The sequence below is a fragment of the Stenotrophomonas sp. YJH_SMC_32 genome, assembly GCF_059369975.1.
This window is the reverse complement of the sequence record NZ_JCAFTE010000010.1, coordinates 1-104687: the sequence shown is the minus strand read 5'-3', so window position 1 is coordinate 104687 and position 104687 is coordinate 1. Positions and strand designations below refer to the sequence as shown.

Genomic DNA, 104687 nt, shown 5'->3' with positions numbered 1-104687 from the left:
GATCAGCGCCCGCAGCCGGTGCCGTTGAGTAGATCCACGTCATGCGTGGATGAAGGGACATCGGCGGTGGCAGCCACGCATGGCGTGGCTCTACTGCGTCGATCAGCGCCCGCAGCCGGTGCCGTTGAGTAGATCCACGCCCTGCGTGGATGAAGGGACATCGGCGCTGGCAGCCACGCATGGCGTGGCTCTACTGCGTCGATCAGCGCCCGCAGCCAGTGCCGTTGAGTAGATCCACGCCCTGCGTGGATGAAGGGACATCGGCGCTGGCAGCCACGCGTGGCGTGGCTCTACTGCGTCGATCAGCGCCCGCAGCCGGCGTCGTTGAGTAGATCCACGCCATGCGTGGATACGGGAGCATTGGTGCCGCGTCGGCTCAATACACCGTCGCGCGGCCCTGCACGAACGAGTAGAAGAACACCGCATTCGGGTCGTTCTGCACCAGGCGGAACTCGCGGCGCATGCCTTCCACGGTTTCCTCGTCCACCGAGCCGGCCTGCAGCAGCTGGTCGGCCGCCGACAGCAGCAGCTGCTCCCAGAACGCGATCATGGTCTTGCGACGGGCAGGCTCGCGGTTGTCCAGGTGGATGGTCTTGATCTCGGTATGCACGTCGCGGAAGCCGCCGGCCAGCAGCAGGTTGCCCAGCTTGGCGCCGACGAACGGGTCGCCACCGTGGTCGTACTGGAAGTCGTTGAAGGCCATCCAGTAGCGCCAGATGTGCGGCGAGTACGGGTCAAGCAGGAACGAGGCATTCATCACCTCGGTGATGTAGACCGGTGAACCCGGCGCCAGCACGCGGCGCACTTCACTCAACACGCGTGCCGGTGACGGAACGTGTTCCAGCACCCAGCACAGGAAGGCCGAATCGAAGCTGCGCGCCTCGAACGGCAGTTCGCCGGCATCGGCCTGCTGCAGGGTGTAACGGTCGCTGCACCACGGGGTGCGCGCCAGGTTCTCGCGCGCGGTGGCCAGCTGGGTCTCGCTCAGGTCCACGCCGGTCACGTGCAGCTCGGGGAAGCGGCGCAGCAGGATCTCGGTCTGCGCACCCACGCCGCTGCCGACTTCCAGCAGGCGCCGTGCACCGCTGTAGTCGATCTGGCCGAAGATGCTCGATTCCAGCAGGCGCGCCTGGGTCATCAGGCGCTGCTGTTCGGTGCCGGAAAACCCGTGCAGGTAGGTCGGGGAGGAAATCGGCGGGGTCATGGGGCGGGCTCTCGGAGTTCAATTCGGTCGAGCAGGCTCGACGTTGCGACGCGGCAGGGCGGTCAGGCCGCCGAAGACAGCGCCGGTTCCCCGGCAATCAAGCGGTCGAAGTACTCGGTGGTCAGCGCGATCTGGCTCTGCGGATCCTCCGCGCGGTTGACCACCGCGCGGAAAGCGGCATTCTCCGGCCGGTCCTTGGCATACCAGCCCAGGTGCTTGCGCGCGATGCGCACGCCCTGCGGTTCGCCATAGAAGGCATGCAGTGCGTGCAGGTGGCCAAGCAGGATGTCGCGCACTTCGGCCAGCGACGGTGGCGGCAGTTCCTGCCCGGTGGCCAGGTAATGCGCCACTTCGCGGAAGATCCACGGCCGGCCCTGTGCGGAACGGCCGATCATCACCGCGTCCACGCCGGTTTCCTTCAAAACGTGGGCAGCCTTCTGCGGCGAATCGATATCGCCGTTGGCGATCACCGGAATGCGCAGTGCGGCCTTGATCTCACCGATGGTGGCGTACTCGGCCTGGCCGGTGTAATGCTGGTCGCGGGTGCGGCCGTGCACGGCCAGTGCAGCGATACCGCTGTCCTCGGCGATGCGCGCGATCAGTGGGCCATTGCGGTGGTCACAGTCCCAACCGGTGCGGATCTTCAGCGTGACCGGCACGTCCACCGCGTTGACCACGGCTTCGAGGATGCGCGCCACCAACTGCTCGTCGCGCATCAGCGCCGAGCCGGCCCAGGCGTTGCACACCTTCTTGGCCGGGCAGCCCATGTTGATGTCGATGATCTGCGCGCCGTGGTCGACGTTGTAGCGCGCCGCCTCGGCCAGCTGCTGCGGCTCGGTACCGGCGATCTGCACGCTGATCGGTGCCGGTTCGCCCTCATGGTCCATGCGGTGGATCGACTTGCGCGTGTTCCAGAAGCGCGGGTCGCTGATGGTCATTTCCGAGGCGGCCAGGCCCGCGCCCAGCCGTTTGCACAGCAGGCGGAAGGGCTTGTCGGTGACGCCGGCCATGGGCGCCAGCACGACGTTGGGGGCGATGGTGTACGGGCCGATCTGCATGCGCCCATTGTAGGGCGCGGGCGGCGGTACGGCCGTGTCGGGTACGGTCCGGTTCAGGCCGATCGGCACCGACCTCATGCCGTACCGGCATCAGCAGATGCTTGACGGTTGCTTCCGCTGCCCCCAGGGGCGGGCGATGGTGGCGGCTAACCCAGGCTCTGCCAGGCCTGGCGGGTACCCAGGGCGAAGGCCAGCCCCAGGCCCAGGCAGGCCAGCGAACTGACCACCCAGAAGCGCCGGCCGTTGTACCCCGGCCGGAACAGTGCCAGGCCGAAGCCCGTCGCGGCGCGCAGCAGCAGCAAGGCAGCGATGGCGGGCAGGACCAGGCGGCTGGCCGGCAGCGGCGAATGCCAGCCCGCGGCGGCCAGTGCGTACAGGGTCCAGGCCACCAGCACGGCCGTGATGCCGGCGGTCATCAACGGTGGCCACCAGTGCCCCGCATGCGCGAGCCCGACCACGCGCTGGCCGGCACCGAAGTATCTGTACCACGCGGCGCCGAAGGCGATGCAGCCGATATGCAGCAGCGCCGCAGCGGCACTGCCTGCGGCCGCGACCAGCAACCAGGGGAATCCGTCCATGTCCTGCCCGTGCAAGGAAGCTGCGCGGATCGTGAGCGAGGGGCAGGATGTGGGCAATGTGACAGGCGGTCGCAGGGGCTGGGCAATGGGCAAAAGAAAGGCCCAGGTGCCTGTGCACCCGGGCCTTGTCATCCACGCGTGGCGTGGAATTACTTGGCTTCGGCGTCGGCCGGGGTGAAGCGTGGCATTGCCGCTGCAGCGCCTTCCTTCTCGGTCGAGCGACCGGCGAACTGGTTGGCAAAGCGCACGTGGCGGGCGAACGGGGCGTCGGCCACCTGCGCCAGCGACGCGGCCAGCGCACCGTTGAAGGCATCACCGGCACCGGTGGTGTCGATGGCCTGCACCTGCTCGGCGCCGACGCGGTAGTACGGCTGGGTATCGCCGCGCAGGTTCTCGTCGGCATGCGAGACGAACACGCCCACCGAACCCAGGGTCACCACCACGGTACCGTTGCCGACCAGCTTGCGGCAGAGCGCATGCAGGCTGGCGCCATCCAGCGCGGCGACATCGTTGGCATCCACGCGCTCACCGACATGGCGGCCGAGCAGCGCGGCGAACTCGGTCTCGTTCGGGGTGATCACATCGGCCAGCTTGAGCAGGCCGATGGTCGAGGGCGCGTCGGCCGGTGCGGTGTTGAGCACGGTGGTGACACCGGCCTCGCGGGCCGTGGCCAGCGCCGCTTCAATGGTCTGCACCGGCGATTCCAGCTGCACCAGCACCACCTTGGCGCTGGTGAGCAATGCCTGCTGCTGTTGCAGGAAGTCGGTGCTGAGCGCGGCGTTGGCGCCCGGGCCGATCACGATGGTGTTGCGGCCACGCGCGTCCACGTAGATGCCCGCAGTGCCGGTTGGCTCGCTGCTGGCTTCGGCAATCAGGCCGAAGCCATCCTGCGCGGCCAGTTCGCGTGCGGTGGCGCCGCCGGCGTCATCGCCCAGCGCGCACACGAAGTGCGTCTCGGCGCCGGCGCGGCAGGCGGCCACGGCCTGGTTGAAGCCCTTGCCTCCCGGGCCGGTGCTGTAGCGGCCGGCAATGGTCGCACCCGGTGCCGGCAGCGACTCGCACCGCCACACGTGATCGACATTGAAGGAACCGACGACAACGACACTGCTGCTCATAGGAAATCTTTTCTCAACCAGGGGTTCAACTGAAGTGCGTCAGCACGCCGGCGATGGTCGCCGTCATGAAGGTGGCAATGGTACCGCCCAACACCGCGCGCAGGCCGAACTTGGCCAGATCGTGGCGACGTTCCGGCGCCAGGCCGCCGATGCCGCCGATCTGGATCGCGATCGAGCTGAAGTTGGCAAAGCCGCACAGCGCGTAGGTGGCGATCAGGCGGCCTTCGTCGGACAGGCTCACGCCCGCCACCTGGCCGTTCACGATCTGCGACAGCTCGGTGTAGGCCACGAACTCGTTGATCACGACCTTCTGGCCGATCAGCGAACCGACGGTGGTGGCATCAGCCCACGGGGTACCGATCACCCAGGCAATCGGGGCCAGCACGTAACCGAAGATGGTCGACAGGTTGGTCGGCTTGCCGATGGCAGCGGCCAGGCCGGTCACTTCGCCGAACCAGGTGAGCGGTGCATTCAGCAGCGCGATCAGGGCGATGAAGGCCAGCAGCATCGCGCCGATGTTCAGCGCCAGCTTCAGGCCGTCACCGGCACCGGCAGCGGCCGCGTCGATGATGTTGCTGGAGGTCTTCTCCACTTCCATCTTCACCGTGCCGCGGGTCAGCGGGGTGCCGGTTTCCGGAATCAGCAGCTTGGCCACGACCAGGGTGGCCGGTGCGGCCATGATGCTCGCCGCCAGCAGGTGCTTGGCGTAGAAGGCCTGCTGCACCGGGTCGCCACCGCCGAGCATGCCCACGTAGGCCGCCAGCACGCCGCCGGCGATGTGCGCCATGCCGCCGATCATCATGGTCAGCAGCTCGGACTGGGTCATCCTGGCGATGTACGGGCGCACGGTCAGCGGCGCCTCGGTCTGGCCGATGAAGACGCTGGCGCAGACGCTGGTGGTTTCCGCGCCGGACACGCGCATCACCTTGGTGATCGACCAGGCCATCACGCGCACGATCGCCTGCATGACGTTGAGGTGGTACATGACCCCCATCAGCGCCGAGAAGAAGATGATGGTCGGCAGCACCTGGAAGGCGAAGATGAAGCCGTAGTTCTTGGTGTCCATCAACGAGCCGAAGATGAAGCCCGAACCCTCGTTGACGAAGCTCAGGACCTTGACGAAGCCCTTGCCCAGCGCATCGAACACGTCGCGCCCGCCCGGCACCAGGATCACCAGCGCCGCGAAGGCGATCTGCAGGGTGATACCGGTGGCAACCAGCTTCCAGTCAACCGCACGCTTGTTGTTGGAAAACAGCCAGGTGATGCCGATCAGCACCGCCAACCCGAACAGGCCGAAGCCGATCCTGCCCAAACCTTCGACCATGTGAGTGACTCCCCTGGGGCGTCGCGAAAAACGGGAAGCCTAGTGCAGGGCAGGGGCCGGGGCAAGAAAAAGCAGCGTGCGCGCGCCCATCGGTACCGATCAGGCCAGCAACGGCAAGGGCTTGCGGCCGGCGGCGGCAGGTAGAATGGGGCTCGATCCCGGCCCGGATGCGGGCCCGCAGCAGGAGATTCGCATGCTATACCGTCGCCTGGGCTCCACCGGCCTGCCGATTTCCGCCCTGTCCTTCGGCGCCTGGGTGACCTTCGGTGACCAGATCCCGCGCGACGAGGCCCGCAACCTGGTGGCTGCCGCCTGGGACCACGGCGTCAACTTCTTCGACAACGCCGAGGGCTATGCCAACGGCCGCGCCGAACAGGTGATGGGCGATGTGATCGCCGACCTGCGCCTGCCGCGCGATGGCATCTGCGTCTCCAGCAAGGTGTTCTTCGGCAGCGCCAAGGACCCACGGCCGACCCAGCGCGGCCTGTCGCGCAAGCATGTGACCGACGCCTGCCATGCCGCGCTCAAGCGCCTGCGGGTGGACTACCTGGACCTTTATTACTGCCATCGCCCGGATCCGGACGCGCCGATCGCCGAGACCGTGCATGCCATGGATACCCTGGTGCGGCAGGGCAAGATCCTCTACTGGGGGACCTCGGAGTGGTCGGCGGTGCAGATCCAGCAGGCGCTGGACATTGCCGAAGCACGCAACCTGCAGGGCCCGTCGATGGAGCAGCCGCAGTACAACCTGCTGCACCGCGAACGCGTCGAGGTCGAGTATGCGCCGCTGTATGCCGGTGCCGGCCTGGGCACCACCATCTTCTCGCCGCTGGCCTCGGGCCTGCTGACCGGCAAGTACCACCAGCGCATTCCGGCCGATGCGCGGCTGGGCCGCGAGGGCATGGAATGGCTGCAGGCGCTGGTGCTGGGTGACGACTCCGAGGCCCGCCTGGCCCAGGTGCGCCGCTTCAGCGAAGCGGCGCGTGAGCTGGGCCACGCCCCGGCCACGCTGGCGATTGCTTGGTGCCTGCGCAACCCGAACGTCTCCAGCGTGATTCTCGGCGCCAGCCGGGTCAGCCAGCTGCTGCAGAATCTGCAGGCGCTGGAGGTGCTGGAGCAGGTCGATGCGGCTGGCTGGGCGCAGGTCGAGGCCGCCTTCGCCTGACAGCCCTTTGCGGAGTCGAGCCATGCTGGACTTCAGATTGACCAGGTCTTTGTAGAGTCGAGCCATGCTCGACTCCGCGCGCAGCGCGTGCGTTTCCAGGCGACGGTGCCAGGAGCAGTCGAGCATGGCTCGACTCTACAAAAGCGCTGTGCCCGTCTTTTGATTGATGGTGGCTATCGAATTTTCGAATTCGATCATTAATCCCATCAATCAAATTGAGAATGGTTGTTGATTGTCAACTGAGAATCATTATCATTTGACTTGTCCCTCGCACGAGTCCAGATGCTCATGAATGCTCAACCTGTACTGCTGCGCCCCGAAACGCTGACCCTCCGCGATCGTCCGGTCCGTGTCGTTCCGCCGGAAGAGGTCATCGACAGCGAAGCCCTGCTCAAGGGCCGTCGTGAAATCCTGATCCAGCACGGCGACCGCTTCTACCGCCTGCGGCACACCAGCAACGACAAGCTGATCCTGACCAAGTAATCGCGGCCTGGTCGCCCGCCTCCCTCCCTCCTGCCGGCAGCGCCGGCAGGGTGGGCGACCCGTCCGCGCCTGCTCTCTCCCCCTCGGTCTACCGCGTGCACCTCCCGGGTGTGCCGGTAACCGGGGGTTCCCCTGCCTGACCGAACGAACCCGATGACCCGCCCTACCGCCCTTTGCCTCGCCGTCTGGATGGCCCTGCCGCTGTCCGCCCATGCTGCTGCCGCGGCCACCGCCGCGCCTGATGCGCGCGACTTCGACCGCGTGCAGGTCACCGCCACCCGCACCGAGCGGGCAGTGAGTGACGTGGCGGCCACCGTGGATGTCATCGACCGCGAGCAGATGGACCGGCACCTGGTGCAGGACATCAAGGATCTGCTGCGCTACGAGCCGGGCCTGTCGGTCAGCCGCAGCGCCGCGCGCTTCGGCCTTGGCAGCATCCGCATCCGTGGCCTGGACGGCAACCGCGTGCGCGTGCAGACCGATGGCATCGCCATGCCCACCAGCTTCAACATCGGCTCGTTCTCCAACGCCAACCGCAACTTCACCGATCTGGACACGCTCAAGCGCGTGGAGATCGTGCGCGGCCCGGCCAGCTCGCTGTACGGTTCCGACGCGCTCGGGGGTGTGGTGGCCTTCGTCACCAAGGATCCGGCCGATTACCTGAAGGATGGCAAGGACAGCTACGTCGGCCTGAAGTTCGGCTACGACGGTGAGTGGAAGGGCCTGCTCGGCGGCGTGACCAGCGCGTTCGGCGGCGAACACTGGAGCGGCATGGTCAACATCAACCATCGCCAGGGCCAGGAAACCGGTAACAAGGGCGATGTTCGCAGCCTCGACAACACTCGTACCGCGCCCAACCCGCAGGACCGCGACGGTCGCAGTGGCCTGGCCAAGCTGGTCTATGCACCGAGCGAGGACCAGCGCTTCCGCCTGACCGTGGAAGGCAACGAAGACAACACCGATACCAACGTGCTGTCCTCGATCGACCGCACCACCACCACCGGCATGAAGGCGCGCGACACGCAGAACCGCACCCGCGTGTCGTTCGCCCATGAAATGGATGCGCTGGACAAGGGCTTCGCCGACAACCTGCATTGGCAGCTGTATACCCAGCACAGCGAGACCAACCAGATCACCGACGAAGACCGCGCCAACCGCAGCCGCCGCCACCGCGAGTTCAACTTCGACCAGCGCGTGTACGGCCTGCAGGCACAATTCAACAAGGCGTTCAGCACCGGCAGTGTCGAACACGCGCTGACCTACGGCTTCGAAGGTGCGCGTACCGAGATCCGCCAGAAGCGCGACGGCTATCAGGTTCTGGCCAATGGCCAGACCAGCACCACCATCCTGCCCGACGCCTTCCCGGTACGCGATTTCCCGATCAGCAAGACCACCGAGCTGGGCCTGTACGCGCAGGACGAAATGCGCATGGCCGGCGGCAAGCTGTCGCTGGTGCCGGGCGTGCGCGTGGATCGCTACGAGCTGAAGCCGGAAGTGGACAGCATCTTCGCCGACGACAATCCCGGCGTTGCGGTGGCCAGGCTGACCAAGACCAGCGTCTCGCCGAAGCTGGGCGTGGTCTATCGCTTCACCGACGAATGGTCGCTGTTCGCCGGCTACTCGCATGGTTTCCGCTCGCCGCCGTACAACGACGTCAACCTGGGCTTCACCAACTTCGCCTTCGGTTACACCGCCATCCCCAATCCGGACCTGAAGCCGGAAACCAGTGATGGCATGGAGCTGGGCCTGCGCTTCCTGTCACCGGCCGCCTACGTCAGCGTCAGCGGCTACTACAACGAGTACAAGGATTTCATCGAGTCGCAGTCGCTGGTCGGCACCAACGCCCAGGGCCTGATGGTGTTCCAGTCGCGCAACATCGCCGATGCGCGCATCTACGGTGCCGAACTGAAGGCTGGCGTTGACTTCGGCCAGATCAACCCGGCGCTGCAGGGCTGGGCGCTGCGCAGCTCGGTGGCCTGGTCGCGCGGCGACAACAAGACCGAGGACACTCCGCTGGATTCGGTCGACCCGCTGCGCGGCACCGTCGGCCTGATGTACGACACCGACGCCTGGGGCGTCGAACTGGCCGGTACCTTCGTCAAGCGCAAGGACCGCGTCACTGCAGCGACGGTGTACCGCCCGGCCGGCTACGGCGTGGCCGACCTGATGGCGCACTGGAACTTCGCCCCGGGCGCGACCTTCAACGTCGGCGTGTTCAACCTGGGCGACAAGCGCTACATCGATTGGTCCAACGTGGGTTCGACGCTGTCTGCGACCAGCCGCGTGCTGGATCGCTACACCAGCCCGGGCCGCACCCTTTCCGCCAGCCTTGCCGTTTCCTGGTGACCTCATGAGCCGCGCCTTGTCCGCACGCAGGAATGACGCTATCGCCGTGCAGGGCAGCGCGGCCTGGCCGACCCCGGCACAGCTGGCCACGCTCGGCACCGTGTTGTGCCTGTACCACGCCGACGGCAACGAGCTGGGTGGCTGGCGCCAGGCGGTGCGCGTGCACGCCTGCCAGGGCGTGGACAGCGAGGGCATACGCGAAAGCCTGTGTTTCCTTGATACCCGCGGCCGCTGCGTGTGGCGCCTGTACCTGCTGCCCGACAGCGATTTCCTGGCCTGGGACCGGCTGGTCGCGGCGCTGCCGCCGGGCCCGGAGCACGACAGAGATGGCAGTGTCGGCGAACGCCTGTGGCGGCGCCTGGCCGGCCATCTTGGTGGCCAGCGCTGGCGCCTGTGCACGCTGCGCCTGCATGCCGCGGACGAGGGCCGCACGCTGGCAGCCAGCCTGTCGACCCTGTCCTCGCTGGGCGCGGCCACCGCGCGTCGCATCGCTCGGTTGGAAGGTGCCGAAGGCGAGCTGGCGATCGACGATTGCTGCTGCGCCGACGCCGCGCGCCGGCCGACACCCCGTATTCCCGGCGACCTGCCGCTGATCCGCCTGTGATCCTTTCCTGATGGAACGCCCGCCGGCCCTGGAAGGCCTCTCAACGAACCTGCAACCCCGAAGGAAGACCCGATGAAGTTCCAGACAGCCAGCGTCATGCTGTTGCTCGCTGCCAGCGGCGTGGCCAGCGCGCAGCCCTCCGACATCGCCCGCGACCACGACAGCATCCTCGCCATGCAGGGCGAGTACACCGTCGACTTCGCGTTCGACGAGACCGTGCTGCTCAAGCCCGGCTACGAGCGTGCGCCGGCGATGCGCAGCGGCGGCAGCGAAGTGGTCATCGTGGTCGAGGACACCCCGCAGCGCATCGTGCTGCAGCACCTGTTGCTCGATGAGAAGAGCGGCCACATCACCAAGCACTGGCGCCAGGACTGGGTCTACGAAGCGCCCAGCCGTTTCGAGTTCAGCGCCGACCAGACCTGGCAGGTACGCCGCATACCCGCAGCGGTGAACCAGGGCGCCTGGACCCAGTGCGTGTATGAAGTGAGCGATGCACCGCGCTACTGTGGCACCGGCAAATGGACGTACACCAACAATGTGCCGAGCTGGACCAGCGACCTGAGCTGGCGCCCGCTGCCGCGTCGTGAATACACAAAGCGCAGCGACTACAACGCGCTGGCCGTGGTCAACCGCCACACGCTCACGCCCAATGGCTGGACCCACGAGCAGTTCAACACCAAGGTGCAGCGCAACGCCGACGGCAGCCAGGTGGAGATCGCCCGCGAGTTCGGCTTCAACGACTACGTCAAGACAACCGAGGTCGACTTCACCCCGGCCCGCGCCTACTGGAAGGCCACCGCCGGCTACTGGGCCAAAGTGCGCCAGCGCTGGGACGGCTTCCTCGGCCAGGCCCCGGGCGTGCACCTGAAGACCAAGCTCGATGGCATGGCGATGATCATCCCGCTGTTCACCCAGGCCGAAGAGATCCAGTCCGGCAAACAGGTGAAGGACGCGCAGATCGACGAGGTCTTCGCCAAGTACGTGGAAAAGGCGCCGAACTGAGGCCACGTGTGGAGTCGAGCTGTGCTCGACTCCACAACCGCATCCACTCACGGCGTGGCTCTGTCGGGCCGTCCATGTGCTCTTGGTAGGTGCCGAGCTTGCTCGGCACGCTTTCGGTGGTGATGCGATTCGGTGTCTGCGCGCGTCGCCGAACGGATTGGTGCCTTGTGCGCATAAACATGACGCATTTCGCTGGATTTTGTCCGAGTCCGCTTTCCGGCTTCTGCGCATGGGGTAGGGTGGCCGCCCACGCAGTCATTGAACGTCGTCGCAGATGAAGCTTTCCGCCTTGTGCAGTCAAATGTTGTCCGGCGAAGCCTGCGATGATATCGACAGCTTCTTTCTCGAAATCGATGACTTCGAGGAAGCCGCACTTGTTTCGCGAACCCAGCGGATAGACGGGCTGCTCGCGCGTCTTGGGCCTCGATGGACATCGGCTTATCTGTTCAGTCTCTGCATGCATGTTCTGGCGACCGTTCGTATTGCCGGCAGCGCACGCGATCCAGCCGGAGCGAAGATGTTTCTGGCATTGAGCTTCACGGATTTCGAGCTGTATGCGGAAGAGGGCGTGCTGCTCCCCAACGTTTTCTACTATCCAGGTTCGGAGGGGGTCGCATTTGGAGCCCGGCGCTGGCACGAAAGTGGCAGCAACACCTCGACGGAAATCGACGCCGTGCGCTCCGTTGTCGAAGATGCTGGCCTGCTCGCGGGTTTTCGCTTCTGCGAAAGCCGCACTGATGGCCCTCCCGGTTACGAAGTTGTTCGTGTCTTTGCGATTCCAATGCATGGAAATGAGGCTTGCTGATGGTCGTTCCAGAACGCCAGATGTTCGATACCTATCTGTCTGATCCGCAGGTCTACGATCGTCTTGAACAGCATATCCACGACCACTTCATGACGGGAATCAACGCGGCAAGCCTGCGCATTGAAGACTTCCGCAGCCCGCACTACAACACGTTCTTCGTCGATGGCACTAAGGATCGCGGTGCCAACCCGATCTTCTCCGCCAAGCACCTGCCCAGCGGCAACATCATCCGGGTCGTCATTTTCGACAGCCCGCCTGAATACAGCGAAGTCCGTAAGCGGGTAGGGGATAATGAGGAGAAGGACGAGCTCTGCCTGTTCATAACGCTTCTGGGCGTGCAGCGCGCGATGAGCGCGACCGTGGCCTGGGCGCAGCAACAGGCGTCCGTCATCCCGGCCACTCGTCAGTAGACCCACGCCATGTGTGGATGCGCTTAGGTGGGGCGCGCAGCGTACAGCCGGCCCCACCCGCAGCGTGTCACGGTCGCCTCAGGCCTCGCGCAACGCCAATGCCGGCGGCGTATGCAGGATCGCCCGCGTGCCCCACCAGCCCGCCAGCAGGCTCAAGCCGATGCCGACTACGCCGCCAATCAGCAGCCCCGGCCACGGCGGCAGCAATGGCAGCTCGAACACCTTCTGCGAGACCGCCACGCCGATCGCAGCGGCCGCCCCCACCGCCAGCATCGCCGCCAGCGTGCCCAGCGCGCCGAACTCCACCAGTACCGCGCCACGCAACTGGCGCCGGGTCGCACCTAGCGTGCGTAGTACCGCGCTGTCGTAGCGGCGCTCGCCGGCGGTGGCCTGCAGCGCGGCCAGCAGCACCAGCACGCCGGCCAGTAGGCTGAACACCATCACCAGCTGCACCGCCTGCGCCACGCGCTCCATCACATCGCGCACCTGCGAAATCACCGCATCCACGTCCAGCAGCGACAGGTTCGGCTGCGCGCGCACCAGTTCGCCCAGGCCCGCCGCCTTGCCGGCCGGCAGATGGAAGGCCGACAGCAGGTTGTGCGGGGTTTCGCCCACCGCATTCGGGTTCAGCAACACGAAGAAGTTCGGCCGGAAGGTGTTCCAGTCCGCCTTGCGCACGCTGGTGACGGTGAACTCGCGTTCCTGCTCGCCCACTGCAATGGTGATGCGGTCGCCCGGGTACAGGCCGTAACGCTTGGCCCAGCCGATCTCCACTGATGCCTCCGGCGCCGTGCTGTCGTTCTTCCAGAAGGTGCCGTTGACCAGCGTGTTGGCGGGGGGGAAGGTGCTGCGCCAGCTGAAGTTCAACGGCCGGTTCTCGTCGTCGTCATCGCGCTGACCTTCGCCTTGTGCCGCTTGTCCGTCCTGACCGGGCTCGCGGTCCACGCGCTGCGGTGGCTTGCCATTGATCGCGATCAGGCGGCCGGTGGCCATCGGTTCGATGCTGGCGTCACCGGCGCCCAGTCCACGCAGCGTGGTCAGCACGCTGTCGCGCTGTTCGGGCTGGATGTTGATCAGGAAGTAGTTGGGCGTGTCCGCCGGCAGGCGCTCGCGCCATTGCTGCAGCAGGCCGGGGCCGGTCACGGCCAGCAACAGCAGCGCGCACAGCGACAGCGACAGCCCGACCAGCTGCATTACCGCCAGCATCCGGCGCCGGGTCAGCGCGGCCAGGCCCAGCCGCCAGTGGCCATGCAGGCGGTGCTGCAGGCCGCGCAGCAGCTGCAGCAGCACGAAGCCGACCGCACCGGCCGCCAGCGCCAGCGCGGCCAGGCCGCCGAGCACCCACAGCGCCAGTTTCACATCGCCGGTGACCTGCACCGCCAGCAGCAGGCTGGCCGCCAGCGCCGCCACATAGGCCAGCAACGACGCCGGCGGCAGGGCGGCGAAGGAACGGTTGAGCACGCGCATCGGCGGTACCCCGCGCAGGCGCAGCAGCGGCGGCAGGCCGAAGCCGAACAGCAGCAACAGGCCAATGCCCGCGCCGGTCAGTGCCGGCATCGCTTCCGGCAGCGGCAGGCGCTGCGGCACCAGGCTGCCCAGTACCTGCACCAGGCCTTCCTGCGCGGCCATGCCCAGGCCGATGCCGAGCGCACAGGCCGGCACCGCCAGCATCAGCAGCTGCAGTGCCAGGCCAAGCAGGATGTCGCGCTGGCGCGCACCCAGGCAGCGCAGGATCGCCACCTGGTCGATGCGGCGCAGCGCGAAGCGGTTGGCCGCCAATGCGGTGGCCACGCCCGCCAGCAGCACCGCCAGCAGCGCGCTCAGGCCGAGGAAGCGCCCGGCCAGATCGAAGGCCTGGCGCACGCCGCGCTGGGTGTCATCCACGCTCAGCAGGCGCAGGCCCTTCACCTGTGGCAGCAGCCACTCACGCAGGGACGCGACCAGCCCGGGCGGTCCTGCAAACATCAGCCGGTAGTTGATGCGGCTGCCGGGGCCAAGCAGTCCCGTGCCTTCCACATCGGCGCGGTTGACCAGCAGGGTGGGGGACAGCGTCAGCAGGTCGCCACCGGTGTCCGGCTCGGCCTCGATGATGCCGGCGATGCGCAGCGTGCCGGCGCCGAACTCGAGATCATCGCCGGCCTTCAGCCCGAGCCCCTGCAGCAGGCGTGGGTCGGCATAGGCCTGGCCCTTGGGCGGCATGCCGGCATCGGTGATCAACGTACCGCCGGGCGTGGCCCGTACCCGCAGCGTGCCGCGCAGTGGATAGCCCGCCTGCACCGCCTTGATGCTCGCCATCTGGCTGGCCTCGCCATGGAACAGCACGCTGCCGAAGCTGGCGATGCGGGTGTAGGCCAGTCCACGCCGTTGTGCCTCGTCGGCGAATGCCTGCGGCGGGTCATCACGCCCGGCGATGCCGAGATCGCCACCGAGCATTTCCGCCGCGCTGCCGGTCAGCGCCAGGTTGACCCGGTTCACCAGCGTGCCCACCGCGGTCATCACCGCCACGCCCAGCACCAGTGCGGCGAACACGGTGAGCAGGTCGCCGGCCAGCGCCTCGCGACGCAGCGCGCGCCACGCGTGCCGCAGCAGGTTCATGCCTGGGCTCCGCGCTCAACCGGCAGCAGGCGGCCGTCGTCGATACGATGGATGTACTGGCAACGCTGCGCCAGGCGCATGTCGTGGGTGACCAGTACCAGGGTAGTGCCGCTGCCGGCGTTGAGTTCGAACAGCAGATCGCTGACGTGCTGGCCGGTGGCATGGTCCAGCGATCCCGTCGGTTCGTCGGCGAACAGGATGCGCGGCCGGGTGACGAAGGCACGCGCCAGTGCCACGCGCTGCTGCTCGCCACCGGACAGCTGGCGCGGGTAGTGGCGGGCGCGATGGGAGAGGCCGACCTGCGCCAGCACTTCATCGACCCGCGTGCGATCCTCGCGCCCGGCGAGTTCCAGTGGCAACGCGACGTTCTCGGCGGCGGTCAGCGCCGGCAGCAGGTGGAAGCTCTGGAACACGAAGCCAACCTCGCGCGCGCGCAGCTGGGCCCGCGCTTCTTCATCGAGGTCGCCCAGGTCCTGGCCCGACAGCGCAATGCGGCCCCGACTGGGCAGGTCCAGCCCGGCCAGCAGGCCGAGCAGGGTGGTCTTGCCCGAACCGGAGGCGCCGACGATGGCCGCGCTGGTGCCTTCATGGACGGTCAGGGTGATGTTGTCCAGTATGTGGACTTCACCCTCCGGGCCCTGCACGGATTTGCCGACCTGGTCGACGGCGATGGCGACGGGCGCGCTGCGGGGGGACAGGCTGTCGATGAGGAGACTCCAATGCGCAAGACGGGATGGAGCCGGCGAGCCGGCGCGATGATGGTGCTGCTGCTAGGGTTCCTGCTGTTGCCGGGGCTGGCCTGTGCCAAAGGTCCGGCTGGCACCGTACTGGTGCTCGGCGACAGCCTCAGTGCCGCCCACAATATCCCTGCCGACGCCGGCTGGGTCAGCTTGCTGCAACAGCGGGTCAGGCAGCAGTCGAAAACCCCGGCGCGCATCGTCAACGCCAGCATGAGCGGGGAAACCACCGCCGGCGCGCTGACCCGCCTGCCGGGCCTGCTGGCCAGGGAGAAGCCGACCGTGGTGGTGATCGCGCTGGGCGGCAATGACGCGCTGCGCGGGCTGACCCCGGCGCAGGTGCAGGGCAACCTGGAAAAAATGGTGCAGGCCAGCCAGAAGGCCGGTGCCAAGGTGCTGCTGCTGGGCATCGACGTGCCGCCCAACTACGGACCGGCCTACCGCCAGCGCCTGGCCGCGGCCTACAAGGCGCTGGCCACGCAGTACAAGGTGCCGCTGCTGCCGTTCCTGCTGGAGGGCGTGGCCCTGCAGCCGGGCATGATGCAGGGCGACGGCCTGCACCCCACGGCGCAGGCGCAGCCGAAGGTGCTGGACAACGTCTGGCCGCTGCTCAGGCCGCTGCTCTGAACCGTTTGTGTACCTCTTGACGGAACTTCACATCGCGTCCACCGTCGATCCGGCATGTTTCACAAAGCTGAAGTTAGAGGGAATCACATGCGTCAGACGAAGGAGACCTCCGGCTTGGTGCTGGTGGTCGAAGACAACCGCAACATCTCCGAGATGATCGGGGAATACCTGGAAGGTCGCGGCTTCGAAGTCGACTATGCACAGGACGGCCTGGATGGCTACCGCCTCGCGGCGGAGAACAGCTATGACGTCGTGGTGCTCGATCTCATGTTGCCGCGCCTGGATGGCATCGAAGTGTGCCGTCGCCTGCGCAACGATGCGCGCAAGTCCACGCCGGTGCTGATGCTCACGGCACGCGACACGCTGGACGACAAGCTCACCGGCCTCGGGTTCGGTGCCGATGACTACCTGACCAAGCCGTTCGCGATCCAGGAGCTGGAAGCCCGCCTGCGCGCGCTGATCCGTCGCGAACGCCGCCAGGTCGGTTCGGAGGTGCTGAAGGTCGCCGACCTGGTGCTCGATCCGGTCAGCATGCGGGCTACCCGTGCCGGTACCGAGCTGCAGCTGTCGCCGATCGGCCTGCGCCTGCTGACCATCCTGATGCGCGAATCGCCGCGCGTGGTCACCCGCCAGGAGATCGAACGCGAGATCTGGGGCAATGGCCTGCCGGATTCGGACACCCTGCGCAGCCATCTGTACAACCTGCGCAAGATCATCGACAAGCCGTTCGACCGTCCGCTGCTGCACACCGTGCAGAGCGCCGGCTATCGCATTGCCGATATTGCCCAGCCGATGGCCTGATCGGGGCCCGGCCTGTGCAGCATCAGGCCCGGCCGGGCAACGACCCCGCACCGGGCACGGATGACCGGCCGGCGCTGCCGCCGGTCAGCGTCCGTGCACGACTACGGCGCAGCGCGCTGCCTATAATCGCAGCGCTCTGACCGGGACCCCGCAATGCCGCACGGCCTGCCGCGCAAGATCCGTATCGCCTTCATCCTGCAGGCAGTCCTGGCCAGCCTGGGCATCCTGCTCGGTGCCTGGCTGGTCTCGCTGGTGATCAAGCACAGTCTGGTCGGCGCCGCCCTGCGCGAGGAAGCGGCCTATTACTGGACGCTGCACGAGGCGTCGCCGGTGCAGCCGCCGCCCAACACCCACAACATCCGCGGCTACCTGCTGGAAAGCGGGCAGTCGGCACTGTCATTGCCGGCCAACCTGCGCACCCTGGAGCCTGGCTTCCACGAGCTGCCCCAGGACGACCAGCTGGTGCTGGTCGACGTGCGCCCTGCCGGTCGCCTGTACCTGGTGTTCCTGCGCTCGCGCGCGGAGATGCTGGCGTTCTGGTTCGGCATCGTGCCGGTGCTGCTGACCCTGTTGGCGGTGTATGGCGCCAGCTGGGTCACCTACCGTGCCTCGAAGCGACTGGTGTCGCCGGTGAACTGGCTGGCGCGGCGCGTCTCGCGCTGGGACCCGGGCCACCCCGAAGCGGCCGATCTGGAGCCGAACAAGCTGCCGGCGGACATGCAGGGCGAGACCCGCCAGCTGGCGGCCGCACTGCATTCGCTGGCCAACCGGGTCAGCGCGCACGTGGCGCGCGAGCGCAACTTCACCCGTGATGCCAGCCATGAGCTGCGCACGCCGTTGACCGTCATCCGCGTGGCCAGCGACATGGCCCTTGGCGATGAAACCCTGCAGCCGCGCCTGCGCCGCAGCCTGCAGCGCATCCAGCGTGCAGGCCGTGACATGGAGGCGGTGATCGATGCGTTCCTGATCCTGGCCCGCGAGGCCGATGTCGAACCGCAGATCGAGCTGTTCGACGTCAACGACATCGTCCGCTACGAGGTGGACAACGCCAACGAGCTGCTGGGCAACCGGCCCGTATCGGTGCACCTGCACGGCGAAGGCCCGGTACAGCTGCACGCACCGCCGCGGGTGCTGCAGGTGGTGGTCAGCAACCTGGTGCGCAATGCCTGCAGCTACACCGACGAAGGGCGTATCGACGTGCACGTGCTCAATGACCGGGTGGTGGTGCGCGATACCGGCATCGGCATGTCCGCCGAGGCGCTGTCGCGCGCGTTTGAACCGTTCTACCGCGCCGAGCCGAGCCGTCCGCAGGGCACCGGCCTGGGCCTGTCGATCGTGCGCCGGCTGTGCGACCGCTTCGGCTGGAAGGTCAGCCTGGCCAGCGAGCCGGGCAAGGGCACCGAGGCCACGGTGATCTTCCGGTAGAGGGATTTTGCCGGGCTGCGCCCGGCACCCGCCGAGGCAACATCAACATCAGAAGCGGGCATTCCGTGGAATGGCGGGGCGGTGTGGGTTTGCAGGACACGCCGTAAACCCGTCCATGGGGGCTCGATGGCGCCATCCATGGCGCCAACGGTCCTGCAAACCCACACCGCCCCGCCTTCGACAGTTTCCCGCGATCCGCAGTAGATCCACGCCATGCGTGGATGGGGTTGCTCAGTTGCAGTTGACCTTCGGCGCCAGCGCCCTGGTCCAGATCGCATAGCCGGCCGGGGTCATGTGCAGCATGTCCTCGCGGAACAGCGTCGCATCCGGCTGGCCGTTGGCGCCGAGCATCGGCGTGTAGATGTCGGTGAAACCGGTGTTGGGCAGCTTGGCCAGCGCGGCCTTGATCAGCGTGTTGGCCTCGTTGATCGCCGGCAGCAGGTGCGCGCGCGACGGGCTCGGCTTGATCGACAGGTACTCCACCTTGGTCTTCGGCAGGTCGCGGTGCACGCGCTGCACGAAGGCAACCACGTCGTCGCGCACCTGCACGGCGCTGCGGCCACTGTTAAGGTCGTTGTCGCCCGCGTAGAAGAACACTTTGCATGGCGCATACGGCACCACGATGCGGTCGGCGTACCAGGTGCTGTCGCGCACTTCCGAGCCGCCGAAGCCGCGGTTGAACACTGGCTGGCCAGGGAAGTCGGTGGCCAGGCTCTCCCAGAAGCGGATCGAGGAGCTGCCGATGAACTCGATACCACCGCGCGGCGGCGGGGTGGACTGGTCGGCGCTGGCGAAGCGGGCCATGTCGCCGGCCCAGGCCACGTTGGAGACCTGTTCTGGCACCCGGGGCGACTCGGCCGGGCTCAGCGCCTGGGCCAGCGGTGCGGCAGTCAGCAGGCCCAGCATCAACAGGCAGGTACGGCGACGGGACATCAGGCGCTCCAGCAGGCAAGGGGCATCCATCATAGGAGCATGCCCGGGCCGTTGCTTGCCCCTGGCAGGCCGTTCAGCGGGCCGGCGCGGGCTGCGGTTGGCGGCCTTGTGGCAAAATGGCCGCCATCTGCCTATTCCTGTGCACCCATGATTCCCTGCCGTGCGTCTGAGCGGTCGCTGCGCCGCGCCCCCGTTGCTGGATGTTCCACCCGTGGCTGATCAGTTCGGCCACCTGCCGCGCGGCCCGCGCCGCATCTTCCAGGCCGCCCGCTGGTCCTGGCAGGGCCTGCGCGCTGCCTGGCTGCACGAGTCCTCGTTCCGGCTTGAGGTCTACCTGCTGATCCTGCTGACGCCGATTGCGATCTGGCTGGGCCAGACGCCGGTCGAACGCGCGCTGCTGATCGGCTCGATGCTGCTGGTGCTGGCGATGGAGCTGGCCAACTCGGCCATCGAAGCGGTGATCGAACGCTACGGCAGTGAGATTCACGAGCTGGCCGGCCGCGCCAAGGACATGGGCTCGGCGGCGGTGTTCGTGCTGATGATGAACGTGTTGCTGTGCTGGGCGCTGGTCGTGGTTCCGCACGCGCTGGCCGGCAACTACGGCTGAAACCCCATTCCCCCACTGCCTTGAAGAGTTTCCATGTCCTTTGAGTTCCTCGCCGACCCCAATGCCTGGGTGACCCTGTTCACGCTCAGCGCGCTGGAAATCGTGCTCGGCATCGACAACCTGGTGTTCATTTCCATTGCTGTCAGCAAGCTGCCGGAAGAGCGCCGCCCGTTCGCCCGCAAGCTCGGCATCGCGGTGGCCTGCATTACCCGCATCGGCCTGCTGGTATCGCTGGCCTACCTGGCGCACATGGCGGCAAACCTGTTCACCGTGGCCGGCATGGGCATCTCCATCCGCGACCTGGTGCTGATCGTTGGCGGCCTGTTCCTGATCATCAAGGGCTGCATGGAGATCAAGGAACTGATCAGCGGTGGCGAGGATGAAGATCCCAGCACCACCAAGGCCTCGGCCGTGTTCGGCTACGTGATCGCGCAGATCGCGGTGATCGACATCGTGTTTTCGCTGGACTCGGTGATCACCGCCGTCGGCATCGCCGACCACATTCCGGTGATGGTCGCCGCGATCCTGCTGTCGGTGATGGTGATGCTGCTGGCCGCCAACCCGCTGGGCCGCTTCATCGATGCCAACCCGACCGTGAAGATGCTGGCGCTCGCCTTCATCCTGATGATCGGCGCGGTGCTGATCCTGGACGGCCTGGACGTGCACGTGCCCAAGCCCTACATCTACGCCGCGATGGGCTTCTCGGTGCTGGTGGAGTGGCTGAACCTGCTGATGCGCCGCCGCGCCCGCGAGCACAACGTGCCGGGCGCCGGCAACTGGTAAGCGCGCCACTGGCGTGTGAGTCCCTCAGAACCCCCGGCATTCCGGGGGTTCTGCGTTGTGGGGGCGAGGTCGGTTCTGCAACGGCATTGTGGTTTTTGCACTTGTGGCTGCGTTCCGGCTTCCACTTGTGAACCAGGATCAACAGTGTTTTCCCGGGGCGAGGCTTAATCCGGCGCAGCAAAGCGCGCAGGCTACGCACTCCCGATTCCCGCCCCCAGGACCCCCCCCCATGAATTCCAGAGCCGCCTTGCTGGCGCTTGCCGTTGGCGCCTTCGCCATCGGAACCACCGAGTTTGCCCCGATGGGCCTGTTGCCGGTCATCGCCGACGGCGTCGGCGTTGGCATCCCCACTGCGGGCATGCTGATCACCGCCTATGCCGTGGGCGTGATGCTGGGCGCGCCGGTGATGACCCTGCTGATGGGGCGTTTTGGCAAGCGCACCGCGCTGATGCTGCTGATGTCGATCTTCGTCGCCGGCAATCTGTTGTCTGCGCTGGCGCCGAACTACGGGATGCTGCTGCTGTCGCGCCTGGTCACCAGCCTCAACCACGGTGCCTTCTTCGGCATCGGTGCGGTGGTCGCTGCGAGCCTGGTGCCGAAGGAAAAGCAGGCCGCTGCCGTGGCCACCATGTTCATGGGCCTGACCATCGCCAACATCGGCGGCGTGCCGTTGGCGACCTGGGTGGGGCAGCAGCTGGGCTGGCGCCTGTCCTTCGCCGGTACCGCAGTGCTGGGCCTGGTTGCGATCACTGCGCTGGGTTTCGCGCTGCCGGCATCTGCACCGGGGCCGCGCCCGGACGTGCGCCGCGAACTGAAGGCGATCCTGCAGCCGCAGGTGCTGCTGGCGATGGCCACCACCGTGCTTGGTGCGGGTGCGATGTTCACCCTCTATACCTACGTCGCACCGGTGCTGACCGAATTGACCGGCGCCTCCAATGCCTTCATCGCAATGTCGCTGGCCCTGATCGGCATCGGCTTCACCTTCGGCAACGGCATCGGTGGACGCATGGCTGACTGGTCGCTCGATGGCGCCACACGGATCCTGCTGGCCGTCCTGGCGGTGCTGATGTTCGTGCTGCCGCTGGCCTTCATGAGCCACGCCACCGCGGCGCTGGGTGTACTGCTGTTCGGTGCGGCGACCTTCGCCCTCGTGCCGCCGCTGCAGATCCGGGTGATGCAGGTGGCCAGCGAGGCGCCGGGCCTGGCGTCGTCGATCAACGTGGGTGCATTCAACCTGGGCAATGCGGTAGGTGCTGCGCTGGGGGGGGCGGTGATCAGCTCGGGACTGGGCTACGCCGCGATTCCGGTGGCCGGTGGCCTGCTGGCCGCGTCGGGCCTGCTGCTGGCATGGCTGGGGCGTCCGCGCACTGCGGTGGCTGAAGCCTGCTGAGGGTGAGGGGTTCCGGCAGGGCTGCGCCCTGCACCCGCAGAGGCAACGTCAAAAGCTGGGCTACTGAGGGATGGCGGGGCGGGTCCGGTGGCGGGGGACGCCGTAAACCCTTCCCTGGGGGCTTGGCCGCGGCATCCATGCCGCGGACATCCCCGCCACCGGACCCACCCCGCCTTCGACAGTCTTCCGCGATCTGTCGGAACGCGTTCTGCGCTGCTGTTGGTAGGTGTCGATCTTGGTCGACACGGTAGATCCACGCCATGCGTGGATGGCAGACACCAGGAATGTCTGAAGGGTCGGCTTTTGCCTTTGATTTTTCTTTTGATCTTCCCGCGGTGCGCAGAAAACTGTCCATGGCCGGGAGGGTGGGTCGGCTGGGGGCGTGAGCCGCATGGATGCGGCGACCGAGCTTACATGGACGTACTTGCAGCGGCCCCCAGCCGACCCACCCTCCCGGCCCATCCCCGAGCTGGCTGGACCACACCGCGGAGGGGGCGGCGCCCGATGGCCGGTCTTTCACCCGAACCATGGCATGCTCGGCGCCAAGCCCACCCGGAACCTCCGCCATGCGCCTGTTCACCCGTGTCCTGCCCCTGATGCTGCTGGCCTCCCTGTTGTCCGGCTGCGGTTACAACGCCATCCAGCAGAAGGATGAGGCGGTCAAGGCCAGCTGGTCCGAAGTGCTCAACCAGTACAAGCGCCGCGCCGACCTGGTGCCCAACCTGGTGCAGACCGTCAAAGGTTTCGCCAGCCAGGAAGAGCGCGTGCTGACCGAAGTCACCAACGCCCGCTCGCGTGTCGGCCAGATCAACGTCAACGCCGATGACGAAGCCTCGCTCAAGCAGTTCCAGCAGGCCCAGGGTGAACTCGGCAGCGCGCTGTCGCGGCTGCTGGTGGTGACCGAGAACTATCCGGTGCTGAAGTCCGACCAGAACTTCCGCGACCTGCAGGCCCAGCTGGAAGGCACCGAGAACCGCATCACCGTTGCCCGCGGCCGCTACATCCAGCAGGTGCAGGACTACAACACCTACATCCGCTCGTTCCCGCAGGTGATCACCGCCAAGATCTTCGGCTACAAGACCAAGCCGAACTTCACCGTTGACAACGAAGCGCAGATCTCCAACGCACCGGCGGTGGATTTCGGCAACGCGCCGCAGCAGCAGCCGGCACCGCAGCCGGGCCACTGACCGATGCGCCTGGCCACTGCGCTGCTGGCCCTGCTGCTGTGGCTGCCGCTGGCGGCGCAGGCCCAGCAGTTGGCGCCGATTCCGGCGCTGGATTCGCCGGTGGTCGACACCACCGGCACGCTGGAGGCTGCGCAGAAGCAGGCACTGGTGCAGCAGGCGCTGGACCTGCAACAGCGCAAGGGCAGCCAGCTGCAGGTGCTGGTGGTACCCACCACCCAGCCGGAGGACATCGCGCAGTACACCACGCGGGTCTTCGATCAGTGGCAGATCGGCCGCAAGGGCGTCGATGACGGCGTGCTGCTGGTGGTGGCCAAGGACGACCGGCGCGTGCGGATCGAGCCGGGTTACGGCCTGGAAGGCGCGATTCCCGATGCCATCGCCAACCGGGTCATCCAGGAATACCTGGTGCCGCGTTTCCGCGCCGGCGACTACGCCGGGGGCATCACCGATGCCACCGCCGTGCTGGTCAAGCTGATCGATGGCGAAACGCTGCCGGCACCGGTCAGTGGCCATCGTGGGCGCGAGCCGGGTGGCGGCGGCGATGCCTGGTTTCTGGCGCTGTTCATCGGTGTGTTCGCCGGCAGCATCCTGCGCGGCGTGTTCGCGCGCGTGCCGCGCCCGCTGCGTGGCCTGCTCGGCGGCGCTGGCGCAGCCGTGGCGGCGTTCCTGTTCACCTCCACCCTGCTGGCCAGTGGCCTGGCCGGCGTGGTTGGCCTGATCGTGGCGATGCTGTCCGGCCATCCGGGGCGCTTTGCCGGCGGTGGTGGCTGGGGCGGTGGCAGCTGGGGCGGGGGAGGCGGCTTCGGCGGTGGTGGTGGATTCGGCGGCGGAGGCGGCTGGGGCGGCGGCGGTGGCCGTTCCGGTGGCGGTGGCGCTTCGGGAGGCTGGTGATGATCCAACGTCTGTTCCGCCATGTATGTTCGCCGTCGGTACGGCGCGCGTTCCCGCCAGCCACGCTGCAGGCGATCACCGAGGCCATCGCTTCCGGTGAGCAGCGCCACGGCGGTCAGGTGATGTTCGCGGTGGAGGCCGATCTGCCGCTGGCCGCGTTGTGGCACAAGGTCACCCCGAGGCAGGCCGCCGAGCATGCCTTCGCACGCCTGCGCACCTGGGACACCGCCCACAACAACGGCGTGCTGATCTACCTGCTGCTGGCCGACCATGCCATCGAGATCGTCGCCGACCGCGGCCTGCATGGCCGGGTCAGCCCGGCGCAGTGGCAGCGGGTCTGCACCCATCTGCGCGAGGGCCTGCGTGGTTCCAACCCGGTGGAAGCGCTGCAGGATGCCATCGACGAGGTCTCCAGCCTGATCGAAGGGCACTTTCCGGCCTCGACCCGGTCGAACGATGACGCGTTGCCGAACTCGCCCCAGCTCCTTGGTTGAGCCGGGGCGGCACTGGCCCGAGAATAGGCGTTCAACCGCAAGGCACCTTCCATGATCTATTTCCACGACATCGACCCCATCGCCCTCTCGCTGGGGCCGATCAAGGTGCACTGGTACGGCATCATGTACCTGCTCGGCTTCACTGCGGCCTGGCTGCTGGGCCGCACGCGCATCGCCGCCGGGCGCCTGCCGGGCGTCGATGCCAACGGCTTCTCCGACCTGTTGTTCTACGCCATGCTCGGCGTGGTGCTGGGCGGCCGCATCGGCTACATGCTGTTCTACGCGCTGGGCGATTTCCTGCACAACCCGCTGCTGCTGTTCAAGGTGTGGGACGGCGGCATGAGTTTCCATGGCGGCCTGCTGGGCGTGCTGGGTGCCTGCTGGTGGTGGTCGCGCAAGCACGCGCTGCACTTCTTCGACACCATGGATTTCATGGCGCCGCTGGTACCGCTGGGCCTGGGTTTTGGTCGCATCGGCAACTTCATCGGCGCCGAGCTGTGGGGCAAGTACACCGACGGCACGTGGGGCGTGGTGTTCCCGTCGGGCCTGCCGGCGCCGCTGAACCAGTTGGACCATGCGACCCTGCAGGCGCAGTTCGCCACCGGCGCGCTGAACCAGTTCGCCCGCCATCCCTCGCAGCTGTATGAAGCGTTCCTGGAAGGCCTGGTGATGTTCGTGGTGCTGTGGACGGTGTCGGCCAAGCCGCGCCACCGTTACCTGGTCGGCGGCCTGTTCGCGCTGATGTACGGCCTGTTCCGCTTCGCCGTCGAATTCGTACGCATGCCCGACAACGGCGTCTATGTGGCCTTCGACTGGCTGACCCGTGGCCAGATCCTCAGCCTGCCGCTCATCGCCTTCGGCCTGGTGCTGCTGGCGATGTCGCGCCGCGCGCCGGTGCTGCAGCCGCAACCGGTGATGGCTGCGGAGGGCAAGGCATGAAGGCCTACCTGGATCTGCTCGCGCATGTGCTGGAACATGGCGCGGAGAAGAGCGACCGCACCGGCACCGGCACCCGCAGCGTGTTCGGCTGGCAGATGCGCTTCGACCTCAATGAAGGTTTCCCGCTGGTCACCACCAAGAAGCTGCACCTGCGCTCGATCATCCACGAGCTGCTGTGGTTCCTGAAGGGCGATACCAACATCGGCTACCTGAAGGACAACCAGGTACGCATCTGGGACGAGTGGGCCGACGAGAACGGCGACCTCGGCCCGGTCTACGGCAAGCAGTGGCGCAGCTGGGCCACCGCCGATGGCCGCGAGATCGACCAGATGCAGTGGCTGGTGGACGAGATCAAGCGCAACCCCGATTCGCGCCGGCTGGTGGTCAGCGCCTGGAACGTGGGCGAGCTTTCGCAGATGGCGCTGATGCCGTGCCACAATCTGTTCCAGTTCTACGTGGTGGACGGCAAGCTCAGCTGCCAGCTGTACCAGCGCAGCGGCGACATCTTCCTCGGCGTGCCGTTCAACATCGCCAGCTATGCGCTGCTGACCCACATGGTGGCGCAGGCCACGGGCCTGGGCGTGGGCGACTTCGTGCATACGCTGGGCGACGCGCACCTGTATTCGAACCATTTCGAGCAGGCGCGCGAGCAGCTTTCGCGTGAACCGCGCGCGCTGCCGAAGCTGTGGTTGAACCCGGAGGTGAGCGACCTGTTCGGCTTCCGGTTCGACGACATCCGCATCGACGGCTATGACCCGCACCCGGCGATCAAGGCGCCGGTGGCGGTGTGAGTGCCATGAAGCTCTCGATGATCGTGGCGCTGGACCGCAACCGTGGCATCGGCCAGGGCAATGCCATGCCCTGGCACCTGCCGGATGATTTCAAGCACTTCAAGGCGCTCACCCTGGGCAAGCCGATCCTGATGGGGCGCAAGACGGCCGAGTCGATCGGCCGCGTACTGCCGGGGCGCACCAACCTGGTGCTGACCCGCAGCGGCCAGGGGCCGTTCGCGGGCATGCGCGCGGTGGCGTCGCTGGACGAGGCGAAGGCGATTGCCGAAGGCGAGGGCGCCAGCGAGCTGTGCATCATCGGCGGCGGCGAGATCTTCCACCAGCTGCTGGACCAGGCCAGCGACCTGTACCTGACCTGGGTCGATGCCGAAGTCCCCGCCGACACCCATTTCCCCGAGGTGGCCGTGCAGGACTGGCGGGAAGTGAGCAGCGAGCCGCATCCGGCCGATGACCGCCACGCCTATGCGTTCCGCTTCGTGCATTACGTGCGCCGCTGAGGATGGTTTTCTGTAGAGCCGAGCCATGCTCGGCTGCTGTTGCCTGATACCTCCCGTAGCTGAGCATGGCCCGGCTCTGCAGGTGCCTACGGCATCCGGTAATGCCCGATGATCGCGTGCTGGAACAGCAGGTTCTCTTCACGCGTGCCGCGCGCGATGTTGTGCAGCACCAGCGGTGTGCCATTGGCCAGCCTCCGGTCGGAGACGATGCCGACATGCAGCAGACCGTTGCCGTTGAGCTTCCAGGCCACGATGTCACCGGCCGCATAGTCGGTGGCGAGGGCGGTGATCGGTTGCTGCCAGCCCTGCCGTTCGAACCAGCGCATCAGGTTCGGCACACGCCGATGATCAATGTTGCGGTCCGGCCGTGACAGGCCCCAGATCGCGGGATACGCGCTGAAGTTGCCGCGCATGTCTTCATGCACGCGCGCCTGCAGGTCCAGGCCCTGGCTGCGCAGGGCGCGCACCACCACGTCGGTGCACACGCCGCGATCAAGCGGGACGTCGCCGCCGGGATAGGACAGGACCTGGTAGGCGGGATCGTAACGGGTGGTGACGCCGATCTGTGCGCGCGCTGCGGCCACCAGTGGCGGTGAAGGGGCCTGCGGCTGCGATGGCGTGGGGGCGGCATTTCCGCCGCCGGTGGGAGCCGGGGGCGAAGCAGGCTGGCAGCCGCTGGCCAGGGCCAGCGTCAGCAGCAGCACCCTCCATGGTGCCCAGCCGCGTCGCGTCATGCCTGCGGCGCGGCGCCGTTGTTGTGGGGTCCACCGGAGCCTCCACCGCCACCACCTCGACGGCGACGACGGCGCGGACCACGGTTGCCCGGGTTGGCAGCAGCGGCGTTGCCGCCGCCCTGTTCCTTGCCCTGCACCGCAGCGGCGGGGCGCTCGTGCGCCGGTCGCGCCGGCGGGCGGGCGTGGGGTACGGGTGCCGGTACATCACGGCCCGGTACCTGCACCACGCGCAGCTCGTCGGTATCGAGCTGGATCGCGGTCAGCTTGCCGCCCCAGACTGCGCCGGTGTCGATGGCGTGCACGCCCTGGGTGATGGTCAGGCCCAGCGCCGACCAGTGGCCGCAGACGATCTTGAGGTCGCGCTCGACCCGTCCAGGTACTTCGAACCAGGGGTAGAGTCCCTGTTCCTGCGTGCCAGGGGTGCCCTTGTCCTCGATGCCGATGCGCCCGCGCGGGGTGCAGTAGCGCATGCGGGTGAGCACGTTGATGATCGCACGCGAACGGTCGTAGCCGGACAGGTTCGGCGCCCAGCTTGGCTTGTCGCCGTACATGTTGCGGAACAGCTTGCGGTAGCCGGCGCCGTGCAGCTGCACCTCGACTTCGGCGGCGTGCTTCTCTGCCATCTGCGTGGTCCACTTCGGCGCCAGGCCGGCGTGCACCATCATCCAGCCCAGCTCGCGATCCACATGCACCAGCTTCTGCAGGCGCAGCCAGTCCAGCAGTTCGTCGCGGTCCTCGGCCTGCACGATGCGCAGCAGGTCCGGGTTGACCTTGCGCTGCTCCTCTTCGGTGCGTGCACCGACGGCCAGCAGCGAAAGATCATGGTTGCCCAGCACCACCACGCTGTGCTCGCGCAGCGAATGCACCAGCCGCAGCGTTTCCAGCGACTGGCCGCCACGGTTGACCAGGTCGCCGCAGAACCACAGGGTGTCCTGGGCCGGGTCGAAGCGGATCTTCTCAAGCAACCGCTGGGTAACGTCGTAGCAGCCCTGCAGGTCGCCGATCGCCCACACACTCATCGTTCGGCCTCCGTGTCAGTGCAGGGTACGCGGGACGGCCAGCACGAACGGTGCGACCGGCGCGGCAAATTCGGTGCCATCGTCGGCGACCATGTCGTAGTGCCCCTGCATGGTCCCGTGATCGGTCCCCAGCATGACACCGGACGTGTAACGGAAGTCTTCACCGGGGCGCAGCCGCGGCTGCTCGCCGATCACCCCGTCGCCATCGACATGCTCGACACGGCCATTGGCATCGGTGATGCGCCAGTGGCGTGCGACCAGGCGTGCGGCGACCCGCCCCTGGTTGTGGATGCGGATCGTGTAGGCGAACGCGTAGCGCCCGTCTTCCGGCGCGGATTGATCGTCGAGGAAGCGCGGTGCGACTTCGACGGAGATGGCATATACGTCAGCGTCTTCCATACCGGCAGTGTAATCAGGAGGCATTGGCCAAAGCGGTGAATTCGGCCACGTCCAGCTGTTCGGCGCGGGCATCGGGACGCACGCCGGCAGCGATGAACTGCTCGGCGGACACCACGTTGTTCAGGGCATTGCGCAGGGTCTTGCGGCGCTGCCCGAAGGCGGCCTTGACCACCTCGGCGAAGCGCGTGTGGTCGTTGATGCTGATCGAGGCCGGGTCACGCGGCACCAGCCGCACCACGGCCGAATCGACCTTCGGCGGCGGCCGGAACGCGCCCGGCGGAACCACGAACAGCGAGATCACCTGGCAGTAGGCCTGCAGCATCACGCTGAGGCGGCCATACACCTTGCTGCCGGGGCCGGCGGCCATGCGGTCGACCACCTCTTTCTGCAGCATGAAGTGCATGTCGCGGATCACTGCGGCATGCTCCAGCGCATGGAACAGGATCGGCGAGGAGATGTTGTAGGGCAGGTTGCCGACCAGGCGGATCGGCTGGCCATCAGCCAGTTCGGTGAAGTCCACGCGCAGCACGTCGCGATGGACGATGGTCAGCTCGCCCAGCGGCTCGGCGGCGGCGGTCAGCGGCGCGATCAGGTCGCGGTCGAACTCGATCACCGTCAGCGTCGGGTGCACGCGCAGCAGCGGCAGGGTGATGGCGCCCTGGCCTGGACCAATTTCAACCAGGCGGTCGCCATCTTTCGGGTTGACCGCCATCACGATCTTGTCGATGTAGTGGCGATCGGCCAGGAAATGCTGGCCAAGCTGCTTCTTGGCCGGTGCGGTGAACACCGGGCCGGAGGGGGAATGCGGGGAATTCATGCGCTCAGTGTACGTTGCCGCGCCAGCTGCGCACACAGCGTCGTTGCCGCCTGCAGGCTGGAAGGATCGGCGATGCCGCGGCCGGCCAGGTCCAGCGCGGTGCCATGGTCGACCGCCACGCGCGGGTAGGGCAGGCCGAGGGTCAGGTTCACCGCCTGTTCGAAGCCGGAATACTTCAGCACCGGCAGGCCCTGGTCGTGGTACATCGCCAGCACGGTGTCGAAACCGGCCAGCTTGGCCGGCAGGAAGGCGGTGTCGGCCGGCAGCGGCCCGACCAGGTCCATGCCCTCCGCGCGCAGGCGCTGCAGCAGGGGGATGACCAGGTCCAGTTCCTCGCGTCCCAGATGACCGTCTTCGCCGGCATGCGGGTTCAGCCCGAGCACCGCGATGCGCGGCGCAGGCAGGCCGAACTCGCGGCGCAGCGCGGCATGCACCGTGCGCAGGGTGTGTTCCAGGCTGGGCGCGGTGATCGCATCGGCCACCTCGCGCAGCGGCAGGTGGGGGGTGGCCAGGGCCACGCGGACAATGTGATTGGCCAGCATCATCACCACCTTCACTCCGGCCTGGTCGGCCAGCAGTTCAGTGGTACCACTGTAGGCAATGCCGCCTTCGTTGATGACCGCCTTGTGCACCGGGCCGGTCACCACACCGTGCAGCTCACCGGACAGGCAGGCCTGGCCGGCGCCGAGCAGGGCGCCGATGACCGCGCTGGCATTGGCCGGATCGGCCTGGCCGAAGTGGCTGGGCACCGCGTTGCGGACGGCGCGCAGGCGCAGATCGCCGGGGACGCGTGCTTCGGCGTCCTCGGGCAGCAGTTGCAGGGGCAGGTTCAGGGCGGCCGCAGCCGCGCGCAGGGTGTCCGGGTCGGCGAAGGCCAGCAGCCGGCAATCTTCACGCGGCTGCTGGACGAGGCGGACACACAGCTCCGGGCCGATCCCGGCGGGCTCGCCCGGTACCAGAGCGAGCTCGGGGCGCATCGGTCAGGACTGCGGCGGAGTGGCGGTGTTTTCCGCGCGGTCGCCGCTGCGGAAACTGACGTAGGCTTCGCCACGCAGTTCCTGCAGGAAGCGGTTGTACTCGTCTTCCAGCTTGCGACGGCCGATGGTCTCGCGGACCTGGGCACGCTGGTTGTCGGTGGTCACGTCGGTCTGGCGGGTCGCCACGCGCTGCACGATGTGCCAACCGGCGTCGGTGCGGAACGGCTGGCTGACGCCACCATCCTGCAGGCCACTCACCTGCTGGCCGAAGGCCGGACCGAACGCGTCAGCCGGGAACCAGCCGAGATCACCGCCCTGGCCCTTGCTGTTGTTGTCCTCGGAGGACTCCCTGGCAACGGTCTGGAAGTCGGCGCCGCCAGCAATGCGGGCGCGCAGGGTATCGATCTTGGCCTTGGCAGCGGCATCGGTCTGGTTGTCGTCCACGCGGACCAGGATGTGGCGGCCGTGGTACTCGGTGACCGTCTGTTCACCGGCGGCGGAACTGCTGTCACGCACTTCCACCAGCTTCAGCAGCTGGAAGCCGCTCGGGCCGCGGATCGGGCCGACCACCTCGCCCGGCTTCATCTTTTCCATCAACTGGGCAAAGGCCTGCGGGATTTCATCCAGGCTGCGCCAGCCCAGATCGCCGCCTTCCAGTGCGTTCGGGCTGTCCGAATAGCGCACGGCCGCCGCGTTGAAGTCCAGCTCGCCCTTGTCCAGCAGGGCCTTCACGCCATCGGCCTTCTTCTGGCCGGTGGCGATCTGGTCGGCGTTGGCACCGTCGGGCAGGGCGATCAGGATGTGCGCCAGGTGATACTGGTTGCCTACCGTGGCCTGCTGCTTCAGCGCGGCGTCGACTTCACCCTCGCTGACGCTGATGCGGCTCTGCGCGAAGCTCTGGCGCAGGCGCTGCACGGTGATCTCGTCACGCACCGACGCGCGGAAATCGTTGAAATCGATACCGTCATGGGCCAGGCGCTGGCGAAGGGCATCCAGGTTCGAACCGTTCTGCTGGGCGATGGCGTTCATCGCCTGGTTCAGCTCCTGGTCGCTGACACGGATGCCGCTGCCCTGGGCGCGGGCCACCTGCAGCTTGACCAGCACCAGGCGTTCGAGCACCTGGCGGCTGAGCACGTCTTCCGGCGGCAGCTGGTTTTCGCGGCCGGCATACTGCGCCTTGATGTTGGCGATCGCACGCTGGAGCTCGCTCTGCAGGATCACGTCCTCATCGACGACGGCAGCGATGCGGTCAAGCGGCTGCGCCTCCTGGGCAAGCACCTGCAGGGGGGCGGACACGCTGGACACCGCCAGCAGCGAGGCGAGAAGAACGGGGAAGCGCTTGGTCATGGGATCAGGTTCGGATCGTAGTCATCCCGGGTCGCCCCGGTGTTGCTCGGCGGCACGAGATAGAGGTCGTCGCGGTTGTAGCCGAGGATAGCACGGCGCAGGGTACGGTCCGTGTCCTGCCCCAGGGAGCTCAGGCCCTTGAGCACGAACTCCACCTGGATGGAGTTGTTCATCTCGCCTTCGCGGTTGCGGACATAGCGGCGGCCGACCACACGCACGGCCAGGCAGCAGCTGTCCCACTGGACACCGCCGATGATTTCCAGCGGCTCCTTGTCCTGCAGCGAGTAGTAGTAGCGACCGACCAGGCTCCAGCGCGCATTCAGCGGGTACAGGAACGACAGGTCGGCCTGCTCCAGCAGGGTGCGGTCGTGCTTGTTGGCATCGACGAGGGCGTCGCCCTTGATTCGGTAGCGGTAGGTCAGGTTGACCACGCCGTCGTTGGGCATCAGGTAGCGGGCACGCACGCTGGCCAGATCCTCACGCTTGTACTTCGGGTCCCACTGGTAGGTGGCACCCAGGGTCCAGCGGTCGTTGATCATGTAGTTGCCGTCGGCGATCCACGCCGACTTGCCCTTTTCCACCGGCGCACCGCCCGGAGTGACGGTCACCCGCGACTCGTCGAAATACTGGATCTGGCCGATCGAAGCCGAGAACCGTTCCTTGCCGGTGGTCTGGTCGATGAACCGGGTACTCAGTGCCAGGGTCAGCTGGTTGGCATCGTTCTGGCGGTCGGCGCCGGTATAGCGCGAGTCGCGGAACAGCTGGCCCCAGCTGAACGTGAAGTCACGCGTATCGAAGATCGGCAGCTCGTCCTGGTTGCGGTACGGCGTGCGCAGGTAGAACAGGCGCGGTTCCAGGGTCTGCAGGAAGGACTTGCCGCCGATCGTGGTCTCGCGATCGAAGAACAGGCCGGCGTCGATGCTGCCGATCGGCAGGCTGCGGCTGGGCGATTTGTTGCCGCGCAGCTGCTCCGGCGTGGCGGTGTTCGGGTCGATGCCCTGCGAGGCCAGCACGTTGCGGCGGACGCTGTCAGCCAGGCCCTGGTCCAGGTCGTAGCCGGTGTAGCGGTAGGCCAGGGTCGGGGTGACGTACCAGGCCGCGCCACTGATCGGGAACGACACGTACGGCTTCACGTCCAGGCGCGAGCCGCCGTACATGCGTTGGGTCTGGCCGTTGCGCGTGTACTGCAGGTCGGGTCCCGCATCGGCGCCGTACTTGAAGTTGATGTCGTCGTGAGTGAAGCGCACGGCTTCGGCATAGATGCCGGTTTCCAGCCACGGCAGGACCGGCTTGTCCCAGTTGAAGTACAGGCGCGGCTGGCGGTTGTACGGCAGCGCGCTTTCATTGAGCGTGTAGTCGGTCAGCTGCCAGCGGTCGGCCATGATGCCGGCCGTCCAGTTCCGGCCGGTGCCGTACAGGCCCACGGTGCTCTGGAGGTTCGAGGCAGTCACCCCGACCAGGCGGTTGGCGAAGTCCTCGACATAGCGCTCGTCGCTGACCCAGGCCAGGTTCGCGCGGGCCTGCCAGTGGCTGTCCACGTTGTGGTAACCGCTGAACATCACCCGGCCGCGGTCGCGGTCGCGCAGCTTGTCGTTGGGCATGAACGCGGTCAGCAGTTCGCCGCGGCCGCCGTTGTAGAGATAGCGGAACTCGTTGTCGAGCATCAGGCCGCGCCGGCTCATGTAGCGCGGGGTCAACGTGTCGTCGTAGTTCGGCGCCAGGTTGAAGTAGATCGGCTGTGCGTAGTCGAATCCGTTGCGCCCGGACATGCCCAGCTGCGGGAACAGCAGGCCGGTCTTGCGGCGGTCATCGATCGGGAACTTGAAGTACGGCGCCCACAGCACCGGCACCTTGCCGATCCGCAGCACGGCGTTGCGGGCGGTGCCGAAGCCCTCGTCGTTGTCCACTTCGATCTGCGGCGCCGACAGCTTCCACACCGGCTGTGACGGGTCGCAGGTGGTGTAGGTGGAGCGGTGCATCTGGCCGACCGCGCCCTGCAGGTCGACCGACTCGGCATCGCCGTTGCCGCGGCGCGACACCAGCTGGTACTTGATGTCGGTGATCTTGTGGGTGTCGCTTTCCTGGTTGCCCTCGGCGCGCTTGGCGACCATGCGGATCGAGGAGTCCTGGTAGCGGACATTGCCGTCGGCGATGTAGTTGCCGCTCTCGGTATCGAAGCTGAGCTTGTCGGTGCCGACGAACTGGTCGCCGCGGCGCAGGGCCACGTTGCCTTCGTACTGCGGCACGGTGGTCGTGCCCAGCAGCTGGTCACCCTCGATGTCGGTCGGCTGCTGCTCGCGCGCAGCGCTGGCGGCGGCCTTGTCCTGCCCCGGGACCGGGGTGGGGGCATCGGTGAACGCGGGAATCACGTCGGTAGCCGGGCACAGGCCCCAGTTGAGCGGCTTTTCATCGGCCATTGCCGGCAGGCAGATGGCGATGCTCAGAGGCAGGGGAAGCAGGCGGAGGGCTCGGCGCACGCGGTTCGGATTCGGGCGAAAACGGACGGTAGCTTGCCCCATCCCTTGCATAGGGGCAATGAAGGACGCCGCAGCCTGCCGGTTCGGGTTCATCCGGAGACGCTGCCGGGAGGGGGCAGCAGCAGGGCCCGGACATGGGCCACGCTGCACTCGGCAAGGGCCTGCAGGTCATAGCCGCCTTCCAGCATCGAGACCACCCGGCCGGCCGCATGACGGCGCGCCAGCGCATGAAGCTCCCGGGTGATCCAGGCGAAATCGTCGGTTTCCAGCATCAGGTCGGCCTGCGGGTCACGCAGGTGGGCGTCGAAGCCGGCCGAGATCAGCAGCAGCTGCGGACGGAAGTCGTCGATGGCCGGCAGCATTTCGTCGGCCCACACGTTGCGGAAGCGGAAACCGCCACTGCCCGGGGGCAGCAGGATGTTCATCAGGTTGCCGGCACCGCGGTCGCGGCGCAGGCCGGAATTGGGGAACAGGCCGGCCTGGTGGGTGCTGTAGTAGGAGACCCGGGCGTCGTGCTGGAAGATGTCCTGGGTGCCGTTGCCATGGTGGACATCGAAATCGACCACCGCGATCCGCTCCAGCCCATGGCGGTCACGGGCATAGGCGGCGGCGATGGCGATGTTGTTGAGCAGGCAGAAGCCCATCGCCGTGCTGCTGGTAGCGTGGTGGCCCGGGGGCCGCACCGCGCAGAACGCCAGCGGGTCCTCGCCCAGCATCACCGCATCGACCGCCGCCACCCCGGCGCCGGCGGCGTGCACGGCGGCACTGGCCGAGCCCGGCGAGGTCCAGGTGTCCATGTCCAGCTGGCGCAGTGGCGCGGTCTGCGGCTGCAGCACGAAGTCGAGCAGGGCGCTGTCGTGGACCCGGGTCAGTTCGCCGAACTTGGCCGGCGGCGCCTCGCGCCAGTCCAGCTGGCCGGGGAACGCGGTGTGCAGGGCATCGAGCACATGCTGCAGGCGTTGCGGGCACTCCGGATGGCCAGGGCCGGGGTCATGCAGCAGGCAGGACGGATGGGTGAAGACCAGCATCGTGCCGACTCAGCGCTGGCGCTGCTGTGGCTGCCACAGCGCTTCGCCATGGCCGTCGGCGCGGGCCAGTACGCGGGCCAGCACGAACAACAGGTCCGACAGCCGGTTGAGGTACTGCAGCGCCTCGCTGCGCACGGCTTCGTGGCGGGCCAGGGTGACCGTTTCGCGCTCGGCGCGGCGGACGATGGTGCGGGCCAGATGGCAGCGTGCGGCGGCCTCGCCACCAGCCGGCAGGATGAACTCCTTCAACATCGGCAGGTTGGCGTTGTAGTGGTCCAGCTGCTGTTCCAGTGCCGAGACATCGGCGGCGTGGATGGCGGCGTGGCCCGGGATGCACAGCTCGGCACCCAGGTCGAACAGCTGGTGCTGCAGATGCACCACCAGCGCGCGGACATCCCCGGGCAGCGCGGTGGCAAGCAGCAGGCCGAGCGCAGCGTTGGCTTCATCGACGGTGCCGTAGGACGCCACCCGGGCGTCGTCCTTGGCCACGCGCTGGCCGTCGCCGAGGCCGGTACTGCCGTCGTCGCCGGTGCGGGTATAGATGCGCGAGAGGCGATGACCCATGGCGCGGCTCAGTGCCGGATGTCGCGGCGGGCCTGCTGAAGCTTCAGTACCTGCTCCACCGCCAGCTGCAATGCCGCCGCCAGCGCCACGTAGATCGCGGTGGTGCGCAGGTAGGGGCCGAACCATTGTGCGTAGTTCTGCGCCCAACCGGCCAGCGTCGGCTCGGCCACGTTGCGGGTGGTCCAGTAGAAACCGCCCTGCGCCAGCAGGTGGCAGACCGCCACCGAGGCCACCAGCAGCAGTGCACCCTTGGCCAGCACCGGCCAGCGTGCGCCCTGGTAGTTGCGGCCCAGCAGCATGCCGCCGGCCCACAGCGAGAAATACGCCGGCAGCAGCAGCCAGTAACCCGGCGACACGCAGTAGTGCTGCCAGAAATCCAGGCCGCTGCTGCGGATCACGATCCAGTCCACCAGCACGGCGAACACCATCAGCAGCGGAAACGCCCAGCGTGTCCACGTGGCCAGGTAGAAGCCACCGATGAAGAACACCGCCCAGGAGGCATCGGGGATCGCCGCGAAGTGGTTGACCCGGGTCGCCGCCAGCAACAGCACGAGGACGGACAGGACGAAGGCGCGGTTGGCGGTGGCGGACATGGCAGCGGGCCCGGAGCGGATTCAGGTTTCATTCTAGCCCGCCGCGCCGGTTGGCGCAGGTCGGGTGGTGTTGGGCGTTCGGGCAGGGCGAGCGCGTATCATGAACATCATGAGTGAACGACATGACGTGCTGATCGTCGGTGGTGGCCTGGTCGGTGCCAGCCTGGCCATCGCCCTGGACCGCCTGGGCCGCGATGTGGGCCTGCTCGAGGCCAGCCCGGCCGGCGAGCTGCCGGCGGTATTCGACCAGCGCAACCTCAGTTTTGCCGCTGCCACGGTCAATGCGCTGACCGCGCTGGGGGTCATGCAGAAGCTGGCGATGGCGCCGGGCCCGATCCGCCGCATCCACGTCAGCCGCGCCGGCGATTTCGGCCGGGTGCAGCTGGAGGCTTCCGACTACGACCGGCCGTGGTTCGGCCAGGTGGTGGTGGCGCGGGACTTCGGCCAGGCGCTGGAAGCGCGCCTGCAGGAGCTGCCGCGGCTGCGGCGCTACCGGCCGATGCGTTTCCTGGGCTTGAGCGAGGTGGTCGACGGCTACCGCCAGGTGCGGGTGGCCGACGAGACCGGCGAGCGCGTGCTGCTGGCCCGGCTGGTAGTAGGGGCCGATGGCACGACCAGTGGCGTGCGCGGCGCGCTCGGCATCGAGGTCGACCGCCATGATTTCCAGCAGACCCTGTTCGTGGCCCGCGTGCGCAGCCAGCGCACGCCAGACGGCACCGCCTGGGAGCGCTTCACCGATACCGGCCCGACCGCCCTGCTGCCGCGTGGTGATCGCCACTTCGGCACCGTGCACGGTGTGGCGCGCGACCAGGCCGATGCGGTGATGGCGCTGGACGATGCGGCTTGGCTGCAACGCCTGCAGAACGCGATCGGCTGGCGCGCAGGCCGGCTGCTCGAATCCGGCCCGCGCAGTGCTTATCCGCTCATCCAGGTGCTGGCGCGCGCGCTGGCCGGAGAGCGCGGGGTGCTGCTCGGCAATGCCGCGCAGACCATCCATCCGCTGGGGGCGCAGGGCTTCAACCTGGGCCTGCGCGATGCGCTGACCCTGGCCGAACTGCTGGAGGATGCGCATGAGGATGCCGGCAGTGATGCACTGCTGCAGGCCTATGTCGCGCGCCGCGAAGAGGACCGCCGGCAGACGGTGGCGTTCTCCGGCGGGCTGGCGCGCCTGACCAGCAATCCGGCGCCGCTGATGCGGCCGCTGCGCAGCCTCGGCCTGGTGGCCGCGCAGCGTGCCTCGGTGCAATCGATGCTGGTCGGTGGTGCGATGGGCTTCCGCGGCGAGGTGCCGCGGCTGTGCCGTGGAGAAGCGGCATGAGCCGGCGCGCGCGTCTTGATGTGGCCATCATCGGCGGTGGCGTGGTCGGTGCCGCGTGTGCGCTGGCGCTGGCTGATGCTGGCCTGTCGGTGGCGCTGGTGGAAGGTCGCGAACCGGCGCCGTGGCAGGCCGAACAGCCGGACCTGCGCGTGTTCGCCTTCGCTGCCGACAACGTACAGCTGCTGAATCGTCTTGGTGTGTGGCCGGCGATCGCGCAGGCCCGTGCATGGCCCTACCGGCGCATGCAGGTGTGGGATGCGGCTGGTGGCGAGGATCTGCTGTTCGACGCTGATCGCTTCGGCCGTCGCGAACTGGGCTACATCGTCGAGAACGCGCTGCTGCAGGACCGCCTGTGGTCGGCGCTGCCGGCGGCGGGTGTGCAGCTGCACTGCCCGGCACGCGTGGACGCGCTGGAGCAGGACGAGGACGGCGTGCGCCTGCGCCTGGATGACGGGCGCCGCCTGGAAGCGGCGTTGGCGGTGGCCGCCGACGGTGCCGAATCGACCCTGCGCCAGCTGGCCGGGATCGAGGTTGAAAAGCATGACTACCACCAGCGCGGCGTGGTGGCCTATGTGGACAGCGATCTTCCCAACCAGGCCACGGCCTGGCAGCGCTTTCTGCCAAGCGGGCCGCTGGCGTTGTTGCCGGTGGCCGAACGCCGCAGCTCGATCGTCTGGACCCTGCCGGAGGACGAGGCGGCGCGTGTTCTGGCACTGGACGAGGACAGCTTCAACCGCGAACTGACCCGCGCCTTCGCGGCACGCCTGGGTGAGCTGCGGTTGGCCTCCCCGCGAGCGGCATTCCCGCTGCGCCGCCAGCTGGCCCGTCACTACGTGGCCGGTCGTGTACTGGCGTTGGGTGACGCGGCGCATGTGGTGCATCCGCTGGCCGGGCAGGGCGTGAACCTGGGGCTGCGTGATGTCGCCGCCCTGCAGCAGTGGCTGGCACCCTCGGCAGAGCGCCGCGGCCAACCGCGGCTGTCGCCGCAGCGCCTGCAGCGCTGGGCACGCGAACGGCGGAGCGACAACCACATCGCCGCCTACAGCTTCGATGCGATCAACCGCCTGTTCTCCAACGACGAAATGCACCTGACCCTGGCCCGGGGCCGTGCGCTGGGCTGCGTCGGCCGATGGCCGCCGCTGGTGCAGGCGTTCTGGAAGCGCGCCGCCGGCGTCTGACCAACGGCTCATCCACGCATGGCGTGGATCTACTGGAATCGAGTCAGTAGATCCACGCCATGCGTGGATGAAGATCGCGACGGCGGATCAGTCGATCAGCCAGCCGGCCAGGTCGGTGCGGTCCAGCTTGCCGCGATGCCTGCGGTCCAGCGAATTGAATTCGTCGGCCAGCGCCGGGTTGGCCTGCGCTTCCTCGCGGCTGATGAAACCATCGCCGTTCACATCCAGCGCGGCGAAGTGGATGCGGTACTGGCCAACCACGCTGCTGGGCTCCAGCGAACGCACCGTCACCTGTGCCTCGCCGGCCGGCTGTGCAATCTCGACGCTGCCGCTGACCCGACCGGCATCCAGTGGCTGCTGGCGGATCGCGCCGCCGGTGGGGCCCAGCGGCTGGCTCTGCGCAGGGGTGTGCGGCAGTTGCTGGGCCATGGCCGGTGCGACTGACAGCAAAGTGATCAGCAGGGTGAGCGAGTGGTAGCGCATGGTTCCGTTCCCCGGTAGCGCCGGGCCATGCCCGGCGGATGCAATGGGATCAGCGCAGCGGCGAGGCCAGCACGGTGATCTCTTCACGATCGTGATAGAGCTGCTTGGCGCGCACCACCAGCGGCTTCCCGGCCTGGTCCTGGAACAGGTCCAGGCACAGCCGGGTCTCGTCCCAGCGCTTCTTCATCGGCAGCTTCAGATTGAAGATCGCATGCCTGCACCAGCCTTCGCGGAACCAGGTGGCCATGCGTTCGGCGACGCGGCGCGGCTGCTCGACCATGTCGCAGACCATCCAGTCCAGCGGTTGTTCCGGGTGCCAGTGGAAGCCATCGGCGCGCAGGTGCTCGACCAGGCCGGTGTCCAGCACGTGCTGGCGCAGCGGGCCATTGTCGATGCTCAGCACGTGCATGTGCTGCCGGGTGAGCACCCAGGTCCAGCCACCGGGGGCGGCGCCAAGGTCGGCCGCGCGCATGCCGGGCTTGGCCAGCGCCTCGCGTTCTTCAGGCGTCAGTAGGGTCAACAGCGCCTCGTCCAGCTTCAGCGCCGAACGCGAAGGCGCTTCGGGCAGCAGCTTCAGGCGCGGAATGCCCAATGCCCACGGCGCGCTGTCGCCCGGGTCGGCCACGCAGACGAAGGCATGGGTACCGTCGACGAACACCACATGCAGGCGCGGCAGGCGGGTGTTCGGCTTGTCGCTGAGCTTGCCGGCCTTGCGCAGCGCCGGGCGCAGTGCATTGCCAAAGGATCGCGCCAGGCCGGACAACGGCTTGCCAGCGTCGGAATCGGGATGCTCCACCCACAGGTCGCCGAAGCGCGGCGCATCAGCCAGCACCTCCAGCATCGGCGTAATGCGGTCGGCCGGATCCAGCTGTGGCAGCTCGGCCAGCACAACCAGCTTCTGCCGCGCGAAGATCAGTTCGCGCCAGCGCAGGCGCGGTGCCAGCGCCGCGGCCTCGTCGCACATGAAAAGCACGTAGCCGTCATTGCGCTGGGTGCGTGCATAACCGGCGAAACCGGCTTCGCCGGCACGGAACTGCAGTTCGCCGGCCAGCTCGGGCTCGAAACCCTGCCGGCACAGGCACAGCAGGCCGATGCCGGTTTCAGTAACGGGCGCCATCGCTTTCCCCATAGGCACGCAGCACGCTGCGCGCGGCGTCGCGGTTCAGGCCCTGCACCACTTCGATGCCACGCTTGTTGAGCTCGCCGACCCAGTCGGCCGGCAGCGGGCCTTCGTCGAACGGGGTCAGTTCTTCGACGTCGGCTGCACTGGCACCGATCAGCAGGCGGTCGATGCCCGCCCACACGGTGGCGCCGTAGCACTGGCAGCACGGCTGCGAGCTGGTGGCCAGGGTGACCGGCGACAGCACCGCGTTCAGGCGCGGGGTCTGCAGGCGTTGCTGGGCCAGCATGTAGGCCATGTTCTCGGCGTGCGCCAGCGAGGTCGCGTGTGGCATCACCCGGTTCACGCCGGCAGCGATCACCTTGTCGTCCGGGCCGAACACCACGGCGCCGAACGGGCCGCCACTGGCGTGCTCGACGTTCAGCCGCGACAGCTCGATCGCCAGCGCGACCTTGGCCTCATCGCCCGGATATCGACGATCCAGGTCGATCTGGTCGTGGATCCAGGCGGGAAGGGTCAGGTGGACTTGCGCGTACAGCATCGCGGGGGTGCCTCGTAGGGATGGAAGAAAGTGCGGTTGCTTGGGAAACCGGCGCGCAGTGTAGCCGCACCGGCCTGTATCGGGTGTGGCGGTGGGTCAGCCGGGCGAGCCGGTGCGGATCACCACGTATTGCTTGCGGAACTCCAGCCCGGCCTGCGGCCAGCTGGCCGCATAGGCACGCAGCAGGGGCAGGGCGGCGGCGAAATCGTGGCCGTTGACCCGGCAATCGGCCTCGCACAGGCCATCGGCATCGCGCGAGGCGAACAGGCGGATGGCCAGGAACGGGCGCGCCTTCAGCAGCTCGTCGAAGGTGTCCATGCTCCTGGTGAACAGGCAGCACGGACAGGACCCATGGTCGTCCTCGCTGCAGGTGCTGGCGTCCACCTCGTGCTCGCGGTAATGCGCCAGCGGACCCAGCACCACGGTGCGTTCGTGTTCCCGGCCCTCATCGCCGGCCGGATAGGTCAGGCCCATCATTGGCAGCGCCTGTGGGTCTTCGGCGCCGATCGCGGTCTGCAGGGTCACCAGGTCCACCCGTGCCCAGGCCTGGAAGCCGGCCAGCAGCGATGTCTGTTCATCGGTGCCGTTGGCGTGCTGGTACTCGAACAGGCCGTCAGCGAACAGCAGCGGATGCTGGCTTTCGATGACGGTGGAGGTCTGCCAGCCCCCGTTGTCGCGCGCGTGTGCGGCCATCGCATGCGGGGTCAGGCGCAGTCCGCTGTCCAGCAGCAGCGCGTTGCCGTCGATGCGGCTGGCGACGCTGGCGTCCTGCAGGGCCTGCTGCAGCAGTGGGAGGAGGGCGGTGGACGTCGTGGTCATGTCAGGCCTGTGGATGGATCGGGTGGAGCATCCAGGCCGGGCCTGGTGCTAGCGGTCGAGCGCGTCAAGTTCGGCGCGATAGCGCTGCGCGTCGGACTGCTGCTGCGGGTCGTTGCCGTGGTCGCGCAGCCAGCTTTCCAGTTCGCGGCGATACTCCGCGCGGAAATCGGCATTGCCCGGGCTGAAATGCAGCTTGCGTGCTGCCACCTCCACCCGCTCGCGCGCGCTGGACCGGGCCTGGGCGATGCCGTGGGGTGATTCGTTGGTGAGGATGACGAAGTTGCGCGGGAAACCCGGCGTGTACTTGACCACGAACGGCTGGTCGCGCGCCGGGATGCGGATGGCGTTTTCCAGCGGCCACAGCGAGGCGGTGTTGGTGTGGAACACCGCCTCCACATCGCGCCCTTCGGCAGTGCGCAGCACCGCTTCGTAGCGCCAGATGTACTGTTCGTTGAGCGTCGAGCTGGTTCGCTCTGCCTTGACGATCACCGCTTCGCCGCGCTCGCCCACCAGGTTGAGGAAGGTGGCGTTGAGGAAGTGGCCGAAGAACATGTTGAGCATCGCCAGCGGGAACACCACGATGGCGTAGCCTGGAAAGCGTCGCCACCACGAGACCAGCCCGGCCAGCACCATCGCTGCAAAGAACGTCAGCAGCGGATGCTGCGAGATGAACCAGAGCAGGACGGACAGGGCGGTGATCATCGTCGGGGGCGTGCGGGCGCCGTGTGGGCGCCCGCGCAGGTGCTCAGGCCGACCAGGTGTCGCGCAGGGTCACGCTGCGGTTGAACACCGGCTTGGCTTCGGTGTGATCGCGGCGGTCAGCGACGAAATAGCCGGTGCGCTCGAACTGGAACGACTGCTCCGGTGCGGCGCTGGCTGCGGCCGGCTCGACATAGCCGGTGACGGTACGGCGCGATTCCGGGTTCAGGTAGTCGCGGTAGGTCTTGCCTTCCGATTCGTCGTCAGGGTTCGGCACCGAGAACAGGCGGTCGTACAGGCGGATCTCGGCCGGCACGCCGTGCACGGCGCTCACCCAGTGGATGGTGCCCTTGACCTTGCGGTTGGCGCCTTCCATGCCCGGACGCGATTCCGGATCGAGCCAGCCGCGCAGTTCGATGATGGTGCCGTCGGCATCCTTGATCACTTCGTCGCAGCGGATGATGCCGGCGCCACGCAGGCGCACTTCGCCGCCCGGCACCAGGCGCTTCCAGCCCTTCGGCGGCACTTCGGCGAAGTCCTCGCGATCGATCCACACTTCGCGGGCGAACGGAACTTCGCGGCTGCCGAAGCTTTCGTCCTTCGGGTGGTTGCTGAAGGTCAGCAGTTCTTCGTGGCCTTCCGGAAGGTTGGTCAGCACCAGCTTGACCGGGTCGACCACGGCCATGCGGCGCGGCGCGGCGCTGTCGAGGTCCTCGCGCAGTGCGCCTTCGAGCACGCTGAAGTCGATCAGCGAATTCTGCTTGCTGATGCCCACGCGCTCGGCGAACAGGCGCATCGCGGCCGGGGTGTAGCCACGGCGTCGCAGGCCCTGCAGGGTCGGCATGCGCGGGTCTTCCCAGCCGTCCACCAGCTGTTCAGTGACCAGCGCCATCAGCTTGCGCTTGCTCATCACCGTGTAGTTGATGTTCAGGCGCGAGAACTCGATCTGGCGCGGCTTGGCCGCTTCGCGTGGCAGCCCGGCATCGACCAGGGGCTGGGTCAGCGCGTCGTCATGGGCGAAATCGACGTTGTCCACGCACCAGTCGTACAGCGGGCGGTGGTCTTCGAATTCCAGCGTGCACAGCGAGTGCGTGATGCCCTCGATCGAATCACCCAGCGCATGGGCGAAGTCGTACATCGGGTAGATCGGCCACGCGTTGCCGGTGTTCTGGTGCTCGACGTGCTTGATGCGGTACAGCGCCGGATCGCGCAGGTTGATGTTGCCGCTGGCCATGTCGATCTTCGCGCGCAGGGTGCGCGCGCCATCGGGGAACTCACCGGCGCGCATGCGGCGGAACAGGTCGAGGTTTTCCTCGACGCTGCGGTCGCGCCACGGCGACGGGCGACCCGGCTCGGTCAGGGTGCCGCGGTAGGCACGCACTTCTTCGGCCGACAGGTCGCAGACATAGGCCTTGCCCTGTTCGATCAGCTTCTCGGCGGCCAGGTAGTAGGCCTGGAAGTAGTCCGAGGCGTGGCGCAGCTCGTTCCAGCTGAAGCCCAGCCAGCGCACGTCGTCCTGGATCGCGGCCACGTATTCCGGATCTTCCTTGGCCGGGTTGGTGTCATCGAAGCGCAGGTTGCAGACGCCGCTGAATTCACCGGCGATGCCGAAGTTCAGGCAGATCGACTTGGCGTGACCGATGTGCAGGTAGCCGTTCGGCTCCGGCGGGAAGCGGGTCTTGATCGCCTGGTGCTTTCCGCTGGCCAGGTCCTCGCGCACGATCTGGCGGATGAAATCGCGCTTCTCGTGGCTGTCGGCGGGGGTCTCGGGGCTGGCGGGGGTGTGCTCGGACATGAGTCGGCGAAAAGAAAGGCAGAAAGACCAACAGTCTAGCGCGTACCGGGCGGGGCTGCCGGGGTTGCCGGCCAGCGGCCGGCACTACCAGGCGTCTTCCGGTAGTGCCGGCCGCTGGCCGGCAACTCTCGGATCCCGCCCTCTCCACCATTCAGCCCCCAGGCGTATGCTGGACCCTTGCCCCGAGGAGCCGCCACATGCACATCGTGTACAAGGCCGACAACCTGTTCGACGCCCATCTGGTCAAGCACGCCTTGGAAGACGCCGGTATCCCCGCGTTCGTGTTCGGAGAGCAGCTGCTGGGCGGGATGGGCGAGCTGCCGCTGTTTGGCGTGCTGCGGGTCGGCATCCCCGATGCGGCGCGGCCGCAGGCCGAGGACATCGTGGCGGCGCTGGACTTGGGCCAGGCCCCGTCCGACCCCATTTCCGATGCAGACGACATTGCCGGTCTTCCGGCGTAGGAGCGCATCATGTTGGGAATTGGCCAGGGCATCCTCGGCATCGGCGCCTTCAAGCAGCGCCTGCCGCGCCCGGAAGAGGCGCTGCCGGGGCGTGACCAACCGCTGCCGCTGCACAGCAACCAGCACTTCGTGAACAGCCATCCGCTGAAGGACCGTTTCGCCGGCCTGCAGCAGATCCGCTTTGCGCTGGGCTGCTTCTGGGGCGCCGAGCGCAAGTTCTGGACCGAGCCGGGCGTGTACAGCACCTCGGTCGGCTATGCAGGTGGCATCACGCCGAACCCGACCTATGAAGAGGTCTGCTCGGGCCTGACCGGCCACACCGAAGTGGTGCAGGTGGTGTTCGACCCGGCGGTGGTGAGCCTGGAGCGGCTGCTGCAGCTGTTCTGGGAAAGCCACGACCCGACCCAGGGTATGCGCCAGGGCAACGACACCGGCACCCAGTACCGTTCGGCGATCCACGCCACCGACGAGGCACAGTACGCCGCCGCGCTGGCCAGCCGCGAGGCTTACCAGGCGCAGCTGGATGCGGCCGGCTACGGCCCGATCACCACCGAGATCGTGTACCCGGCACCGGCGTACTACTACGCCGAGGACTACCACCAGCAGTACCTGGCGAAGAATCCGAACGGCTACTGCGGCATCGGCGGCACCGGCGTGAGCTGCCCGATCGGGTTGGATGTGGAGGCGCCGCGCTGACGCGCGGTGGTCCGCCTGCGGCGGGCTGAAGCTGAAAGCAACTGCCAAAGCCAAAGCCAAAGCGGCTCTGGGTTGCTGCTTGTTGGGTGGGGCGGTGTGGGTTGGCAGGACACGCCGTGAACCCGTCCCTGGGGGCTCGATGGCGCCTTGCTCGTGTGCGCTGTCCTGCGCACACGGCAAGACCGGGGTTGGGCGTCCTGCCCAACCCGCCCGAGGCATGCCTCGGGCCCATGGCGCCAACGGTCCTGCCAACCCACACCGCCCCACCCCCGAAAGTTTCCCGGTGACGGTGGGAAAGAGCATTGGGTTACTGACGAACTGATGGAAAACAAAAAGGACGCGGCGTTCGCCGCGTCCTTTTTGTTTGATCCTGCAGTGCTTTCTGTAGAGCGGAGCCATGCTCCGCTCCAAGCAAGCGAAGCGCGCGACCCGCTGTTGCTCTTCTTCCTTCCTTCCGTGGCGGGTGGCCATCGGAAACTGTCAGAGGGCGGGCGGGTTGGGTTCGCGGGAGTGTCCGCCGCATGGGCCCGAGGCATGCCTCGGGCGGGTTGGGCAGGACGCCCAACCCCGGTCTTGCCGTGTGCGCAGGACAGCGCACACGAGCAAGCGGCGGCCAAGCCTCCAGGGATGGATTCACGGCGTCTCCCGCGAACCCAACCCGCCCGAACCAGCGCGGCTTTTTGCTCTTTGCGGCCAACCGACCTGCCACGAGGGGCTCAGCCGTTGGCCGAAACCCTCACAGTGCCGCGCGGATCCGCTCGCGCAGCGCTTCCAGATCCTTGGCAAACGCATCGATGCCGGTCGCCAGCTTCTCGGTGGCCATCGGATCGGCCGCCAGGTCCGCCGCGAACTTCGCCGCATCGATCGGTGTCACCGCCGTGCCATCGGCGGCGCCGGCCACCAGCTTGCGCGGCAGCTCGTCGTGGTCGGCGTCCAGCTTTTCCAGCAGGTCCGGAGAAATCGTCAGGCGGTCGCAGCCGGCCAGCGCTTCGATCTGCGCGGTCGAACGGAACGAGGCGCCCATCACCACCGTCGGCGAACCGCGACGCTTGAATTCGGCATACACGCCGCGCACGAACTTCACGCCCGGGTCTTCATCGATGGTGGCCGGGGCCTGGCCGTTGGCCACGTACCAGTCCAGGATGCGGCCGACGAACGGCGAGATCAGGAACGCCCCGGCTTCGCTGCAGGCCAGCGCCTGGGTCGGGTTGAAGATCAGGGTCAGGTTGCAGTCGATGCCCTCGGCCTGCAGGATGCGTGCGGCTTCCACGCCTTCCCAGGTCGCGGCGATCTTGATCAGGATCTTCTCGCGCGGCACGCCGGCATCGGCGTACATCTGGATGAACTGGCGGGCCTTGGCCACGGTGGCAGCGGTGTCGTGAGCCAGGTCGGCATCCACCTCGGTGGACACCCGGCCCGGCACCAGCGTGCTCAGCAGCGCGCCGACGCCGATGGTCAGGCGGTCGGCCACGGCGTGCACCACGGCTTCGCGGTCGCCACTCTGCTGGCGGCCCCAGGCCAGTTCGCGTTCGATCAGCTCGGCGTAGACCGGCAGGTCCAGCGCCTTCTTCACCAGGGTCGGATTGGTGGTGCAGTCCACCGGCTGCAGGCGCTTGATCGCCTCGTAGTCACCGGTATCGGCAACGACCACGGACAGTTCGCGCAGCTGGGACAGTTTGGACGGGGTACTCATTACGGCTCCTGGGGCAGGGGGATCGAATCGCGCGCGGTGCGCAGCGGTAATCAGGGGCGGTCGTTGTGGACCGCGGTCACGCGCAGGCGCAGCTTGCGGCCGCCGGGCGCGTTCCAGTCGATGCTCTGGCCGATCGAAAGGCCGAGCAGGGCACTGCCGACCGGGGCCAGCACGGAAACCTTGCCTTCATCGACGTTGGCTTCGCGGGGGAAGACCAGGGTCAGGACGTGCTTCTCGCCCGACACTTCATCTTCGCACTCCACGCGCGAATGCATCATGACGATGCCTTCGGGAATCTGGTCCGGTGCCAGCACGGTGGCCCGGTTGAGTTCTTCAGCAAGCGCGAGCGCGGCAGGCGTCTGGCTCAGCGCGGGGGATTCGAGCATGGCGTCCAGGCGGTCCATGTCGAAGGTGGAAACGGTGATCGACGGCGGCAGGCCGCTGGCGGTACTCATGGTGAAGCTCCTTGGTTGAAAGCCATGCAAAAGGCGGCACCTGCTGGCGCCGCCTGTCTGTATTGTGGGGACAAATGCGGCCGGAATCGACTCCTGCCGATTCCAGGCCGGTACTGCGGGGGGCTCAGCCGTTCAGCGCGGGGCCGGGCAGGGCCGGTGCATCGCTGCCGGCATCGAGCGCCTCCAGCGTGAACAGCGCCTGCGGCAGACGCTTGAACTGGTCGGCCAGGTCCATCAGGAAGTCGTTCATGGCCGAGCTGCGGCGCCAGATCATGGCGATGCGGCGGCTGGGACGGCCTTCGCCGGTGAAGTCGAGCAGGCGGATGTTGTTCGAGCGCGGCACTGGCGGCTGCACCGACAGGCTCGGCAGCAGGGTGATGCCGACGTCGGCGGCGACCATCTGCCGCAGCGTTTCCAGGCTGGTGGCGCGGAACTCGGACTTCTCGTTGGCGCCGAACAGGCGGCAGACTTCCAGCGCCTGGTCGCGCAGGCAATGGCCGTCCTCCAGCAGCAGCAGCTTCTGCGTGGCCAGTTCCTGCACGTCCAGGTGCTCGCGACGTGCCAGCGGGTGGCGACCGGAGACGGCCAGCAGGAAGGGTTCCTCGAACAGGAACTCGGCATGCAGCTGGTCGTCGATCACCGGCAGCGCCAGCAATGCAGCGTCGAGCTTGCCTTCGCGCAGGCGGTCCAGCAGCACATCGCTCTTTTCCTCGACCAGCAGCAGTTCCAGCTCCGGGAAGCGCTCGCGGATGCGCGGGATCACATGCGGCAGCAGGTACGGGCCGAGGGTCGGGAAGATCCCCAGGCGCACCGTACCGGCTTCCGGATCGCGGCTGCGTCGCGCCGCTTCCTTCAGCTGTTCCACTTCGGACACGATCACCCGCGCCCGTGCTGCTGCTTCCTGGCCCGCCGGGGTCAGCATCACCTTGCGCGGTGCGCGTTCCACCAGCGGCAGGCCGAGCTCTTCCTCCAGCTTGCGGATCTGCGTGGACAACGTCGGCTGGCTGACAAAGCAGGAAGCGGCAGCCCGGCCGAAATGCTTGTGGTCGGCCAGGGCTACCAGGTACTTCAGATCACGTAGGTTCATCCTTACACCCCAGGGGTAACGGACCGGCTGACGGCGTGGTTACCCGACAGGCAGACAATGTTCCCGGTGATCTGGGAACGGTGGATCAGGCCGCTTCAGCAACGGCACCGCTGCTGTTGCTCACCGACGAGCGGATCAGGTGGTCGAACGCGCTCAGTGCGGCGGTGGAACCGGCGCCCATGGCGATGATGATCTGCTTGTAGGGCACCGTCGTGCAATCGCCAGCAGCAAACACACCCGGCAGGTTGGTCTGGCCGCGATCGTCGATGACGATCTCGCCACGCGGCGACAGCGCCACCACATCCTTCAGCCACTCGGTGTTGGGCAGCAGGCCGATCTGCACGAAGATGCCTTCCAGCTCGACGCGGTGGGCATCGCCGCCGATGCGGTCCTTGTAGACCAGGCCGGTGACCTTGCTGCCGTCGCCGAGCACTTCGGTGGTCTGTGCGCTGGTCAGCACGGTGACGTTGCCCAGGCTGCGCAGCTTCTTCTGCAGCACTTCGTCGGCACGCAGGCTGGAATCGAACTCCAGCAGGGTTACATGCGACACGATGCCGGCCAGGTCGATGGCCGCTTCCACACCGGAGTTGCCGCCGCCGATCACCGCCACGCGCTTGCCCTTGAACAGCGGACCATCGCAGTGCGGGCAGTAGGCCACGCCCTTGTTGCGGTACTGGTCCTCGCCCGGCACGTTCATCTGCCGCCAGCGCGCGCCGGTGGACAGGATCACCGAACGCGACTTCAGCACCGCGCCGTTCTCCAGCTGCACCTGCACCAGGCCGTCTTCGCCGGCCGGCACCAGCGCACTGGCGCGCTGCAGGTTCATGATGTCCACGTCGTACTCGCGCACATGCTGCTCCAGCGCCGTGGCCAGCTTCGGGCCTTCGGTTTCCTTCACCGAGATGAAGTTCTCGATCGCCATGGTGTCCAGCACCTGGCCACCGAAGCGCTCGGCAGCGATGCCGGTACGGATGCCCTTGCGCGCGGCATAGATCGCCGCTGCGGCGCCAGCCGGGCCACCACCGACCACCAGTACGTCGAAAGCATCCTTGGCGGCGATCTTCTCGGCATCGCGCTTGCTGGCATTGGTGTCCAGCTTGGCCACGATCTGCTCCAGGGTCATGCGGCCCTGGTCGAACACTTCACCGTTGAGGTACACGGTCGGCACCGACATGATCTCGCGCTTCTCGACTTCGTCCTGGAACAGCGCACCATCGATGGCCACGTGCTGGATGCGTGGGTTGAGTACCGCGGCCAGGTTCAGCGCCTGCACCACGTCCGGGCAGTTCTGGCAGGACAGCGAGAAGTAGGTTTCGAACTTGTATTCACCTTCCAGGTTCTGCACCTGCTCGATCAGCTCGGCGGTTGCCTTGGACGGGTGGCCGCCGACCTGCAGCAGGGCCAGCACCAGCGAGGTGAACTCGTGACCCATCGGCAGGCCGGCGAAGGTCAGGTGGATGTCCTGGCCCGGCGTGCCCAGGTCGAAGGACGGCACGCGGCCCTGGCCATCGCGCAGGACCTGCAGCGTGATCTTGTCCGACAGGTTTTCCAGGGTCTGCAGCAGTTCCAGCATTTCCTGCGACTTGGCGCCGTCGTCGGCGTGCGCGGTGATCTGGATCGGGCGGGTCACGCGCTCCAGATAGGTCTTCAGCTGCGACTGCAGGTTGGCGTCCAACATCGGGTCATCTCCTGGCTTCAGGCAAACAGGGGGCGTGGCACCGCTGTAGAAGGTAGCGGACCAGCAGGGGGTAGGGGTGAACCCAAGACAGCGACCGTGGAAGGGGCTGGCTGGCCAAGGCGGGCGAGCGTTGGCTGTCTTGGGTTCACCCCCACGCCGGCGGGGGGACCGGCACGGGGATGAAGGGCGCGCCGTGGTGTGGGGCCACGGCAGGCCGGTACTGCTTTAGATCTTGCCGACCAGGTCCAGCGACGGGGTCAGGGTCTTCTCGCCTTCCTTCCACTTGGCCGGGCAGACCTGGTTCGGGTTGGCGGCGGTGAACTGGGCAGCCTTGAGCTTGCGCAGGGTCTCGGACACGTCACGGGCGATCTCGTTGGAGTGGATCTCCAGGGTCTTGATCACGCCTTCCGGGTTGATGATGAAGGTGCCGCGCAGGGCCAGGCCTTCTTCTTCAATGTGCACGCCGAAGGCGCGGGTCAGCTGGTGGGTCGGGTCGCCGACCAGCGGGAACTGGGCCTTGCCGACGGCCGGCGAGGTTTCGTGCCACACCTTGTGCGAGAAGTGGGTATCGGTGGTGACGATGTAGACCTCGGCGCCGGCCTTCTTGAACTCGGCGTAGTGGTCGGCCGCGTCCTCGATCTCGGTCGGGCAGTTGAAGGTGAAGGCGGCCGGCATGAAGATCAGGACGGACCACTGGCCCTTCAGGCTGTTGTCGGAAACCTTGATGAACTCGCCGTTGTGGTAGGCGTTGGCTTCGAACGGCTGGATCTGGGTATTGATGAGGGACATCATTTTTCCTCTTGGTGAAGGGGAGTGGGTGAATCGACAGGAGCTAGGTTACCCATTCGCTCGCGATATGAACAATCCATTGATTGCATCTATTTGATAGATGGAGTCTATCAAATGGCCATGAGCAGGCACTGAACCCTGCCGCTCCCATCCTGCAACTGCTTGTGTGACAAGGAAAATCGATCGGGACGTGTGAAGAGGGCTGATAGCCCCTCCTTATACCCTCTGGCGAAACCTGAACGGATTCGAGCTTTTTGTAGCGTCGAGCCATGCTCGACGGTGGATCTGTAGAGCCGAGCCGATGCTCGGCTGTTCCAGCAGCAGCCGAGCATCGGCTCGGCTCTACAATTGAGGCATGTCTTTCCAACCCGAACCCACCCTGCGTCAGGTCGTAGCTGACGCCAGTGCCCGCTTGGGCGGTGTCGACGCCCGCCACGAAGCCGAACTGCTGCTGCTGCATGTACTGGAGCGCCCGCGCAGCTGGCTGTTCGCCCATGCCACCGATCCGCTGGCCGCCAATGACCAGGCCGCCTTCGAAGCCTTGCTGGCCCGCCGTGTGGCCGGTGAGCCGGTTGCCTACCTGACCGGGCGCCGCGGTTTCTGGACGCTGGACCTGGAGGTCGACCCGGCCACGCTGATCCCGCGCCCGGAAACCGAGCTGCTGGTCGAGTTGGCGCTGGAGCGACTGCCGCCGGACCAGGCGTTGCAGCTGGCCGACCTCGGTACCGGCAGCGGTGCGATCGCACTGGCACTGGCCAGCGAACGGCCCCGGGCACAGGTGCTGGCCACCGATGCCAGCCCGGGCGCGCTGGCCGTGGCCGCGCGCAATGCGGCCCGCCATGAACTGGACAACGTCCGTTTCGCCGAGGGCGGGCACGACTGGTATGCGCCGCTGCAGGGCGTGCGCTTCGACCTGATCGCCAGCAATCCGCCGTACATCGCCAGCAACGACCCGCACCTGGAACAGGGCGACCTGCGCTTCGAACCGTCTACCGCGCTGGCCTCGGGCATGGACGGCCTGGATGACATCCGCCGCATCGTCGATGGTGGCCAGGCCCACCTGCGGCCCGGCGGTTGGTTGCTGATCGAGCACGGTTGGGACCAGGGCGCGGCGATCCGGGCACTGTTCGAGGCGACGGGATTTGCCGAGGTGCAGACCGTGCAGGACCTGGAGCAGCGCGACCGCATCACCCTGGGCCGGCGTCCGGCCTAGAATGGCGGTTCTCCTGCCCCGGCAGGGCATCACCCTGGAGCTGCAAGCATGCGTACGCTGTACCCCGCCATCACCCCCTACGACGTCGGCACCCTGAAGGTCGACGACCGCCACACGCTGTACTTCGAACAGTGCGGCAACCCGGAAGGCAAGCCGGTGGTGATGCTGCATGGTGGCCCGGGTGGCGGCTGCAGCGACAAGATGCGCCAGTTCCACGATCCGTCCAAGTACCGCATCATCCTGTTCGATCAGCGCGGTGCCGGCCGTTCCACCCCGCACGCGGACCTGGTGGACAACACCACCTGGGACCTCGTCGCCGATATCGAGAAGCTGCGCGAGCACCTGAAGGTCGATCGCTGGCAGGTGTTCGGTGGCAGCTGGGGCTCGACCCTGGCGCTGGCCTATGCCGAGACCCATCCGCAGCGCGTGACCGAACTGGTCCTGCGCGGCATCTTCATGCTGCGTCGCTGGGAGCTGGAATGGTTCTACCAGGAAGGCGCCAACCGCCTGTTCCCGGATGCGTGGGAGCACTACCTCAAGCCGATTCCGCTGGTGGAGCGTCATGACCTGATCTCGGCCTTCTACCGCCGCCTGACCAGCGAAGACGAGACCACCCGCCTGGAAGCGGCCAAGGCGTGGGCGGTGTGGGAAGGCGCGACCAGCTTCCTGCACGTCGATGATGACTTCATCAACAGCCACGAAGACCCGCATTTCGCGCTGGCGTTTGCCCGCATCGAGAACCACTACTTCGTCAACGGCGGCTTCTTCGAGGTGGAAGACCAGCTGCTGCGCGACGCACACCGCATCGCCGACATTCCGGGCGTGATCGTGCACGGCCGCTACGACGTGGTCTGCCCGCTGGCCAACGCCTGGGACCTGACCAAGGTGTGGCCGAAGGCGAAGCTGGAAATCACCCCGGCCTCGGGCCATTCGGCGTTCGAGGCCGAGAACGTGGACGCGCTGGTGCGCGCCACCGATAGCTTCGCGTAATGCCCCGGGGTCAGATCCCTTTCCCACGGAAAGGGCTCTGACCCCAGCCAGGAACCCATCCACGCATGGCGTGGATCTACCAGTCCCCAGCCAGCAACGCGTCGGCCAGTACCTGCAGTTTCGGCGAATGCTGGCGCGACGGTGGGTAGATCAGTGACAGCGCGCGGCTGCGGCCTTCAAACGGCTGCAGCACGCGCAGCAGGCGGCCGTCGGCCAAGGCGTCGGCCACCGCGAAATCCATCACCTGCACGATGCCGATGCCGGCGATCGCCGCTTCCACCAGCGGATCGCCGCTGTCGAACACCATCCGCGCCGGTGGCGTGAAATCATGAAGCTGGCCGTCCTGCAGGAACTGCCAGTCCACCAGCCGGCCACTGCGCAGGTTGCGCACCGCCAGGCAGGCGTGATTCTGCAGCGAGGCTACATCGCCCGGTGCGCCACAGCGGGCCAGATAGGCGGGGCTGGCCACCGTCACCCAGCGCAGCGGCCGCAAGGGCCGCGCGACGATGCGCTGGTCGGCGATGACGCCGGTGCGCAGCGCGGCATCGAAACCTTCTTCAACCAGATCGACCAGGCGGTCGTTGAGCACGGCTTCCACCTGCAGTTGCGGGTGCTGCTGCAGCATCGGCCCGAGCAGCGGTACCAGCACCTTGCGCCCGAACATCGAGGGCGCACTGATCTTCAGGGTGCCCGAGGGCGTGCACGGACGGTCGGCCAACTGGCGTTCGGCATCCTCGAGACCGCACAGCAGGGGCGCGACCTGATCGACGAACTGGCGACCATCCGGGGTCAGTGCCACGTTGCGGGTGTTTCGCTGCAGCAGCTTCACCCCCAGCGCGGCCTCCAGCCGACTGATCGCGCGCGACAGGCCTGACTGGCTCAGGCCCAGTTGCCCGGCGGCGACGGTGAAACTGCGTGCTTCGGCCACCTGCACCAGCATGCGCACGGCATTGAGGTCCATCGAGGTTCCATTCATGCTGAAAATCATGACAGATATGGACGGAAAGGGGTTTATTGATAGCTCTGCATCAATGAGACTGCGCTCCCCCACAGCACCGGAGCGTCGATGCCTCCCCTCAAGTACCCGCGCTGGGCGCTGGCCCTGCTGGCCACCGCCCAGCTGATCATTGCCCTGGACGCCACCATCATCTTCGTCGCCCTGCATGACATGGGGCGCGCGCTGCAGATCAATGCGCAGCAGCTGCAATGGGTGGTCAGTGCCTACACCGTGGCCTTTGGCGGCAGCCTGCTGCTGGGGGGCCGTGCCGCCGACCTGATCGGCCGCCGCCGCTTCTACCGGCTGGGCATGCTGCTGTTCGCACTGGCGTCGCTGCTCGGCGCGCTGGCGCCGAACGCCACCCTGCTGATCATCGCGCGTGCGGCGCAGGGCATCGGCGCGGCATTGCTGTTCCCGGCCACGCTGGCCCTGATCAACACGTTGTATGCGGAAGGTCCGGTGCGCAACCGTGCACTGGCGATCTGGAGCATGGCCAGCGCGGTGGGCCTGGCGCTGGGCACGCTGCTCGGCGGCGTGCTGACCCAGGCGTTCGGCTGGCCGGCGGTGCTGGCGGTGATCGTGCCACTGGCCACCACCTGCGCGGTGGCTGCGGGTGCGTGGTTGCCGGCCGATGGCCCGCGTGCGCAGGGCCGCTCGTTCGATCTGGCCGGCTGCATCACCGTCACTGCCGGCGGCAGCCTGCTGGTCACTACCCTCGTGCAAGGGCCGGAGTGGGGCTGGACTGCGCCGGCCACGCTGGGCTGCCTGCTGCTGTCGGTGCTGCTGCTGGTGGCGTTCGTGCAGATCGAACAGCGCAGCCGCGATCCGCTGATGCAGTTCGCGTTGCTGCGGCTGCCCGGACTGCGCGCGGCACTGGGCCTGACCTTCGCCTTCATGAGCAGCTATGGGGTGCAGTACTACTTCATGGCGCTGTACTTCCAGGACGGCTACGGCTGGAGCCCGCTGCAGGCCGGCCTGGCATTCCTGCCCGCCACCGCGGTGTGCACGGTCGGCATCCAGCTGGCCGAGTGGACGCTGCAGCGCTGGAGCGCGCGCAAGGTGCTGGTGGTCGGGCAGCTGGCCGGCGCCATCGGTATCGCCTGGGTGGCCGCGACGCTGCCGCACGGCGCGAACTTCTGGCCGCTGCTGCCCGGCGTGGTAGTGCTGAGCATCGGCCAGGGCATGACCTGGACCTCGATGTGGATCGTGGCCGGGCAGGGCGTGCCGTCCGCACAGCAGGGTGTTGCATCTGGCATGGCGGCGACCGCGCAGCAGATCGGTGGTGCGCTGGGCCTGGCGGTGCTGGTGATGGTGGCCAATGCCCATGCGGGTGCAGCCGGGTCGCTGAGTGCACTGGCCGGGCTGGTGCGCGCCGAATACGGTGCCGCCTTGTTTTCACTGTTCGGCGTGGTGATCGCGCTGGGCCTGCGCCCGGCGCCGGCCGAATCGGCCGCCACCGTCTGCCCGGCCAACGAGGCATGATTGAAGGCGCTGCCGTGGGTGGATGTGCCGGCCAGCGGCCGGCACTACCGGTTCGGCATGGATGCACGCGCGTTCAACCCAGCGCCAGCAACTCCGGTTGCAGCGCGCTGAAGATCCGCGCCAACCGCTCGGCCCACGCCTGCTGCCCTGCCATATCGGCAATGAGGTCCTGGCGGATCTCCAGTTCCACGTGCACCAGCCCACGGCCTTCGCCATGCACCGGCACCGCGTAGTCGCTGGTGCTGCTGACCGAATACGGTTCGTTGTCCCCCACCACCAGGTCGCCTTCGTCGCGCAATGCCTGCAGCAGGGCATGGGCAAAACGCATGTCCTGGTGGTACAGCACGCCGGCGTGCCAGGGCCGCTGCGTGCCGTTCATCACGGGGGTGAAGCTGTGCATCATCACCAGCAGGGTGGGCTGGCCGGCATCACGGCGCGCATCAAGCTCGGTCTCGATGCGTGCATGGTACGGCGCGTGGATCGCATCGATGCGCTGCTGTCGCTGCGCCGCCGACAGCCCGGCATTGCCCGGCACCACGGTGTGGTCGCTCACCTCCGGAATCAGCGTCGGTGAGGCCAGTGGGCGGTTGCAGTCGATCAGCAGCCGCGAGTACGTCTGTTCGATTGCCCAGGCATCGAGCCGTTCGGCCAGTGCACGGGTGGTGCCGGCGATGCCGATGTCCCAGCCGATGTGGCGGTCCAGCTCGGCCTGGGGCAGGCCGAGCCCGGTCAACGCACGCGGCACCTGCTGGCCGGCGTGGTCGGCCAGCAGGAGGTAGGGCGAGACGCCCTGCGCCCGGTGGATCGTGTAGATCGCCGGGTCGTCGGCGCCGAGCAACGCAGGCAGCCTGTGCAGGTCCGCGTCAGCCACGTGGGCGTCCGTCCAGGTGGTGCTCGATCATCCACAGCCCGGCCCAGAGCTTGGCGTCCAGCTCGTAGCCTTCGCCCATCTTCTGCACCAGCCAGGCCGCAGCCTCGCTGCGTGGAATCTCGTGCACGGTGATGTCCTCGCTGTCATCACCGCCCCCTTCGCCGATGCGGCGCAGGCCGGTGGCGCGCACGAAGGCGATCTTCTCGCTGCTGGCGCCGGAAGACGTCGGGCCGATCATCAGCACTTCGGCGTGATCAGCGGTCCAACCTGTTTCTTCTTCCAGTTCGCGCACGGCCGAGACTTCGATCGATTCGCCGGCGTGGATGTCGCCGACCAGGCCGGCCGGCATCTCGATGGTGGGTGCCTGCAGCGGCACGCGGAACTGCTCGACGAACAGCACCTTGTCTTCCGGGGTGACGGCGATGATGATCGCGGCCAGGCCACCGGCATGGGTGCGTTCGCTGTATTCCCAGGTACCGCGCACGACCATGCGCTGGTACTTGCCTTCATAGACGACACGCGGGGCTTCGGTATTGCGCTGGCTCATGCGGGCTCGCTGTGGGAGGGAAGAGGATCGGCCACGCCGGCGGCGTCGAACAGCCGGCGGCGGGTCATCGGGCCGAAGCGCAGGGTCTGGCACAGGCCACCGAGCAGCTCTGGATCGGCCGATTGGCGCAGCAGTCCGGGCTGGCTGCCCTCCAACGGCGCATCCAGCGCGATGGTGGTCAGCTGGCGCCAGAGCTGGGCGTGCTCGCGCTGCTCGCGCAGCCGCACTGCCATCTGTGCAGCGCCACGCAGGCGCAGGAACGGCACTTCGTCCAGTCGTTCGAACAGCGCATCCATGCTGCCGAAATGGGCCAGCAGCACGGCGGCCGATTTGCTGCCGACGCCACTGACACCGGGAATGTTGTCCACCGCATCGCCACACAGCGCCAGGTAGTCGGCGATCTGGTGCGCGTGCACGCCGTGCCGCGCCTTCACCCCGGCCACGTTCCAGCGCTGGTTGCGGGCGTAGTCCCACTGCTCGTCATGGTCGACCAGCAGCTGCGACAGGTCCTTGTCGGCGGAGATGATCACCCCGCGATGGCTGCTCCGGTGTACGTGCAGGGCGCTGCCGATCAGGTCGTCGGCCTCGTATTCGTGGTGGGCCAGGACGGCAAGGCCCAGCGCCGCGCATAGCGCCTTGCAGTGCACGAACTGGCGCTTGAGCGCTTCCGGTGCTGGCTCGCGGTTGGCCTTGTAGGCCGGATACAGCCGGTGGCGGAAACCACTGTCAAGCGCTTCATCGAAGGCGATGGCGATGTGCCGCGGGCGCTCGCGCTCGAGCAGGTCCAGCAGGAAGCGGGCGAAGCCGTGCACCGCATTGGTGGGCCAGCCCTGTGCGTCCTGGAACTGGTCTGGCAGTGAATGCCAGGCACGGAACACGTAGATGCTGGCATCAACCAGGTACAGCGACGGCGGGGCAGCCGGCAGGGTCATGCCGGGGGCGTCCAGTCGCGCAGCAGGGCCGCCGGGTCGGGGCGCTCGCGCTCGGGTACGTCGGCCTTGGCCGTACCGATGTGGATGAAGCCGGCGATGCGTTCGCCGTCGACCAGGCCCAGGTGGGCCTGAACAGCCGGATCGAAGGCCATCCAGGCGGTCAGCCACTGCGCGCCGAAACCCAGCGCCTGCGCGGCCTGCAGCAGGGCGAAACAGACGCAGCCGGCGGTCATCAGCTGTTCCTGTTCGGGCACCTTCGGGTCCGGCCGCGGGCTGGCCACCACCACGATCACCAGCGGTGCGTGGCTGAATCGCTGGCGGTCCTTCTCGAACACGGCCTCGCCCGCATGTGGGTCGCGCTGGCGGCTGCGTTCAGCCAGGAAGTCGCCCAGAGTGTGACGTGCATCGCCTGCGATTTTCAGGAAGCGGAACGGCACGCGCTTGCCGTGGTCGGGCACGCGCACCGCTGAGGCCAGCATCCGCTGCAGGGTGGCCGGGTCCGGCCCGGGCTCGCCCAGTTGCCGCGAGGGCACCGAGCGGCGGGCATCCAGGGCGAGCAGGGCGGCAGGATCGGGCATGGAGGCTGAACCGGTCATCACGGGCGTTTGATTATAGTCGGGGTGGTCAATGACGCCGTCTGTGTCGCGTCCGGCCCCTGAATACCAAACTGTGATGAACATCATGCCACTGGCGGGAAACGGACAGCCGCTTCCCCTCGCCTCGTGGGCCTTGCACGGCTTACGATATCTGTCTTGCCGGGCCGCCGGTCATGAGGTTTGAAGTGAGGACTGTTTCACTGTCCGTGACGGGCTGGCCGGCCTACCATCGACGTTCCGGTACATGGGGTGTGCCGGAAGCCGCGATGTCCATGCTGTCTGTCGTACCAGAGAAGGTGGGGAGCCTTCCCGAATGATGAGCGTGCCCACACCGATGGGATCGCCGGGCCGTGACCCGGCCCAGCTCCAGCGTGCCCGGGACATGGTCCTGCCCGCGTTGTGCCAGGCCTTCGGGGCGGCACTGGCGCGTTTCGACGATGCCCTGTTCGACCGCGCCGGCAATGCCGGCTCGTCGCAGTTGCTGTTCCTGGACGCGATGCGCGAACTGCGCCGGCGCCGTGAGGACATCGCGGCCGCTTTCGCCGGCCACCTGCAGCAGGCCTGGGCCGCATTGGAGGCTGGTGAGCCGCTGTCAGCCGAGGCGACCCTGTCCGGGCCGGCCGAGGATGGGCTCAGCCTGCTGGCCGAGCATGTGCTGGAATCACGGTTGGCGGTGCGCAATTTCGCCACTGTATTGCTGCGTGACTTCAAGCCGGTGCTGGCGCGGCTGGATCGCCGCCTGGGCCGGTTGATCGGCGGCGCGGAACTGGACGCGGACCACAATCCGATCAGCCCCGAACACCTGGGCGTGGCCATCCACGAAGCCTTTGCCGGCTGTGAACTGGCCCCGGAAGTGCATCTGGTGCTGATCAAGCTGTGCGAGCGCGACCTGCGTGCACCGGTCGGTCGCATCTACGAGAAGCTGGACGAGCAGCTGGCCGCAGCCGGCGTGATGTCGCAGATGGGGGCTCCGCAGCGCCCACAACCGCCGGCACCGGATCCGCGCATGGCCGGGATGCTGGATGACCTGGTCGAGCATCGCCACGGCGCGGGCGTCGATCCGGGGTTCAGCGATGACGAGCAGGCCGCACCGGCCTGGGCGCAGCGCTTCGCCGCCCGCTGGTCCGAGCGCCGCGGGCATATGCAGCAGCACCTCGGCGGCGATGACGGCGCCACCGGCGAGGCCTACGCTGGCCAGCAGGGCATGCTGCTGGAAGCGCTGCACGAACTGCTGCAGCAGACCCGCCACGTGCGTGAGGACGCCACGTCTGCGGCACAGGTGGCAGTTGGCCAGCAGCGCCCGCTCAGCCAGCGCGAAATGATGTCGGTGCTGTCGCTGCTGCAGGCCACGCCCAGCGCCACCCTGCGCGCGGCCATCGGCGAGGACGGCGAATCGCTGGCGCAGCGCCTGAAGAGCGAAGTGCTGTCCAGCGCCACCCAGCTTGGCGTCGATCCGGGCCAGACCCGGCTGGACCCGCAGGATGAGGATGCCATCGACCTGGTCGGCATGCTGTTCGACGTGATGCTGGACGAGCGTGAACTGGAAGGCCGCTCGCGCGAACTGATCGGCCGCCTGGTGGTGCCTTTCGTCAAGGTCGCCATGCTCGACCGCCGCATGTTCGTGCAGAAGACCCACCCGGCGCGCAAGCTGCTCAACTCGCTGGCCGAGGCCTGCGAGGGCAACACCGGCGAGAGCCAGGCCGAGCGCATGCTGATGGCCAAGGTCGAAGAGATCATCGAGCGCCTGGTGGCTGAGTTCAACGAGAACCTGGCGATCTTCCTGACCCTGGAAGAGGAATTCCGCGAGTTCCTGGTGCAGCATCGCCGCCGCGTGGAAATCGCCGAGCGCCGTGCCGCAGAAACGCAGCGCGGCCAGGAAAAGCTGGAAATGGCCCGCAGCCGGGCCGGTGCGGAACTGGACCGCCGCATCGGTGACGCCACGCTGCCGCCGGCCATTGCCGAGTTCCTGCGCCAGCCGTGGCAGCATCATCTCACCTTGGCGCTGCTGCGCGAGGGAGAAGAAGGCGCGTCGGTGGCCGAGGCATTGAGCCTTGGCGACGGCTTGCTGGAGGAAGTGGCCGAGGCCCGCCGCCAGATCGTCGGCAAGCCGTGGCTGCAGGCCTGGCAGCCGGTGCTGGCCAAGGTGTTTGCCAGCGTCGGCGTGCACGGCGATGCGGCAACCGCCGCCATCGATGCCCTGCATGACACCCTGCAGGGCATCGCCGAATCGCGGCCGGAACTGCAGCGTGCGCTGCCGGAGCTGCCGCAGGTTGCCTTGCCCGCGCCGCCAGTGGCTGAATCGCCGGCGGTTGAGCTTGGCGGGCAGATTGACGCCGACGATTTCGACAACGCCGATGCCGACCGCTTCCGCCGCATGGAAATCGGCAACTGGCTGGACTTCGTCGACAAGGATGGCAAGGTGCAGGCGGGCAAGCTGTCCTGGGTCAGCCCGATTTCCTCGCGCCTGCTGTTTGTCAACCGTCGCGGCGTGCGCTTCTGCGTGGCCTCTCCGGAAGAACTGGCGGTGATGATGCGGCTGGGCCGCCTGCGTGCCCATGTTGATGATGGCGCCTTCGACAGCGCCATGCAGGGCGTGATCGATCGCCTCGACCCGGGCAGCGCCACGCTGCACTGAGCGGGTGCCGCCTGCTAGGATCGGGAAACTCACCGATCAGCGGGGACCTGCATGGCCGTGGCGTTGCTGGGGATCAAGGAGACCGCGCCGGGCGAACGGCGCGTGGCGCTGACGCCGGAGACCGCGCGCAGGCTCGGGGCCTTGGGCATTGCCGTCTGGTATGAGGCGGGCGCGGGTTTGGCGGCTGGTTTCACCGACGCCGCCTATGACGATGCCGGTGCACGCGTCTTCGACGCGGGCCGCTGGGCCGAGATCGATATCCTGCTGTGCGTGCAGGCCCCCCCTGCGGCGGTGCTGGAACAGCTCAAGCCCGGCACCAGCGTGGTCGGCCTGCTGGCCCCGGCCAGCGATCCGGCGCTGGCCGCGCTGGCGGCCGATGGTCGCCTGCAGCTGTTCCCGCTGCAGCAGCTGCCGCGCACCACCCGTGCGCAGGCGATGGATGTACTCAGTTCGCAGGCCGGCATGGCCGGCTACAAGGCGGCGCTGATCGCCGCCGAACGCGCGCCGCGCTTCTTCCCGATGCTGACCACTGCTGCCGGCACCGTGCGGCCGGCCAAGGTGCTGGTGATCGGTGCCGGCGTGGCGGGCCTGCAGGCCATCGCCACCGCGCGCCGCCTCGGTGCACAGGTGGAAGGCTTCGACGTGCGCCCGGAAACCCGCGAGCAGATCCAGTCACTGGGCGCACGCTTCCTCGACCTCGGGGTCAGCGCGGCGGGCGAGGGAGGCTATGCGCGGGCGCTGACCGATGACGAGCGCGCCGAGCAGCAGCGTCGGCTGGCCGACCACCTGCGCAGTGTGGACGTGGTGATCTGCACGGCTGCGGTACCGGGCCGCCCGGCACCGACCATCGTGACCGCCGCGATGGTGGAAGGCATGGCCACCGGCAGCGTCATTGTTGATCTGGCGGCGGAAAGTGGCGGCAACTGCGCACTGACCCTGCCGGGGCAGTGCATCGAACACCAGGGCGTGACCATCGACGGTCCGCTGGGCCTGGCCAGCCGCGGCGCGACCCAGGCCAGCGAGATGTATGCACGGAACCTGCTCAACTTCGTTGCGCTGTTCGTGCGCGACGGGCAGCTCGGTTTCGATTGGGACGACGAACTGCTGGCGAAGACGCGCTGGCAGGCGTGAGTGATACGGGGTCAGATCCCTTTGCCTCTGGCAAAGGGATCTGACCCTGGTATCCCGAAGGCTTACCGTGGCTTCGCCGGCGGCGGGTTCTCCCGCACCCAGTCCTTGCGTTGCTCCGGCGTCATCTGCGACCAGCGCTCGCGCAGTGCGTCGCGCTGCGCGGGCGGCAGATCCCGCATCTGCCCGAACAGGGCGCGTGCCTGCTCGCGCTGTTCCGGGCTCATGTGCTCGAAGCGGCGCAGGCCGCGGCGGGCCTTGTCGCGTTCTTCCGGGCTCATCGATTGCCAGCGCTGGCCATGCGAGAGCATCCGCTGGCGCTGGCCGGCATCGGCGCTGTTCCAGCGGTCGCGCAGCGGCGCCAGCAGGGATTCCCGCTGCGCTTCACTCAACTGTTCCCAGGCCGGCAGTGGTGGGGCTGGCGCGGGGCGTGTGGCAGGCGCGGGCGCGGCGTTCTGCGCCAATACCGGGAAGGCCGGCAGCAGCAACAGGGTCAACAGCAGCGGCAGGGTATGCAGTCGGGACATGGTTCACTCCATCGCCAGGTCGGTATCGCCCAGCCACAGGTACAGATCGGGATTTTCGTCGTACAGCACGCTGTTGTCTTCCATCGAGGCCAGCACCGGTGCCGGCACGGCGGGCGACAGGGGGCTGTGGCCGCTGAACTGCAGGCCGATCCCCAGCGCCACCACCAGAGAACAGGCGCTGGCCAGCCACCAGCGCCAGCGCCCGTGACGGGCTGCGCTGGCGCCGTGGCGGGCCTGGCGCAACTGTGCCAGCGTGGCCGGCGACAGCGCCTGCAGCGACTGCGCGTGCAGGTTGCGCAGCATGTCATCGGAGGGCAGGGAGCGGTTCACGGGTGGGTCTCCAGGTAGTCCTGCAGCGCCTGGCGGGCGCGTGCCAGATGGGTTTTTACCGCGCCTTCGCTGCAGCCCATGGCGCGGGCAGTGGTGGCTCCGTCCAGGTCCTGCAGCACCCGCAGGGTGAAGGCCTCGCGCTGGCGTGCGGGCAGGGTACGCAGGGCCTGCACCAGTTGCTGGTACTGCTGGCGCTGTTCGTGCGCCTGCGCCGGGTCCGGGCCGGTGTCGGCCCAGTCGATCCCGCCTCCGTCGGCGTCCTGGTTGTCGCGCCAGAACGGCAGGCGGAAACGGCGCCGGCGCTGCAGGTCGATCACGCGGCGGCGCAGGATGCTCCAGAACAGGGGCGCCCATTCGGCCGCCGGCTTGTCGGCGTAGTCCAGCATGCGCATCAGCGCGTCCTGCACCGCGTCCATGGCGTCTTCGCGCTGGCGCAGGCCGGCCTCGGCGAAACGGAACGCGCGCGGGCCGACGCTGGCCAGGAACGCCTCCAGCGATGCTGGCAGGGCATCGGTGTCGGCGCTCGGGGGGACGGGGCTGCTCACCAGCACAGGGTACGGTTCCTCGCTCGGGGTCACCATCGACAACGCGTGAGCGTCACCGCGGTTGACGCCGGGTGCGCGCCGGGTTCAGCCCGTGGTTATGATGGGCCGACGAAGACAGAGCGGGAGCGTTGCCAGTGAGTGACGGGTTCGTAGCGCTGTACATCTTCATGCTGGCGGCCATCGCCGGCCACGTGATCATTTCGCGGGTGCCGGTGATCCTGCATACCCCGCTGATGTCGGGTTCCAACTTCATCCACGGCATCGTGCTGATCGGCGCGATGGTGGTGCTGGGGCACGCGCAGACGCCGCTGGAGAAGGCGCTGGGCTTCCTTGCCGTGGTGCTCGGCGCCGGCAACGCCGCCGGTGGCTACGTGGTCACCGCGCGCATGCTGGAGATGTTCAAGCCGAGCGCGCCCAAGGGCGGCAGGGACGAACCGAAGGAGCCTCAGGCTTGAACATCAGCACCGTCGAACTGCTCGACTGGCTGGTCAAGGCCAGCTACCTCGTCGCCGCCACGCTGTTCCTGCTGGGTCTGCAGCGCATGGCTTCGCCGCTGACCGCGCGCAGCGGCATCCGCTGGGCCGGGCTGGGCATGCTGCTGGCCACGGTGGCGACCTTCTTCCTGCCTGAACTGCACAACGTGCCGCTGATCCTGGTGGCACTGCTGCTGGGCGCGGGCCTGGCCTGGTGGTCGGCCGGCAAGGTGGCCATCACCGACATGCCGCAGATGGTGGCGTTGTACAACGGCATGGGCGGTGGTTCGGCCGCGGCGATCGGTGCGGTGGAGCTGCTGCGCTATGCCTTCCTTGCCAACCGCGATACCCGCCATTGGAGCGAGCAGGCGCTGGCCGACCTGGCCGCGCGCCAGCCGTCGGGCATGGTGCTGCTGCTGGCGGTGGTCGGCGCGGCGATCGGTGCGGTCTCGCTGTCCGGTTCGGTGATCGCCTGGGCCAAACTGGACGGACGCCTGGACAAGCGCGTGACCTGGCCCGGCCAGCAGGTGATGAACCTGATGGTGGCACTGGCGGTGGCGGTGCTGGCGATCATCGCGGCCAGCACGCTCAACACCTCGGCAATCGTCGCCTTCTTCGTGCTGGCGCTGGCACTGGGCGTGCTGATGACGTTGCCGATCGGTGGCGCCGACATGCCGGTGGTGATCTCGCTGTACAACGCATTCACCGGCCTGGCGGTGTCCTTCGAAGGTTATGTGCTCGGCAATGAGGCGCTGATCATCGCCGGCATGATGGTCGGCGCGGCCGGCATTCTGCTGACCCGGTTGATGGCCAAGGCGATGAACCGGCCGATCCGCAACGTGCTGTTCTCCAACTTCGGCGGCGGTGCCGGAGGCGAGGCACAGGCGATCACCGGCGCGCAGAAGCCCATCGAAGCGTCGGACGTCGCGGCGATGATGGCCTTTGCCGAGCGCGTGGTGATCGTGCCCGGCTACGGCATGGCGGTGGCACAGGCCCAGCACAAGATCTGGGAACTGGCGCAGCGGCTGGGCCAGCGCGGCGTGAAAGTGAAGTTCGCGATCCACCCGGTGGCCGGGCGCATGCCCGGGCACATGAACGTGCTGCTGGCCGAGGCCGGCGTGCCCTACGACCTGATCGCCGACATGGACGACATCAACCCCGAATTCGCCAATACCGATGTGGTGCTGGTGATCGGTGCCAACGACGTGGTCAATCCGGTGGCGCGGACCGACCCGGCCAGCCCGATCTACGGCATGCCGGTGCTGGACGTGGTCAACGCGCGCAACGTGGTGGTGATCAAGCGTGGCAAGGGCACCGGTTTTGCCGGCATCGAGAATGCGCTGTTCTACGCCGACAACACCCGCATGCTCTATGGCGACGGCGCCGAAGCGGCGGCCTCGCTGGTGAGCGAGCTGAAGGCGCTCGACGGCGGGCATTGAGTTGAGGACCGGGGTCGGATCCCTTTCCGCAGGAAAGGGCTCTGACCCCTTTGCCGGCCAGCGGCCGGCACTACCGAATCCACGGATCTCTACGCGCTCAGCGCGCCAGCCAGGCACCTACGGCCACGGCCACGGCCAGCCACAGCCATTCCACCGCGCCATTGGCCAGGCTGATCAGGGTCCAGGCCAGGTGCGGGCCCATCCGCGTGGTGGCATCCCACAGGTCCAGGCCGATCGAGCCGCCCATCCAGGCGCTGGCGATGGCCCAGTTGGCCACGGCGGCCACCAGCAGGGTGCCGAGCACGACCAGGGCGACGCGCAGCCGGCCTGGGCCCAGCGTGCCCAGGCGCAGCATGAACACCAGTTCCAGGGCGGCCAGCACCGCCATCCAGCCGACCTGCCGGCCGGTCATCAGCGCCAGGACCATCCAGGCGAGGGGAGCGACAAACAGGCCCAGCAGCAGCATGAGGGGCCAGAGCCAGGTCACGGTCCTGGCACGCGCGGCATTGGAGGACATCGAAGCTCCCAGAAGATCACCCACAGGATACTGTGGTTTGCCGCAGTGCACCGGCGGTGCGGGGGCGGCTGGGCTAGAATGCCGTCTTGCGTGGCCTCGGCCACGGCCCCATATCGGTCCCCATGTATTCCCGTAGCAGCGAACCTGTCCACTTCGAACGCGATTGCGAGGCCGTGATGGTCCCGCAGGGCGATACCGTGACCCTGCCTGCCGGCAGCTATGGGTACATCACCCAGGCGCTGGGCGGCAGTTATTCGGTGTTCGTCGAGGGCAACCTGTTCCGCATCGCCGGCAAGGACGGCGATGCCATCGGCAAGGAGGCACCGGCGCCGCTCGAGCTGCCGGCCGACGCCACCGATGAACAGGTGGAGCAGCTGGTGTGGCAGCAGCTGCGCACCTGCTTCGATCCGGAAATTCCGGTCAACATCGTGGAACTGGGCCTGGTCTATGAAGTCGAGATCAAGCACCTGGATGAGGGCAAGCGCGAGATCGACGTGAAGATGACCCTGACCGCCCCGGGCTGCGGCATGGGCGAGATCCTGGTCGACGACGTGCGCAGCAAGCTTGAAATGATCCCGACGGTGGCCGAGGCCGACGTCGACCTGGTGTTCGACCCGCCGTGGAACCAGCACATGATGTCCGAGGCGGCCCGGCTAGAGACCGGCATGCTTTGACCCAGGGCCCGCAGTGACGCGGGCCCGGCACTACCCGCAACCAGAACAGGAATCCTCCGGTGTCCCAGTCCATCCCCAGCTTCGCCGTCACCCGTTCGGACCACCCGCGCAGCGCTGAAGAGCGCGCCAAGATCCTGGAGAAGCCGGGCTTCGGCCTGCACTTCACCGATCACATGGTGGAAGTGCGCTGGGACAAGGATGCCGGCTGGCACAATGCCAATGTGCGCGCCTACGGCCCGCTGCAGCTGGACCCGGCCGCCGCCGTGCTGCATTACGGCCAGGAAATCTTCGAAGGCATCAAGGCCTACCGCCACGCCGACGGTTCGATCTGGACCTTCCGCCCGGATGCCAACGGCCGTCGCCTGCAGCGTTCGGCGCAGCGCCTGGCGTTGCCGGAACTGCCGGTGGAGATCTTCGTCGAATCGCTGAAGCAGCTGATCGCCGTCGACAGTGACTGGGTGCCTTCGGCCGATGAGTCGAGCCTGTATTTCCGTCCGTTCATGATCGGCGACGAGGCCTTCCTCGGCGTGCGCGGCGCGCACAAGGCCGGCTACTACGTCATCGCCAGCCCGGCCGGCCCGTACTTCGCCAAGGGCGTTGCCCCGGTGTCGATCTGGCTGTCCACCGAGTACGCGCGTGCGGCCAAGGGCGGCACCGGTGCTGCCAAGTGCGGTGGCAACTACGCCGCCTCGCTGCTCCCGCAGCAGAAGGCGCAGGCACAGGGCTGCTCGCAGGTGCTGTTCCTCGATCCGGTCGAAGGCAAGTACCTGGAAGAACTGGGCGGCATGAACGTGTTCCTGGTCTACAAGGACGGCACGCTGGTCACCCCGGAACTGTCGGGCAGCATCCTCGAGGGCATCACCCGCGAGAGCATCCTGCAGCTGGCCCGCGACCGTGGCATGAAGGTCGAAGAGCGCAAGGTCAGCATCGACGAGTGGAAGGACGGCGTCGCCTCCGGTGCGATCAGCGAAGTGTTTGCCTGTGGCACCGCCGCGGTGGTCACCCCGATCGGCCAGCTGAAGGGCGAGGGCTTCTCGGTGGGCGACATCAACGCGCCGGCCGGCGAAGTCACCATGTCGCTGCGCAAGGAACTGACCGATATCCAGTACGGCCGACTGCCGGACCGCCACAACTGGCTGGTCAAGCTGGGCTGATCGCCCACATCGAATCGTAGAGCCGGGCCCGCGCCCGGCTGCGCTTCTGGAAAGCCCGTCCCCGCGACGGGCTTTCTGCGTTTCGGGCCAAGGGGTCAGATCCCTTTCCGCGTGAAAAGGGATCTGACCCCGGATCGGTGGACGCCGATGTCGGCAAAGTCATTCCAGGACACGTGACGACCCAGTCAGGTCTGTGCAGGACACGAGAAAGTTCCTTCACCTTCACAAACCCTCGACCCGAAAAGTCTCAGAACGAACATTTCATCTTGCTGAAAAGACGCTGAAAATCTTGTGGTGTCCGGTTTCGGCCATTAGCGTCATCTGCACGGCGGATCGTTAGGGGGATCCGCTGACTCGCCGGACTTCGAACCTCGCCAACGCAAGCCAGCCCAGGGTTCGGGCCGGTGCTTCTGCCGATTCCGGCATTCACACCACAAGAAAGGGAAATACGATGTCCCAGGTAACGCAACCGCGTGTGCGTCGAGTGTGGGTGGTCCTTGGTGCGTCCGTTCTGTCATCGCTGCTGCTGGCCACGCCTGCGCTGGCCGGTGACGTCCAGCTCAGCGGCCTGCAGTCCGCGCCGACGCACCAGCGCTTCATCGTGAAGTACCGCGACGGTAGTGCGCCAGTGGCCAACACCACCGCACTGGCCTCTTCGCTGAAGAGTGCCGCCGCCGGCCTGGCCAGCAGCCAGGGCCGCGCGCTGGGCCTGCAGGAGGTCCGCAAGCTGGCCGTTGGCCCGACCCTGGTCAGGACCGATCGGCCGCTTGACCAGGCCGAATCCGAGCTGCTGATGCGCAAGCTCGCCGCCGACCCGAACGTGGAATACGTCGAAGTCGACCAGATCATGCGTGCGACGCTGACCCCGAATGACACCCGCTTCAGCGAGCAGTGGGGCTTCGGTACCTCCAACGCGTCGATCAACGTGCAGCCGGCCTGGGACAAGGCTACCGGCACCGGCGTGGTGGTGGCCGTGATCGATACCGGCATCACCAACCATCCCGATCTCAACGCCAACATCCTGCCTGGCTATGACTTCATCAGCGATGCCGCGATGGCGCGCGATGGCGGTGGCCGCGACAACAACCCGAATGACGAGGGCGACTGGTACGGCGCCAACGAGTGCGGCTCGGGCATCCCGGCCTCCAACTCCAGCTGGCACGGTACCCACGTCGCCGGCACTGTGGCGGCGGTGACCAACAACAGCACCGGCGTGGCCGGTACTGCGTTCAATGCCAAGGTCGTCCCGGTGCGCGTGCTGGGCAAGTGCGGCGGTTACACCTCCGACATCGCCGACGCGATCGTGTGGGCCTCTGGCGGCACCGTCAGTGGCGTGCCGGCCAACGCCAATCCGGCCGAAGTCATCAACATGTCGCTGGGTGGTGGCGGCAGCTGCTCCACCACCTACCAGAACGCCATCAACGGCGCGGTCAGCCGTGGCACCACCGTGGTGGTCGCCGCCGGCAACAGCAACACCAACGTGTCCTCGTCGGTGCCGGCCAACTGCCCGAACGTGATTGCCGTGGCGGCCACAACCTCGGCCGGTGCGCGTGCCAGCTTCTCCAACTACGGCACCGGCATCGACATCTCAGCACCGGGCCAGAGCATCCTGTCCACCCTCAACACCGGCACCACCACGCCTGGCAGCGCCAGCTACGCGTCGTACAACGGCACCTCGATGGCGGCGCCGCACGTGGCCGGCGTGGTTGCGCTGATGCAGTCGGTCGCGCCAAGCCCGCTGAGCCCGGCGCAGGTCGAAAGCATCATCAAGAGCACTGCACGCCCGCTGCCGGGCGCCTGCTCGGGTGGCTGCGGCGCCGGCATCGTCGACGCCAACGCGGCCGTGGCTGCGGCGATCAACGGCGGTGGCAACCCGAACCCGGGTGGCAACGTGCTGCAGAACAACGTGCCGGTGACCGGCCTGGGCGCCGCAACCGGTGCCGAGCTGAACTACACCGTCGCCGTTCCGGCCGGTAGCAGCCAGCTGCGCGTGACGATCAGTGGCGGCAGCGGCGATGCCGACCTGTACGTGCGCCAGGGCAGTGCCCCGACCGATACCAGCTACACCTGCCGTCCGTACCTGAGTGGCAACAGCGAGACCTGCACCATCAACAGCCCTGCCGCCGGCACATGGTATGTGCGGGTGAAGGCCTACAGCACCTTCTCGGGCGTGACCCTCAACGCCCAGTACTGAGCCCAAGTCCCTCTCCAAGGGCACGCCCTGGCTTCGGCCGGGGCGTTTTCGCTTCTGCAGAGCCGAGTCCATGCTCGGCTGCTCCGGCTGCCGACCGTTGTGCCACGCTGGCACGCGGTTGCCGAGCATGGCCCGGCACTACAAGGACAGTGCTCTGGCAGGTGCCGACCTTGGTCGGCACGCGGTTCCTCAGACCGACTCGAAGCGGTTCGCAGCCACGTTCTTGCGCACGTGCTGCGGGTCGAAGATCCGCCCGTTCATCGCGATGTACACGCCGCTCGGCAGCGACTGCACCGCACCGATCGCACAGCCGATGTTGAACTCGGCATCCGAGCCGCGGAAGCGTGCCGGGCTCAGTGCGCCGGTCATCACGATGGTCTTGTCGGGGATTGTCGCCAGCACCTTGCCGGTGTGCACCATCGAGTCGGTGCCGTGGGTCACCAGGACGTGCCGGGTCGGCTGCGCGGCGATGGTGGCGCGGATCAGTTCGCGGTCCTCATCGTTGATGTGCAGCGAATCCTTGCGCAGGATCGGAATCACGTTGAAGCGGAACGTCACGCCCAGCTCGCGCAGGATCATGCCGATCTGCGGATCGCCGATCTGGTAGTCCGACTTGTCGTCGAAGTAGATCTTGTCGATCGTGCCACCGGTGGTGACGACCAGGAGCTCTTCCATCATGTGCATGCGCGAAACCAGGACAGGTACTGCGGCGCGGGGCCAGGAATGCAGATGATACGACCCAGCGGGCGCAGCGTCAGCGTTGCTTGCCGAAGCGGGCGCGCAGGCCGGGCAGGCTGGCGCTGAAGATCACCAGGAGGGCCAGCGCGATCTCGATCAGCGCCAGCCAGCGCGTTTCCGGGTGGCTCCAGGCGCTCATCACGCCGTGGCTGAACCAGCCCAGCGCCAGTACCGAGGCCCAGAATCCGGCCTTGCGCCAGCCCAGGCGCACGGCGATGGCCAGCGCCAGCGGCGGCGCGGTGAACACCAGCTGGGTCGCCAGCCAGTGCTTGTCATTGATGAACCAGCCCGCGAACAGCGCGGCCAGCCCCATCAGGGCCAGCAGCAGGACCGTGCGCGGCGCGGCGCTCATCGGGCCAACCGCTGCGCGATGCCGGCCACCCGGCGCCCCAGCGCGCGCGCCAGCACGGCTTCGTCGTCGGTCGGCTGCGGGTCGTCGGCGGCACCGGCTACGTGGCTGGCGCCATAGGGTGTGCCGCCACTGGTGGTATGGCTCAGCGCCGGTTCGGTGAACGGGATGCCGACGATCACGCAGCCATGGTGCAGCAGCGGCACCTGCATCGACAGCAGGGTCGATTCCTGGCCGCCATGCATGGATGCGGTGGACGTGAACACGCCAGCCGGCTTGCCGGACAGGGTGCCATTGACCCATTCGGCGCCCAGCCCATCCAGGAAATGCTTCACCGGCGCGGCCATGTTGCCGAAGCGGGTCGGGCTGCCGAGCAGCAGGCCCTGGCATTCGACCAGGTCCTGCACGCTTACATAGGGGGCGCCATCTTCGGGTACCGGCGGCTGCGCGGTCTGGGTCACTGCGGCCACCGGCGGCACCGTGCGCAGGCGCGCGGTCATGCCCGGCACTTCGCCGATGCCCCGCGCGATCTGGCGCGCCAGCCGTGCCACCGAACCGCCCCGGCTGTAATACAGCACCAGAATCTCGCCCATCGTGCCCGCTTCTCCTCGTCGTGTGGCCACCAGTATGGCTATCCTGCGAGCATTCCGCATCGGGTACCCTTCCACCGATGGAACCTTTGGATACGCTCAACCTGTGGATGGAGCGCGCGCGGGATCGCGCACGGGCCATCAGTTTCGGCCGCTTCCTGTGGCATCGCTTCCTCGACGACCGCCTGTTCCAGGCAGCGGCGGCGCTGGCGTACACCACGGTGTTCGCGCTGGTGCCGCTGGCCATCGTGGTATTCGGCGTGCTCTCGGCCTTTCCCGTTTTCGACCGCTGGAGCGATCAGCTCAGCGACTACGTGTTCTCCAACTTCGTGCCCTCCGCGGCGCGCGCGGCCGAGGGTTACCTGCGGCAGTTTTCGGCCAGTGCCGGCCAGCTGACGGCCGCCGGCTTCATCGCACTGGTCGCCTCACTGCTGATCACGCTCAACAGCGTGGAAGAGACCTTCAACCAGATCTGGCGGGTCGGCTCGAGCCGGCCCAAGCTGACCCGCTTCCTGGTCTACTGGACCGTGCTGACCCTGGGCGCGATGCTTGCCGCCGCATCGCTGGCAGTATCGGCGAGGGTGTTCGCGATGCCGTTGTTCGGTACCCAGGAGGGCCGTTGGTTGGCCGAACTGGCGCTGCGGCTGGCACCGATCCTGATCGAGTTCGTCTGCATCACGCTGATGTTCCGCGTGGTACCGCACCACACGGTGAAATGGCGGCATGCCGTGCCCGGCGCGATCCTGGCGGCGGTCATCCTTGAACTGGTGAAGTGGGGCATCGGCGCGTATCTGGGCAGCTTCCAGTCCTATCAGAAGCTGTATGGCACGGTCGCCTTCGTGCCGATCCTGCTGCTGTGGATCTACCTGTGCTGGGTGGCGGTGCTGCTGGGTGCGTCGCTGGCCTCCTCGATGGCCGCCTTCCGCTACCAGCCGGTCGAGCTGCGCCTGCCGCAGGGGTACGAGTTCTATGGGCTGCTGCGCCTGCTTGGCCGCTTCCAGCATGCACGGGCCAAGGGCAAAGGCCTGGCCGATGACGATATCCTGCGGCTGGAGCCGATGCTGACCGATTCACTGCTGCAGGACCTGATCTGCAACCTGCAGGAGATCGACCTGCTGCGCCGCGATGAGCGCGGCGAGTGGCTGCTGTCACGCGACCTGGACCAGGTCAGCCTGGCCGATCTGTACGAATGCACCCAGCTGCGCATCCCGGTAGCCGAGCAGCACCTCCCGTACCGCGACGACAGCCTGGGCCGTGCCGCCTTGGCGGCGCTGGATGACCTGCGACTGCCCCTGCGCGAACGCCTGAAGCGCAAGGTCAGTGATATCTATACCGACTCTGGAGACACCCCATGACCCGCAAGACGTCGTTGCCGCTGCTGCTCCCGTTGACCCTGCTGCTGGCCCTGGCGGCCTGCAAACCGGCCCAGGAGCCGGCACCGGCCAGCAGCCAGCCACCGGCGCAGGCACCGACGCCGAGCACGCCGGCACCGGTCGAGGAAACCCCGGCCGAGCGCACCACCGCCGAGTTCCCGACGCTGAAGATGAAGGCGGTGGATGGCAGCGACTACGACCTGGCCGCGCATCGCGGCAAGTGGGTGGTGGTGAACTTCTGGGCCACTTGGTGCGCGCCGTGCCGCAAGGAAATGCCCGAGCTGTCGGCCCTGCATGCGATGCGTAGCAACATCGAAGTGGTCGGCTTGGCTTACGAGGACATCGAAGTGCCGGAGATGCAGTCGTTCCTGGCCAAGCATCCGGTGACCTATCCGATCGTGATCGTGGACCCGTTCGATCCGCCGGCCGACTTCGCCACGCCGCGTGGCCTGCCGCTGACGCATCTGCTGGACCCGCAGGGCAAGCTGGCGCACACGTTCCTTGGCCCGGTGACCGCCGCCGACATCGAGAAGCAGATCGCGGCTGCCAAGTAGTGGGTTTGTCGGCAGGGCCTGCGGCCCTGCACCCGCGGTAGTGCCGGCCGCTGGCCGGCAGCAACAGCAACAGCCGAAGCAACAGCAACAGCGGGCTATCCGTGGGATGGCGGGGCGGTGTCGGAGTGCGGGGACGCCGCAAGTACGTCCATGTAGGCTTGGCAGCCGCATCCATGCGGCTGACACCCCGCACTCCGACACCGCCCCACCTCTGACAGATTCCTCATGTCTGGTAGATCCACGCCATGCGTGGATGATTCTCCAGACAAATCGAATATTTCGAATTGAATTCGAAGAGCATCCACGCATGGTGTGGATCAACGACAGATCGCGGAAATCTGTCGAAGGCGGGGTGGGTCCGGGTGCGGGGGCGTGAGCCGCATGGATGCGGCGACCGAGCTTACATGGACGTACTTGCAGCGCCCCCCGCACCCGGACCCGCCCCGCCATCCCTCAGGAAGCCCGCCGTTGCTGTTGCTGTTGCCGTTGCTCTGGCTTCGGCAGGTGCAGGGCCGCAAGCCCTGCCGACCAACCCTATCCCTCGACCGGGAAATCCTCGATCGGCTTCAGCACATCGTAGTGCTCGCGATGCAGCTTGCCCTTCAGCTTCGGCAGCTCCGGCAACGGTGCGTCCACCCGCGTGTCCGGCAACCGGTCCAGCAGGTTGCGCACCAGCGTCAGCCGCCCCAGCCGCTGGTCGTTGAAGTCCACCAGCGTCCACGGCGCCGCCTCGCGATGCGTCGCGCGCAGCATCGCCTCGCGTGCCTCGGTGTACGCGCTGTACTTGCTGCGCGATTTCAGGTCGACCGGTGAGAGCTTCCAGCCCTTCAGCGGATCGAGATGGCGTTCGGCGAAGCGCTTTTCCTGTTGCTCCTGGTCCACGCACAACCAGTACTTGAACAGCAGGATGCCGTCGTCCACCAGCAGCTGTTCGAACACCGGCGCCTGGCGCAGGAACTGCTGGTATTCGGTTTCGCTGCAATAACCCATCACCCGTTCAACACCGGCACGGTTGTACCAGCTGCGGTCCATCAGCACGATCTCGCCGGCGGCGGGAAGATGCGCGGCGTAACGCTGGAAGTACCACTGCGTGGCTTCACGGTCGGTGGGCTTGGGCAGCGCCACCACCCGGCATTGGCGCGGGTTGAGATGCTGGCTGATGGCCTGGATCGCGCCGCCCTTGCCAGCTGTATCGCGGCCTTCGAACAGCACCAGCAGGCGTTGCCCGCTGTACTGCACCCAGCGCGCCATTGCGGTCAGTTCCAGCTGCAGCGGCAGCAGCAGTTCGTCGTAGTCCTTGCGCTTGAGCTTGGCCATCGTCACACCACGCGGGGAGCAAGCCGGAGCGTAACGCAGGGGTTGCTCAGGGGGTGTCGACGCCCTGCCAGCCCTGCTCGCCCGCCAGCGTCTGCAGCAGGGCGGAAAGGTCATGGGCAAAACCGGCCATGTCGAACACACCACTGTCTTCGCGTGCCTGCGCCAGTTCGGCACGCAACGCTGCCAGCGCCACCGGGTCGTTGCCCAGCGCGCTGGCGGTGGCGATGAACGCCGCATCGTCGGCAACGTTCATCCGCGAAAGACCCAGATGATGGTTGAGGCTGCCGGCCACGCGCGCGGCGAAGGTATCGCCCGGGCAGGTCAGCACCGGGCAGCCGGCCCACAGCGCATCGGAGGCGGTGGTGTGCGCGTTGTACGGATGGGTGTCGAGGAACAGGTCGGCCAGGTGATAGCGGGCCAGGTACTGCGGATGCGGCAGCTTGGCCATGAACACCAGCCGCGCCGGATCCAGGCCGGCGGCCTGCGCGGCCGCACGCAGGCGCGCATCGGCCTTGCCGGGCCCGGACAGCAGCCACAGCACGCTGCCGGGCACGGCCTGCAGCACTGCGAAGGCGCGGCCCATGCTGCGCGGGTTGAGCTTGTAGCTGTTGTTGAAGCAGCAGAACACCACGCCGTGTTCGGGCAGGCCGCACTCCGCGCGGGACGGTGCCGGCTCCAGTACGCGGGTGTTGTCCGAGGGCTGGAAGGCACGTGGCAGGCGCAGGACGCGTTCGCTGAAGTGAGGTTCCAGCGATGCCGGCAGCACGAATTCGTCGGCGACCACGGCATCCAGCCAGCGCGCACCCGATGTGCCGGGGTAGGCCAGCCAGTTCAGCTGCAACGGGGCCGGGCGCATGGCCAGCACTTCGGGCGTGCCGCCGCCCCCCCAGCCGCGCAGGTCGAACAGCAGGTCGATGCCCTGTGCACGGATGCGGGCCGCGATGTCGGCATGCCGCAGTGCGGCCACGTCATGCAGGCGGGCCGCAGCCTGCAGGCGTTCGCGGATGCGGCTGCCATCGGCGCGGTTCAGCGCGAACAGGTGCAGCTGCAGCGCCGGGTCATGGCGCAGGTGTTCGAGCAGGGCCACGGTCAGCAGCCCGGTGGGATGCGCGCCGAAGCCATTGGAGAGGAAGCCGACGCGCAACGCGCCGTGCTCGCGAACCTTCACTGCAGGAAGGGGGCGCACCGCCGACGCAACGACCGCCGCGCGTGCGCGCGCACAGGCCAACTGCTCGGCAGCGCTGGCGTCTTCGCTGAGGAAGGCAAAGGGCTCCACCGCACCCTGGCCGGAGGCCAGCGCGTTGCGCACCTGCGCAGCCAACGTGTCCACATCCTGCCAGTCGCACAGGCGGCGCTGCCAGGCCAGGCGCTGCGCGGCGATGTAGGGTTCGCCCGGCATCAGCGCGTGCGCGCGCCGATAGGCCGCTGCCGCGCCTTCGGCATCATCGGCATCTTCCAGCGCATGGCCCAGCCACAGCGCGATGCCCGGGTGCTGCGGGGCCAATGCCGAGGCCTGGCCGAGCAGCTTCGCCGCGTCGGCGTGCGCGCCGGCCATCCACGCCACGCGGCCCAGCCGCGCCAGCGCTTCGGGGTGGTTCGGGCGCAGTTGCAGGGCGTGTCGTGCGGCCTGCTCGCCGGCAGCGATGTCGCCGGCTTCCAGTTCCAGGTCGGCCAGCATCACCCAGGCGACGAAGTCGCCGGGCTGGCGTGCGATCGCCTGCTGCAGGTGCTGCCGCTGCTGCCAGGCAGTCATCGTGCTCAGCCCGCCGACAGCTGGGCCAGGGCGTCGACCTGGTGTTCGTGGCTGAGCCGCTGCAGCAGCGGGTCGAGGTCACCGGCCAGGATGTTGGGCAGGTCGTACAACGTCAGGCCTTCCACGCGGTGGTCGGTGATCCGGCCCTGCGGGAAGTTGTAGGTGCGGATGCGCTGGCTGCGATCGCCGCTGCCGACCTGCAGGCGCCGCGACTCGGCCTGTGCCGCGTCCTGGCGCTGGCGCTCGGCATCGAGCAGCTGCGCCTTCAGGCGCTTCATCGCCTTGTCGCGGTTGGCGTGCTGGCTGCGCTCGGTCTGGCACTCCACCACCACGCCGGTCGGCACGTGGGTGATGCGGATCGCGGACTCGGTCTTGTTGACGTGCTGGCCACCGGCGCCGGACGAGCGAAACGTATCCACCTTCAGGTCGGCCGGATTGATGACGATGTCATCGACTTCGTCGGCCTCGGGAATGATCGCCACGGTGGCGGCCGAGGTATGGATGCGGCCCTGCGATTCGGTGGCCGGCACGCGCTGCACGCGGTGCGTGCCCGATTCGAACTTCAGGCGCGAGAACGCACCCCGGCCGACCACACGTGCCACCACTTCCTTGTAGCCGCCATGCTCGCCGGGGTTGTCCGATTCGATCTCGACCTTCCAGCCCTGGCGTTCGGCATAGCGGGCGTACATGCGGAACAGGTCGCCGGCGAAGATCGCGGCTTCGTCGCCGCCGGTGCCGGCGCGTACTTCAAGGAACAGGTTGCCTTCGTCGCGCGGATCGCGCGGCACCAGCAACAGGGCCAGTTCCTGTTCCAGCTCCTGCAGGCGCGCCTGGGCGGCGGCGATTTCCTCGTCGGCCAGCTCGCGCAGGACGGGGTCGGCGCGCATGCCTTCGGCGGCGGCCAGGTCGGCCTTGGCACGGGCTTCATCGGCGAGCGCGGCAGCGACCGGCTCCAGTTGGGCGAATTCGCGCGAAAGGTCGCGGAAACGGGTGTTGTCGGCGACCACATCGGGTTCGGCGAGCAGGCGTTCCAGTTCTTCGCGGCGCTCGGCCAGCGCTTCCAGCTTACGGCGCAGGGTCGGCGTCATCGGATCTCACGGGTGGGTGGCGGTAGCCCGGCGTGGCCGGGAACAGGCGCTCGGCGGCGCGGGTCAGGTCGGCATCGCCACTCAGCGCGGCGGCGCGCAGTGCGGCGGTCGGCGGATGCAGCAGGCGATTGGTCAGGCCGTGGGCCAGCAGCTCCAGCACTTCGTCGGCGGGCTTGCCGTTGGCCAGCTGCTGGCGTGCGCGCTCCAGCAACTCGGCGCGGGTGGCCTCGCCGAACGCACGCAGCTGCCGCAAAGGCGCCTGATGGGCACTGGCCTGCTGGGTCTCGACGTAACGCGATACCTGCAGGTCGATGATCGCCTCGGCTTCGGCGGCGGCCTCGCGGCGGCCACGGCGGTTGTCTTCCACCGCGCGTTCCAGGTCATCGACGGTGTAGAGGAAGGCATCATTGAGCGTGCCGACCTCGGCTTCGATGTCGCGCGGAACGGCCAGGTCGAACAGCAGCATCGGCTTGTGCCGGCGTGCACGCAGGGCCTTGGCGACCATCTCGCGATGGATCACCGGCTCGCGCGCGGCGGTGGCCGAGAACACCACGTCGGCCTCGCCCAGGTGGCGGTCCAGTTCGGTCAGCGGCAGGGCCACGCCGCCATGGCGGCTGGCCAGTTCCTGCGCGTGGGCCAGGGTGCGGTTGGCGATCAGCAGCCGCCGCACCTTGCCTTCGCTCAGGTGCCGTGCAGCCAGCTCGATGGTCTCGCCGGCCCCGACCAGCAGCACGGTGGAGTCGTCCAGCCGGGCGAACGCGTTCTGCGCCAGGCGCACCGCGGCCGACGCCACCGATACCGGGTTGGCACCGACCTGGGTATCGGTGCGCGCCCGCTTGGCCACCGAGAAGGTCTGCTGGAACAGGCGGTCCAGGCGCTGGCCGAGCAGGCCATGGTCGCGCGCGGTCGACCAGGCGTCCTTCACCTGGCCGAGGATCTGCGGTTCGCCCAGCACCATCGAGTCCAGCCCGGTGGCGACCCGGAACAGGTGGCGCACAGCCTCGGCATCGGCATGCTGGTACAGATAGCCCTGCAGGTCGCCGGCCTGGCTGCGCAGCCACTGGTCCAGCGCCTGTGCCGACTCGGCCACGGCGTACAGCTCGGTGCGGTTGCAGGTGGACAGCAGGACCGCCTCGGCGATCTGCGGGGTATCGCGCAGCGAGCCCAGCGCACGCGGCAACGCCTCACCGGCGAAGGCCGCGCGCTCGCGCAGCTCCACCGGTGCGGTCTGGTGATTCAGTCCGAGCACCCACAGGGTCATTGTTCAGTTGCTTGCGATAAGCTGCTGGCCATTGGACGACATTTTAAGGCCCCGATGCCGACGATGCCCGCATTGATTCGCATCCCCAGTGTTCTGCTGCTGTCCCTGGCCTGCGCCCAGGCCCTGGCGGCGGTGCCGGCCAGGGCCCCCGTGCGGGCCGCGGCCACCGAGGAACTGGCGCTGGAGCCGGTGATGGCCGGTGAGTTCGCCCTGCAGGCCGGCAAGCTGGCGGAGGCCGCGCGCTGGTACCTGCAGGCCGCGCAGCAGACCGACGGCGATGCCGGCCTGGCCGAGCGCGCGACCCGTATCTCCATGCTTGCCAACGATGACGCCAGCGCCGCCAAGGGCCTGGCCCTGTGGCAGCAGCGCGCCCCGCGTTCGTTGACCATGCGCAGCGCCGCCGGTGCGCTGGCCATGCGCCAGGGCGATGTGAAGGCCGCCCGCACTGAATTGCAGGCGCTGCTGGCCGACCCCGACGAGCGCGGCTGGAAGTTCGCCCTGGCCGCGCTGATCGGCGGTGGCCGCGACCCGGCGGTGCCGGCGCAGGTGCTCGGCGAGCTGGTCGATGCCAATGCGATTCCGCCGAAGATCGAGGCCTGGCAGGAGTTCGGCCGCCTCGCCCTGCGCATGGACAAGCCCGACCTGGCGCGGCGCATGATCGATGAAGTGGTCAGGCGCTTCCCCGAAGAACCGCGCGTAGCGTTGCTGCGTGCCAGCCAGCTGCAGCAGGCCGGCGAGACCGACAAGGCCTTGTCGCTGCTGCACGACGTCGAGCTGAAGACACGGCAGGACCCCGAGCTGCGCAATGCGGTGGCCATCGCCTACGACAGCCTGGGGCAACCGGCTGCGGCCGAGCGCGTACTGGCATTCGGCCCGCAGGATGTGCAGACCTGGGGCATGCGCGCTTCACTGTTGGCCAAGCAGGGCGACAAGGCGGCGCTGTCCAACCTCTACAACGAACTGTCGCGGCAGGCGGCCAAGCCGGACCCCGCGCAGCGCCTGTTGCTGGGCAAGATCGCCGAATACCTGAAGCGCTATCCCGAGGCGGTGCAGTGGTACCACAGTGTGCCCGGCGGTGATGAGCTGAGCGAGGCGCGCCTGCGTGCGGCCAACGCCCAGGCCCTGGCCGGACGGCTGCCGCAGGCACTGGATGAGGTGCACGCGATCCAGTCCGACGCGGTGGTCGATGATGATGTGCGCCGTGACGCGTATCTGCTGGAGGCCGAGCTGCGCCAGCGCGGCGATGACAGTGCTGGCGAGCTGGATGCGCTGGCCCGCGGCCTGGCCGCCTACCCGGATGACAATGGCCTGCTGTACGCCCGCGCGCTCACCTGGGAGCGTCGTGACGATATTCCGCGCGCCGAGGCCGACCTGCGCAAGATCCTGGTGACCGACCCGGAAAACGTGCCGGCCCTGAATGCCTTGGGCTACACCCTGGCTGACCGTACCGGGCGCCTGCAGGAGGCGCTGGAGCTGATCGACCGCGCCCGCGTCGCCGAGCCGGACAACGCCGCCATCGTCGACAGCTATGGCTGGGTGCTGTATCGCCTGGGCCGCAAGGACGAAGCGCTGGTGCAGCTGCGCCGGGCCTGGACCCTGGCCAAGGACCCGGAGATCGCCGCCCATGTCGGCGAGGTGCTGTGGGTGCTGGGCAAGCATGACGAGGCCCGCCACTTCTTCGACGAAGCGGCCAAGCTCGACCCTGAAAACCGCGCGCTGCTGCGCGCCCGCGAGAAATTCAATCCATGAGTGTTTCCCTGATCCGGCCGCTGCTGTTGGCGGCTGCGACCCTGGCGGTGACCGCCTGTACCAGCGTGGGCACGCAGAAGACCCCGCCACCGGCGGTGGTCGAGACGGTCTCGGCCGAAGCGGCGCAGGCCGAAGCGGCGCGCGTGGCCGCCCTTCATGCACAGCCGGACTGGGCCTTCCAGGGCCGGGTCGCGGTCAGCAAGGGCAAGGACGGCGGCAGCGGTCGCATCGACTGGAAGCAGCAAGGCCGCCGCTACGTGGTGGAGTTGAGCGCGCCGGTGACCCGGCAGAGCTGGAAGCTGACCGGTGACACCCATTCCGAAGCTGGCCGCCTGGAAGGACTGGCAGGCGGTCCGCGCGACGGCGAGGACGCCCAGCAGCTGTTGCTGGAAGCGACCGGCTGGGACATTCCGGTCAACCAGTTGCCGGAGTGGATCCGTGGCCTGGTGGCCGGCGACGCCGCCGGCCCCGAGACGGTCGAACGCGACGGTGAAGGCCGGCCGCGCCGCATGCAGCAGATGGGCTGGCAGGTACAGTACCTGGACTGGTACCCGGCCGACGCCGGACGGCCGGCGCTGCCGCGCCGGATCGAGGCCAGCAACGGTGACGCCAAGGTGCGCCTGCTGGTGGACGAGTGGAGGCAGGGCACGCCATGAGCGGGACAGTCGACGACGCGGGCTGGTCCTGGTGGCCGGCCCCGGCCAAGCTGAACCTGTTCCTGCACATTACCGGCCGCCGGGCCGACGGCTACCACGAACTGCAGACCGTGTTCCGCCTGCTGGACTGGGGGGACCGCATCGGCCTGCGCCTGCGTGAAGACGGCCAGGTGCGCCGGCAGGGCGAGGGCCTGGCCGGCGTGGCCGAGGCCGATGATCTGGCGGTGCGCGCCGCGCGTCTGCTCCAGGAAGCGGCGAAGGTTGCGAAAGGTGCTGACATCATCGTCGAAAAGCACGTTCCTGCCGGTGGTGGATTTGGCGGCGGTTCGTCCGACGCGGCCACCGTACTGGTGGTACTGAACCGGCTCTGGCAGGCCGGGCTGGACGAAGAGGCGCTGGCCGCGCTGGGCCTGCGCCTGGGCGCCGACGTGCCGGTGTTCGTGCGCGGCCGCAACGCCTGGGCCGAAGGGGTGGGCGAGCGCCTGCAGCCGATCACGCTGGCGCCGGCCTGGTATGTGGTGGTTGAACCGGGCGTTCATGTTCCCACGCCGGCCCTGTTTGCAGACCCGGATTTGACGCGCGACAGCCCAGTGGCGAAAATAGAGGACTTCGCTTCCGGGACCCTGGTCGGGAACGCGTTCGAACCGGTGCTGCGCCGCCGTGAGCCTGCCGTCGAGGCAGCGCTTGCCGCGTTGAGCGACATCGGCACGGCGCGGCTGACCGGTTCGGGAAGTGGTTGTTTCGTCGAATTCGCGTCGCAGTCTGCTGCAGAGCAGGGACGGTCGAAATTGCCGAAGGAGTTGCGGGCAAGGGTGGCAGCGGGCGTTGCGCGTTCGCCACTGCTGGATGCACTCGAGCAACACTGATTTATCAATGCAGGGGCGTCGCCAAGAGGCCCAAGGCACCAGGTTTTGATCCTGGCATTCGTAGGTTCGAATCCTACCGCCCCTGCCAATAGCGGCTGTGTCCGCGCCTTCCAGCGCATCGCCCGCGCGGGACGTGGAAACAACCGCGGTGTTGTCAGCAGCAAGGGTCCATCCGGGTCCTTGCCGCCCCCGGATCCCCGCCACTCGTCCCCGCCCGAGACAATCATGATGCAAGAGTCCCCGAACCTGCTGGTCTTTTCCGGCAACGCCAACAAACGTCTGGCGCAGAACATCTGCAAGGAACTGGGGGTTCGCCCGGGCAAGGCGCTGGTCTCGCACTTCTCCGATGGCGAAGTGCAGGTGGAGATCGAAGAGAACGTCCGCAAGCAGGACGTGTTCGTGATCCAGCCGACCTGCGCGCCGAGCGCGGAAAACCTGATGGAACTGCTGGTGCTGATCGACGCGCTCAAGCGCGCATCGGTGGCCAGCGTGACCGCGGTGGTGCCGTACTTCGGCTACTCGCGCCAGGATCGCCGCATGCGCTCCTCGCGCGTGCCGATCACCGCCAAGCTGGCGGCGAAGATGTTCAGCACCGCGGGCGCTGATCGCGTGCTGACCGTCGACCTGCACGCCGACCAGATCCAGGGCTTCTTCGATATTCCGGTGGACAACGTGTATGCGTCCCCGCTGCTGCTGGCCGACATCTGGCGCGCCTACGGCACCGAGAACCTGATCGTCGTCTCGCCGGACGTGGGCGGCGTGGTCCGCGCCCGTGCGGTGGCCAAGCGCCTGGATGACGCCGACCTGGCCATCATCGACAAGCGCCGCCCGCGCGCCAACGTCTCCACCGTGATGAACATCATCGGTGACGTCGAAGGCAAGACCTGCGTGATGGTCGATGACATCGTCGATACCGCCGGCACCCTGTGCGCCGCTGCCGCTGCCCTGAAGGCGCGCGGTGCGCTCAAGGTCGCCGCCTACTGCACCCACGCGGTGCTGTCGGGCCCGGCGGTGGACAACATCACCAATTCCCAGCTCGACGAGCTGGTGGTGACCGACACCATCCCGCTGAAGGACGCCGCGCGGGTGTGCAGCAAGATCCGCCAGCTGAGCGTGGCGGAGATGCTGGCCGAAACGATGCGCCGCATCGCCTTCGGCGAGTCGGTCAGCTCGCTGTACGTCGACTGAGTTTTTCGTCCCTGCCGGCAGCGGCGGGGACATACCCCGGGTGCTTCTGGTCGCGGAAGCATCTTCAACCGCCACGCCGAAAGGCGAGGCAACAACCTGAGTAGTCGAAAATGTCGAAGACCCATGAAATCAAGGTCACCAAGCGTGAACTGCAGCGTAAGGGTGCGAGCCGCCGCCTGCGTCACGCGGGTGTGATCCCGGCCATCGTGTACGGCGGCAACGCCGAGCCGGTCGCCATCAGCCTGGACCACAACGAAATCTGGCTGGCCCAGCAGAACGAGTGGTTCTATGCCTCGATCCTGGACCTGAACCTGGACGGCCAGGTGCAGAAGGTCCTGCTGCGTGACATGCAGCGCCACCCGTACAAGCAGCTGATCATGCACCTGGACTTCCAGCGCGTGAACGAGAACGAAGCCCTGACTGCTTCGGTCCCGCTGCACTTCGTCAACGAAGACACCTCGCCGGCCGGCAAGGCTGCCGACGTCGTGGTCACCCACGAACTGAAGGAAGTGACCATCACCTGCCTGCCGAAGGACCTGCCGGAGTCGATCGAAGTCGACCTGGGCGAGCTGAAGGCCGGTGACGTGGTGTACCTGTCCGACATCAAGCTGCCGAAGGGCGTGGAAATCCCGGCGCTGGCGATGGGCAAGGACCACGACGACGCCATCGTCACCGCCAAGGCCGGCAAGGCCGACGCGGCTGACGAAGAAGCGGCTGCCGCCGAGTAATACCGCTACGGTGCCTGCCTTCGGGCAGGCACCGTACTGGAAGGAACCATGGCAGGACTGCGACTGATCGTCGGTCTGGGCAACCCCGGATCGGAACACGCCCGGACCCGGCACAATGCCGGGTTTCATTTCGTTGAGGCCCTGGCGGAAAAAGCCGGTGCGCGATGGAATGTGGACAGCAAGCTGTTCGGCGAGACCGCCAAGGTCGAGATCGCCGGGCAGACGGTGTGGCTGCTCAAGCCCGCCACCTTCATGAACCTCAGCGGCAAGTCGGTCACCGCCGCCCAGCGGTTCTGGAAGATCGAGCCGGAGGAAACCCTGCTGGCCCACGACGAACTGGACCTGCCGCCCGGCGCGGCACGGCTGAAGTTCGACGGTGGCCACGGCGGCCAGAACGGCCTGCGCGACACCATCCGCCTGCTCGGCCACGGCAAGTTCCATCGCCTGCGCGTGGGCATCGGCCATCCCGGCCACAAGGACCGCGTGGTGGGTTGGGTGCTGGGGCGCCCGTCGAAGGACGACGACGTGCTGATTGCACGCGCCATCGATGATGCGATCGAGGTGATGCCGCTGGCGGTGCAGGGCGATTTCAACGAAGCGATGAAGCGGCTGCACACCCCGAAATAGCCGGTAGGTACCGACCGTTGGTCGGTACGGAGAATGATTGGAAAAGCAGCGCCCTGGTCGCTGTTTCCCCAATCACTTTCACCCCAGAGAGCTGTCACCCATGGGTATCAAATGCGGCATCGTCGGCCTGCCCAACGTCGGCAAGTCGACCCTGTTCAATGCGCTGACCAAGGCGGGTATCGCCGCGGCGAACTTCCCGTTCTGCACCATCGAGCCGAACGTCGGCATCGTGCCGGTACCGGATCCGCGCCTGAACGAGCTGGCGGGCATCATCAACCCGCAGAAGGTCATCCCGACCGCAGTCGAGTTCGTCGACATCGCCGGCCTGGTAGCCGGCGCCGCCAGCGGTGAAGGCCTGGGCAACAAGTTCCTGGCACACATCCGCGAAGTCGATGCGATCACTCACGTGGTGCGCTGCTTCGAGCACGGCGACATCGTGCACGTGGCCGGCAAGGTCGATCCGATCTCGGACATCGAAACCATCGATACCGAACTGGCGCTGGCCGACCTGGACAGCGTCGAGAAGGCACTGAACCGTGCCGAGCGTGCGGCCAAGGGCGGCGACAAGGATGCAGCGGCGCGCAAGCCGGTGCTGGCCAAGCTGCAGGCGGCGCTGTCGGAGGGCAAGGCCGGCCGCTCGGCCGGCCTGGACGAGGAAGAGAAGGCGCTGGTGCGCGACCTGTTCCTGCTCACCCTGAAGCCGGTGATGTACATCGCCAACGTGCTGGAAGACGGTTTCGAGAACAACCCGCACCTGGAAGCCGTGCGCGCGCATGCCGCCGCAGAAGGCGCGCAGGTGGTACCGGTGTCGGCCGCGATCGAAGAAGAGCTGTCCCAGCTCGACGACGAAGACCGCGATACCTTCCTGGCCGACCTGGGCCTGAGCGAGCCGGGCTTGAACCGCGTGATCAACGCGGCCTACAGCCTGCTCGGCCTGCAGACCTACTTCACCGCTGGCGTGAAGGAAGTCCGTGCGTGGACCGTGCGCAAGGGCGCCACTGCCCCGCAGGCCGCCGCGGTCATCCACACCGACTTCGAGAAGGGCTTCATCCGCGCCGAAACCATCGCGTATGACGACTTCATCAAGTACAAGGGCGAAGCCGGCGCCAAGGAAGCAGGTCGCCTGCGCCTGGAAGGCAAGGAATACCGCGTGCAGGAAGGCGATATCCTGCACTTCCGCTTCAACGTCTGATCCGGTGGCAACGGATCGACCCCGGACGCCCCGCCCTGTGCGGGGCGTTCGCGTTTCCGGCGATGGACAAAAAATCACCACACTGCGAAACGCTTGCGGCGTGACCTTCGCCGGCACTTGTCCACAGCAAACTCCCATCGCTTTCCACGCCACATGTGGAAAACCGCACAGCTCCCCTGTAGAGCCGAGCCTACGCTCGGCTCAGGGGGGTATCAGCAGAGCGTGGGCTCGGCTCTGCCAGGTTGCCTGTGCAATATGGACAAATTTTCACCACGATTCGAAACGCCTGCGGTGCAATGCTCGCACCCACTTGTCCACACCAAATCCCAACCACTCTCCACGGCGGATGTGGAAAACCGCGCATGGGCGTGGACAAAAAAACGCCACTCCCTGAAACGCTTGGTGCGTGGAGCTCACCGCCACTTGTCCACACCAAACTCCCACCGCTTTCCACGCGGCATGTGGAAAAAGCGCCCGGCACTCCCTTGCCGGGCACTTCCCGCATCACCAGGTGTACGACACGCCCAGCTGGGCACCGACGTCGCGGAAGCCCATGCCGCCGCTCTGCCGGCTCAGTTCGCCCCAGCCGCGCCAGCCGCCGGACAGATCCACCTGTACACCGGCCTTGGCCTCGTAGATGTCGCGCGGCAACTGCCGCTGCAGCCGTTCACCGTCCATCGCCAGGCCCGCGCCATTGCCGCCGGACCACCAGTTCACTGCCACGTACGGATGCACCTGGCCCTGCGCCGCGCTCAACCCACGGCTGTACAGGCGCAGGCCGAGGCGAGTGCTGGTCTCGTCACCACCGCGGTCCTCGACCACCGTGCCGTTGGCCTCGACCACGCGGTCGCTGTCATAGCGGCTGTGCACCACCTGCAGTTGCGGTTGCAGGTAGATGCCGCGCTGCGCGGTGCGCCGCAGGGGCAGCACATAGCCAGCTTCGGCCGATGCACTCCAGTTGCGGGCGTCATAACGTTCCTTCTGCAGTCCATCGCCCTGCACGCTGTTGCGGAAGCGGCCGTACTGCAGCCAACCATCCACATAGGCGCCGCCTTGCATGCGTGCATCCTGCAGCCAGGTGACATAGGCACCCACACTGGTGCCGGTGACCACGCCACGCGCGGTGTAGCCGGTCACCTGCGAGCGGCTGTCATTGCGCGCGCGGCCGTGGCCGAGCATCGCACCTGCCTGCAGTTCGCCCGCGCCGCCCACCTCGAAGCGACGGCCGACGCCGACCAGCACGCTGCTGATCTGCCCATCGACCTGGACCTGGCGATTGCGGTCGTGGCTGTCGGGCTGCGCGCTGCGAAGGTGCATCCAGGCCACGGCATCGCTGCTGGCGCCGGCCTCGGCGGCGGGGTCACCGGCGCGGTCGTGCAGGCTGTGCCGGAACATGCCCAGCGCGGCGTTGCGGTTGGCCAGGTAAGCCGCCGGTTCCGGGCGTTCCACCTGCGGGCGCGGCGGGTCGATCGGCGGTTCCGGCGGCAACGGCGGGTCGACCGGTGGTTCCGGCGGTGACGGCGGGTCGACCGGCGGTTCCGGTGGCTGCGGCGGATCAATCGGCGGTTCCGGCGGCTCCGGCGGATCGACGGGTGGCACGTATTCCGAACGCAGGTACCAGTTGCCATCATCCGGGGTCGACACGCCGCCCTTGAACAGGAAGTAGTCGTAGGCACCGGCGACCGCGCGTCCCTGCAGGCTGAACTGTGCATCGGACTGGCCGCCAACGGTGATCAGGCGGATACCCTCCTGCGTCAGTGCACCGGCACCGCCGGCATTGCGCACGCTCACGCTGGCAGTGCCGCTGCTGTTGCCATTGATGACCAGCTGGTCGCCCAGCGAAGTGTCGTCACCCAGTGCACGGTTGAAGATCCACTGGCCCCCGTTGCCCACATAGTCGCCGCTGACAGTGACGGTCTTGAAGCCGCTTGCCCCCGGGGTATCGAAGGCGATGGTGCCGGCGTGTTCGAGCGCGCCGACGCTGGAACTGGCACGCACGTTCCACTGGCTGCTGCCATCCAGCGCAAGCTGTGCGACCTGGTAGCCGGAGTCGTTGCGCAGAGCACCGCTGAACGTGGTGCCGTTGCCCAGCACCATGCGTACGTCAGCCGTTGCGCTGTCGACCACCACGTCACCGCGCAGCGTGCTGGCGTCGGCGCTGAAGTCGATGCGGCTGGTCGCCACGCTGCTGCCATCGGTGAACACCGTGTCGCTGACGCGCAGCAGGCGCCCGCTGCCGTCGCCTGCGGTCACATCGCTGCCATTGACGGTCAACGCATGGTTGCTGCCCTGCAGCCAGAACGCGGCGCCGCTGGCGGTCTCGATGTGGCTGTCATTGAAGGTGGCGCGGTTCCAGTACGGGCCGAACGCAGTCAGGTAGGAGCGGTAGCCGCCGCTGTTGCTGCCGGTCATGCGGATGTCCAGGCGGTCGGCCTGGGTCAACCGCGCGGTGTTCATGTGCACGATGCCGAACACGTTCTCGCCGTCGCCGCGGATCGCAACGGTGTCGAGCAGCGCGGTGGCGGTGGAGCCACCGATGAACACGCCGCCACCCCCGGTGCCGCGCACGTCGATCACGCTTCCGGTGGCTTCAATGCGGCTGGCGGTGCTGCCGGTGGAACCGGTCACGCGTACGCCATAGGTCGCATCGCCGTGCGTGGTGATCCGGCCGCCCTGCACGGTGGCGACCCCGCCAGCGATCTCAACGCCGTAGCCGTAGGTGTCGGTCCAGGTGTCGATGGTGCTGTCGGTCAGCTGCAGGCGCGACTCATCGCTGGCCAGCCAGAATCCGGAGTAGCCGTCGCGGACATCGAACGCGGCATCGCGGGCGGTCAGCTGGCCCCAGCTGTTGATGTTCACGCCATAGCCACCGACTGTGTAGAAGCTGCCGCCGTTGATCACCGCGCTGGAATAGGTCTTGCTGATGCGGCTGCCGAGCAGGCGCATGCTGCCGCCCACCGAGTGCGCTTCCACGTTCTCCAGCAGCACGCTGCCGCCACTGTCGATATCGAACCAGCCGCCGTCCATGTAGGTGTCGTACAGCTCGGCACGGCTGCCCGCGCCATCAACGGCAACGCCCGCGAGGATGCCGCCGGGGGCGAGAGTGATGCGGCTGTTGCGGATCGTCAGCAGGCCGGCGCTGTCGGCGCGCAGGCGGGCACCACTGTCGGCACTCATCTGCAGATTGTCCAGGTGCGCTTCACTGCCCTTGCCGGAGGCACCAATCAGGGTGCCGACGCCGCCGGTCATCGCGATGCGGCCGCCGGTGTAGTGGACAACGCCACCGTTGTAGGCCTGTACGACGCCGAATCCGCTGCCGTTGCGCGTGGCATCGATGTCGACATCGCGCGCATCGATCACACTGCCGGCACCATTGGCATACAGTGCGTAGAAGCCAACACCGGTGGCCGGTGCGATCGACAGCGTCGCCCCGCGCAGTTGTACCTGGCCGCCATTGGCGGCAGACACGGCGCTGCCATTACCAGTCACGTTGATGCGGCTGCCGTCGATCAGTGCGCTGCTGCCAGCGCCGGTGACGGTCAGTGCGAAGCTGCCCGAGCCATGGGTGAGGACATCATCGGCACCGAGCTGCAGGCTGTTGCCATCGCTGACCTGCAGGGGCCCGGTCAGATCGGCGGCGTGGACCGGCAGTGCCGCCCACAGGGCGGTTGCCAGCAGGCTGGGAAGGAGGGAAGCAGGCGCGAGGCGCGCGCGCCCGGACGCACGGCGGCGCCGAGGGGGGGAGGCATACATGCTGTTGGACTTCCTGTGGCAGGGCGCAGCAGGGCTGCGCGGACTGGCGCGGCAGGGCCGCGTCGCTGCGGAAGCCACACGCGATGGCAGCTGCAGGCGCCACCGGGCTTCCGTCCCCCACGGCGACGCGGTTGCTGCCGGCAGGCGCACCATGGCGGGATGCGTCCAGCCTAGAAATCGGCACTGTCCTATGGAATCAGGCGTTTCCTAAAGCCGTCGCAGGCCCTCGTACGGGGCCCGCAGGATTCAGCCTGGAGTGGGCCTCAGGCGAACAACGAGGCCTGCAGGCAGTACTCGATCAGTGCCTGGTCACTGTCCACGCCGAGCTTGCGCATCGCACTGATCTTCTGCGTGCTGACCGTCTTGGCGCTGCGCTGCAGCTGGCGTGCGATGTCGCCCACGCTCATGCCGCCGGTAAACAGCCGGATCACTTCCAGTTCGCGCGGCGACAGGCGTGCACGGACCGCATCGGCATCGGCTGGTTCGCTCGCCGCGACCGGCAGCAGGCCCGGTGGCCGGTAGACGCGGTCGGCCAGCACCACGCGCAGGGCCTGTACCAGGCTGCCCAATCCATGGCTCTTGAGCACGACGCCGCCGGCGCCGGCGGCATACATCGCTGCAACCAACGACGGATTGGACACCATCGTCAGCACCAGCAGGCGCGTCTCCGGGAAGCTGCGGCGCAGGAACGAGATCAGCTTGATGCCGTCACCGAAGCGGTCGCCCCCCGGCATGCTGTAGTCGGTGATCACGACCTGTGGGCGGGTGCGGGTCATCAGTTCGATCAGCGTCGCCGGGTCGGCCGCCTCACCCACCACGTCCAGGTCCAGTTCCCCGGCCAATACGTCGCGGATGCCGGCAAGCACGATCGGGTGGTCGTCAGCGATGAGGATCCGTGTGGTCATGGCGGGGTCGGGTCGTCAGGTGGGGGAGGGGAGGCCGCATCAAGCAGCGGATGCAACAGCTGTTCGAGGCGTCGCTGGAAGCGGGCAAGCGACGCCGCCTGGGTGGCCAGGTCATCGCCGCCAGCAAGGCTGTGCTCGATCTGCAGGCCGCTGTGCACCAGCGCGGGTGCGCCCACGATGACCAGTGCGCCACGGATGCGATGCAGTACCTGCACCACGCGCGCGGGATCGGCGCTGGCAATCGACTGGCGCAGGCTGTGCAGGTCAGCCTGCATGGTCTGCACGAACAACGCCTGCATCTTCGCGGGAACCTGCAGCGGGAGATCATCATCGCGCGTATCGGTGGATTCCGGTCCTTGCGGTGGCGCGGCAACCGTTGCATCGCCCCGGGTGATCTGGATCAGCAGGCGTTGCAGCGCTTCCAGCGTGATCGGCTTGACCAGCACGCCCTGCATGCCCGATTCCTGGCAGCGCTGGCGTTCGGCCGGGTCGGCGTTGGCAGTGGCACCGTGGATCGGCACGCGGGCACCACGCACCCGCAAGGCACGGGCCAGGCCATAGCCATCCAGCCCCGGCATGTTCAGGTCGGTCAGCACCAGCGCGAACTCGTCCTGCTGCCAGTAGCCCAGCGCTTCATTGCCGTCGCTGGCGACCACGGCGCGGCAGCCGAGCTGTTCCAGCTGGTCGCGCAGGATCGCCTGGTTGATCGGGTTGTCCTCCGCCACCAGCACCTGCAGGCCGAAACGGCGCGTCGCCGGCAGGCGCCCTTCGGTGCTGGCCGCCAGTGGCTGGCCACTGGCGGCAGCCAATGCGAGCACGATCGCGTCAAACCGGTGCAGGCCAACCTGCCAGGCGCCATCGATCTGCCGTGGCCGGACGCCGCCTTCGCGGCAGGCAACCACACGCGGTCCATCCACCCACTCGGGCAACGCGTCGTCCAGGACCAGGTCGAGCAGCACGGTGGACGACGGCAAGCCCGCCGCGCCTTCATCGCGGTACACGCTGGCCAGTGCACCGCGCTGCTGCAGGCGCTCGCACAGCGATTGGACCAGCTCGCGCACACCGCCCCGCACCTGTACCTGCAGGCCCGCAGGCAACTGCGGCGCAGGAGATTGCTGCGGATCGGACAGCGCCGTGGGCAGCGGCAGTTCGACGCTGAAGCTGCTGCCCAGGCCGCTCTCGCTGACCACGCGCAGCTGGCCTTCCATCAACGCCACAAGATGCGCGCAGATGGAAAGGCCCAGGCCGGTGCCGCGCATCGCATCGGTGCCCGGGTTGGCCTGGAAGAACGGCTCGAACAGGTGTGCCTGGTGCTCGCTGGCAATGCCGATGCCGGTATCGGCGACCTGCCACTGCAGCCAGCAGCGCTGCTCTTGCCAGCGTGCCGAGACGCGCACCACCACGCGTCCGCTGTCGGTGAACTTCAGCGCGTTGCTGATCAGGTTGTTGAGTATCTGGCGGATCCGTGCCGCATCACCGCACACCACGGGCGGCACGTCGGCATCGATGCAGGCGTAGAACTGCAGCCCCTTGCTGGCGGCCGCGGCAGCATACGAGTCGAGCGCATCCTCGGTCAGATGCACTGGATCGAACGGGCTGGGTTCCAGGCTCAGTTGCCCGGCCTCGGCCTTGCTGACATCGAGGATGTCGCTGATCAGTTGCATCAGCGTCGAGGACGAACGCTGGATCGTCCCCAGGTAGTCCCGCTGACGCGCATCCAGTGGCGTGAGCCCGAGCAGTTCGAGGGTGCCGAGCACGCCGTATAGCGGCGTGCGGATCTCATGGCTCATGGTGGCCAGGAACTGGCTCTTGGCCCGGTTGGCCTGGTCGGCGGCACGGCGCGCCTGCTGCAGCACCTGCTCGGCTTCGTGCTGGCTGCTGAGATCGATGAACAGACACAGCACCGCCGGCTCGCCGCGATAGCGCGCCGGCGTCGCGGTCACCAGCAGGTGGCGGCCTTCGGGCGTGGTGTAGGCCAGCCCATCGCCGAGCGTGGTGCCTCCAGCGGACAGCACGCTGCGCCGCCAAGGGCCATGCCAGCCTCCGCTGTGGTGGTCTTCGCCCAGCCAGCGGCGGGCGAGGGTGTTGTCCAGCAGCACATTGCCATCGGTACGGTGCAGCAGGCACAGCCCGATCGGCGCGTTGTCCAGGATGGTGCGGCTGAAGGCTTCGCTTTCCAGCAGCCGCGCGTGGTTGCTGCGCAGCGGCTCGATGACCGAACGCCGATACGCGCGCAGCACCAGCGTGCCACCCAGTGCCAGCAGCAGGGCCACCACCGTCGCACCGAGCAGCGGCCCCTGCGGGTGCTGGAATACCTGCCGCCAGCTGACGTGGTAGACCGCCAGCCAGCCGCGCTCGCTGCGCATGCGGAACTGCAGGCCTCCCAGGCCTGCCTGCCAGGAGGTGCCAGCGTTGCTGGCATCTGCAGCATCGCCCAGCAGGCGCTGGCCATCGGCATCGAACAGCGACAGCCGTTGGAACACCGGAACACCCAGCACCTGCCGGTAGTCATCGACGCGTGCCGGATCGAGCAGGCACGCCAGCGCGGCCTGCGAATCCTTGCCGTCCTCCCCCCACAGGCGCGCATCCTGCGGAGCGTGGGCGATGGCGAGCAGCCAGGTCTGCCGGTCGCGCCACGGCACGCTTACCCAGGCGATGCCGCCGCGCTGCAGCGTGGGCCGCGTACCCAGTGCGCGGTGGATGTCGGCGATCGCCGGTCGCAGGTGATGCGGGCTGTTCTGGCTTGCATCGGTACCGACGGTCTGTACCGGTGCCAGCAGCCCGCGTGTGCCCTGGCCATCGACCAGCAGGCATTGCGGTGGTGGGTAGCGCGAAGCGGACCAGAACGTGCCGTAGAAGCGCAGGAACCGGTCGCCCAGCTCGGTCGGTGGCGAACGACCGGCCCCCTCGCTCCCGATCACCGCGAAGTTGGCATACAACGGACCGCGTTGCAGTTCCACGCTGGCATCGGCAACCGGCTGGCCTCGTACGCCGACATCATGCAGCCGCCACTGGCGCAGGAAGCGCTCCTGCTCGCGCAACGTGCCGTCCAGGCGGCGGAAGTGGTACTCGATCTTGCTGCGCTCTTCGTTCAACAGTTGCGAGCCGGCCGACAGCAGCAGTCCGGCCTGCAGGGTCGCCAGCACCACCACGCCGATCAACAGGGCATGGACGCGGAGCGAGCGGCGAGCGAGTCGGCGTACAGGAGCGGCCTCGGCCGGCATGGCAGGTCTCAGGGCATGGGGCGGACATCGGCACCGGTGGCGGCGCGAAGTCCGCCGCTACTGCATAGACAGGATCATCAATGCCGCTTGATGTTTTTGTGAAGCCGTCGTGGAATCCGCGTCAGCGCAGGGCGGCCCGCGGTCTTTCGTCCAGTTGCGGTGCTTCCTCGTCCAGCAAACGGTTGAATTCGTCCGACGGCAGCGCCTGCGAGATCAGGAACCCCTGCACCTGGCTGCACCCTAACTGCCGCAGTGCGGCCAGGTCGGCATCACTTTCCACGCCCTCAGCCACGATGATCAGGCCCAGCTGGTTGGCCAGTGCGATCACCGTCGACAGGGTCAGGTGCAGGGCCGGGTCACGGGCGCAGCCACTGACCAGCGCGCGGTCGATCTTGACCTCGGTGAAGGGGGTATTGACCAGGTTGTGGACCGAGCTCAGGCCCTGCCCGAAATCATCCTGGGCCAAGCCGAAGCCCTTCATGCGCAGCCGGCAGGCACCGGCATAGAAGTCGCTGACGTGCCGCGTGGTGCTGTTCTCCATCAGTTCGAAGCACAACTCGCCGGGCGTCCCGCCGTGGGCCAGGGTCAGCGCCAGCAGCTCATCGGGCAGGTCCGACTGCTCCAGCAGATGAGGCGGCAGGTTGATCGACACCGGTACCCGGAAGCCCTGCTTGCGCCAACGCGCCTGTGCGCTGATGCTGGCCTTGAGCATCATCCGCAGCAGGTCGCCCTCCAGCCCGTAGCGGCAGATCGCCGGCAGGAAGCTGCCGGCAGCCAGCGTGCCCAGCTGCGGGTGGCGCCAGCGCACCAGTGCTTCGGCCGCCACCACCCGTCCGGACTGAAGTGACTTCTTGGGTTGGAACCAGGCCGTCAGGCTGCCATCGGCCATCGCCTGGCGCAGCTGCGACGCATCCGGTTCAGGGACTGCCGCCGACGCGCGAGAAGGAGCCTTGCCGGTGGCCGGGCGCGCCTGCGCCAGCGCCTCGAACAGCGCGTCCACGTCGGCGGCCGCCACCGGCTTGGACAGCAGGCCGATCACATCCAGCCCCAGCGATTCGGCCATCAGCCGTGCCGAGGTCATCATCCGCCGCGGGGCCGCGCTGACCACGGCCAGGCGCGGCGGGCGTGGTTGCGCCGCCAGTGCCTGGATGAACTGGATGCCGTCCTGCCCGGGCATCAGCAGGTCACTGACCACCAGGTCGTAGGGCTGGCAGGCACACAGTGCGATGGCGGCATCCACGTCTTCGCAGGCATCGACCTGGACACCGGCGCGGCTGCCGAACAGATTGGCCAGGAAACCACGCTGGAAGGGCTGGTCTTCCAGGATCAGGACGCGCTGGGTCATGCGGGGTCTCCTTGGCGCAGGGCGGTGAGCGCCTTGCGCAGGCGGGCGATGTCGACGGGTTTGCTGAGGTAGCCCTGCATGCCACTGGCCAGGCAGCGCTCGCGCTCTTCGGCGGTGGCATTGGCGGTGGCGCCGATCACCGGTACCGGGTTGCCGTCATCGCGCAGCTGGCGGGCCAGCGCGTGGCCGTCCATGCGCGGCATGTTGATGTCGGTCACCACCAGATCGAAGCACTGCTCACGGCACCGCTGCAACGCTTCCATGCCATCCTGTGCCAGCTCCACGTCGCAGCCGAGGGTGCGCAGCTGCTCGGCCAGGATCACCCGGTTGATCGGGTTGTCCTCGACGGCCAGCACACGCAGGCCCAGAGGCATCGGTGGTGCCGTACGCGTGGCCACCGGCTGCGCTGCACGCTGCTGCTGCACGCTGGCCAGCGCTTTGCCGATCGCGGTCATGCTGTGCTGGGTCACCACCAGGCTGCCATCACCGGCAGTGATCGGCTGGTCACCGCCCTCGATCGATGCCACCACGCGCGGGCCCGACCAGGCCAGCGGCATCCCGGCTTCGCCATCCATCAGGATCGCACCGTCATGGTCCAGCAACGCCGGGTCACCAAGCAGGGGCTGCGCGTTGGCGCCCCAGCGACACAGCCAGCCACAGGCACTGTCGACCAGCTCGCGGTCGCGGCCGCGCACCAGGATCGGTGGTTCCGGCAGCAGTGTGGGGCCATCCTCGGCAGCGGCCAGCACCGGCAACGGCAGGCGGACGCTGAAGCTGCTGCCCAGCCCGGGTTCGCTCACCACCTGCAGCTCGCCGCTCATCAGGCGTACCAGGCGGTCGCTGATGGACAGGCCCAGGCCGGTGCCCTGCGCGCTGGCTGCGCCGCGGACCTGGCGGAACGGTTCGAACAACCGCGCCTGTTCCTCCGCAGCGATGCCCACGCCGGTATCGGTCACCTGCCATGCCAGCACGCTCGATTCACCTTCGCGCTGCACCTGGCGCACGCGCAATACCACCCGACCATGCTCGGTGAACTTGATCGCGTTGCTGAGCAGGTTGCCCAGCACCTGGCGGATGCGGTCGGCATCACCGAGCACCCGTGTCGGCAGGCGCGGATCGGTACAGACCAGGATCTGCAGGCCCTTGCAGGTGGCCGACGCGGCGAAGCTGCGCAGCACGCTCTCGGTCAGCTCGCGCGGCGAGAACGCCGTCGGCTCCAGGCTGAGCTGTCCTGACTCGATCTTGGAAACATCCAGCACATCGCTGATCAACTGCAGCAGGACCGACGAGGAACTCTCGATGGTGCGCAGGTACTGCGACTGCCGGGCGTCCAGCGAGGTGTGCCCCAGCAGCTCCAGCGTGCCCAGCACGCCATACAGCGGGGTGCGGATCTCATGGCTCATGGTGGCCAGGAACGCGCTCTTGGCCTGGTTGGCCGCATCGGCGGCCTGGCGTGCCGACGACAGTGCGGCCTGTGCCTGGCGGTGCCGGGAAATATCATGGAAGACGCATAGCAGCACGTCATCGCCCTGGTAGCGGCAGGCCGCGTGCAGCACTTGCAGCTGGCGCCCATCGCGGGCGGTGAATTCAAGTCCACGCCCGCGTTCGCCGGCATGTCCGCGCCATGGTGCCTGCCAGTCGCTGTGTTCGCCTTCTTCGCCGAGCCAGTCGCGCAGCAGCTGGTTGGAGAGCAGCAGCGCGCGGTCGCTGCGGCGCAGGACGCAGATGCCGACCGGCGCCATGTCGATCACCGTCGAACTGAAGTCCAGGTTCTCCAGCAGGCGGCGGTGCTGCTGCAGGGCCGGCTGGATCAGCTGGAGGTCAACGCGATGCCGTAGCAGGCGCAGCGCAACACCGGCCAGCAGCAGCAACAGCACGCAGACCAGCAGGGGCACGGCCAGGTCGCCCAGCAGCAGCGGCGGCGGCAGGTGGTAGACCAACCGCCAGCCGTCATTGCCGACACTTTTCACCAGCGCTACGCCGCGCGGCAGGCCGCCGCTCCACAACGTGCCGAAGCTGTCGTCCTGGCGCTCCCGCAGGGTCTTCCAGCCCGCACCATCCAGCCGCGGTGCCTGGCTGGACAATGCAGGCTGCCCCGCACGGTCGAGCAGCGCGTAACCGCCAATGCCCTGGCCATCGATCATGCTCGCCGCCGCCGCGCCATCGAGCAGCAGCACCAGCCACTGCGCCGGTTGGGGGCCCGCCTGTACCGGCTGCGCCAGCGCAACGCCACTGTCACCCGGCCGCAGCCAGTACACCGGGTCTGCACCCTCGAGGCTGCCGCTGCGTGCCTGCAGCGCACGCAGCGATGGCAGGTGCACCAGGTCGACGTCGACCTCGCCGCCGGCCAGCCAGTGCGCGCCGCGTGCATCGATCAGCAGCAGGTGCGTCTGCAGTGCCTGCAGCGTGTGCTCGGCGCGCGCTGACAGCAGCAGCCGCTGGCCCGGCTGGCCACCGGGACCATCCAGCGGCAGCTGGCGCACGCCCTCGCTGTCTGCGGCCGGTGCATCCGGGTTGCCGGCCAGCACCGAATCACCCAGGTAGCGCAGCAGGGCTTCGCGCTGGTCGAAATAGATCTGTGCCTTGTAGGCCGCTGCATTCATCTCGCGGCGATGGGTCGAGATGTCTTCGGTGAATGCCGTGAGCAGGTAGAACCCGGCCGCGGCGGCCAGGCAGATGAAGACGCAGACGGTCAGGCAGCGCAGCAACACCGACGCGGTGGTCGATGGCACGGCCTGCTGCAGCGAAGGGCGGGGAAAGCGGAACATGCAACGATGCTAGGGAGCGGCGCTGATGGCGCGGAATCAGCTGTTTCCTAAAATCCCCCGCTGGCCGGTCAGGCCGGAGCCTGCGCGTGGGTACCGTTCAGGCGGCGGAAAAGAGAACCCCCGCCGAAGCGGGGGTCTCCTGTATCGGCGCTGCCAGGCACTTACAGTGCGCTGCCACCGAACTTGTGGGTGTACTGCAGGTTGATCGTGCGGCCGACGCTGTCGAACCAGGACACGTCGTAGTACGGGTAAGCGGTGTAGGTACGGTCCTTCGGCGGCATCTTGTTGAACACGTTGACCACCGACAGCGACAGGCGCGAGTGGTCGTCGACGCGGTACTGCAGCGAGGCGTTGTAGCGATAGGTCGCCTTCACGTACGGGCTGTCGCCGCTGTCCCAGTCGAACACCTGGTCGTAGCTGTCCGAGGTCGGCAGCTTGCCCAGGCGCGAGCCGTACACCGTTGCCGACCACGCATCCTTCTCCCAGGTCACGCTCAGGCTGGTCTTGGTGCGCGGAATGTCGAAGCCACTGTTGACCGCGAACTGGTCTTCGGTGCGGTCGCCGGGGTAGCGCTGGAAATCATGCTTCTTCACCCAGGTGTGCGTGCCGTTGAAGATGAAATCGCCGATGCCCGTCTGCAGGCGATAACGCAGGCCGGCGTCGATGCCGGAGGTGGATTCGCGGGCGACGTTGATCGGCTCCACGCGCACGCCATACAGGCGTCCGTCGTTGCTGCGGGTGATGCGGGCGAGCGCGTCCACGCAGGTCGGCGAATTGATGTCGGCGCTGCCCAGGCGGCAGTTTGCTTCGTTGGCCAGGAGCGTGCGCACGTCCATGTCCTGCACCTGGTTGCGCATATCGATGTCAAACCAGTCCACCGACAGGTCCAGGCCGATCGCCGGTGACCAGACAAAGCCGGCGCTCCACGAGGTGCTGGTTTCCGGGTCGAGCTGGCGGTTGCCGGTGCGGCTGCGGATCAGGTTGCGCTCGTAATCGGAACAGTCGCTGGCCTCCTCGAGGCGGCAGGTGTACAGATCCTCGGCGCTGGTCTCGTCGTTGCCCGGTCCGGCAAACACATAGTGCAGGTCCGGTGCACGGAATGCGGTGCCGTAGGAGCCGCGCACCAGCAGGGTATCGATCGGGCGCCATTCCAGGCCGCCGCTCCAGGTCTCCTTGCCGATGCTGTGTCCGGAATAGCGGTACTGGTCGTAGCGGCCCGCCACGCTCAGGTTGACCGTGTCGTGCAGCGGCATGCGCAGCTCCGCAGCCGTCGCCCAGCGGTTGCGCGAACCCTTGCCGTCCGAATCCTTCCAGCTGTAGTAGTAGTACCCGGTCGCCAGCGGATCGGGGTTCAGAGAATAGGCCTGCTGGCCCACTTCCACGGTCGCGGCAAACCCGGCATCGCCACCGGGCAGTGCGAACAGTGCTGCGTTGGTCAGGGTGAAGGCGGCGGTTTCCGTGCGCGACTTCGGAGTGTAGGTGGTACGCGCGGCGATCGAGTCGTACTCGGCGCGGGTCAGTGGACGGTACAGGCGTGACGGATCGGCGTTGTAGACCGGGAAACCGTCGTCATCCACGCCCAGCTGCGGGCCGAGGAACAGGTCATTGGCCTTGGCGGCAATGATCTGTGCCCAGCTGATGTGCGACTGGTACTGCGAATGGCTCAACGCCGCTTCGTAATCCCAGTTGCCAATCAGGTTGCCCTTGAAGCCGGTGGTCACGCTGAAGGTCTTCTGAGTGCTGCGCACCATGGCGTTGCGCAGGCCGCCCATTTCCTCGGGCGAGAACTGGCGCTGCCAGAACTCGATCTCGCCAGTGGCTTCGTTGTTGAAGTAGCCCGACTCCTCACCGTTGGCATCCATGCGGCCCCACTGGGTGACGTCGCGCATCAGCGACATCGTGTGGTAGCCGAGCTGCACGTCGGCGAACCACTGCTGGCCATTGTCGAAGTCGTAGCTCAGCGACGCGTAGCCGTTGGCGCCGCGGCGCTTGCTGAGGATGGTGCCGTAGCCGATCGAGCTGTCGCTGCCGCAGTAGTAGCCGTACTTCGGGCGGTAGGCACGATAGGTGCTGCCCTGGTTCTGGCCGGACAGCGCTTCGCAGGTGGCGGCGCCCGGGTCCAGGTAGTCATCGTTGTAGTCGGTGCGAAGATAGGCACGGCGCGCGATGCGCGAACCCTCGGTGGGGCCATCCCGGGTCGAGTCCTGGATGTCACGGTCATAGGCCCACAGCGGGGTCTGCGACTGCAGCTCGACGCTGTACACGGCGTTGAAGTTGCCACGGCTGAAACCGCTGGCCAGGCTCATGTCGAACGACTCGCCGCCGCCTTCGCTGGTGGTGCCCATGCGCATGTCGATCGTGGTGCCGTCGGCCTTCTTCTTCAGGATGAAGTTGACCACGCCGGCGATCGCGTCCGAGCCGTAGATGGCCGAGGCGCTGCCGGTCAGTACTTCGATGCGCTCGATCATGCCCAGCGGGATGTTGGAGACATCGGTGAAGTTGCTGCGGCCCTTGAACGGCATCGGGAAATCGGCAATACGCCGACCATTGACCAGCACCAGCGTGTGGTTCGGGCCCAGGCCGCGCAGGTCCACCTGCTGGGCGCCCGGCGAGAAGTCGGCGCCACTGGAAGACTGCTGGCTCTGCGTCTCACCGCCGTTCTGGGTCATTGCACGCAGCACGTCCGGCACGGTGGTGAAGCCACTGGAGCGGATCTGCTCGGCATTGATCACCGTGATCGGAGCGGGGCCTTCCACCTGGGCGCGCGGAATGCGCGAGCCGGTGACCTGCACCGCGTCCAGTTGTTGCACCGAAGAGGAAGCCGGTGCCTGGGCCGCCGCGGAAGCAGCCACGCCCATCAACGCCAGCTGGATCGACCACGCCATCGCCTGTCTACGCATGAGGAATTCTCGGAAATGAAGCCGGCCCGCAGAGGAGGGGCCCTGTCCCCCATTCAGACTTCCGGAATGGGCGCGCGCATTTAACGCCTTTTTCATGTCCTTGACTACTGGGCCCCTATCTGGCAAAGAGTGAAAACGCTTGCAAGTCGATTTTGTTCAGGGAGATCAAGATGCGACGCCTCGACCGGATCCTGCCTGGCCCCTTCGCCTGGCTGGCGCTGCTGGTGCTGGCCTGGCCATTGGCCACGCCCGCGCAGGACCTGCAGGGCCCCGGCTTCGCCTATTACGAAATCGGCGATCTGGAATCCCCGCGTCCCGGTCCGCGCGCGCCCGCCATGATGCTGATGGGCGGTGGCGAGTGGGTGCCGGAGGCCTTCCAGTGGTGGCTGAAGCAGGCCGGCAATGGCCGTGTGCTGATTCTGCGCGCCTCCGGTGGCGACGAACTGCAGGACCGCCTGTACCGCGAGATCGGCGGCACTACCGCAGTGCAGACCCTGGTCTTCGACAGCCGCCGCGGTGCCGATGATCCGGCGGTGCTGCGCGTGGTCGCGGCGGCCGATGCCATCTTCATTGCCGGCGGCGACCAGTCCCGCTATATCCGCTTCTGGAAGGGCACCGCACTCAACCGTGCACTCAACGCCCATGTGCGCGCCGGCAAGCCGATTGCCGGTACCAGCGCTGGCCTGGCCATCCTCGGCGGCTATGCCTATGGCGCCATGGATGGCGGCAGCATCACCTCGGCCGGTGCGCTGGCCGACCCGATGGGCAGTGCCGTGACCCTGGACAGCGGCTTCCTGCAGATGCCCTACCTGCAGCGCGTGGTCACCGACACCCATTTCGACAAGCGTGACCGGCTCGGTCGCCTGATCGTGTTCGTGGCACGTGCCGCCCAGGACAGCGGCGACCCTGACATCGTCGGCATCGGCGTCGATGAGGACACCGCCCTGTGCGTTGAGCCCGATGGCCGGGCCCAGGTCTACAGCGCAGATGGCGAAGGCAAGGTCTGGGTGGTCAGCCCCGGCCGCGACGCCGACCGCCTGGTGGAGGGCGAGCCGCTGCGCTTCCATGCGGTGCCGGTGACGGTGGTCGCCAGCGGCAGCCGCATGCGGCTGGATGATTTCCAGGCCGAGGCCGATTACCAGGCTGTGGCCGACGTCAGTGACGGCGAGATTGAGTTCACGCTTCGGTAGTACCGGCCGCTGGCCGGCAACCCACCTTCCTGATGCGACCGGTGCCGGCCAGCGGCCGGCACTACCGGTGCAATCCTTTCACTACACCTGCTGGAGATGTACCCGATGAAACTGAGCCTGGTGCTGTCCGCGCTGCTGTCCCTGCCGTTGCTTGCCCAGGCCGCCCCGGCCGCCTCGCCGTTGCTGGTCATCCACGGCGGCGCCGGTGTCGAGCGCAAGGACCTGTCGCCGGCTGAAGAGAAGGCTGCGCGCGACGCGTTGCGCGCGGCGCTGCTGAAGGGCCATGCCGAACTGGCGGCCGGTCGCCCGGCGCTTGCAGCCGTCACTGCGGCAATCACCGTGCTGGAGGACGATCCGACCTTCAACGCCGGCAAGGGCGCGGTGTTCACCCATGACGGCCACAACGAACTGGATGCCGCAGTGATGGATGGCGCCACCCTGGCTGCAGGTGCTTTGGCCGGCGTGCAGCGGGTGCGCAACCCGATCCTGCTGGCCCAGGCCGTGATGCAGAAGTCCAGGCACGTGATGATGGTCGGGCAGGGTGCCGAGGCATTCGCGGTGGAGCAGGGCATCGGCCTTGTCGATCCATCCTACTTCCGTACCGACAAGCGCTGGCAGCAACTGCAGCGCGCATTGAAGGAAGAGGCCAGTGGCCAGGCGCACGCCGACCTGGAGACCGCAAGGCACTTCGGCACGGTGGGTGCGGTCGCCCTGGATGCGCAGGGGCAGCTTGCCGCCGGCACCTCCACCGGTGGCATGACCAACAAGCGCTATGGCCGTGTGGGTGATTCGCCGATCATCGGCGCCGGTACCTGGGCCGACGCGGGCTGCGCGGTATCGGGCACCGGCTGGGGCGAGTACTACATCCGGACTGCGGCCGCGCACGAGATCTGTGCGCGCATGCGCTACCAGCGGCAGACGCCGGAGCAGGCCGGCAGGGGCGTGATCAACGAGATGATTCCGAAGATGGGCGGCGACGGCGGCGCGATCGTGCTTGCCGCAGACGGAAAAATGGCCATGCCGTTCAACACCCGGGGCATGTATCGGGGCTGGATCGGCGCCGATGGCGTCCCCCATGTCGCAATTTTCGCCAGCGAGACCCTGCCGGTCCCTGAGCAATAACCTTGCGTATCAATGGGTTTGCGACAACGTGTGAAAAAGATGGAAAAAAGCGTTGACAGCCCCCCGCCTGATCAGCAGAATAAGCGGCTCACCACCACACACCGCAACGCTTCGGCGGCAACGGGTTGGGGTGGTAAGGAGGGATACCCAAGCGGCCAACGGGGGCAGACTGTAAATCTGCTGGCTTACGCCTTCGGTGGTTCGAATCCACCTCCCTCCACCAGTTTCACGTTGTGACATTCCCGGCGCGGGAGTAGTTCAATGGTAGAACCTCAGCCTTCCAAGCTGATGGTGCGGGTTCGATTCCCGTCTCCCGCTCCATTGAATGAACTTTGAATATTATCGAGTTCATGTCATAATGCAAAACTCGGCTCACGTAGCTCAGTCGGTAGAGCACTTCCTTGGTAAGGAAGAGGTCGAAGGTTCGATTCCTTTCGTGAGCACCATCTTAAGCATCACCTCTCAGACGAATTCGAGATAAGCAGCCATGGCCAAGGGTAAGTTCGAGCGCACCAAGCCGCACGTCAACGTCGGCACCATCGGTCACGTCGACCACGGCAAGACCACGCTGACCGCCGCACTGACCAAGATCGGTGCCGAGCGCTTCGGTGGCGAGTTCAAGGACTACTCCTCGATCGACGCCGCGCCG

At 67.5% G+C, this 104687-nt stretch carries 96 protein-coding genes and 4 tRNA genes; 49 read left to right on the top strand and 51 right to left on the bottom strand.

All coding sequences use genetic code 11. The annotated features are described in order from the left end of the window. Positions 1–376: 376 nt before the first annotated feature. The 5 genes from AC5P7S_RS13455 to AC5P7S_RS13435 form a co-directional block, all read right to left on the bottom strand. Positions 377–1204, bottom strand: a complete 828-nt coding sequence (locus AC5P7S_RS13455; protein WP_005415318.1) for a class I SAM-dependent methyltransferase — start codon at positions 1202–1204, stop codon at positions 377–379. A gap of 62 nt (positions 1205–1266) precedes the next feature. Continuing rightward, positions 1267–2262 (bottom strand): tRNA dihydrouridine synthase DusB, encoded by a 996-nt coding sequence (gene dusB, locus AC5P7S_RS13450; RefSeq protein WP_095379339.1) that lies wholly within the window; start codon positions 2260–2262, stop codon positions 1267–1269. A gap of 146 nt (positions 2263–2408) precedes the next feature. Beyond that, positions 2409–2840: a hypothetical protein gene (locus AC5P7S_RS13445; protein ID WP_095379330.1), complete on the bottom strand. Its 432-nt coding sequence runs from the start codon at positions 2838–2840 to the stop codon at positions 2409–2411. A gap of 149 nt (positions 2841–2989) precedes the next feature. Then, a complete protein-coding gene (locus tag AC5P7S_RS13440; RefSeq protein ID WP_005415321.1) occupies positions 2990–3955 on the bottom strand; it encodes a ribokinase in 966 nt (321 codons plus the stop codon). A 25-nt stretch (positions 3956–3980) separates the two neighbouring features. Next, positions 3981–5279, bottom strand: a complete 1299-nt coding sequence (locus AC5P7S_RS13435; RefSeq protein ID WP_095379333.1) for a NupC/NupG family nucleoside CNT transporter — start codon at positions 5277–5279, stop codon at positions 3981–3983. A gap of 193 nt (positions 5280–5472) precedes the next feature. On the opposite strand from AC5P7S_RS13435, the gene AC5P7S_RS13430 reads away from it, so the two are divergent. The 7 genes from AC5P7S_RS13430 to AC5P7S_RS13400 all read left to right on the top strand — a co-directional run bounded on the left by AC5P7S_RS13430 (position 5473) and on the right by AC5P7S_RS13400 (position 12094). Beyond that, a complete protein-coding gene (locus tag AC5P7S_RS13430; protein WP_095379341.1) occupies positions 5473–6444 on the top strand; it encodes an aldo/keto reductase in 972 nt (323 codons plus the stop codon). A gap of 288 nt (positions 6445–6732) precedes the next feature. Beyond that, a complete protein-coding gene (hemP, locus tag AC5P7S_RS13425) occupies positions 6733–6927 on the top strand; it encodes a hemin uptake protein HemP (RefSeq protein WP_005412278.1) in 195 nt (64 codons plus the stop codon). 153 nt (positions 6928–7080) lie between these two features. Continuing rightward, positions 7081–9273, top strand: a complete 2193-nt coding sequence (locus tag AC5P7S_RS13420) for a TonB-dependent hemoglobin/transferrin/lactoferrin family receptor (protein WP_277948695.1) — start codon at positions 7081–7083, stop codon at positions 9271–9273. A 4-nt stretch (positions 9274–9277) separates the two neighbouring features. Then, entirely contained in the window at positions 9278–9877 is a 600-nt protein-coding gene (locus AC5P7S_RS13415; protein WP_065178741.1) for a ChuX/HutX family heme-like substrate-binding protein, read from the top strand. Between the two features lie 72 nt (positions 9878–9949). Next, a complete protein-coding gene (locus tag AC5P7S_RS13410) occupies positions 9950–10879 on the top strand; it encodes a DUF6607 family protein (RefSeq protein ID WP_005415326.1) in 930 nt (309 codons plus the stop codon). A 274-nt stretch (positions 10880–11153) separates the two neighbouring features. Next, positions 11154–11684 carry a hypothetical protein gene (locus AC5P7S_RS13405; protein WP_021203454.1) on the top strand — a complete coding sequence of 177 codons (531 nt, stop codon included), beginning with the start codon at positions 11154–11156 and terminating at the stop codon, positions 11682–11684. Next, positions 11678–12094 (top strand): hypothetical protein, encoded by a 417-nt coding sequence (locus AC5P7S_RS13400; protein ID WP_141239400.1) that lies wholly within the window; start codon positions 11678–11680, stop codon positions 12092–12094. The genes AC5P7S_RS13405 and AC5P7S_RS13400 overlap by 7 nt, the downstream gene beginning before the upstream one ends. A gap of 78 nt (positions 12095–12172) precedes the next feature. Here AC5P7S_RS13400 and AC5P7S_RS13395 read toward each other — a convergent pair whose 3' ends face one another. Both AC5P7S_RS13395 and AC5P7S_RS13390 read right to left on the bottom strand, forming a co-directional pair. Further along, positions 12173–14689 (bottom strand): ABC transporter permease, encoded by a 2517-nt coding sequence (locus AC5P7S_RS13395; RefSeq protein WP_095379335.1) that lies wholly within the window; start codon positions 14687–14689, stop codon positions 12173–12175. Beyond that, positions 14686–15333: an ABC transporter ATP-binding protein gene (locus tag AC5P7S_RS13390; RefSeq protein ID WP_005415330.1), complete on the bottom strand. Its 648-nt coding sequence runs from the start codon at positions 15331–15333 to the stop codon at positions 14686–14688. Before AC5P7S_RS13390 ends, AC5P7S_RS13395 begins: the two co-directional genes overlap by 4 nt. Positions 15334–15408: 75 nt before the next feature. On the opposite strand from AC5P7S_RS13390, the gene AC5P7S_RS13385 reads away from it, so the two are divergent. The 3 genes from AC5P7S_RS13385 (at position 15409) to AC5P7S_RS13375 (ending at position 18279) form a co-directional block, all read left to right on the top strand. Further along, the gene (locus tag AC5P7S_RS13385) at positions 15409–16053 is read left to right on the top strand and encodes an arylesterase (protein WP_053500077.1); all 645 of its coding nucleotides are present in this window, start codon (positions 15409–15411) and stop codon (positions 16051–16053) included. Between the two features lie 87 nt (positions 16054–16140). After that, positions 16141–16854: a response regulator transcription factor gene (locus AC5P7S_RS13380; RefSeq protein WP_002811889.1), complete on the top strand. Its 714-nt coding sequence runs from the start codon at positions 16141–16143 to the stop codon at positions 16852–16854. 153 nt (positions 16855–17007) lie between these two features. Further along, complete coding sequence (locus AC5P7S_RS13375) at positions 17008–18279, top strand: sensor histidine kinase (protein ID WP_005415333.1); 1272 nt, start codon at positions 17008–17010, stop codon at positions 18277–18279. Between the two features lie 231 nt (positions 18280–18510). On the opposite strand, the gene AC5P7S_RS13370 is transcribed toward AC5P7S_RS13375, so the two are convergent. Continuing rightward, positions 18511–19212 (bottom strand): SGNH/GDSL hydrolase family protein, encoded by a 702-nt coding sequence (locus tag AC5P7S_RS13370; RefSeq protein ID WP_032953953.1) that lies wholly within the window; start codon positions 19210–19212, stop codon positions 18511–18513. A 211-nt stretch (positions 19213–19423) separates the two neighbouring features. Here AC5P7S_RS13370 and AC5P7S_RS13365 point away from each other — a divergent pair, with 211 nt between their 5' ends. From AC5P7S_RS13365 to AC5P7S_RS13325, 9 genes are all read left to right on the top strand, one after another. Continuing rightward, on the top strand, positions 19424–19819 hold the full coding sequence (locus AC5P7S_RS13365) for a diacylglycerol kinase (RefSeq protein WP_005415335.1): 396 nt from the start codon (positions 19424–19426) through the stop codon (positions 19817–19819). 33 nt (positions 19820–19852) lie between these two features. Then, positions 19853–20602 (top strand): TerC family protein, encoded by a 750-nt coding sequence (locus AC5P7S_RS13360; protein ID WP_005415336.1) that lies wholly within the window; start codon positions 19853–19855, stop codon positions 20600–20602. Positions 20603–20831: 229 nt separating this feature from the next. After that, the gene (locus AC5P7S_RS13355) at positions 20832–21992 is read left to right on the top strand and encodes an MFS transporter (protein ID WP_005415337.1); all 1161 of its coding nucleotides are present in this window, start codon (positions 20832–20834) and stop codon (positions 21990–21992) included. Positions 21993–22558: 566 nt separating this feature from the next. Next, entirely contained in the window at positions 22559–23179 is a 621-nt protein-coding gene (locus tag AC5P7S_RS13350; RefSeq protein ID WP_005415338.1) for a LemA family protein, read from the top strand. Positions 23180–23182: 3 nt separating this feature from the next. Next, positions 23183–24070 (top strand): TPM domain-containing protein, encoded by an 888-nt coding sequence (locus AC5P7S_RS13345; protein WP_005415339.1) that lies wholly within the window; start codon positions 23183–23185, stop codon positions 24068–24070. Beyond that, the gene (locus tag AC5P7S_RS13340; protein ID WP_095379361.1) at positions 24070–24564 is read left to right on the top strand and encodes a TPM domain-containing protein; all 495 of its coding nucleotides are present in this window, start codon (positions 24070–24072) and stop codon (positions 24562–24564) included. The genes AC5P7S_RS13345 and AC5P7S_RS13340 overlap by 1 nt, the downstream gene beginning before the upstream one ends. Positions 24565–24615: 51 nt before the next feature. Beyond that, positions 24616–25503 (top strand): prolipoprotein diacylglyceryl transferase, encoded by an 888-nt coding sequence (gene lgt, locus AC5P7S_RS13335; RefSeq protein WP_005415341.1) that lies wholly within the window; start codon positions 24616–24618, stop codon positions 25501–25503. Beyond that, a complete protein-coding gene (locus AC5P7S_RS13330; protein ID WP_005415342.1) occupies positions 25500–26294 on the top strand; it encodes a thymidylate synthase in 795 nt (264 codons plus the stop codon). The genes lgt and AC5P7S_RS13330 overlap by 4 nt, the downstream gene beginning before the upstream one ends. A gap of 5 nt (positions 26295–26299) precedes the next feature. Further along, positions 26300–26791 carry a dihydrofolate reductase gene (locus AC5P7S_RS13325; protein ID WP_049433620.1) on the top strand — a complete coding sequence of 164 codons (492 nt, stop codon included), beginning with the start codon at positions 26300–26302 and terminating at the stop codon, positions 26789–26791. Between the two features lie 86 nt (positions 26792–26877). On the opposite strand, the gene AC5P7S_RS13320 is transcribed toward AC5P7S_RS13325, so the two are convergent. The 10 genes from AC5P7S_RS13320 to AC5P7S_RS13275 all read right to left on the bottom strand — a co-directional run bounded on the left by AC5P7S_RS13320 (position 26878) and on the right by AC5P7S_RS13275 (position 36746). Then, positions 26878–27525 (bottom strand): DUF1287 domain-containing protein, encoded by a 648-nt coding sequence (locus AC5P7S_RS13320; RefSeq protein WP_032953945.1) that lies wholly within the window; start codon positions 27523–27525, stop codon positions 26878–26880. After that, positions 27522–28544, bottom strand: coding sequence for a symmetrical bis(5'-nucleosyl)-tetraphosphatase (locus AC5P7S_RS13315; RefSeq protein ID WP_005415345.1), 1023 nt, complete (start codon positions 28542–28544; stop codon positions 27522–27524). The genes AC5P7S_RS13320 and AC5P7S_RS13315 overlap by 4 nt, the downstream gene beginning before the upstream one ends. Before the next feature lie 15 nt (positions 28545–28559). Then, on the bottom strand, positions 28560–28943 hold the full coding sequence (gene apaG / locus AC5P7S_RS13310) for a Co2+/Mg2+ efflux facilitator ApaG/CorD (RefSeq protein ID WP_005415346.1): 384 nt from the start codon (positions 28941–28943) through the stop codon (positions 28560–28562). Positions 28944–28956: 13 nt separating this feature from the next. Continuing rightward, positions 28957–29760 carry a 16S rRNA (adenine(1518)-N(6)/adenine(1519)-N(6))-dimethyltransferase RsmA gene (gene rsmA, locus AC5P7S_RS13305; protein ID WP_095379358.1) on the bottom strand — a complete coding sequence of 268 codons (804 nt, stop codon included), beginning with the start codon at positions 29758–29760 and terminating at the stop codon, positions 28957–28959. Continuing rightward, positions 29757–30737 carry a 4-hydroxythreonine-4-phosphate dehydrogenase PdxA gene (pdxA, locus tag AC5P7S_RS13300; RefSeq protein WP_095379356.1) on the bottom strand — a complete coding sequence of 327 codons (981 nt, stop codon included), beginning with the start codon at positions 30735–30737 and terminating at the stop codon, positions 29757–29759. The genes rsmA and pdxA overlap by 4 nt, the downstream gene beginning before the upstream one ends. A gap of 3 nt (positions 30738–30740) precedes the next feature. Then, on the bottom strand, positions 30741–32084 hold the full coding sequence (locus AC5P7S_RS13295; protein WP_005415349.1) for a peptidylprolyl isomerase: 1344 nt from the start codon (positions 32082–32084) through the stop codon (positions 30741–30743). Further along, a complete protein-coding gene (gene lptD, locus AC5P7S_RS13290) occupies positions 32081–34561 on the bottom strand; it encodes an LPS-assembly protein LptD (protein ID WP_095379363.1) in 2481 nt (826 codons plus the stop codon). The genes AC5P7S_RS13295 and lptD overlap by 4 nt, the downstream gene beginning before the upstream one ends. A gap of 89 nt (positions 34562–34650) precedes the next feature. Next, positions 34651–35589, bottom strand: a complete 939-nt coding sequence (locus AC5P7S_RS13285; RefSeq protein WP_005415351.1) for a histone deacetylase family protein — start codon at positions 35587–35589, stop codon at positions 34651–34653. Positions 35590–35598: 9 nt separating this feature from the next. Further along, positions 35599–36153, bottom strand: a complete 555-nt coding sequence (locus AC5P7S_RS13280) for a cob(I)yrinic acid a,c-diamide adenosyltransferase (protein ID WP_095379354.1) — start codon at positions 36151–36153, stop codon at positions 35599–35601. An 8-nt stretch (positions 36154–36161) separates the two neighbouring features. Next, positions 36162–36746: a hypothetical protein gene (locus tag AC5P7S_RS13275; protein ID WP_005415353.1), complete on the bottom strand. Its 585-nt coding sequence runs from the start codon at positions 36744–36746 to the stop codon at positions 36162–36164. A 109-nt stretch (positions 36747–36855) separates the two neighbouring features. On the opposite strand from AC5P7S_RS13275, the gene ubiH reads away from it, so the two are divergent. Both ubiH and AC5P7S_RS13265 read left to right on the top strand, forming a co-directional pair. Continuing rightward, on the top strand, positions 36856–38064 hold the full coding sequence (ubiH, locus tag AC5P7S_RS13270) for a 2-octaprenyl-6-methoxyphenyl hydroxylase (protein ID WP_095379352.1): 1209 nt from the start codon (positions 36856–36858) through the stop codon (positions 38062–38064). After that, positions 38061–39242, top strand: a complete 1182-nt coding sequence (locus AC5P7S_RS13265) for a UbiH/UbiF family hydroxylase (RefSeq protein ID WP_095379350.1) — start codon at positions 38061–38063, stop codon at positions 39240–39242. The genes ubiH and AC5P7S_RS13265 overlap by 4 nt, the downstream gene beginning before the upstream one ends. An 87-nt stretch (positions 39243–39329) precedes the next feature. Here the strand turns inward: AC5P7S_RS13265 and AC5P7S_RS13260 are convergent, their stop codons facing one another. The 6 genes from AC5P7S_RS13260 to AC5P7S_RS13235 form a co-directional block, all read right to left on the bottom strand. After that, a complete protein-coding gene (locus tag AC5P7S_RS13260) occupies positions 39330–39725 on the bottom strand; it encodes an EF-hand domain-containing protein (RefSeq protein ID WP_095379348.1) in 396 nt (131 codons plus the stop codon). Between the two features lie 49 nt (positions 39726–39774). After that, entirely contained in the window at positions 39775–40842 is a 1068-nt protein-coding gene (gene rlmM, locus AC5P7S_RS13255; protein ID WP_053501233.1) for a 23S rRNA (cytidine(2498)-2'-O)-methyltransferase RlmM, read from the bottom strand. Beyond that, complete coding sequence (locus AC5P7S_RS13250) at positions 40826–41386, bottom strand: nucleoside deaminase (RefSeq protein ID WP_005415358.1); 561 nt, start codon at positions 41384–41386, stop codon at positions 40826–40828. Before AC5P7S_RS13250 ends, rlmM begins: the two co-directional genes overlap by 17 nt. 96 nt (positions 41387–41482) lie before the next feature. Next, on the bottom strand, positions 41483–42205 hold the full coding sequence (locus AC5P7S_RS13245) for a DUF6348 family protein (RefSeq protein ID WP_095379345.1): 723 nt from the start codon (positions 42203–42205) through the stop codon (positions 41483–41485). Positions 42206–42253: 48 nt separating this feature from the next. Continuing rightward, positions 42254–42907, bottom strand: a complete 654-nt coding sequence (locus AC5P7S_RS13240; RefSeq protein WP_095379343.1) for a hypothetical protein — start codon at positions 42905–42907, stop codon at positions 42254–42256. A 43-nt stretch (positions 42908–42950) separates the two neighbouring features. Then, positions 42951–44699, bottom strand: a complete 1749-nt coding sequence (locus tag AC5P7S_RS13235; protein ID WP_065186344.1) for a glutamine--tRNA ligase/YqeY domain fusion protein — start codon at positions 44697–44699, stop codon at positions 42951–42953. Between the two features lie 197 nt (positions 44700–44896). On the opposite strand from AC5P7S_RS13235, the gene AC5P7S_RS13230 reads away from it, so the two are divergent. Both AC5P7S_RS13230 and msrA read left to right on the top strand, forming a co-directional pair. Beyond that, positions 44897–45160 carry a putative signal transducing protein gene (locus tag AC5P7S_RS13230; RefSeq protein WP_005415362.1) on the top strand — a complete coding sequence of 88 codons (264 nt, stop codon included), beginning with the start codon at positions 44897–44899 and terminating at the stop codon, positions 45158–45160. Between the two features lie 30 nt (positions 45161–45190). Beyond that, positions 45191–45856 (top strand): peptide-methionine (S)-S-oxide reductase MsrA, encoded by a 666-nt coding sequence (gene msrA, locus AC5P7S_RS13225; RefSeq protein WP_032968772.1) that lies wholly within the window; start codon positions 45191–45193, stop codon positions 45854–45856. Positions 45857–46592: 736 nt separating this feature from the next. On the opposite strand, the gene AC5P7S_RS13220 is transcribed toward msrA, so the two are convergent. The 5 genes from AC5P7S_RS13220 to ahpC form a co-directional block, all read right to left on the bottom strand. Further along, the gene (locus AC5P7S_RS13220) at positions 46593–47549 is read right to left on the bottom strand and encodes a transaldolase (protein ID WP_095379281.1); all 957 of its coding nucleotides are present in this window, start codon (positions 47547–47549) and stop codon (positions 46593–46595) included. 50 nt (positions 47550–47599) lie between these two features. Beyond that, positions 47600–48004, bottom strand: coding sequence for a nucleoside diphosphate kinase regulator (gene rnk / locus AC5P7S_RS13215; RefSeq protein WP_005408156.1), 405 nt, complete (start codon positions 48002–48004; stop codon positions 47600–47602). A 124-nt stretch (positions 48005–48128) separates the two neighbouring features. Continuing rightward, positions 48129–49091, bottom strand: a complete 963-nt coding sequence (locus AC5P7S_RS13210) for a LysR substrate-binding domain-containing protein (protein WP_049414506.1) — start codon at positions 49089–49091, stop codon at positions 48129–48131. Positions 49092–49176: 85 nt separating this feature from the next. Then, positions 49177–50769, bottom strand: a complete 1593-nt coding sequence (gene ahpF / locus AC5P7S_RS13205; RefSeq protein ID WP_005415367.1) for an alkyl hydroperoxide reductase subunit F — start codon at positions 50767–50769, stop codon at positions 49177–49179. Positions 50770–50994: 225 nt separating this feature from the next. Beyond that, a complete protein-coding gene (ahpC, locus tag AC5P7S_RS13200; RefSeq protein ID WP_065199459.1) occupies positions 50995–51558 on the bottom strand; it encodes an alkyl hydroperoxide reductase subunit C in 564 nt (187 codons plus the stop codon). A gap of 355 nt (positions 51559–51913) precedes the next feature. Here ahpC and prmC point away from each other — a divergent pair, with 355 nt between their 5' ends. Further along, entirely contained in the window at positions 51914–52771 is an 858-nt protein-coding gene (gene prmC, locus AC5P7S_RS13195; protein WP_065196909.1) for a peptide chain release factor N(5)-glutamine methyltransferase, read from the top strand. Positions 52772–52819: 48 nt separating this feature from the next. Then, entirely contained in the window at positions 52820–53761 is a 942-nt protein-coding gene (pip, locus tag AC5P7S_RS13190) for a prolyl aminopeptidase (RefSeq protein ID WP_095379283.1), read from the top strand. A gap of 76 nt (positions 53762–53837) precedes the next feature. Here the strand turns inward: pip and AC5P7S_RS13185 are convergent, their stop codons facing one another. Next, positions 53838–54722 (bottom strand): LysR family transcriptional regulator, encoded by an 885-nt coding sequence (locus AC5P7S_RS13185; protein ID WP_095379285.1) that lies wholly within the window; start codon positions 54720–54722, stop codon positions 53838–53840. A gap of 105 nt (positions 54723–54827) precedes the next feature. On the opposite strand from AC5P7S_RS13185, the gene AC5P7S_RS13180 reads away from it, so the two are divergent. Beyond that, positions 54828–56240 (top strand): MFS transporter, encoded by a 1413-nt coding sequence (locus AC5P7S_RS13180; RefSeq protein WP_095379288.1) that lies wholly within the window; start codon positions 54828–54830, stop codon positions 56238–56240. A 73-nt stretch (positions 56241–56313) separates the two neighbouring features. Here the strand turns inward: AC5P7S_RS13180 and AC5P7S_RS13175 are convergent, their stop codons facing one another. The 4 genes from AC5P7S_RS13175 to AC5P7S_RS13160 are packed head-to-tail and all read right to left on the bottom strand — an operon-like array spanning position 56314 to position 59168. Next, positions 56314–57111 (bottom strand): N-formylglutamate amidohydrolase, encoded by a 798-nt coding sequence (locus tag AC5P7S_RS13175; protein ID WP_095379291.1) that lies wholly within the window; start codon positions 57109–57111, stop codon positions 56314–56316. Then, a complete protein-coding gene (locus AC5P7S_RS13170) occupies positions 57104–57658 on the bottom strand; it encodes an NUDIX hydrolase (protein ID WP_005415374.1) in 555 nt (184 codons plus the stop codon). The genes AC5P7S_RS13175 and AC5P7S_RS13170 overlap by 8 nt, the downstream gene beginning before the upstream one ends. After that, positions 57655–58590, bottom strand: a complete 936-nt coding sequence (locus tag AC5P7S_RS13165; RefSeq protein ID WP_005415375.1) for a 5'-3' exonuclease — start codon at positions 58588–58590, stop codon at positions 57655–57657. The genes AC5P7S_RS13170 and AC5P7S_RS13165 overlap by 4 nt, the downstream gene beginning before the upstream one ends. After that, positions 58587–59168: a nitroreductase family protein gene (locus AC5P7S_RS13160; protein WP_095379302.1), complete on the bottom strand. Its 582-nt coding sequence runs from the start codon at positions 59166–59168 to the stop codon at positions 58587–58589. Before AC5P7S_RS13160 ends, AC5P7S_RS13165 begins: the two co-directional genes overlap by 4 nt. A gap of 331 nt (positions 59169–59499) precedes the next feature. Between AC5P7S_RS13160 and pacR the strand changes: the two genes are divergently transcribed. Further along, positions 59500–61821, top strand: a complete 2322-nt coding sequence (gene pacR, locus AC5P7S_RS13155) for a PacR family protein (RefSeq protein ID WP_032953949.1) — start codon at positions 59500–59502, stop codon at positions 61819–61821. Positions 61822–61872: 51 nt separating this feature from the next. Further along, positions 61873–62952 carry an NAD(P) transhydrogenase subunit alpha gene (locus AC5P7S_RS13150; RefSeq protein WP_095379293.1) on the top strand — a complete coding sequence of 360 codons (1080 nt, stop codon included), beginning with the start codon at positions 61873–61875 and terminating at the stop codon, positions 62950–62952. 62 nt (positions 62953–63014) lie between these two features. Here AC5P7S_RS13150 and AC5P7S_RS13145 read toward each other — a convergent pair whose 3' ends face one another. The 3 genes from AC5P7S_RS13145 to AC5P7S_RS13135 are packed head-to-tail and all read right to left on the bottom strand — an operon-like array spanning position 63015 to position 64387. Continuing rightward, a complete protein-coding gene (locus AC5P7S_RS13145; RefSeq protein ID WP_095379295.1) occupies positions 63015–63476 on the bottom strand; it encodes a DUF3106 domain-containing protein in 462 nt (153 codons plus the stop codon). 3 nt (positions 63477–63479) lie between these two features. Continuing rightward, on the bottom strand, positions 63480–63806 hold the full coding sequence (locus tag AC5P7S_RS13140; protein ID WP_005415380.1) for a hypothetical protein: 327 nt from the start codon (positions 63804–63806) through the stop codon (positions 63480–63482). Continuing rightward, complete coding sequence (locus AC5P7S_RS13135) at positions 63803–64387, bottom strand: RNA polymerase sigma factor (RefSeq protein WP_081275820.1); 585 nt, start codon at positions 64385–64387, stop codon at positions 63803–63805. The genes AC5P7S_RS13140 and AC5P7S_RS13135 overlap by 4 nt, the downstream gene beginning before the upstream one ends. 98 nt (positions 64388–64485) lie before the next feature. On the opposite strand from AC5P7S_RS13135, the gene AC5P7S_RS13130 reads away from it, so the two are divergent. Both AC5P7S_RS13130 and AC5P7S_RS13125 read left to right on the top strand, forming a co-directional pair. Beyond that, positions 64486–64806: an NAD(P) transhydrogenase subunit alpha part 2 gene (locus AC5P7S_RS13130; protein WP_005415382.1), complete on the top strand. Its 321-nt coding sequence runs from the start codon at positions 64486–64488 to the stop codon at positions 64804–64806. Beyond that, the gene (locus tag AC5P7S_RS13125) at positions 64803–66263 is read left to right on the top strand and encodes an NAD(P)(+) transhydrogenase (Re/Si-specific) subunit beta (RefSeq protein ID WP_095379298.1); all 1461 of its coding nucleotides are present in this window, start codon (positions 64803–64805) and stop codon (positions 66261–66263) included. Before AC5P7S_RS13130 ends, AC5P7S_RS13125 begins: the two co-directional genes overlap by 4 nt. 97 nt (positions 66264–66360) lie before the next feature. Here the strand turns inward: AC5P7S_RS13125 and AC5P7S_RS13120 are convergent, their stop codons facing one another. Beyond that, on the bottom strand, positions 66361–66780 hold the full coding sequence (locus tag AC5P7S_RS13120; RefSeq protein ID WP_032953950.1) for a membrane protein: 420 nt from the start codon (positions 66778–66780) through the stop codon (positions 66361–66363). Positions 66781–66902: 122 nt separating this feature from the next. Here AC5P7S_RS13120 and sufT point away from each other — a divergent pair, with 122 nt between their 5' ends. From sufT to AC5P7S_RS13105, 3 genes are all read left to right on the top strand, one after another. Further along, positions 66903–67454 (top strand): putative Fe-S cluster assembly protein SufT, encoded by a 552-nt coding sequence (gene sufT / locus AC5P7S_RS13115; protein ID WP_005415385.1) that lies wholly within the window; start codon positions 66903–66905, stop codon positions 67452–67454. 59 nt (positions 67455–67513) lie between these two features. After that, positions 67514–68608, top strand: a complete 1095-nt coding sequence (locus AC5P7S_RS13110) for a branched-chain amino acid aminotransferase (RefSeq protein WP_005412326.1) — start codon at positions 67514–67516, stop codon at positions 68606–68608. Positions 68609–69059: 451 nt separating this feature from the next. After that, positions 69060–70802, top strand: coding sequence for a S8 family peptidase (locus tag AC5P7S_RS13105; protein WP_053501047.1), 1743 nt, complete (start codon positions 69060–69062; stop codon positions 70800–70802). 189 nt (positions 70803–70991) lie between these two features. On the opposite strand, the gene AC5P7S_RS13100 is transcribed toward AC5P7S_RS13105, so the two are convergent. The 3 genes from AC5P7S_RS13100 to wrbA all read right to left on the bottom strand — a co-directional run bounded on the left by AC5P7S_RS13100 (position 70992) and on the right by wrbA (position 72482). Then, positions 70992–71477, bottom strand: a complete 486-nt coding sequence (locus AC5P7S_RS13100) for an asparaginase domain-containing protein (protein ID WP_053501049.1) — start codon at positions 71475–71477, stop codon at positions 70992–70994. Positions 71478–71556: 79 nt separating this feature from the next. Then, positions 71557–71892: a DUF2069 domain-containing protein gene (locus AC5P7S_RS13095; RefSeq protein WP_005415388.1), complete on the bottom strand. Its 336-nt coding sequence runs from the start codon at positions 71890–71892 to the stop codon at positions 71557–71559. Continuing rightward, on the bottom strand, positions 71889–72482 hold the full coding sequence (gene wrbA / locus AC5P7S_RS13090) for an NAD(P)H:quinone oxidoreductase (RefSeq protein ID WP_053501045.1): 594 nt from the start codon (positions 72480–72482) through the stop codon (positions 71889–71891). The genes AC5P7S_RS13095 and wrbA overlap by 4 nt, the downstream gene beginning before the upstream one ends. Positions 72483–72559: 77 nt before the next feature. Between wrbA and AC5P7S_RS13085 the strand changes: the two genes are divergently transcribed. Both AC5P7S_RS13085 and AC5P7S_RS13080 read left to right on the top strand, forming a co-directional pair. After that, positions 72560–73834: a YihY family inner membrane protein gene (locus AC5P7S_RS13085; RefSeq protein ID WP_095379300.1), complete on the top strand. Its 1275-nt coding sequence runs from the start codon at positions 72560–72562 to the stop codon at positions 73832–73834. Beyond that, positions 73831–74406, top strand: coding sequence for a TlpA family protein disulfide reductase (locus AC5P7S_RS13080; RefSeq protein ID WP_053501043.1), 576 nt, complete (start codon positions 73831–73833; stop codon positions 74404–74406). Before AC5P7S_RS13085 ends, AC5P7S_RS13080 begins: the two co-directional genes overlap by 4 nt. Before the next feature lie 534 nt (positions 74407–74940). Here the strand turns inward: AC5P7S_RS13080 and ppk2 are convergent. Genes ppk2 through hemA form a run of 4 tightly spaced genes read right to left on the bottom strand, consistent with a single transcriptional unit; the run spans position 74941 to position 79825 of the window. After that, positions 74941–75723 carry a polyphosphate kinase 2 gene (ppk2, locus tag AC5P7S_RS13075; RefSeq protein ID WP_049439764.1) on the bottom strand — a complete coding sequence of 261 codons (783 nt, stop codon included), beginning with the start codon at positions 75721–75723 and terminating at the stop codon, positions 74941–74943. Positions 75724–75769: 46 nt separating this feature from the next. Beyond that, positions 75770–77476 carry an O-linked N-acetylglucosamine transferase, SPINDLY family protein gene (locus tag AC5P7S_RS13070; RefSeq protein ID WP_095377069.1) on the bottom strand — a complete coding sequence of 569 codons (1707 nt, stop codon included), beginning with the start codon at positions 77474–77476 and terminating at the stop codon, positions 75770–75772. A 5-nt stretch (positions 77477–77481) separates the two neighbouring features. Beyond that, positions 77482–78564: a peptide chain release factor 1 gene (prfA, locus tag AC5P7S_RS13065; protein WP_095377068.1), complete on the bottom strand. Its 1083-nt coding sequence runs from the start codon at positions 78562–78564 to the stop codon at positions 77482–77484. After that, positions 78542–79825, bottom strand: coding sequence for a glutamyl-tRNA reductase (hemA, locus tag AC5P7S_RS13060; protein ID WP_095377067.1), 1284 nt, complete (start codon positions 79823–79825; stop codon positions 78542–78544). Before hemA ends, prfA begins: the two co-directional genes overlap by 23 nt. Before the next feature lie 63 nt (positions 79826–79888). Here hemA and AC5P7S_RS13055 point away from each other — a divergent pair, with 63 nt between their 5' ends. The 8 genes from AC5P7S_RS13055 to ychF all read left to right on the top strand — a co-directional run bounded on the left by AC5P7S_RS13055 (position 79889) and on the right by ychF (position 86831). Then, positions 79889–81574, top strand: coding sequence for a tetratricopeptide repeat protein (locus AC5P7S_RS13055; RefSeq protein ID WP_170944887.1), 1686 nt, complete (start codon positions 79889–79891; stop codon positions 81572–81574). Beyond that, positions 81571–82230: a lipoprotein insertase outer membrane protein LolB gene (gene lolB / locus AC5P7S_RS13050; protein WP_005415398.1), complete on the top strand. Its 660-nt coding sequence runs from the start codon at positions 81571–81573 to the stop codon at positions 82228–82230. Before AC5P7S_RS13055 ends, lolB begins: the two co-directional genes overlap by 4 nt. Beyond that, positions 82227–83096, top strand: coding sequence for a 4-(cytidine 5'-diphospho)-2-C-methyl-D-erythritol kinase (gene ispE, locus AC5P7S_RS13045; protein WP_095377065.1), 870 nt, complete (start codon positions 82227–82229; stop codon positions 83094–83096). Before lolB ends, ispE begins: the two co-directional genes overlap by 4 nt. A gap of 11 nt (positions 83097–83107) precedes the next feature. Then, a tRNA-Gln gene (locus AC5P7S_RS13040) sits at positions 83108–83184 on the top strand. A gap of 140 nt (positions 83185–83324) precedes the next feature. Then, positions 83325–84284 carry a ribose-phosphate diphosphokinase gene (locus AC5P7S_RS13035; protein WP_005415400.1) on the top strand — a complete coding sequence of 320 codons (960 nt, stop codon included), beginning with the start codon at positions 83325–83327 and terminating at the stop codon, positions 84282–84284. A gap of 110 nt (positions 84285–84394) precedes the next feature. After that, a complete protein-coding gene (locus AC5P7S_RS13030) occupies positions 84395–85012 on the top strand; it encodes a 50S ribosomal protein L25/general stress protein Ctc (RefSeq protein WP_095377064.1) in 618 nt (205 codons plus the stop codon). Between the two features lie 48 nt (positions 85013–85060). Then, entirely contained in the window at positions 85061–85639 is a 579-nt protein-coding gene (gene pth, locus AC5P7S_RS13025; RefSeq protein WP_065196901.1) for an aminoacyl-tRNA hydrolase, read from the top strand. A gap of 100 nt (positions 85640–85739) precedes the next feature. Next, entirely contained in the window at positions 85740–86831 is a 1092-nt protein-coding gene (gene ychF, locus AC5P7S_RS13020) for a redox-regulated ATPase YchF (RefSeq protein WP_005415403.1), read from the top strand. 504 nt (positions 86832–87335) lie between these two features. Here the strand turns inward: ychF and AC5P7S_RS13015 are convergent. The 6 genes from AC5P7S_RS13015 to AC5P7S_RS12990 all read right to left on the bottom strand — a co-directional run bounded on the left by AC5P7S_RS13015 (position 87336) and on the right by AC5P7S_RS12990 (position 101726). Next, positions 87336–90584, bottom strand: a complete 3249-nt coding sequence (locus tag AC5P7S_RS13015) for an autotransporter family protein (RefSeq protein WP_095377063.1) — start codon at positions 90582–90584, stop codon at positions 87336–87338. 263 nt (positions 90585–90847) lie between these two features. After that, positions 90848–91489 (bottom strand): response regulator, encoded by a 642-nt coding sequence (locus AC5P7S_RS13010; RefSeq protein WP_049416983.1) that lies wholly within the window; start codon positions 91487–91489, stop codon positions 90848–90850. Continuing rightward, positions 91486–94713 carry a hybrid sensor histidine kinase/response regulator gene (locus AC5P7S_RS13005; RefSeq protein ID WP_095377062.1) on the bottom strand — a complete coding sequence of 1076 codons (3228 nt, stop codon included), beginning with the start codon at positions 94711–94713 and terminating at the stop codon, positions 91486–91488. The genes AC5P7S_RS13010 and AC5P7S_RS13005 overlap by 4 nt, the downstream gene beginning before the upstream one ends. A gap of 121 nt (positions 94714–94834) precedes the next feature. Then, complete coding sequence (locus AC5P7S_RS13000) at positions 94835–96058, bottom strand: EAL domain-containing response regulator (protein WP_095377061.1); 1224 nt, start codon at positions 96056–96058, stop codon at positions 94835–94837. Further along, the gene (locus AC5P7S_RS12995) at positions 96055–98826 is read right to left on the bottom strand and encodes a response regulator (RefSeq protein ID WP_095377060.1); all 2772 of its coding nucleotides are present in this window, start codon (positions 98824–98826) and stop codon (positions 96055–96057) included. The genes AC5P7S_RS13000 and AC5P7S_RS12995 overlap by 4 nt, the downstream gene beginning before the upstream one ends. 161 nt (positions 98827–98987) lie before the next feature. Then, the gene (locus tag AC5P7S_RS12990; protein WP_095377059.1) at positions 98988–101726 is read right to left on the bottom strand and encodes a TonB-dependent receptor plug domain-containing protein; all 2739 of its coding nucleotides are present in this window, start codon (positions 101724–101726) and stop codon (positions 98988–98990) included. Positions 101727–101896: 170 nt separating this feature from the next. On the opposite strand from AC5P7S_RS12990, the gene AC5P7S_RS12985 reads away from it, so the two are divergent. The 6 genes from AC5P7S_RS12985 to AC5P7S_RS12960 all read left to right on the top strand — a co-directional run. Next, positions 101897–102916 (top strand): cyanophycinase, encoded by a 1020-nt coding sequence (locus AC5P7S_RS12985; RefSeq protein WP_095377075.1) that lies wholly within the window; start codon positions 101897–101899, stop codon positions 102914–102916. A 105-nt stretch (positions 102917–103021) separates the two neighbouring features. After that, entirely contained in the window at positions 103022–104038 is a 1017-nt protein-coding gene (locus AC5P7S_RS12980; RefSeq protein WP_095377058.1) for an isoaspartyl peptidase/L-asparaginase family protein, read from the top strand. A 137-nt stretch (positions 104039–104175) separates the two neighbouring features. Next, positions 104176–104261 (top strand) — tRNA-Tyr (locus AC5P7S_RS12975). A gap of 24 nt (positions 104262–104285) precedes the next feature. Next, positions 104286–104359: transfer RNA gene (locus tag AC5P7S_RS12970), tRNA-Gly, on the top strand. A 49-nt stretch (positions 104360–104408) separates the two neighbouring features. After that, positions 104409–104484, top strand: a tRNA-Thr gene (locus AC5P7S_RS12965). A 41-nt stretch (positions 104485–104525) separates the two neighbouring features. After that, positions 104526–104687, top strand: a 162-nt coding sequence (locus tag AC5P7S_RS12960) for a GTP-binding protein (protein ID WP_353761873.1), incomplete at its 3' end; no start/stop codon positions are given.

What these genes read in the sequence shown, in the direction of transcription:
- ispE (WP_095377065.1), top strand. Translation starts at nt 82,227, where the DNA reads ATGAGCGGGACAGTCGACGACGCGGGCTGGTCCTGGTGGCCGGCCCCG.
- hemA (WP_095377067.1), bottom strand. Translation starts at nt 79,825, where the DNA reads ATGACCCTGTGGGTGCTCGGACTGAATCACCAGACCGCACCGGTGGAG.
- AC5P7S_RS12990 (WP_095377059.1), bottom strand. Translation starts at nt 101,726, where the DNA reads ATGCGTAGACAGGCGATGGCGTGGTCGATCCAGCTGGCGTTGATGGGC.
- AC5P7S_RS13440 (WP_005415321.1), bottom strand. Translation starts at nt 3,955, where the DNA reads ATGAGCAGCAGTGTCGTTGTCGTCGGTTCCTTCAATGTCGATCACGTG.
- AC5P7S_RS13360 (WP_005415336.1), top strand. Translation starts at nt 19,853, where the DNA reads ATGTCCTTTGAGTTCCTCGCCGACCCCAATGCCTGGGTGACCCTGTTC.
- hemP (WP_005412278.1), top strand. Translation starts at nt 6,733, where the DNA reads ATGAATGCTCAACCTGTACTGCTGCGCCCCGAAACGCTGACCCTCCGC.
- ychF (WP_005415403.1), top strand. Translation starts at nt 85,740, where the DNA reads ATGGGTATCAAATGCGGCATCGTCGGCCTGCCCAACGTCGGCAAGTCG.
- AC5P7S_RS13285 (WP_005415351.1), bottom strand. Translation starts at nt 35,589, where the DNA reads ATGCTGGTCTTCACCCATCCGTCCTGCCTGCTGCATGACCCCGGCCCT.
- AC5P7S_RS13420 (WP_277948695.1), top strand. Translation starts at nt 7,081, where the DNA reads ATGACCCGCCCTACCGCCCTTTGCCTCGCCGTCTGGATGGCCCTGCCG.
- pacR (WP_032953949.1), top strand. Translation starts at nt 59,500, where the DNA reads ATGATGAGCGTGCCCACACCGATGGGATCGCCGGGCCGTGACCCGGCC.
- ahpF (WP_005415367.1), bottom strand. Translation starts at nt 50,769, where the DNA reads ATGTTGGACGCCAACCTGCAGTCGCAGCTGAAGACCTATCTGGAGCGC.
- AC5P7S_RS13010 (WP_049416983.1), bottom strand. Translation starts at nt 91,489, where the DNA reads ATGACCACACGGATCCTCATCGCTGACGACCACCCGATCGTGCTTGCC.
- AC5P7S_RS13445 (WP_095379330.1), bottom strand. Translation starts at nt 2,840, where the DNA reads ATGGACGGATTCCCCTGGTTGCTGGTCGCGGCCGCAGGCAGTGCCGCT.
- AC5P7S_RS13170 (WP_005415374.1), bottom strand. Translation starts at nt 57,658, where the DNA reads ATGAGCCAGCGCAATACCGAAGCCCCGCGTGTCGTCTATGAAGGCAAG.
- AC5P7S_RS13000 (WP_095377061.1), bottom strand. Translation starts at nt 96,058, where the DNA reads ATGACCCAGCGCGTCCTGATCCTGGAAGACCAGCCCTTCCAGCGTGGT.
- AC5P7S_RS13005 (WP_095377062.1), bottom strand. Translation starts at nt 94,713, where the DNA reads ATGCCGGCCGAGGCCGCTCCTGTACGCCGACTCGCTCGCCGCTCGCTC.
- AC5P7S_RS12985 (WP_095377075.1), top strand. Translation starts at nt 101,897, where the DNA reads ATGCGACGCCTCGACCGGATCCTGCCTGGCCCCTTCGCCTGGCTGGCG.
- AC5P7S_RS13160 (WP_095379302.1), bottom strand. Translation starts at nt 59,168, where the DNA reads ATGCCCGATCCTGCCGCCCTGCTCGCCCTGGATGCCCGCCGCTCGGTG.
- AC5P7S_RS13275 (WP_005415353.1), bottom strand. Translation starts at nt 36,746, where the DNA reads ATGTCCGCCACCGCCAACCGCGCCTTCGTCCTGTCCGTCCTCGTGCTG.
- AC5P7S_RS13230 (WP_005415362.1), top strand. Translation starts at nt 44,897, where the DNA reads ATGCACATCGTGTACAAGGCCGACAACCTGTTCGACGCCCATCTGGTC.
- AC5P7S_RS13345 (WP_005415339.1), top strand. Translation starts at nt 23,183, where the DNA reads ATGCGCCTGGCCACTGCGCTGCTGGCCCTGCTGCTGTGGCTGCCGCTG.
- AC5P7S_RS13100 (WP_053501049.1), bottom strand. Translation starts at nt 71,477, where the DNA reads ATGGAAGAGCTCCTGGTCGTCACCACCGGTGGCACGATCGACAAGATC.
- pdxA (WP_095379356.1), bottom strand. Translation starts at nt 30,737, where the DNA reads ATGCGCCCCGAGCTCGCTCTGGTACCGGGCGAGCCCGCCGGGATCGGC.
- AC5P7S_RS13080 (WP_053501043.1), top strand. Translation starts at nt 73,831, where the DNA reads ATGACCCGCAAGACGTCGTTGCCGCTGCTGCTCCCGTTGACCCTGCTG.
- prfA (WP_095377068.1), bottom strand. Translation starts at nt 78,564, where the DNA reads ATGACGCCGACCCTGCGCCGTAAGCTGGAAGCGCTGGCCGAGCGCCGC.
- AC5P7S_RS13385 (WP_053500077.1), top strand. Translation starts at nt 15,409, where the DNA reads ATGCGCAAGACGGGATGGAGCCGGCGAGCCGGCGCGATGATGGTGCTG.
- AC5P7S_RS13380 (WP_002811889.1), top strand. Translation starts at nt 16,141, where the DNA reads ATGCGTCAGACGAAGGAGACCTCCGGCTTGGTGCTGGTGGTCGAAGAC.
- AC5P7S_RS13015 (WP_095377063.1), bottom strand. Translation starts at nt 90,584, where the DNA reads ATGTATGCCTCCCCCCCTCGGCGCCGCCGTGCGTCCGGGCGCGCGCGC.
- AC5P7S_RS13395 (WP_095379335.1), bottom strand. Translation starts at nt 14,689, where the DNA reads ATGAACCTGCTGCGGCACGCGTGGCGCGCGCTGCGTCGCGAGGCGCTG.
- AC5P7S_RS13315 (WP_005415345.1), bottom strand. Translation starts at nt 28,544, where the DNA reads ATGAGTGTGTGGGCGATCGGCGACCTGCAGGGCTGCTACGACGTTACC.
- AC5P7S_RS13245 (WP_095379345.1), bottom strand. Translation starts at nt 42,205, where the DNA reads ATGACCACGACGTCCACCGCCCTCCTCCCACTGCTGCAGCAGGCCCTG.
- AC5P7S_RS13220 (WP_095379281.1), bottom strand. Translation starts at nt 47,549, where the DNA reads ATGAGTACCCCGTCCAAACTGTCCCAGCTGCGCGAACTGTCCGTGGTC.
- AC5P7S_RS13375 (WP_005415333.1), top strand. Translation starts at nt 17,008, where the DNA reads ATGCCGCACGGCCTGCCGCGCAAGATCCGTATCGCCTTCATCCTGCAG.
- AC5P7S_RS13250 (WP_005415358.1), bottom strand. Translation starts at nt 41,386, where the DNA reads ATGCTGTACGCGCAAGTCCACCTGACCCTTCCCGCCTGGATCCACGAC.
- AC5P7S_RS13105 (WP_053501047.1), top strand. Translation starts at nt 69,060, where the DNA reads ATGTCCCAGGTAACGCAACCGCGTGTGCGTCGAGTGTGGGTGGTCCTT.
- AC5P7S_RS13235 (WP_065186344.1), bottom strand. Translation starts at nt 44,699, where the DNA reads ATGTCCGAGCACACCCCCGCCAGCCCCGAGACCCCCGCCGACAGCCAC.
- AC5P7S_RS13240 (WP_095379343.1), bottom strand. Translation starts at nt 42,907, where the DNA reads ATGATCACCGCCCTGTCCGTCCTGCTCTGGTTCATCTCGCAGCATCCG.
- AC5P7S_RS13330 (WP_005415342.1), top strand. Translation starts at nt 25,500, where the DNA reads ATGAAGGCCTACCTGGATCTGCTCGCGCATGTGCTGGAACATGGCGCG.
- AC5P7S_RS13340 (WP_095379361.1), top strand. Translation starts at nt 24,070, where the DNA reads ATGATCCAACGTCTGTTCCGCCATGTATGTTCGCCGTCGGTACGGCGC.
- pth (WP_065196901.1), top strand. Translation starts at nt 85,061, where the DNA reads ATGGCAGGACTGCGACTGATCGTCGGTCTGGGCAACCCCGGATCGGAA.
- AC5P7S_RS13035 (WP_005415400.1), top strand. Translation starts at nt 83,325, where the DNA reads ATGCAAGAGTCCCCGAACCTGCTGGTCTTTTCCGGCAACGCCAACAAA.
- AC5P7S_RS13320 (WP_032953945.1), bottom strand. Translation starts at nt 27,525, where the DNA reads ATGACGCGACGCGGCTGGGCACCATGGAGGGTGCTGCTGCTGACGCTG.
- rsmA (WP_095379358.1), bottom strand. Translation starts at nt 29,760, where the DNA reads ATGAATTCCCCGCATTCCCCCTCCGGCCCGGTGTTCACCGCACCGGCC.
- sufT (WP_005415385.1), top strand. Translation starts at nt 66,903, where the DNA reads ATGTATTCCCGTAGCAGCGAACCTGTCCACTTCGAACGCGATTGCGAG.
- AC5P7S_RS13070 (WP_095377069.1), bottom strand. Translation starts at nt 77,476, where the DNA reads ATGACTGCCTGGCAGCAGCGGCAGCACCTGCAGCAGGCGATCGCACGC.
- AC5P7S_RS13120 (WP_032953950.1), bottom strand. Translation starts at nt 66,780, where the DNA reads ATGTCCTCCAATGCCGCGCGTGCCAGGACCGTGACCTGGCTCTGGCCC.
- ahpC (WP_065199459.1), bottom strand. Translation starts at nt 51,558, where the DNA reads ATGTCCCTCATCAATACCCAGATCCAGCCGTTCGAAGCCAACGCCTAC.
- AC5P7S_RS13210 (WP_049414506.1), bottom strand. Translation starts at nt 49,091, where the DNA reads ATGAACCTACGTGATCTGAAGTACCTGGTAGCCCTGGCCGACCACAAG.
- AC5P7S_RS13280 (WP_095379354.1), bottom strand. Translation starts at nt 36,153, where the DNA reads ATGGGTCATCGCCTCTCGCGCATCTATACCCGCACCGGCGACGACGGC.
- AC5P7S_RS13185 (WP_095379285.1), bottom strand. Translation starts at nt 54,722, where the DNA reads ATGGACCTCAATGCCGTGCGCATGCTGGTGCAGGTGGCCGAAGCACGC.
- AC5P7S_RS13405 (WP_021203454.1), top strand. Translation starts at nt 11,154, where the DNA reads ATGAAGCTTTCCGCCTTGTGCAGTCAAATGTTGTCCGGCGAAGCCTGC.
- AC5P7S_RS13430 (WP_095379341.1), top strand. Translation starts at nt 5,473, where the DNA reads ATGCTATACCGTCGCCTGGGCTCCACCGGCCTGCCGATTTCCGCCCTG.
- AC5P7S_RS13145 (WP_095379295.1), bottom strand. Translation starts at nt 63,476, where the DNA reads ATGTCCCGACTGCATACCCTGCCGCTGCTGTTGACCCTGTTGCTGCTG.
- AC5P7S_RS13135 (WP_081275820.1), bottom strand. Translation starts at nt 64,387, where the DNA reads ATGGTGACCCCGAGCGAGGAACCGTACCCTGTGCTGGTGAGCAGCCCC.
- apaG (WP_005415346.1), bottom strand. Translation starts at nt 28,943, where the DNA reads ATGGAAGACGCTGACGTATATGCCATCTCCGTCGAAGTCGCACCGCGC.
- AC5P7S_RS13350 (WP_005415338.1), top strand. Translation starts at nt 22,559, where the DNA reads ATGCGCCTGTTCACCCGTGTCCTGCCCCTGATGCTGCTGGCCTCCCTG.
- AC5P7S_RS13325 (WP_049433620.1), top strand. Translation starts at nt 26,300, where the DNA reads ATGAAGCTCTCGATGATCGTGGCGCTGGACCGCAACCGTGGCATCGGC.
- AC5P7S_RS13435 (WP_095379333.1), bottom strand. Translation starts at nt 5,279, where the DNA reads ATGGTCGAAGGTTTGGGCAGGATCGGCTTCGGCCTGTTCGGGTTGGCG.
- AC5P7S_RS13095 (WP_005415388.1), bottom strand. Translation starts at nt 71,892, where the DNA reads ATGAGCGCCGCGCCGCGCACGGTCCTGCTGCTGGCCCTGATGGGGCTG.
- AC5P7S_RS13150 (WP_095379293.1), top strand. Translation starts at nt 61,873, where the DNA reads ATGGCCGTGGCGTTGCTGGGGATCAAGGAGACCGCGCCGGGCGAACGG.
- AC5P7S_RS13085 (WP_095379300.1), top strand. Translation starts at nt 72,560, where the DNA reads ATGGAACCTTTGGATACGCTCAACCTGTGGATGGAGCGCGCGCGGGAT.
- rlmM (WP_053501233.1), bottom strand. Translation starts at nt 40,842, where the DNA reads ATGGCGCCCGTTACTGAAACCGGCATCGGCCTGCTGTGCCTGTGCCGG.
- dusB (WP_095379339.1), bottom strand. Translation starts at nt 2,262, where the DNA reads ATGCAGATCGGCCCGTACACCATCGCCCCCAACGTCGTGCTGGCGCCC.
- pip (WP_095379283.1), top strand. Translation starts at nt 52,820, where the DNA reads ATGCGTACGCTGTACCCCGCCATCACCCCCTACGACGTCGGCACCCTG.
- AC5P7S_RS13410 (WP_005415326.1), top strand. Translation starts at nt 9,950, where the DNA reads ATGAAGTTCCAGACAGCCAGCGTCATGCTGTTGCTCGCTGCCAGCGGC.
- AC5P7S_RS13295 (WP_005415349.1), bottom strand. Translation starts at nt 32,084, where the DNA reads ATGACCAAGCGCTTCCCCGTTCTTCTCGCCTCGCTGCTGGCGGTGTCC.
- ubiH (WP_095379352.1), top strand. Translation starts at nt 36,856, where the DNA reads ATGAGTGAACGACATGACGTGCTGATCGTCGGTGGTGGCCTGGTCGGT.
- wrbA (WP_053501045.1), bottom strand. Translation starts at nt 72,482, where the DNA reads ATGGGCGAGATTCTGGTGCTGTATTACAGCCGGGGCGGTTCGGTGGCA.
- AC5P7S_RS13265 (WP_095379350.1), top strand. Translation starts at nt 38,061, where the DNA reads ATGAGCCGGCGCGCGCGTCTTGATGTGGCCATCATCGGCGGTGGCGTG.
- AC5P7S_RS13180 (WP_095379288.1), top strand. Translation starts at nt 54,828, where the DNA reads ATGCCTCCCCTCAAGTACCCGCGCTGGGCGCTGGCCCTGCTGGCCACC.
- prmC (WP_065196909.1), top strand. Translation starts at nt 51,914, where the DNA reads ATGTCTTTCCAACCCGAACCCACCCTGCGTCAGGTCGTAGCTGACGCC.
- lolB (WP_005415398.1), top strand. Translation starts at nt 81,571, where the DNA reads ATGAGTGTTTCCCTGATCCGGCCGCTGCTGTTGGCGGCTGCGACCCTG.
- AC5P7S_RS13455 (WP_005415318.1), bottom strand. Translation starts at nt 1,204, where the DNA reads ATGACCCCGCCGATTTCCTCCCCGACCTACCTGCACGGGTTTTCCGGC.
- AC5P7S_RS12995 (WP_095377060.1), bottom strand. Translation starts at nt 98,826, where the DNA reads ATGTTCCGCTTTCCCCGCCCTTCGCTGCAGCAGGCCGTGCCATCGACC.
- lgt (WP_005415341.1), top strand. Translation starts at nt 24,616, where the DNA reads ATGATCTATTTCCACGACATCGACCCCATCGCCCTCTCGCTGGGGCCG.
- AC5P7S_RS13415 (WP_065178741.1), top strand. Translation starts at nt 9,278, where the DNA reads ATGAGCCGCGCCTTGTCCGCACGCAGGAATGACGCTATCGCCGTGCAG.
- rnk (WP_005408156.1), bottom strand. Translation starts at nt 48,004, where the DNA reads ATGAGTACCGCCAGCGGCCTGCCGCCGTCGATCACCGTTTCCACCTTC.
- AC5P7S_RS13165 (WP_005415375.1), bottom strand. Translation starts at nt 58,590, where the DNA reads ATGACCCTGCCGGCTGCCCCGCCGTCGCTGTACCTGGTTGATGCCAGC.
- AC5P7S_RS13030 (WP_095377064.1), top strand. Translation starts at nt 84,395, where the DNA reads ATGTCGAAGACCCATGAAATCAAGGTCACCAAGCGTGAACTGCAGCGT.
- AC5P7S_RS13260 (WP_095379348.1), bottom strand. Translation starts at nt 39,725, where the DNA reads ATGCGCTACCACTCGCTCACCCTGCTGATCACTTTGCTGTCAGTCGCA.
- AC5P7S_RS13370 (WP_032953953.1), bottom strand. Translation starts at nt 19,212, where the DNA reads ATGTCCCGTCGCCGTACCTGCCTGTTGATGCTGGGCCTGCTGACTGCC.
- AC5P7S_RS12980 (WP_095377058.1), top strand. Translation starts at nt 103,022, where the DNA reads ATGAAACTGAGCCTGGTGCTGTCCGCGCTGCTGTCCCTGCCGTTGCTT.
- ppk2 (WP_049439764.1), bottom strand. Translation starts at nt 75,723, where the DNA reads ATGGCCAAGCTCAAGCGCAAGGACTACGACGAACTGCTGCTGCCGCTG.
- AC5P7S_RS13355 (WP_005415337.1), top strand. Translation starts at nt 20,832, where the DNA reads ATGAATTCCAGAGCCGCCTTGCTGGCGCTTGCCGTTGGCGCCTTCGCC.
- AC5P7S_RS13055 (WP_170944887.1), top strand. Translation starts at nt 79,889, where the DNA reads ATGCCCGCATTGATTCGCATCCCCAGTGTTCTGCTGCTGTCCCTGGCC.